This window comes from Rhizobium sp. CG5 (assembly GCF_023701945.1).
Lineage (GTDB): Bacteria > Pseudomonadota > Alphaproteobacteria > Rhizobiales > Rhizobiaceae > Allorhizobium.
The window spans coordinates 227,085-320,248 of sequence record NZ_JABAEF010000006.1 but is presented as its reverse complement, the minus strand read 5'-3'; the positions used below and the strand labels follow the sequence as shown (position 1 = coordinate 320,248).

Here is a 93,164-nt window from a genome sequence, read left to right as displayed (position 1 = left end):
AACGACGGTCAGCATCTCCTTGGGAACAGCCTTGGTGGCCGGCAGGAAGCGGGTTCCAAGCCCGGCCACGGGGAATACGGCTTTACGGAGTGTCTTGTCTTGTCCCACACATTCCTCCTCGAGGATCGATTAGCGTTTGCCTGGTGCTCACGCACGAAAGCCCGGCGACTGGACCCGTTGCCCGACGCGCGCACAAAAAATCGCTCCCTGCCGAGCCGGGAGATCTCTGTTCTCAACAGGAGTGTCAAATCGCACGATCAGATGCCTTTGCGGGACAGCTCAGTGACGAACGGCGCGCATGACATTTTGCTGTCGCCGCACCCTCCGGTCTCTCAGCGGCGTGCTAGAATCCTTTTCCGCCGACCAGTTCCGACATCACGGTGCCGAACAGGATGCGGATATCGAGCCAGATGGAGAAGTTTTCGATATAGTGCAGGTCGCAGGCAATGCGGGCCCGCGCCTTTCCCGGACGATCCGTCGGGCCACGCAGGCCGCGCATCTGGGCCAATCCGGTGATGCCGGGCCGCATCACATGCCGCTGATGGTATTGCGGTACCAGTTCTTCATAGGTCATGCCGGCGGCCAGCATGCCGATCGCGTGGCAGCGTGGCCCAACCAGGGACATATCCCCTTTTAGCACGTTGAACAGCTGGGGAAGCTCATCGATATTTGTGCGGCGCAATATGGCGCCGATCCGCGTCACGCGCGGATCGCCAAGCACCGTCTGCTGGACGCCGGAGTGATCGCAGAGATCTGTCCGCATCGACCTGAATTTGTAGATGCGGATTTTCTTGCCGCCTTTTCCCCAGCGGATCTGCGTGAAAAGAGCCGGTCCTTTGCTGTCGATCCGGATCATCAGGACGACTGCCAAGAAAAAAGGCAAGAGGATGAGGATGGCTGTCGAAGATACCGCGATATCCATAAAACGCTTGATGAAAAAATGAGCTTCGCGGACTATATTTTGTTCATATAGTGTTTCTGTAATCAAACTGTCATCAACCAATGTGTCGCGTGCCACAAAATTGAAAGTAGTGGAGGAATTCCGGACATATGATCGTTGAGTTCTCACGTTCTCTACCTGTTCTGTGCCGGTGCAACGCAGTTTATATTCTAGAAGACGTTTATGTACTATAACGCGGATGAAGTCACCACCAAATTTAACATTTGGTTAACCCAAGAGTTCGTTGTCTGCAAACAGTTTCGTGGTGTATCTGTCGACTTTTTTCGGGGTTATTAATCGGCGACGGTGAACGGAAACAAGCCATACCGGCTCTGCAAGCCGGATAGTCCAGGCGCAAAGATTAGCCTGGAGGATGATGCTCCGCCCGCAAAGATGGTGTCTGATGTTTGTCGCCTGCTTGCTTGGTCGTGGCATCGCGCGTGCCAGATCGAGTTGGTTCACCGACTTCAATCCAGCCAGGTGAAGCTCTAATCGACGCTCACGCCACCCGATCCATGCTGCGCTTGCGAGATGATTCCTTTCCCGGCAGCCGCGCGGCATAAGACAAGGACTTTGTTGGCGGTCCTTTGGGAGGGCGCCGGCAGCGGCTTATCGTCTGGCGTGTCGCAGGCCAGCGTCCAATTAGGCGGCCGGGAGATTTCGGTGGTTGCGTCGACTTTTCACCCGTCTCGCCGATCGTGCGAGCGAGATGGACGCCAGGGGGGCAAGGAGGGCGGCAAGATAGATGGCGACGCCGGGGATTTGCAGGGAGAAATCCAGCACCGCGTGCAGACCGACCAGAATCATCGCCGCAATTCCCATCGCCGGGTAGACCCTGGCCTTTTGCCTTTGCCGCAGGCCTCTGACAAAGGTTGTCAGCAGGATCACGATCGCAAAACCGATGGCCGGGATGGCGATCACGCCGAGCCCCATCAGGGCTTCCAGATAGGAGTTGTGCGCGCGGTCCCAGGTGCCGACCAATCCGCAATCGGCCGGGCGGTAAGGCGGGAACGCCTGGAGAAACGTGCCGAAGCCGGTGCCGGTCCACCAATTGCTGCCGATGGCGTCGAACAAGCCCGGCATGATGCAGAAGCGGCCGTCTTCCAGCCCTTTCATCTCGGCCCGCAATTGCGTGCGGCCGGTCAGGGCATAGGCGACAAGCACAATGACGATCATCGCGACGGCGATGCGGGCCGCCTTGCGCAGCCAGCCCGATCTGCGGCTCGATCGCATTGGCAAGGTCTGATCCCAGTTGGCGGCCAGCACCGGCAGTAGGACGAAAAGAGCGGCAAATGTGCTGACGATCCCGGCCCTGGAGGTGGTGAGCATCAGGGCGGCCAATGTCAGCAGCAGAAGGCTGGCCTGCAGCAGCAGGCCGAGCAGCAGTTTTCCGGACTGCCTGGATACGCCGTGGAAGATCCAGTTTCGCAGCGCCCGCAAAGCGCCCTGCTGTAGCGAGAGGAAGACGAGCCCGGTCAGAAGAAGAGCGACGAGTCCCAGGAAGGTCGCGGCCGTATTGCGGTTGACGAAAACGGCGGTCAGGCTGCTGAGATAATGCCGCTTCTCCATCAGCAGCAAGGTGCCGGGAAAGAACAGGAACTGCACAAGACCGAGCAGTGCGATCAATCCGCCGGCCAGTCCCAGCGCCCGTACCATGCCGGCGGCGCGTTCGTCCGATGTGCTGAGGATCAGCCCCGTCAAGAATACGACGAAGGGGATGGCGAGCCGTAGCAGCGATTCCCGCGTATCGGCCGGCGCCAGTGAAATTGTGCCGCCGACCGGTCCGGTCACCGGCTCGGCATCTTTCCAGGCGGGATGGGCAAGCCCTGCCCAGGAGAGGTCGAGGGTCTGCAGAACCACCCAGCCGCAAAGCACAGCGAGGAGCACCAGGCATTGGCGAAACAGCGATTGGGCGCGGGACGGTTCCCCGAGCAGGCCGGCCGTGGCGAGCGCCAGAATACACACGGCGATCGCAACCACGGTGAAGGGTGCCGTGCCGACAGAGCCGAGCGGCAGGAGAGCGGCGACCGTGACGGCGATATAGCCGTAGACCAGTCCGTTACGCAGGGAAGATAAACGCCCGAAGGCTGCAATCTTGTGTCCGACCAAGCAGTATCCTCCCCTGAAGCTGCTGGGCCATATCAGACTGCGGCCTTCGTCCGCAAGTATTGACCCAAAGCTTGGCGCTGGTCGCAAGACAATAAAGCGCGGGATGACCGGCCGTTTCCACAAAAATCGCATTTCCGTAAAATTGTCTCTTTCCACTTAAGCGGGCCGCAAAGGCCGGCGTGTAGGGTTCTCCCAGGCAAAGAGCGCACAGCAAGGCGCCCGACGAGACCTTGGAACGGGGACAAGCACATGTGGAAGAAATATCTCAACGTAGCCGCCCTCTCGGCGATGATCGTTCTGGGTGTTGAGCCCGCCCAGGCGGCCGGTCCCGGTGGCTTTGCCCGCAACCTGCTGAACGCGCCCAGCGTCAGCTATATCGTCGCCAACAAGCCGACCCTGGCTCCCTTCGCCCATGTGCGGTTCTGCCTGCAGAACCCCGGCGACTGCAGCCGCAGCTACGGCGCCGCAACCGTCGCCCTGTCCTCCTATCGCCAGGGCCAGCTGAAGCGGATCAACGACAGCGTCAATCGCGCGATCCGCCCGACCAACGATGCCAACCGCATCGACGGCGACGTTTGGCAGGTCGGCGCCCAGTCCGGCGACTGCGAGGATTATGCGCTGACCAAGCGCCGTCGGCTGATCGCGCTCGGCTGGTCGCCGCGGGCGCTGCGCATTGCGGTTGCCCATACCGGCAGCGGCGAAGGCCATGCCGTGCTGGTCGTCAAGACCAGCCAGGGCGACCTGGTGCTCGACAATCGCACCAGCAGCATCAAGCCCTGGAAGTCGACCGATCTGCGCTGGGTGAAGATCCAGTCCGGCGACAATCCGCGCCTCTGGTACACCATGTAATCTGAAGCGCCGTCGCCCGAAGTGGCGCCGGCCGGGGAGGAACGTGCCGCCGGTGTGTGCGGCCTTTCCAGACGTGCCGGACTTTGATCAGGCCAGATAGCGATTGAACCAGGCGATCGTCCGGTCCCAGGCGAGCTTCGCCGCCGCCTCGTCGTAGCGGGGCGTCGAATCATTGTGGAAACCGTGGTTCACGCCCGGATAGACATAACCCTCATAGGTCTTGTTATTGGCCTTCAGCGCCGCTTCGTAGGCGGGCCAGCCCTCGTTGATGCGGGTATCGAGTTCCGCATAGTGAATGAGCAGTGGCGCCTTTATGCGCGGCACATCCTCGACCCGCGGCTGGCGGCCGTAAAACGGCACGGCGGCGGACAGCTCCGGATAGGCGACCGCTGCGGCATTGCAAACGCCGCCACCATAGCAAAAGCCTGTTATGCCGACCTTGCCGGTGGATAGCTCATGTTTCATCATGAAATCGATGGCGGCAAAGAAGTCGTTCATCAGCTTTTCGGGATCGACGGTGGACTGCAGCTCGCGGCCTTTTTCATCATTGCCGGGATAACCGCCGACGGAGGATAGCCCGTCCGGCGCAAGGGCAATGAAACCGGCTTTGGCCACGCGGCGCGCAACGTCCTCGATATAGGGGTTGAGGCCGCGGTTTTCATGTACCACGACGACGACGGGCAGTTTGCCCTCCATCTTGGCGGGCTTCACCAGATAGCCGCGCACGTCGCCATGACCTTTTGGCGAGGGGTAGCTGATATATTCGGGAAGGATATCGGGGTCGGTGAATTCCACCTGCTGGGCCAGGGCATAATCGGGCGAGAGCGATGCCACCAGGGCTGCCGCCGTCATGCCTGCGACCGCGAATTTGCCGGCGCGATCCAGAAACTCGCGCTTGGTGATCTTTCCGTGGGCGTAATAATCGTAAAGCTCCAGCAGTTCCTGCGGAAAATCCTTGGCGGTCAATCTGCTCATTTCATCCTCCCTTCAGCGGATCGTCATGCCCGCACAATCCAGTTTTTGGCCAACAGCTGCCTGGCGGCGCCTGCCGCCGCCCTTGGCTATCATAGACCGGATTTTGCGACGGCGCTCTGAGGCTGCGTTTCACTTTTCCGTCAGTGAGACGTGCGGGCAGCGCGCCTCCGTTGGCGGCGGCATGTCCTCTCTGAAGGCGGAACGAAGCACTTCCCGTTGAAAAACCAATATATAACGCCTCCTGGGAACTTCACACCTGACGCGACGTTGTCCAAGGCGCCATTTGTTTTTATGACGCCACCTCCAATTTGATGGGAATTCCAATGATACTTCCACAGGACACCGTTGTTGCCGTTACCGATGGCGAAAAAATCGACCTCTATCGCAATACGGGGACTGGTTCGGAGCTGAGCCTGACGGCCATGCCGCAGGTTTCGATCGATGATGAAGCCAAGGGCTCTGGCGGTCGTCATACCAGCACGTCGGCCAATCCCGACGAGAGCCAGCTCTCGGAAGACGGCTTTTCGGCCGGCGTTGCCCAGTATCTCAACAAGCAGGTCCTGGAAGGCGGCATCGACAATCTCGTGGTCATTTCGGCACCGCGCTCGCTCGGCGAATTGCGCAAGCATTACCACAAGTTCCTGTCGGCCAAATTGCTGCTGGAGATCCCCAAGGATCTGACAGGGCATGCCGTCGGCGACGTCGAAAAGGCCATCGAGGCCGCCTGACGCCATTGCGCTACGTCCAGTCAAGATAACATGATAGAAATTATCATGTTATCTTGACAAAGATTTTCCGGTTCCCTAGCGTCGCCCCCACACGTTGAGCCGGGGGCAGACGATCTGTATGACGAGACATGACTTGAATGCGACTGCCCCGGCAAAGGGGCAGATCATGACGGCATCTTTCATAGACCGCCGGTGATGCATGGAAAAGATTGCAGTCACCGGCGCAGCGCTTCCCATTTCCATGGAATCGCAACACCCCGTCGACCTTGATGGGCTGCTGGGCGACGGGCCCTTTCCCTATTGCCGCGAAAAGCTGCTGCCTCGCGCCCCGGCGGGTGGACTGGTCATTGCCTGCACGGACCTTGCCGACCCCGCGGTCTTCGAGGGAGTCATTGCCCGCTACATGCGCAAGTTTCCCGGCAGCGACCGGCGGGCCGTGGTGTCGATGTGGAGCCTGTTTTATTTCAGCATATTGACGATCGCGCCCAGCGTGCATCTGTTCGTTCACCGCCGCGCCGTACCGCTCGGGCTTGAGGGTGTGTCGCTGGTCTGCGACGAAGACACGGCCGAGCCGCAGGCTTTTGTCTATTCAGGCGATGTGCGGCAGAGTGCGGAGCCGGCGGTCGATCTTCACGGGATGATGCTGCAACACGTCGAGCCAGTGGTCGCCGCCATGGCCGCCAATTCAGGGCTTGCGCCAAAGCTTCTCTGGAACAATGTCGCCGCCTATCTCTCGTGGATCCTGAAGGAAATCGCCTATCGGCACGAGACCGCGCCGGTCGATGGGGGCCTTGCCCTGCTCAATGAGCCGACCTGGCCGGATGGCAGAAAAAATCCGATGCACGGCATGATGCGCGTCGCGCGCCAGCAATGCGGCCTGGAATTCGCCCAGCGCAAGGTGTGCTGCCTGCGCTATAACCTGACCGGTGTCGGCGGTTGCGGCGAAGCCTGCCCTTTGCCGGACGGACGCCGCTGAGCGCGCAAGTGAGTGATCTCAGAGGGTTTGCGCCGCGCTGATCGAGCTGACGAAGCGTTTGGTCCGTTCGTGCTCGGGCGACTGGAAGATCGCCTCGGCGCTGCCGGTTTCCACCACCACGCCGGCATCGAGGAAGACGACACGGTTGGCAATGCGCGAGGCAAGCCGCAGGTCGTGGGTGGCCATCACCATGGTCGTGCCTTCGGCGGCAAGCTGGCCGAGCACGTCGACCACTTCCGCTGACAGCTCGGGGTCCAGCGCCGAGGTCGGCTCGTCGCAGAGCAGCACTTTCGGAGAAGGTGCAAGGGCGCGGGCAATGGCCACGCGCTGCTGCTGGCCGCCGGACAGATTGGCCGGCCAGGCGTCGGCCTTGTGGGCCATTCCGACCTTGGTCAGCAGTTCCATGGCCCGGTCGCGGGCCTTGTCACGCGACCATTTTTGCACCACCAGCAGGCCCTCCATGACGTTCTCGATCGAGGTCCGGTGCGGGAAGAGCTGGAAATTCTGGAACACCATGCCGGTCTGGCAGCGGATCTTCTGGATCACCGGCCAGGCCACCTTGCGGCCGGGCGAAAGCTCGACCCGGTCGTCGCCGATCTGGACAGTGCCGGATGTCGGCAGTTCCAGCAGGTTGATGGTGCGCAGCAGCGTGCTCTTGCCGCCGCCGGACGGGCCGACCAGCGCGGTGACGCTGCCTTGCGCGAAGGAGAGCGAGATGTCGTCGAGGATCAGCGCCTCGCCGAAGCGCTTTTCGATATGGGACAGCTCGATCATCGGTTGGCCTCCAGCATGCCGCCATAGCGGGCGAAGCGGACCTCGAGCCTGCCCTGCAATGTCGACAGGACGGAGCTCATGGCAAGATAGATCAGCGCCGCCTCGATATAGAGGATCAGCGGCTCATAGGTGGTGGCGACGACGCGCTGTGCCGACTGGAACAGCTCCGGCACGGTGATGGCTGCCGCCAGCGAGGTGTCCTTGACCAGCGAGATGAAGGTGTTGGACAGTGGCGGCACGGCGACGCGGCCGGCCTGCGGCAGGATGGTGCGGGTCATGGCCTGGCGCCAGGACATGCCGGTCGAATAGGCGGCTTCCCACTGGCCCTTCGGCACCGACGAGATCGCCGCGCGGATGATCTCGGAGGTATAGGCGCCGACATTGAGCGTGAAGCCGATCAGCGCTGCCGGGAAGGCATCGAGCAGGATTCCCACGCTGGGCAGGCCGTAGAAGATCACGAAGAGCTGCACCAGCAGCGGCGTGCCGCGGATCACCCAGACATAGAAGCGCGCCGTCAGCTCCAGCGGTTTCGGTCCGAACAGCCGCGCCACGGCGGTGCCGAGCCCGAGCGCCAGCCCGAGCACGAAGGACAGCAGGGTCAGCGGAATGGTGAACTTGGCCGCGGCCCAGAGCAGCATGGGCAGCGAATCGATCATCAGTTGAAGCCAGTGCGGCATAGGGGACCCCGAAAAAAGCGACGTCCGGCGCGAACGCCGGACGGCTGTGACATTGCAGCATGATGACCTGTATCCGCAGGCGGGAACAGGCCGCCGGTATTTTACTTGGACACGTCCTGGCCGAAATACTTGTTCGAAATCGTCTGGTAGGTGCCGTCCGCCTTGATCTCGGTGAGCGCCTTGTTGATCGCGGCAACCAGATCGGCATCACCCTTGCGAACGATGATGCCGGAGGCCTCGGCTTCGGCCTTCTCAGCGACGATCTTTACCGGGGCATCGGCCTTCTGCTTCTTGAAGTCGAGGAAGGACAGGCTGTCGTTGATGGTGGCGTCGGCACGGCGGGTCAGCACCAGCTGGATCGACTGATCGAAGCCATCGGTTCCGACCAGTTCCGCGCCGGCAGCTTCGGCGAGCTTGCCGAAATTGCTAGTCAGCGACTGGGCGGATTTCTTGCCTTTCAGGTCTTCGAAGCCCTTGATGTCGGTATTGTCGTCGCGCACGATCAACACCGCCTTGGAGACGATATAGGGATCGGAGAAGTCGTATTTCTGCTTGCGCGCCTCGGTAATGCCAACCTGGTTGATCACGGCATCGTAGCGCTTGGCGTCGATGCCGGCGATCAGCCCGTCCCACTTGCCTTCGACGAACTCGGCCTTGACCCCGAGCTTGGCGGCAACGGCCTCGCCGATCTCGACATCGAAGCCGACCAGCTTGTTGGAGGCGTCATGGAAGGTAAACGGCGCGTAGGTCCCCTCGGTGCCGATCTTGATGACGCCGGCCGCCTTGATCTGGTCGAGGTTTTCGCCGGAAAATGCGGGCGCATAAATGAAAGCCTGCATCGCTGCTACAGTCGCGAGGGTTTTGAACCAGTTCATCGGTCTGCCTTTCAAATGGAAGTTTCAGGACAATGGAATGTCAGATTGCAGCGGCGAAGGCAGGGGACAATACTGCGAATAAAAGCGGCAAATGAGAATATTTTACTCATCGTCGTCGTTGGGCGACCCCGCATCCCGAACAGGTGCGGTTTGCGGCGGGGACGAAAACTATTCCGACAAAGGCTTGCGGTTGGTGAACCGGGCATTGCCAAGGCCTGTGCCGATCGTCATGACGCCCCAGTGCGACACGTCGCGCATCAGCGGCACCTGCGACAGGCCTTGAACCACCGCGTCATTGTGCATCATCACGAAGGTCTCGTGGCCGCCAATGGTCGGGATTGCCTTGGTGATGGCGGCCGGAAGATTGAAATGGTCGCTTTCCCAATTGCCGCCCGGCAGGTTGTGGGCGCCGCGCGCGATGGCGCCGTCGGGATTGACGATGCCGGGGCAGGCAATGCCGATCAGCGGCGCCAGCTTGAGCTTGCCGGCCTTTTCGAGCAGGTCGTTCAACATCGCGACCAGCCTTGCGATCGCGGCACTGCGGCTGGGCTGGTCGTCTGCATGCCGCCAGATATCCGACACGGTGACTTTGGCATCGTCGATCAGGTTCTTGTGCCGGTCGAATTCGACGATGCCGGCACGCATGTTGGTGCCGCCAATATCAACCGCCAGAATGGCGTTATGGCCTTTCAGCATCCAGGACGGCATCAGATGCACCGAGCCGATCAGACCGGCCTCGTCGGGATGGTGGGCAATCGGCACCAGTGTCACATTGCTACCGGCCGCCCGCAGGATCATCATCGTGCGGGCGATCGCCAGTTCGCCGGCCCGGCTGTCGCGAAAGCCGCCGCCAACGGCGATCCGTTCGGTTTTTGCCCAGGCTTTGATGGCCAGGAACTTCGAGACGACGTCTGCAAAGTCGCGTGAGAAATCCTCCACGGCGCCCATGGCAAGGGCCATCGCGACCGCGTCCTTGGATTCCAGCATGGCATCGATCTTTTTCTTGGAAATCGGCTCGCCGAGTGTCTTGTCGAACGGATCCTCGGCATAGGACCGCACGATCTTGCGGGCGTCCTGGATCTTGGTCTGGAAGGATTGCTTGTTGATCCGGTCGCCAAGGAAGCCGCCGCGCTCGCGGGCCTCGTTATTGTAGTCGTCGATCAGCACGGTCGGAAGTTCGAGCGCTCCATGAATGAGGGGCATCTGTGCCTGACGTTTCTGGGCCGTCGGTGTGTGTGCCATCCTGAATTCCCCCAATAACCAATAGAGCCGCCCCCATAACGTTGCTGACAGTGGGATGTTCCGCCGGCTCGATCTTGCCGCCGGCGCGACGCGGACTACTTGCATGGAGATGACAACGTGCAGGAGACGACCGTGCAGGACGATGAAATGGCAACCCGGACGCTTGAAGCCTTGCTTGACACCCCCGAGGAATGGGCCCTGTTTCTCGATATCGACGGGACCTTGCTCGATCTTGCCCCGACCCCGGATTCCATCCAGGTGCCGGAAGCGCTTCCAGGCCAGCTCAACCGGCTCTATGCAAAACTGGATGGCGCCATGGCGCTCGTCACGGGTCGGTCGCTTTCCTTTGCCGACCAATTGTTCAAGCCGTTTGCGTTTCCGCTGGCCGGGTTGCATGGCGCGGAATATCGCGACGCGACTGGTGTATCGACCGCAGCCGAGTCCGGGGCATTCGAGACGTTGAAACGTCAACTCGCCCGCGAGGCGGAGTCCTATCCCGGCGTGCTGATTGAGGACAAGGGGGGAGCCGTAGCGGCCCACTACCGGCTGGCCCCGGAATATGAGGAGATTCTCCACGAGAGAATGCAGCATTACGCCGAGATGGCCGGCCCGGGCTGGGCATTGCAACTCGGCAAGATGGTGTTTGAACTCCGGCCGGCGCGCGCCAGCAAGGGCGATGCCGTGGAGCGGTTCCTGCAGGCAGACCCGTTCAAGGGCCGGCGACCGGTGGCCATGGGCGATGACCTGACGGATGAATCCATGTTCGCCGTTACCAATGCCCGCGGCGGGCTCTCGGTGCGCGTCGGGGCGCTGGATGCGCCGACCTGTGCGGTACACCGGCTCTCATCGCCGGTGGTGGTTCGAAACGTGCTTGCGAGGTTGGCCGCTTAAGCCATCATAGGCAGCGGCCACTTAAACTCCGTCATCTCCCGGATCGCTTGTCCGCCGCGATGGATTTGCGCAAGGCATCCATGATGTTGATGACATTGGTCGCTGCCGGTTCAGCGGCGGGAGCCTTTGCTTTGGCGGGTTTTTTAAGCTTCTTTTTCTTGCTGCTGATGATGTCCAGCAGGCGGTCCTGGACCGGATCGGCGACCATTTTCGCATCCCAGTGCCGGGTCTGTTTTTCGATCAGCTTTTGCACAAGAGGCATCATATCGGAATCGGCCGTCTCGTCGCCGATACCCTCGAAATAGCTTTCCTCGTCGCGCACTTCGTCGCCATAACGCAAGGTCCACAAGACGATGCCCTTGCCGCGCGGTTCCAGCATGACGGCCCGTTCGCGCCTGGCGATGACCAGCCTCGAAATGCCGACCATGCCTTGCGATTCCATCGCAGCGCGGATGACGGAAAAGGCTTCCTGGCCGACCGTATCGTTGGGCGACAGATAATAGGGCGTGTCGAGCCACATCCAGTCGATGCTGTCACGCTTGGTGAAAACAGAGATGTCGATGGTCTTGGTGCTTTCGAGCGCGACATTGTCGATCTCGTCGTCTTCGAGGATGAGATAGTCATCCTCGCCGCGCTGATAGCCCTTCACCTCGTTCTCTTCTTTGACCGCCTTGCCGGTGACGGCGTCGACATAGTGGCTGACGACCCGGTTCTGGGTCTCGCGGTTGAGCGTGTGGAATTTCACCTTTTCCTCGTCCGAGGTGGCGGGCATCATCTGCACGGGGCAGGTGACCAGCGACAGCTTGAGATAGCCTTTCCAATAGGGGCGAACTGCCATGATGACCTCCGATTATCCGACGCGTTTCGCGGCAGGTTTGGACTTGGAGGCAGCTGGCTTGGCGGGCTTGGCCCGGGCACCCCTGTTGGTGTTGGCGGCGGCCGGCTTGGCCTTGGTTGTGGCCTTTGTTGAGGCCTTGCCCATGCCGGCACTTTCGCGCAACGCCTGCAGCAGGTCGCTCTGCTTTTTGGGCGCGGGCGCCTTCCTCTTCGGCAGCGAGCGACCTTCGATCTTCGCCTTGACCAGTTCCGCCACGGCCGCCTCATAGCGGTCGTCGAAGGCGCTGGCGTCAAAGCTGCCCTTCTTGGTGCCGATGATATGCTCGGCCAGATCGAGCATCTCGCCTTCGATCTTAAGCTCGGGCAGGTCCTCGAAGGCCTTTTCCGAGGAGCGGATCTCATAATCGAAATTGAGGGTGGAGGCGACCAGCCCCTTGCCATGCGGCCGGATCAGCACGGTGCGCAGGCGACGAAACAGAACGGTCTGCGCGATCGCCGCGACCTTCTTCTTCTGCATGCCGTCGCGCAAAAGCACGAATGCCTCGGTCCCCATCTTGTCGGGCGCCAGGTAATAGGGCTTGTCGAGATAGACGTCGTCGATCTCCGAACAGGGAATGAAGGCCTCGATGGCCAGCGTCTTGTCGCTGTCTGGAACGGCGGCGGCGACCTCGTCCGGCTCCAGCACGACATAGCGGCCGTTCTCGACCTCGTATCCCTTGACTTGGTCGTCGCGCTCGACCGGATCACCGGTCTCGCTGTCGACGAATTGGCGCTTCACCCGGTTGCCGGTATCGCGATTGAGCGTGTGGAAGGCGATCCGCTCGGACGAGGAGGCGGCCGTGTAGAGCGCCACCGGACAGGACACCTCTCCGAACTTGATGAAACCTTTCCAACTGGCTCTTGGCGATACCATTCCCACTCTCCCCGAGATCATCGACCTCCTTCAACCCCTTCGGCCGTCGATTCGTTCCTTGGCGGTGCGACTGAATTTCGAAGGGTCTGATGACGATGGGCAGGCCGCCCTCCGGCGGCAGCGGAACATTTCGCTGAAGACCGAGTTGCGGCCTTTACCGATTTTGCAGGAGGAAAGCCGTTGGCAAACGAACTCAATGTTCAGGAATTTTCAGACGCGCTGACACCGATGAGCGACGAAGAGCTGTTTGCCGTTATGCAGACGCTGGAAGGCGAGAGCGAAGAGATCAGCCCGGCAGATCGCGACAACAGCGATGTCTTCGCGCGGATCGCCATGGTCGAGACGGAAATCGAGCGTCGCTTTCCCGGTCAGCTCATGACGCCCTATAAAAACTGGCAACAGCGCCAGGCTTAGCCTGCGGCTATCCTTTGCCTTTGAGCTTGCCAAGCCGCTTGATCGCCGGATCAAGCGGCCGCTCGCCGTCACAATAGTCCTGCCAGGCCGTGCTGTCCTTGATCAGAGCCGGCACGGTCCTGACCGTGAATCGTCTCGGATCAAGGTCGGCCTTCACCTGGCTCCAGTTGAGCGGCATCGAGACCGTGGCGCCCGGCCGGGCCCGCGGAGACAAGGGCGCCACGGCGGTCGACATGCGGTCATTGCGCAGATAGTCGAGGAAGATGCGGCCATTCCTCGCAGCCTTCGACATCTTGATCAGATAAGCATCCGGATTGTCTCGCGCCATGTGTTCGCACACATCGTGGGCGAAAGCCTTGGCCTCGTCCCAGGCGATTTTCTTGCCTTTGGCGACGGTCAGCGGCGTCACCACATGAAGACCCTTGCCGCCGGTTGTCTTGCAGAAGCTGACAAGGCCAAGCTCCTCGAGGCGATCGCGGATCTCGCGGGCGGCCTCGACAACGGTCGAAAATTCGACCTCAGGGCCTGGATCGAGGTCGAACACCAGCCGGCCTGGCACTTCGGGCTGGTGCGGTTCGCAATTCCAGGGATGAAGCTCCAGTCCGCCGATCTGGGCGATCGCGGCCAGGCCCTCGATACGATCGATCTGCACGTACGGCTTCTTGTCACCGGAGATCGTGACGAGTTCGAGAAGGTTCGACGTGCCGCGCATGGCATGGCGCTGGAAGAACTGTTCGCCGTCGATGCCGTCCGGGGCCCGCAGGATGGAGCAGGGGCGACCCTTGATATGCTCGATCATCCAGGCGCCGACCGCCTCGAAATAGTCCGCCAGATCGCGCTTGGTCACCGGTTCTCCATCGCCGGCATCAGGCCAGAGCGCCTTGTCCGGATGGGAAATCGACACGCCCATCACCTCGGCGCGGGCCGAACTCTGGCGCTTGGCGGGGTCGGGAGTGTCCACCTCGGACGGCGACACCGGCTTTTCCGCCTCCACCTCCGCAGCAGGTTTGTCTTCACGCAAACCCTTGAAGGCCGCCTGACGGACCTGACCGTCACCCGTCCAGCCGGCAAATTCGATCTCGGCGACCAGTTCGGGCTTCAGCCAGACGATATTGGGGTCATCCTTCGGGGCGCCGATGCCGGTGAAGGGCGATTTGTCCGTCTCGAATTCGCGCAGCTTCGGCAGGATCTTGTCGACGGTCCCGGCGCTAAAACCCGTGCCGACGCGGCCGACATAGACGAAATGGCTGCCGCGATTGACCCCGACCAGCAGCGATCGGAACTTAGCTCCCGTTTTGGCATAGGCGCCAATCACCACTTCATGTCCGGCCCGGCATTTCGACTTGGCCCAGGTATCGCTCCGGCCGGACCGGTAAGGGGCTTTTGCCTGCTTCGAGATGATACCCTCCAGCGACAGCCGGCAGGCCGATTTGAGCACAGCGTCGCCCCCCGTCTCGAAATGCTCGACGAAGCGCAGGCGCGGATCCTCGCCCGCCTCGTTCAAAAGCTTGGCCAGCCGCTCCTTGCGCTCGACCAGCGGAATTTCGCGCAGGTCTTCATTGCCCGCATAGAGAAGGTCGAAGGCAAAATAGACCAGGGCGCTGGTTTTCTCCTCGGAAATCGCTGCCTGCAAAGCGGCAAAATCCGGTGCGCCATGCTCGTCAAGGGCGCAGATTTCGCCATCGATGATGGCATCGGGCAAGGCGGTGGCGGCCTTGGCGATCGCTGCAAACCGGTCCGTCCAGTCAAGACCCTTGCGGGTCTTCAGCGTCACCTCGCCATTCTCGATCCGCATCTGGAAGCGATACCCGTCGAACTTGATCTCGTGGATCCATCCTTTGGCCGAGGACGGCCGTTCCACGATCTTGCAGAGCTGCGGGGCAATGAAGCCGGGCATCGACGATGTCTTATCTGTGGTTGCCGCAGACGCCTTTGTCTTGGTGGCGGGCATTTTCTTTGTCTTTTTGCTTCCCGACTTGCGCTCCTGCGCGGCAAGACCCTGGCTGCTGTCCCACACCGCGTCGGCCTTGACGGCGCCACCCTGGATCATGAACGGCTTGGGCTTTTTGCCGGTGCCGGATGCGATCGCGTCCATGGACCGCCCGGATGCGACGGAGGTGTCGTGGTCCTTGAGGATGGCATCGCCGTTTTTTGTGACAGCATGGTCGTCGTCGTGCTTGATCAACAGCCAGTTGGTGCGTTTGCCGCCGTCGCGATCCCGACGCATCCGCACCAGCACGAAACTGCCTTGCAGGCGCTCGCCGTGCAGCGTGAATTTCAGATCGCCCTTCGCCAGCGCTTCCTCCGGGGAAGCACTTCCTTCGGGTTCCCAATAGCCGCGATCCCAGAGCATGACCGTTCCGCCACCATACTGGCCCTTGGGGATGGTGCCTTCGAAATCGCCATAGTCGAGCGGATGGTCCTCGACTTCGACGGCCAGACGTTTGTCGCGGGGATCGAGCGACGGCCCGCGCGTCACTGCCCATGATTTGAAGACGCCGTCCAGTTCCAGCCTCAGGTCATAGTGCAGGCGGGTGGCGTCGTGTTTCTGGATGACGAAACGCTGACGATGGGAGGGCGCAAGGGCTGCTGAGCCGCTCGGCTCCTGCGTCAGCTTGAAGTCGCGCTTCTGCTTGTAGGTGGAAAGCTTGTCGCTGGCCATGTCGCCCCCGGTGGCATTGGTATCCGCATCGGATCATAATGGGAAATTGCGCGCCGGACAGGTTGGGTGCTCGTCTGCCATTTCGTTGGCCACGGCGGGAAACCGGAAAAACCGCTGTGTTCACCATCCCTGTCGCGTCCGGCTGACACGGCACGCAATCCCCGGGAGATGACGCATCGAGGCGAAATTTGTTCCTTGAGGCCGATGATGGTCCTCAGTCGTCGACGATCATCCGGTATCCGATGCCAGGCTCTGTCCGCACGATCTTCGGCTGCGTCGGATTGCGTTCGATCTTCTGCCGGAGCTGGCCGATGAAGACACGGAGATAATGCAGGTCTTCGGCGTGCGCCGGTCCCCACACGGAGGTCAGCAGGGTGCGGTGCGTGACGACGCGGCCGGCATGGCGCGCCAGCAGCGTTAGCAGATCATATTCCTTGGGCGTCAGGTGAAGGGTGTCGCCCTCGCGCGACACGAGCCGATGGATGGTGTCGATGGTCAGCCCGTCGGCCTCAAAGCTTGACGGTATGGCATCGTTCTTGCCGCGGTGGCGCAGCGCATTGCGGATGCGCGCCGTCAACTCGCCGATCCCGAAGGGTTTTTCGACATAGTCGTCGGCGCCAAGATCCAGGGCAGCGATCTTCTCGCTCTCGCGGTCCCGGGCCGACAGGATGACGATCGGAATGTCGCTCCAGCCGCGCAGGCTTGAGATAACCTCCTTGCCGTCCATGTCGGGCAATCCGAGGTCAAGGATCATCAGGTCCGGCGCTTGCGTGGCAACGGCCTTCAGTGCCTCGGCCCCCGTCAGGGCCTCGATCACCTCATAGCCCGCCGCCGTCAGCGACGGTTTCAGGAAGCGCTGGATCTGCGGTTCGTCGTCGACCACCAGGATGCGGGAAAGGGTCATTCAGGCACGGTCCTTGATTTCGCGGCTGCGGGAAATCGCATGACGATCCGCGTGCCTTTCTTCTTGAACGCCGGGCTTTCGGCATGGATCTTTCCGCCCATCGCCTCCACGAAGCCGCGGGCGATCGACAGGCCGAGACCCGTTCCCGGAGACCTGCCGTCCGGCTTGCCCCGGCGGTAGAACTTCTCGAAGATCCGGTCCAGATCTTCAGGCGGAATGCCCTTGCCGAGATCCGTGACGGAGATCAGCACGTGTCTGCCGTCGCGGCGGGCATAGACGTTGATGGGCTCATCGCCGCCATACTTGACCGCATTGTCGAGAAGGTTGAACAGCACCTGGCCCAGCAGCACGCTGTCGCCCTCGATCAGCGGCAGGTCGGCCGCGATGCCGGTTTCGATGATGCGGCCAGGGGCGTATTTGCGGGTTCGATCGACGGCGGACTGCACCACGTCGGTGACATCCACCCAGTCGACCTTCGGCTTGAGCGTGCCGGCCTCGATGCGCGTCATGTCTAGCAGGTTGGCGACGAAGCGGCTCATCCGGCCGCTTTCCTCCTCGATGGACTGCAGAAGATCATCGCGATTGTCCGGCGTCATGCGCTCGCCCAGCTGACGAAGGCTGGTTACAGCGCCGGTAATGGTGGCCAGCGGGGTCCTGAGATCATGGGAGATCGACGAGAGCAAAGCCTCGCGGTAGCGCTCGCCCTCCAGCCTTGCCGCCTGCACCACGGTTTCTTCGGCAAGCCGGGCGCGATCGAGCGCAATGGCGGTCTGGTCGAGAATGGCGGTGAGGGTGCGCTCGGCATTGAGGTCGAGCCTGACATGGGTGTGTTCGATTCCGCAGACGCCAACGATCCCGTGCGGACCGAGCAGCGGCCGGAATTCGAAGCGGCTGTTGGGCAGCGTGCCCGTGCCATGGCCGGCCGCTTCCTTTTTCTCGTGTGCCCAGCGTGCCGCCGCCAGGTTCGTCACATCAAGGTCCGTATCCGGCGGCCATGCCGCGGCCACACCCAGTTCTTCCTTGCGGGCCAGCAGCAAGACGACCTTTCGCTTGAGGCTCGTCTGCAATTGCGAGACCGTCAGCCAGATGGCGTCGTCGGTCTTGGCCGTGCTCGCCAGCTTTCGGGAGAAATCATAGAGCGATTGCAGCGCCGTCGCCCTGACCCGCGCAATCTCACCCTGTTCGCGGATGCGCGAGGCAAAGCCGCCGGCAATGATGGCGACGGCGAGGAACACGAACAGGGCGAAGACCTCGTGCGGTGCGGCGACCGTGAAGGTGTGCAGCGGGTCGATGAAGAAGAAGTTATAGGCAAGCGTCGACAGGAGTGCCGCCAGGAAGGCTGAGAGATAGCCGCCCGTCACCGATGCACCCAGCACGGCCAGCAGGAAAAGCAGCGAGATGTTCGGCAGTTCGACGAGGCTCTGGATCACCTTGCCGACCGCCGTGGTCGGCGCGACAAAACCCACTGCGATCGCAATGGACGACTGCAGCGTCGCAAGGCTCAGTGCCGGCAGTCGCATTGCAGGTCGATGCTTTTCGGTCTTGTCCGGCGTGACCATGTAGACGCCGAGGCCCTGGGCTTTTCGCGACAGGGCATCGGGCAGCGACCGGGACAGTAGTTCCAGGCCGCGCCGCCGTCGCGTTCCGATGACGATCTGCGTGGCATGTTCGCGGCGGGCAAGTTTGAGGATTTCGCTGACGAAATCATTGCCGATGATACGGCGGGTCTCGGCACCCAGCTGTTCGGCCAGCCGGAACAGGGTCTCGATCTTCTGCAGGCGTTCTGGCGTTTCCACCTCGCGGTCGGCCCGTTCCACCGAGACGACGATCCACGGTGCATTGAGCCCGGAGGCCAGGCGGCTTGCCACCCGGACCACCTTTTCCGAGAGCACATCGGAGCCGACGCAGACGATCAGCCGCTCGCCGGTCGCCCAAGGCCCGTCGATGGCGTTCTGCTTGAGGTAGTCGACCATCTGGTCATCGACGCGGTCAGCGGTGCGGCGAAGGGCAAGCTCCCGCAGCGCGGTCAGATTGCCGAGCCGGAAAAACCGGTCGACGGCGCGGCCGGCGCTTTCCGGCAGATAGACCTTGCCTTCCTTCAGGCGGTCGATCAGCTCGGTCGGCGGCAGATCGACGAGAAGCACCTCGTCGGCACGCTTCAAAACCAGATCCGGCACACGTTCGCGGACCGTGACGCCGGTGATCTGGGCGACCAGATCGGCCAGGCTTTCCAGATGCTGGATATTCAGCGCTGTCCAGACGTCGATGCCGGCGGCGATCAGTTCCTCGATATCCTGATGCCGCTTGGGGTGGCGGCTGCCCTCCGGGTTGGAATGGGCCAGTTCGTCGACAAGCACGATGCGCGGCTTGCGGGCCAGTGCCGCATCGAGATCGAATTCCTCCAGCATCCGTCCGCGGTGGGCAATGCGCTGCCTGGGCAGAACCTCGAGGGTGCCGAGCAGGGCGGCCGTCTCATTGCGGCCGTGGGTCTCGACCAGGCCGACGACGACATCGACACCATCGGCCTTCAAACGCCCGGCGCGCGACAGCATGGCATAGGTCTTGCCGACGCCCGGTGCGGCGCCCAGAAAAACGGTCAGCTTGCCCCGGCGGTCTTTCTCCGCCAGAGCAAGCAGGGCATCCGGATCCGGTCTGCGGGTCTTGTCGCGATCGTCGTCCGCCATTCCTCGTCTCACGTCGTCAGGGCATCAAGGGCCAGATTGAGTTCTAACACGTTGATACGCGGTTCGCCGATGAAACCGAAGTCGGGATTTTCAATCCGTTGTTCGACCAGATCGGCGACGGACTTGTCCGGCAATCCTCTGGCCTTGGCGATGCGGGCAATCTGGGCGCGGGCGAAGTCCGGTGAGATATGCGGATCAAGGCCCGAGCCCGACGTCGTGACGGCGTCGGCTGGAACCGGAGCGGCGATGCCGGTTGCCGTCAGCCGATCGACATCGGCGGCAACCCGGTCCCGCAGCTTGACCGACGTGGTGCCGAGATTGGAGCCGGATGACGCGCCGGCATTGTAGGCGTCCGGCCCCGTGGCGGACGGGCGCGGCCAGAAATAGCGGTCCGAAGTGAAGGTCTGGCCGATCAGGGCCGAGCCGATCACGGTTCCGTCCTTCTCGATCAGGCTGCCGTTTGCGGCCGCCGGCAGGACAGCCTGGGCGATGCCGGTGATGGCCAGCGGATAGGCGAGGCCGGTCAGGGCGGTCATGGCGACGACAAGAGTGATTGCGGGGCGAAGATGTTGGATCATGGTTACACCAGGTGAAGAGCGCTGACGGCAAGGTCGATGACCTTGATGCCGGCAAAGGGAAGGATCAGGCCGCCCAGGCCATAGACCAGCAGGTTGCGCCGCAGCAGCGAGGCCGCCCCGGCCGGGCGATAGGCGACGCCCTTCAACGCAAGCGGGATGAGCGCCACGATGATCAGGGCATTGAAGATGACCGCCGACAGGATGGCCGATTGCGGCGAGGCCAGCCCCATGACGTTGAGGGTTTCGAGCGCCGGATAGGTGGCGACGAACAGCGCCGGGATGATGGCGAAATATTTGGCCACATCGTTGGCGATCGAAAACGTCGTCAGCGAGCCGCGCGTCATCAGCAACTGCTTGCCGATCTCAACGATTTCGATGAGCTTGGTCGGGCTGGAATCGAGATCCACCATATTGGCGGCCTCGCGGGCCGCCTGGGTGCCGGTCTGCATGGCGACGCCGACATCGGCCTGGGCAAGCGCCGGCGCATCATTGGTGCCGTCGCCGCACATGGCAATCAGCCGACCGCCCTGCTGCTCCCGGCGGATGAAGGACAGCTTGTCTTCCGGTGTCGCCTGAGCGAGATAGTCGTCGACGCCGGCTTCCGAGGCGATGGCAGCCGCGGTCACCGGGTTGTCGCCCGTCACCATCACGGTGCGGATGCCCATGGCACGCAGTGCCGCAAAACGCTCCTTGATGCCGGGCTTGACCACGTCCTTGAGGTGGATGACGCCGAGCAGCCGGTCGCCATCGGCCACGGCCAGCGGCGTGCCACCGCTGCGGGCGACCATGTCGACGGCGCGGTGGAAATCGGCGGGCGCATCGTCTTGCGTGAGCCCTGCAAATTTCAGGACCGCATCGACTGCGCCCTTGCGGAACTGCCGCGCGCCCTGATCGACACCCGACAGGCGGGTTTCGGCGGGAAACGCGATGACCGCATCGAAACGGGCTTCCGGCCTCGGGATGCCGAATTCGCCGGTCGCCAGCGCCACCACCGAGCGGCCTTCCGGCGTTTCGTCGGAGAGGCTGGCCATCAGCGCGGCCTCCGCCAGTTCCGCCTGCGTCACGCCGGGCGCCGGCAGAAAATCGCTGGCCATGCGGTTGCCGAAGGTAATGGTTCCCGTCTTGTCGAGCAGCAAGGTATCGACGTCGCCGGCCGCCTCCACGGCGCGGCCGGATGTGGCAATCACGTTGAAGCGCACCAGGCGGTCCATTCCGGCAATGCCGATGGCCGACAGCAGGCCGCCGATCGTCGTCGGAATGAGCGTGACCAGCAGGGCGGCCAGCACGGTCACGGAGATGACGGTGCCGGAATAGCCGGCCAGTCCCCAGATCGCCACGCAGACGAACAGGAAGATCAGCGTCAGACCGGACAACAGGATCGACAGGGCGATCTCGTTCGGGGTCTTCTGACGCTGAGCACCTTCGATCAGCGCGATCATGCGGTCGACGAAGGAGGAGCCGGGAGCAACCGTAATCTTCACCTTTATCTCGTCGGACAGCACCTGCGTGCCGCCGGTCACCGCCGAGCGGTCGCCGCCGGATTCGCGGATGACGGGTGCCGATTCGCCGGTGATGGCACTTTCGTTGACCGAGGCAACGCCCTCGATCACTTCGCCGTCGCCGGGGATCAGTTCGCCGGCGGCGACCAGGACAATATCGCCGATCTTGAGGCTCGGAGCAGGTACGGTCTCAGTGCTGCCGTCGGACGACAGGCGGCGGGCCGTCAGTTCGGATTTGGTGCGCTTCAGGCTATCGGCCTGGGCGCGGCCACGTCCTTCCGCCACGGCTTCCGCGAAGGTGGCGAAGAGAACGGTGAACCACAGCCAGGCGGCGATCTGGCCGGAAAACCCGGCGTCGGTCGAGCCTGTGGCGAGATCGCGCAGGAAAAGCACGGTGACCACGGCGGCGACGACCTCGGTGACGAAGATCACCGGATTGCGCAACAATTGCCGGGGGTCAAGCTTCAGCACAGCATCGCGCGCTGCCGGTAGCAGGATGGCCGGGTCGAGAAAACCAGAGGCCTTGCGGGTTTTTGACATGGACTGTTCCTTCAGAAGGTCTGGCCGGCGAGCATCGCGAAATGTTCGACGATGGGGCCGAGGGCAAGGGCCGGGAAGAACTGCAGCCCGCCGAGAATGAGGATGATGCCGATCAGCAGGCCGACGAACAGCGGACCGTCGGTCGGGAAGGTCCCGGCAGAGGCCGGCGACTTCACCTTGGCGGCCAGCGAGCCGGCAATCGCCATGACCGGGATGGCATAGGCAAAGCGGCCGAGCAGCATGGCGATGCCAAGCGTCGTATTGTACCAGGGCGTGTTGCCGGTCAGCCCGCCGAAGGCCGAGCCGTTGTTGCCGGCCGCCGAAGTGTAGGCATAGAGGATTTCCGACAGGCCGTGTGGGCCGGATGTCCCGATACTTGCCACAGCAAAGGGCAGCATGGCCGAGACGGCGGTGAAGCCGAGAATGGCCAGCGGCAGGATGAGGACGGCGAGCATGGCAAAGGTCATCTCGCGGCCTTCGATCTTCTTGCCGAGGAATTCCGGCGTACGGCCGACCATCAGGCCGGCCACGAAGACCGACAGCAGCGCGAAGACCAGCATGCCGTAAAGGCCCGAGCCGACGCCGCCGGGCAGAACCTCGCCGAGCTGGATCAGGAACATCGGCACCAGACCGCCGAGCCCGGTAAACGAGCCGTGCATGCCATTGACGCCACCGTCAGACAGGCCGGTGGTCACTGCTGCGTAAAGGGCGGTCATGGCCTGGCCGAAGCGGACTTCCTTGCCTTCCATATTGCCGAGCGCCGGATCGACGCCAAGAGCCGTCAGGATCGGATTGCCCTGGGCTTCCGCCCAATAGATGACGCCGACGCCGGCAATCAGCAGCACGGCCATGGCTGCGATCAGGGCCCAGCCCTGGCGACGGTTGCCGACCATCTGGCCGAACGTATAAACCAGTGCGGCCGAGATCGACAGCATGGCGAAGATGTTGAGATAATTCGCCCAGGCCGTCGGATTTTCGAACGGATGGGCGGCATTGACGTTGAAGAAGCCGCCGCCATTGGTGCCGAGCTGCTTGATCGCTTCCTGGGATGCGACGGGACCAAGTGCGATGATTTGCTGGCCGCCTTCGAGTGTTGTTGCCGTCACGGAGGCGTCAAGCGTCTGCGGCAGGCCCATGGCCACGAAGGCGAGGGCCACGACGAAGGAGATCGGCAGCAGCACGTAGAGCGTGGCGCGGGTCATGTCGACCCAGAAATTACCGAGCGTCGAGACCTTGGAGCGCACGAAGGCCCGGCCGAAGGCGACAGCCAGTGCCATGCCGGTTGCCGCCGACAGGAAGTTCTGCACGGTGAGGCCGGCCATCTGGGCGAAATGGCTGAGCGTCGTCTCGCCGGCATAGTTCTGCCAGTTGGTGTTGGTGACGAAGGACACCACCGTGTTGAAGGCGAGATCCGGCGCCATGCCGGCAAAACCCTGTGGGTTGAGTGGCAGATAGGCCTGAAGCCTGAGGATGGCGTAGAGAGCCAGGAAGCCGACAAGCGAAAAGGCCAGCATCGACACCGTGTAGGCGAGCCAGCCCTGTTCCTTGTCCGGCCGGATGCCGGCGACGCGATAGAGATCCGCTTCGACGCGGCCGAAGACGGGTGAGAGAAAGGTGCGCTCGCCGGAAAATACCTGTGCCATGTAAAGCCCAAGCGGCTTGATGGCGACGAGCACGGCGAGGAAGAGGAGGCTGATCTGCAGCCACCCGACAATGGTCATGGGAAGACTCCTCGAAAATCAGAAGCGCTCGGGACGCAAAAGCGTCACGAGGAGATAGATGCCAAGGGCGATGGCGACGAAAAGGCCGAAGAGAGGTTCAAGCATGCCTGGTCTCCTTCACAGCCGGTCAAGCGCGCGGGCATAAAGGGCCAGCACGAGAAGTGTGCCGCCGCCGAGCGCGATAAAGATGAGGTCGGACATAACAGTGTCTCCTGTTGGTACAGGATATTGAATTAGATCTGCCGAGGTCAGGTTTCGATTGCGAAGATGTCGGCCGCACCTCAGGAAAACATAAAGACCGAGCCGACCGCTATGCCGGCTTGCCTTGCTCCCTTTTGCCCCGTTCCGGGGAACATCGCGGCTCTGTCGAGAGTTGGGAAAGCACAAAAAAGGAGAAACCCGATGACAGATGCCCACCGCCCCCTGCCGCCCCAGCCCGAGCAACAACAGGCGCCTCCGGGCCTGACCGCCCTGATGGAGCCGCTGCCCGATCATGGGGAAAAGACCTACCGCGGCAATGGCTTGCTGACGGACCGGGTGGCTCTGATCACCGGCGCCGATTCCGGGATCGGGCGGGCCGTGGCCATTGCCTTCGCGCGCGAAGGCGCCGATGTGGTGATCTCCTATCTGAACGAGCATGACGACGCCGAGGAGACCGCCAGGTGGGTCGAGGAGGCCGGACGCAAGGCTGTGCTGGTGGCCGGCGATATCACCAGCGAACAGCATTGCACCAAGCTCGTGCAGCAGGCCATCGACACGTTCGGCCGCCTGGACATTCTCGTCAACAACGCGGCCTTCCAGCGCACCTATGCCTCGATCGCCGATATCACCGCGCAGGAGTGGGACACCACGTTCAAGACCAATATTCACGCGCCGTTCTACCTGGCCAAGGCCGCCGTGCCGCATATGAAGCCCGGCAGTGCGATCATCAATACGACGTCGATCCAGTCCCGCCAGCCCTCGGCCCATCTGCTGGCCTATGCCTCGACCAAAGGTGCCGTATCCAATTTCACCGCCGGTCTGGCCGAAATGCTGGCGGAAAAGGGGATCAGGGTCAATGCCGTCGCGCCCGGTCCGATCTGGACGCCGCTCATTCCCTCGACCATGCCCTCTGAGAAGACCCAGTCCTTCGGCGAGCAGACGCTCATCGGCCGCGCCGGGCAGCCGGCCGAACTGGCCGGTGCCTATGTCCTGCTGGCCTCCGATCTCGGCAGCTACATGACCGGCGCCGTGGTGCCCGTCACGGGCGGCGAAATCATGATCTGACGGCACTCCGCGGCCCGTCTCCGTTGCAGATCGACCCTTTGGCCGGCCCGAAAGGCCGGCTTCTGCACGCCTGCGCTGCGAGGGGGTTGCCCGGCCGTCCAAACGATGCGACCTTGCGGCTGGAGCGAGGGATGCGATGACCCGGGTGAAGCTATCCAGGCGGTTGTTTATCATAACAGCTGTGGCGTTGGCGCCGGCGGCCATCATCCTGTTCTACAATGTCTTCACCGGCCGCCAGGCGCGCGAGCGCGAACTGCATGGCGAAGCCCTGAGGCTTGGCCAGCTGGCCTCGCTGGAGATGCAACGAGTCGTCAGTGGCTTGGAAAACGTTCTGGTGGCGGTGGCAGCCGTCCCAGCGGTGCAGCGCTTCGATACGGACGCTTGCAACGCATATGTCGAGCGCGTCAGCGAGGGCTTGCCGCAGTTTTCCGGGCTTTCCGTTGTCGACAGACAGGGGACGATCCGCTGCCGGCAATTGTCGGAAGGGCTCGGAACCTCGCTTTCCGCACGCCGGGACATCCAGGAGGCCATGGTCAGGGGTGTCTTCGTGCTGGGCGAATACGCGCTCGACCCGATCACCAAAAAGCCGTCGCTGACCATGGCAATGCCGATCCGCGACGAGGCCGGCAATATCACAGGAGCGGTGGCCGGCGCACTGGGCCTGGAATGGCTGGACCAGATGCTTCTGCAGCGCAGTTTCGTTCGCAACAGTGCCCTGACGATTGCCGATCGCCACGGCGTCATCCTGGCCCGTCATCCTTTTCCGGAGCGGTTTGTCGGCACGACGATTCCCAAGGCATATCTCCATCTTGTCGATGCAGATTATCCCGGAACCCTGGAAGTGATGAGCCAGGACGGCGTTCAACGGGTGATCGGCTACTATCCCGCCACCCAGAGCGGCATCTATGTCAGCGTGGGGACTTCGACCGAAACGGCCTACGCAACGATCAATCGCACGACGCGCTTTGGCCTGGCGATCGCAGCGCTCGGCATTTTGAGCGCCTTCCTGCTGGCCTGGCTTACCAGTCGGCAACTGGTGCGCCGGCCGGTCAATCGGCTGGTCCGAACGATCGAGGCCTGGCGGGCGAGTGACGAAGGTGCGAGAACCGGCATGACCGCACGGGATGGCGAACTCGGCATGGTGGGCTTTGCCATCGACGAATTCATGGACGAGCTGCTCAAGACAAGAGCCGAGCGGCGGCGCCATGAGCAGCAGCGCGAATTGCTGGCGGGCGAACTGGACCATCGGGTGAAGAACCTGCTCTCCACCATACAGGCGATCGCCCGGCAGACCTTTCGACAGGTGGACGGTTCAAGCGAGGCTCTGGCCGTGTTCTCGCAGCGCCTGTCAGCGATCGCCGAGGCCCATAACCTGCTGATGAAGGACGGCTGGCAGTCCGCACCCCTGGCAAGCGTCGTGGCACGGGCCATCGCCCCGTTCGATTCGGACCCGTCGCGGTTTGCCATCGAAGGCGAACCCCTGGACATTCATGCCCGCGCTGCCCTGGCGCTGGCCATGGCATTGCATGAATTATGCACCAATGCCGCCAAATATGGGGCGCTGACCAGCGCCCAAGGCCGCGTCACCATCCACTGGCAAGTCGAGGCGCTGGATGAACCCAGTTTCCGGTTTTCCTGGGTTGAAAGCGACGGTCCTGTCGTCACCCCGCCGACGCGCACTGGGTTCGGATCGACGATGATCGAGAAGGTCCTGGCGCAGGAACTCCAGGCGAAGGTCGATATGGCCTATCCGCCGCAAGGGGTCGCCTGTGTCATCGTCACGCCCCTTTCGAAGGTCGTCAGCTGCGACCCTCAAACGGCCGCAGACGAGAGCAACGTGTTGCCGCCCTGAGCGCAAGCGGCCCAGTTTACGACGATGACGACATCGATGTCGGGAACAAAAGCAGGCGGCTTTTGTTCGACTGGGACCATCCCTCATGTGCCCGGAGCATCTCAATGGCCAAGACCCCCCCCGCCAAGTCCGCGTCTGCAAAGACCGAGACTGCTACTATCCACGACCAGAAATTGATCCGCGGTGCCGGCGGCGAACTGCACCAGATCGCCGAGGGCGATACGCCTGTCATGACGACCGCCCAGGGTGGCCCGGTCGCCGACGACCAGAATTCGCTTCGCGTCGGCCCGCGCGGTCCGCTGGTGGTCGATGACTTCCACTTCCGCGAAAAGATCTTCCACTTCGACCACGAACGCATTCCCGAGCGCGTCGTTCATGCCCGCGGCTATGGTGCGCATGGTTACTTCGAAACCTATGAATCGCTGGCCGCCTACACCAAGGCCGACCTTTTCCAGCGCCCGGGCGAGAAGACGCCGGCTTTCGTGCGTTTTTCGACGGTGGCCGGCAACAAGGGTTCCGCCGATCTGGCCCGCGATGTGCGCGGTTTTGCGGTCAAGATCTATACCCAGGAGGGCAACTGGGACCTGGTCGGCAACAATATCCCGGTGTTCTTCATCCAGGATGCCATCAAGTTTCCCGACCTGATCCACGCCGCCAAGCAGGAGCCGGACCGCGCCTTCCCGCAGGCGCAGACCGCCCATGACAATTTCTGGGATTTCATCAGCCTGACGCCGGAAAGCATGAACATGATCATGTGGATCATGTCCGATCGCACGATTCCGCGCTCGTTTCGCTTCATGGAAGGCTTTGGCGTGCACACGTTCCGCCTGGTCAATGCCAAGGACGAATCGACCTTCGTGAAGTTCCACTGGAAGCCGAAGCTGGGCCTGCAGTCGGTGGCCTGGAACGAAGCGGTCAAGATCAACGGCGCCGATCCCGATTTCCATCGCCGCGACCTGTGGCAGGCCATCCAGTCCGGCAATTTCCCCGAATGGGAATTGCAGGTCCAGCTGTTCGACCAGGCCTTTGCCGACAGCTTCGATTTCGACGTGCTCGATCCGACCAAGATCATTCCGGAGGAAATCCTGCCGCCGCAGGCGATCGGTCGGCTTGTTCTCGACCGCATGCCGGACAATTTCTTTGCCGAGACCGAGCAGGTCGCCTTCATGACCCAGAACGTGCCGCCGGGCATCGATTTCAGCAATGATCCGCTGCTGCAGGGCCGCAACTTCTCCTATCTCGATACCCAGCTGAAGCGTCTCGGCGGTCCGAATTTCACCCATCTGCCGATCAATGCGCCGAAATGTCCCCTCGCGCATTTCCAGCAGGATGGCCACATGGCGATGCGCAATCCGGTCGGCCGGGTCAACTACCAGCCCAATTCCTTCGGCGAAGGCCCGCGCGAATCCCCGACCCGCGGCTATCGTCATTTCGAGGCAGAGGAGCAGGGCACCAAGGCGCGGCTGCGTCCGGAAAGCTTTGCCGACCATTACAGCCAGGCGCGTCAGTTCTATATCAGCCAGGCCCCGGCCGAGCAGCGCCATATTGCAGCGGCGTTGACGTTCGAGCTGAGCAAGGTCCAGACGCCGGCCATTCGCGAGCGCATGGTGTCGCATCTGTTCAATATCGACGACACGTTGGCGACCACCGTCGGCCAGAAGCTGGGCTTCCAGTCCATGCCGAAGCCCGCCGATGCGGCGATGCCGACACGGCAGGATCTGGAGCCTTCGTCGGCGCTCAGCATCGTCAAGAATGGTCCTGAGCGGTTCGAGGGCCGCAAGCTCGGCATCCTCATCACCGATGGGGTGGATGCCAAGCTTCTCAAGGGCCTGATCACCGCCATCACCAAGGAAAAGGCGGACTATGAACTGATCGCCCCGAAGGTCGGCGGCGTGACGGCCTCCGACACATCCTGGGTCGAGGCCCATCAGATGATCGATGGCGGACCGTCCGTTCTCTACGATGCCGTGGTGGTGCTGTCCTCAGCAGCAGCCATCGATGATCTCGTCCAGGAAGCCACTGCCCGCGATTTTGTGGCGGATGCCTTCCAGCACTGCAAGTTCATCGGCTATGGGCCGGAAGCTTTGCCGCTGCTGGAGCGGGCCGGGATCGCTGACGCGATGGACGAGGGCGTGATCCAGTTGCCGGGCGAAGACGGTCTGGCCGCTTTCGTTGCGGAACTCGGCAAGCTGCGGGTCTGGGGTCGCGAACCTTCGGTCAAGGCGAGCAAGGCATCGACGCCGGTCAAGTGAGCGGCGTGCGGCAAGGTTCCAATTGATGGAGCTGTCGCCAGACGGCCGATATAAATGACTGATCGTATTGCAACGGGACCCCAGGGCATTTTGCATTGGGGTCCTTCTGTCTGTCATGAATGGACAACGGCGCGAGCTGAGCCCGCGCCGTCTCCGTCTCAGAGGTCGAGTTCCCTGCGCAGCGTTTCCAATCGCTCCATAGCGATGACGCCGTCGCGGATGGACGGGGCCGGGGTGTCGGCGCCGCCAAGGGCCGGGATCACGTCGGAGAGCAGCGAGAAATAGCCCTTCGGGTCTTCGTTGGCAGCGGCTGTGAAATTTGGCTTCCAGGTCAGGCTGTCGACGTCGTCCGTGAGCGTGGCCTGGGGATCATCGACCTTGAAGGGCGGATTGCGGTTCCATCTGACGTCGATGACATTGTCGACCTCGATGCGCTGGTGGTCACCCATCAGTTCGATGCGCTCCACCGGAGCGCCGCGCGACTGGATCGTGCCCATGGCAATGGTGCCGATGGCGCCGCAGTCGAAATCGAGGCTGATGTGGAAGAGCACCTTGCCCGGCTCCTTTTCCACCTTGCGGGCGGTCAGTTTCTTGACCGGCGAGACCAGGAAGGAGACCAGGTCCATGTAATGCACGCAGTGGTGCAGGAAGAAGCCGGTGTAGTCGACATTGCCGACGAAGTAGCCGGGCGCCGTCATGTAATAGCCGGTGAGGCCCAGAACCGGACCGAAGCGGCCGGAATGGACGATATTGGCGGCGATCTTGTTGCCGGCCGAGTAGCGCTTCATGAAGCCGAGCAGTAGCGGCTTTTTGGCCTTTTCGGACGCCGCCAGCAGTTCCCGCGCGCCGGCCGCACTACCCGATGGCGGCTTTTCCATGAAGACCGGCAGGCCGCGGGCCAGCGCTGCCTTGCCGAAGGCCAGGTGCTGGTCGGGACCGACGGCCATGCCGATGGCATCAAGGCCGGGCGTGGCGATCAGCTCGGCCGCGTCGCTGGTCAGGGTCGAGACGCCGAACTGACGGCCGGCGCTGGCCAACCGCTTGCCGTCGATGTCGCAGAGCGCCTTGATCTCGACATCGTGGCGCACGAGTTGGGGCAAAAGCATCTGGGTTGCGTGGATGCCGCAACCGATCCAGCCGATCTTGAGTGTCATCTGCGATATTCCGTCAAAAGGAGGTGGGACTTGATGAAGCTGGCGCTGGCGGACAGCCGCTCGCTTTCGTCTTCATGGGGCGGACGCCATTGCGCGAAGGGAACGCCGAAGCGGTCGTCGTTGCGGCGGAAGGGTTCGAGCGAGACAGGGCCCTTGTAGCCGATGGTGTGCAGGGCCCGGCAGACCGAGACCCAGTCGGTGGATCCGGTGCCGGGAAAGCCGCGATGGTTCTCGTTGGCCTGGAAATGGGCGACGCGCGGACCGGCCAAAAGGATCGCCTCGGCGATCGAGGCCTCTTCCATATGCATGTGGAAGGTATCGAGCATCATCTGCACGGCCGGATGATCGACCGCATCCAGCAGTTCCATGGCCTGCTGGGTGGTGCAGAGCACGTCGCTTTCGAAGCGGTTGAGCGGCTCGACCGCAAGCGTAATGCCGATCTTGGCGGCATGATCGCCCGCCTCGCGCAAGCCGGCAACGCAGCGCGCCTTGCGGGCCAGCCGTTCGTCCTCGGCGACTGGCTGCGGTGGGCGGCCGGCAAAGACCAGCGGATTGCCGGTCAGCGGTCCACCGACGATCGTGGCGCCAAGCGCCAAGGCGCAGTCGGCGGTATATTTGAGATAGCCGATGCCAGCGCGATGGGCAACCGGATCGTCGGACGACAGGTTGCGCTGCAGGTTGACGCGCGCCGCCAGCACGACGCCGAGGCCGGCGCCTTCCAGTGCTGCCCTTGTCTTGTCGAGGTCAAGCTCGCCCGGCTCCGGCACCAGCAGTTCGATGAAATCATAGCCGAGCTCGCGCATGCGCGAAAACAGCGGGAAATGCTCGGCCGTAAAGGGCCTGGCATATTGCATGGAAATCAACCCGACGGGGTTCATGGTCAATCCTCTTTCTTTCAAAAATTCAGCCTTTGACGGCGCCTTGGGTGAGGCCGCCGATCAGGCGACGCTGGACAATCAGGAAAAGCAGGGTGGCGGGCATGGCGCCGACCACCGCGCCGGCGGCAAGCAGACCCCATTCGATCTGGTATTCGCCGATCAGCGTCTGGATCGCCACGGTGACCGGACGGACGTTTCGCCCGCCGAGCGTCAGCGCGTAGAGATATTCGTTCCAGGCGGTGATGAAGATGTAGATGCCGGTGGAGATGATGCCCGGCATGGTCAGCGGCAGCACGACGCGGCGAAGCGCCGTCAGTCGCGAGCAGCCGTCGATCATCGCGGCCTCGTCGAGGCTTTTGGGGATCGCGCCGATATAGCTGGTCAGCATCCACACCGCGAAGGGAATGGCGACGGTGGCATTGGCGAGGATCAGCCCGAAATGGGTATCGAGAATGCCGGCTTTGCGCATCAGGATGAACAAAGGCAGGATCAGCAGCACGATCGGGAACATGTTGATCAGCAGGAACTGCAGCATGATCAGCTTGCGCCCGGCAAAGCGGAAGCGCGAGAAGGCATAGGCCGCGGTGACCGAGACGGCGAGGCCGAGCACAACAGTGCCGCCGGCGATGATCAGGCTGTCCAGCATATTGCCGAGAAAGCTGGTCTGCTGCAGCAGGCGGACATAATTGTCGAGGCTCCAGCCGGTCGGCGAGACCGAGACGCCGGTGGCGTTGAGCGTTGCCGTCGGGGTCAGCGAGGTCAGGATCATCCAGGCAAACGGTCCCATGGCGAACAGCACGATCAGAAAGACCGGCAGGTCGGTGGTCAGGATGCGACGCAGGGTGCTGGGCTTGTTCATCTCTCGACCTCCTTCATGGTGCGCATCAGATAGATCGCGACGATGGCGCCGAGACAGATCGTGAAGGTGACGGCGATCGCCGTGCCATAGCCGAAATCGAGGTTCTGGCGGGCCCGCACAAAGGCGTAAAGCGGCAGGGTATGGGTCGCATAACCGGGGCCGCCGCCGGTCATGACGAAGATCACGTCCATCGAATTGGCGACCCAGATGACGCGCAGCAGCCCGGCGGTTGCCAACACCGGCGCGATACCGGGCAGGGTGATGTGCAGGAACTGCCGCCAAGGGCTGGCGCCATCGATCGAGGCTGCCTCGTATTGGCTCCTGGGAATGCCCTGCAGGCCGGCCAGGATCATCACCGCGAAGAACGGAAACCCCTGCCAGGTCAGCGTGGCGATGATGGCATAGAGCGCCAGATCGGGATCGGCGAGCCATGGCACGGCGGTCTTGATCAGCGAGAGATAGAGCAGGATGTCGTTCAGCACGCCGGTGTTCGGATCGTAGATCCAGCGCCACATCAGCGCGATGACGACGGAAGGCAGCGCCCAGGGGATGATGATCAGCGCGCGGGCAAGGCCGCGCCAGGGAAATTCGCGGTTCAGCAGCAGGGCGGTCAGAAGACCCAGGCCCATCTGCAGCGGAACCGTCAACCCGATCCAGATCGCCGTATTGCGCAGCGCGGTCCAGAACACCGGGTCGTTGAAGAGCTTCACATAATTTCCGAAGCCGACAAAGCGACTGGCATTCGGCTTCCACAGGATCAGGTCGTAAAAGCTGGTATAGACCGCCTGCACCATCGGAAAGAACACGATGAAGATCGTCACCAGAAGCGCCGGCGCCAGAAGCGCATAGGGCATCATCCGGGTCGATAGCGCTGGCGCGATGACGACGGAGGGCTGATGGGATTGTACGACGGTCGACATGAACTTGATCCTTGCCTTTCGGCTTGTCCGGGAGACCGTCCGGCCAGGGCCGGGCGGGTTGAGGGCGTGGGGCGGCCAGGGGCAGCACTCCGCCAAGTGATACCCCTGGCCGCCACCGTGCTTCCGCCGTCCGGCAATCGCCGCCCCAACGGAGCATGGAGCCGGCAGCCAGACAGCAGAGCGACGACGGTTACTGGGTGAACAGCGCTTCCAGCTGCTCCATCATCTGCTTGGAGGTGATCTGGCCGGTCAGCGCCTGCTGCATGGCGGTCTGCCAGGCCGTATTGACGAATTCCGAGGTCGCGGTGTTCTGCGGCAGCACCTTGGCAAAGGGCAGCGAATTGACCGTGGCATCGACGAAGCGCCGTTCGTGCAGCGTCCACTTGGCCGCGCCGCTTTGGGTCACGGTCATCTGGCCGGTCGCCTTGTTGAAGGCGACATTGTTCTCGCCTTCGGCCAGGAACGAAATCCACTTCCAGGCGGCGTCCTTGACCTCAGACGAGGCGAAGATGCCGAGCGATTCGTCGCCATAGGAGGTCCAGCGATTGCCGCCGCATTCCGGAACAGGTACGGCCGAGACCTTGTCGCCCAGCGCCTTGACCATGTCGTTGGACGAGCCGATGTGATGGATGGTCATGGCGGTCTTGCCGCTCTTGAAGGCGCCGGTGATTTCCTGGAACCCATCGTTGGGAGCCGATGGCGGAATGACCTTGTCCTTCTGGAACAGATCGATCAGCCACTGGTTGGCGGCGACCGCCTTGTCATTGGTCAGGCCGCCGGGTTTCAGTTCGGCACCCTGCGACATCACGAAGGCGCCCCACTGGTCCCAGCCGCCCTTGCCGCCGCGCAGGCCGAAGCCGTAGGTGTCCGGCGCCTTGGTCAGCTTGATCGCCGCGTCGCGGAACTCTTCGCAGGTGGTCGGTGGCTTGAGGCCCGCCTGTTCGAACAGGTCGGCGCGGTAATAGAGGTAGAGCACGACATACTGGATCGGCAGGTAATATTGCTGGCCGTCCGGGCCCTTGTTCAGTTCCAGCAGGTTGTCGAGCAGATCGGCCTTGCCGGCCCAGGCGTCGATGCGATCGCCGATCGGCTCCAGCGCCTGCATTTCGGCAAGGCGCGGCAGGGCAAAGAGCTTCACCATGGCTGCATCAGGCGCATTGCCGCCGACCAGGGCCGTGTAGAGATTGTCGTAATAGCTGTTCCACGGAACGTTTTCGGCTTCGATCTCGATGCCGGGATTGGCCGCCTCGAATTTGGCCACGAGGTCGTTCATCGGGTTGTCGGGATTGTCGAAATGGTACCAGAACCGGACCGTTTCGGCCTGGGCCGCGCCGCTGGCGAGCAGTGCCGAAAGGGCAACCCCCATGGTCAGTGTCTTCAAGAGTGTCATGTAGTCCTCCTCCTCAAATAAAGCCGGCTACGATTGGGCAGCCATCCTTCTTGCCTCCACGCCTGCAAAACGGAGCGCCTCCCGCGCCGCCCTGAGGTCGATGGTATTCTGTAGAAAGCCGTGGGTGACGCCCGAGACCACGGTCACCGCCTCGGTGCGGCCGAGGGATGTCAGCCGGGTCTGCAGCGACAGGGTATCGGACAGCAGCGGATCGACGCCGGCCGCCATCAGATGCAAAGGCGGCAGGCGCGACAGCGCCGCGTCACTGGCCTGCAAGGGGCAGGCGAGCGGATCGGCCGCAACCGGCCGATCGCCGGCATACATTGTCCAGTAGCGCTGCATCTTGGCCCTTGTCAGGCCGGGGCCTTCGGCGAACTGCAGGTAGGATGCCGTCTCGAAATCGCGATCATAGGTTCCGTAGAACAGCAGGGCGCCGCTAGGTGCGGGTGCGCCTTGCGATTGCTCATGCAGGATGGCGGCAAGTGCTAGGTTGGCACCGGCGGAATCGCCAGCCACCAGCACCGGGCCGGCGGCAAGACCGCAACGCTCGGCAATGGTGCCGACATGGCGAAGTGCTGCGATGGTGTCGTTCAGGCCGGCCGGGTAGGGGTGTTCCGGCGCCAGCCGATAATCCGGCACGACGACCGTCATGCCGGCCTCGACGGCCAGCACGCGGGCGCAACGCTCGTGGGTTTCCGGGCTGCAGAAGGCAAAGCCGCCGCCATGGATGAACAGGATCAGGCCGGCACCGGCATTGTCCGGCACGAAGACGCGCAGGCGGCAGCGGGCGGAATCGAGCGTCTCGTCGGCCTCCAGCCAGAGGGTCAGCACATCAGCCATGTCGGGCAGGTCGACGTTCCAGCGGGCAATGGCCTCCTCGCATTGGGCGCGGCCCTCGGCCGGCGGCAGCAAGGTCGGATCGGGCTGGGGCGCACCCTCGGCGGCGATGCGGGCCATCAGCGCCGCCATCTCGTCGGACAAATGGGACGGTTCGGGGATCCTCATCGTCATTGGCTGGCATCCGGGAAGACGCTCGGGCCGAGATCGACGATCGTTGCGATATGATGATGCAGCGCCTGGTTGGCGCGGGCGGTATCGCCGCTCTCGATCGCCTCGATCACCGAGCCGTGGCGTTGCGCCGTTGCCAGAAGATCGCGCGGCGCGGTGCTGCGGGAAATCTTGAAACGGTGATTGTGCACCAGGCAGCGATGCAGGATCGGATCGAGCGCCGGCAGGTCGGCATCCTGGAAGATGCGGCGATGGAAATCCCGATCGAAAGAGGCCAGTTCCAGCTCGTCGTCGGCCGTTGCCGCCTCGATCATCTCGCCGTAGAGCGCCTTCAGGTCCGGGATGAGCGAGCGGCTCGGGGCGCGCAGCACGCGCACGATGCCGTTGCATTCGATCTGCTGGCGAACGCGGAACATCTCGACGGCTTCGGCTTCGGTGCATTCTGAAACCTGCGTGCCGCGATGGCCCTTGCGCAAAACGAGGCCTTCCTCCTGCAGCTGCAGCAGCGCCTCGCGCACGGTTCCCTGGCTGCAGGCGAAATGCGAGGCGAGATCCAGTTCCGTCAGTGCCGCACCGGCCGGCAGCAGGCCCAGCATGATATCGCGCTTCAGCTGGTTGAAGGCTGTCGCGGATTTCGCTGATTTTGTCGGCTTGGCCGGGCTGGTGGGCCTGGTGGAAAAATAGGACATCAACTTGCCTATGGTGTTGCGCGTCGCTGCTAATATCATTATTGATAATGATATCGATAATAGACGTCAAGGCCCGATTTGGCCTTCTGGGAGGAGAAACAGTGAGCGCAATTTCGTTGAAACGGATCCGCAAATCCTATGGAGCCCTGCAGGTCATTCACGATGTGGACATCGATATCGCCAGCGGCGAGTTCCTGGTCCTGGTCGGCCCGTCCGGCTGTGGAAAGTCAACGCTCCTCAGGATGATTGCCGGACTGGAGGAGATTTCCGGCGGAGTTCTTGAGATCGGCGACAAGGTGGTCAATGCCCTGCCGCCGTCCGAGCGCGACATTGCCATGGTGTTCCAGGACTATGCGCTCTACCCGCATATGACGGTGCGCGACAACATGGCCTTCGGGTTGAAGATGCGTGGCGAGAGCGAAGAGACGATCACCAAGCGCGTCGACCGAGCCTCCGATATCCTGAAGATCGGCCCGTTTCTCGACCGCCGCCCGGCGCAGCTCTCCGGCGGACAGCGCCAGCGTGTCGCCATGGGCCGGGCGATCGTGCGCGAGCCGGCAGCCTTCCTGTTCGACGAGCCACTGTCCAACCTCGATGCCGCATTGCGCATCGAGATGCGCCTGGAGATCGCCAAGCTTCACAACCGGATGAAGGCGACCACCGTCTATGTCACCCATGACCAGGTCGAAGCGATGACCCTTGCCGACCGGATCGTCGTCATGAATGCCGGTGTGGTCGAGCAGATCGGCAAGCCGCTGGACCTCTATCACCGGCCGGCAAGCCTGTTCGTGGCGCGCTTCATCGGCAGCCCCACGATGAATACGATCGATGCTTCACTATCCGATGGCACCCTCACCATTCTCGGCCGCTCCGTTGCCTTGCCCGAATCGGCCGCGCCGGGAACCGGCGCCAAAGCCGTCACGCTCGGTCTGCGGCCGGAGGATATCGTCCGGTGTTCGGCGCATGAGGCGTGGTTTTCGGGCGAGGTCGCCGTGGCCGAACGGCTGGGCAGCCAGACCTATTGTTATGTGGAAATCGGCCATACGCGCATGCTGACGGTGGAATTGCCGCGCGATGCGGAGATCCGGGTGGGCGAACAGATGCACCTGCGCGGCGTGCCCGACGCCATCCACCTATTCGACCCCAAGACCGGCATGCGTCTCAACTAGAGGTGCGGCCTTGGTTCTGCGTTTGGCGCGCAGCGTCTGCCTACTCTGGCCCCGGACGCAGCCGCGCCTCGGGACCGTTGCAGGCGGCCGCTTCACCGCGCCGCCCGTGCCAGCCCGTGTTCCACCAATCGGTCGATGATCTCGGCATAACTCACGCCGCTGGCGGCCATCGCCTTGGAATACATGCTGATATCGGTAAAGCCGGGGATCGTGTTGATCTCGTTGACGAGGAAGGTCATGTCTTCGGTCAGAAAGAAATCGACGCGCGCCATGCCATCGCAGCCAAGCGCCCTGAAGGCCTTGGCGGCCATGTCGCGCATCTCGGCCTCGATTTCCGGCGGCAGCTCTGCCGGAACCTTCAGCGCCGCACCGTCCTCGTCGATATATTTGGCGTCATAGCTGTAGAAGCCGTGGCTTTCGGCGGGAATGATCTCGCCGGGTCGGGAGACGAACAGTCCGCCAGCCGGATCTTCCAGCACGCTGAATTCGATCTCGCGGCCCGCGATGAATTCCTCGGCCAGCAGGATGCGGTCATGTTTGAAGCCTTCCACCAGAGCCGGCAGAAACTCCTGGCTACCGGACACTTTTCTCACGCCTACCGAAGACCCCTGGCGGGCCGGCTTGATGAACACGGGAAGCCCGAGTTCGCGTTCCAGCACGGACAAATCGGGCGTCTGATCCTCGCTGATCGTCACCGACCGGGCGACCGGAATGCCGGCCACGCGCAGCAGCCGTTTGGCGATGACCTTGTCGAGCGCGGTCGCCGAACCGAGGATTCCGCAGCCGACGAGCGGTACGCGGGCCACTTCGGCAAGCCCCTGCACCGACCCATCCTCGCCGTGCAGGCCATGCAGGACCGGAAAGAGGATGTCGATCTTCGGCAGATCGTAAGCCGGCCCATTCGCCGGAAGGGCAATCATCCGCCCCTGTCCTCCGGGAACAAGGCACACTTGCGTGCCGCTGGAGGGTTTCGACAAAACGCCGTTCTCGAAGGAACTTAACAGCCATACGGCCTCGCGGGTGATGAAGATCGGCACGGGCTCATAGCGTTCCGGCGCCAGGGCCTGCATCACATTGGTCGCCGAAAGCACCGATACGTCATGTTCGGCGGATCGCCCGCCAAACAGCACGGCGATACGCAGCGTCTCGGGGCCTGAGGCGTGGGGCATGAAATGGTTCTCCGCAATGATGAGGGGTTGAAATGGCTTAAAGGCCGACGGCAATGCCGCGGTTGGCAAAGAACTGGTCGAAGGTCGCAAGCGGCAGGGTCACATCGGCCTGGCTTTGCCGGTCGTGACCGGAAGGGTTATGGAAGCGGATCGTATCGGCTCCAGCCGCCGTTACCAGAACCAGGTGCCCGCCTTTGGAAGGCGGCTGACGCTCCGGCCAGCGAATAGCGCTGTTGACGGAGGCGATGAAAAATCTCCGCTGCGACAGAAGCTCGGGAATGGTGGATGTTTCGACATTCGTCACCGTCTCGGCCTGCAGCCCGAAACGCTCGGCGACAAATCTGACGAAGGGCGCATAGATCAGACCCTTGATCGAGGCATCCGCATCGTTGACGACATAGCCGCCATAGTCCGTGCAGTCCCTGGCCAGCGTCAGCGTCGGATGGATCTCGCCACGTGCGGCAAGGATCATCTTCAGGCAGGCCATGCCGCAGGCATTGACGGCCCAGCGTGCATAGTCCTCGATCGTCTCCGCCCCGGAATTGCGCCAGAGAGGGTCGCGCAACAGCGCCGAACCGCCCTCCGATATCACCGGCAGCGTCATCTCGGGCGTTTCCCATTGATTGAAATAAGGCGTTTTAGCCGGCTGGTCCCGCACGAAATCCCCGATCGATGATCACATCCCGCTGGAAGATCGACAAGCAAAACGACTGTTTTGCGGCAGATAGGCCCGGTCTGCGAAATTTTCGCAGACCGGTCGGCCGGTAGGCCGGATACAGGTCGTGCGCAGGGCGGGTTCACGCCCGTCGGCTTTCGCCAACCTATGCGGCAGGCGGTGGCCGGCCTGCTGCGGATTTTCTATTCCGCGGCGGCTTTCGCGGCGTTATTGGCCTGAACCAGCCGTTCCAGCAGGGTCATTTCGTCGGCGGTCAGGTCGGTCAGCGGCGGCCGGACGGGGCCGGATTGCTGGCCGATCGCCCGCAGGCCCGCCTTGATGATCGACACCGCATAGCCCCGGCGGCGGTTGCGCAACGCTACGAAGGGAAAGAAGAACTCGGTGAGGATCTGATCGACGACGGGCTGGTTGCCGGCCCGCAGCGCCTTGTAGAAACGCTGGGCCAGCGCCGGCACGAAGTTGAACACGGCCGAGGAATAGGTCGTCACGCCGGCGGCGAAATAGGCCTGGGCATAGACTTCGTGGGTCGGCATGCCGCCGACATAGACCAGCCGATCCTTGATCTTGGTGGTGATCTCGATGACCTTGTCGACATCGCCGACGCCATCCTTGAAGCCGATCAGGTTTGGGCAGTCGTCACAGAGCCGGGCGATGCTGTCGGCGTTCAGAACCGCATTGTCGCGATTGTAGACGACCACGCCGATGCCGACCGATTTACAGACCGTCCTGACATGCGCAACCAGGCCTTCCTGTTCGGCAAACATCAGATAGGGCGGCAGCAGCAGCAGGCCATCGGCGCCGGCCTTTTCGGCCGATCTGGCAATCTCGACGGCCAGCGCCGTGCCGTAGCCGGTGCCGGAAATGATCGGCGTCTTGCCGGCCGATGCCTTGGCGGCCCGGATAACCTCGGGAATTTCCGACGGGGTCAGCGAGAAGAATTCGCCGGTCCCGCCGGCGGCAAACAGCACCGAGGCGTCAAAACCGGACAGCCATTCGACATGGCGACGATAGGCGGGCTCATCGAACTTCAGATCGGCAGTAAAGTGGGTTACGGGAAAGGAGAGAAGTCCGTCGCCGACGGCTTTCTTGAGCTCAATGGGGTCCATCTGAAATCCTTGTGTCTCTGTCAATGCAATGGGAGGGACGCCGCATCAGATCTGCGATGTCTCGAGGGCTTGGAGGATGGCGGCGATATAGCCGTAGCAGAAGGCAAAGGCGGTGCCCTGCGGGTCGCGGCCGCTGATCGTCGGCACATGGTCGGGCATGACCATGTAGCGGTAGCCGACCTCCTTGTAGACCTTCAGCGAGCGGACCATGTCCATGTCGCCTTCGTCCGGGAAGGTCTCCATGAAAGACAGCTTGCCGCCGCTGATATTGCGGAAATGCAGGTTGAACAGTTTGCCGCGGGTTCCGAACCAGCGGATGATGTCGTCGATTTCCTCGCGCGGATTGTCGAGCATCTCGCCGACCGAGCCCTGGCAGAAATTGAGGCCGTGATAGGGGCTTTCGCGCATCAGCACGAATTTCTTCAAACCTTCGACCGTACCCAGCACGCGGGTGACGCCCTTGTAGCCGGGCGGCGTATAGGGATCGTGCGGATGGCAGGCGAGCCGAACGCGATTGCTTTCGGCCACCGGCACGACACGCTCGAGAAAATAGTCGATGCGCTCCCAGTTCTCGTCTTCCGAAAGCGTGCCGGCGAGACCCGGAGCGGCCTGATGATCGGCTTTGTCCCAGCGGAAGGCTTCGTTTCTGGAGCCGCCGCGCCCCGGCTCCATCTCCGTGCGCGGAATGCCGATCAGGTTGAGATTGTATTTGGCGGCCGGAATGCCGACCTTGGCGCAATTCTCGATCATCGTGCAGACCGCATCGATCTGGCGGTCGCGATCGGGTCCCGCCAGCAGGATATCCGGATAGGGGGCTCTTTCGATCACCCGTGAGGGCAGAGGCAGCTGGATCATATCCAGCATGATGCCGAAGCTCTCGACGTGATCGCGATGCCGCTCCAGATCCTCCAATGTCCATGTTTCCGGCAGTCCCGGCGGGTCGGCCGAAATGTGCTTGACGCCCAGTTGGGCAAAGACCCGGTAATCCTCGTCATCGCGGGCGCCGACCTGTGTTCCCAGATACACTACGCACTCCTCCTCGAACTCGAAATTCATATCACATCATATGACATAATATGAATTTCGAATCCTGTCGAGAGGCTTATTGGCTTTCGGCGAGGATGCGGTAGCGGCGTTGGCTGGCCATCAGGTGGTCGCGCATGGCTTGCCGGGCGCGATCCGGGTCCTGTTCGGCAATGGCCGACAGGATGGCGACATGCTCGGCATGGACCTTGTTTAAATAATCGCGATCGCTGGCGTCGGGCAGGGTGGGGAACTGGCCGCGCGGGATGGCGCGCGGACCGAAATGGCGCAGCACATCGACATAGAATCGGTTGTTGGTGGCAGCGGCAATGGCCATGTGAAAGTCGTAATCCGCCTCGACGGTCGGCTTCCCCTCTTCGATCAGGTGGGCCATTCGGCGGTTGGCGGCGCGCATGGTTGATTCCTGTTCGGCCGTCCGGCGATAGGCGGCAATGGCGGCGGCTTCACCCTCGGTTGCCATGCGAAATTCGAGCAATTCCAGGGTTTCCGGAATGCTGTTGATCTCGATCGGTGTCAGGTTGAAGGTCTGGTGGCTCTTGGGATCACTGACGAAAACACCCTTGCCCTGCACCGGCTTGACATAACCCGCGGCGCGCAGGTCGGCGATCGCTTCTCTGACCACGGTGCGGCTGACGCCGTAGCTTGCCTCGAGCTGCGGCTCGGTCGGCAATTGGTCGCCCTGTTTCAGCTTGCCGCTTTCGATCTGGCCGCGCAACTGGTCGATCAGCTGCTGCGCCAGTCTTTGTCGTCCCCGTGGTGCTGTTGTCCCCAGTCCGTTTGCCATGGTCTGCCTGTCTCGTTCTCTTTTTGGCGGGCTCTTGCCAATATACGCGAAGTCCGATAAATCATAATACGACATACGGACGACATCATATGTATCGTATGATAGACTAGGGAGGAGATTCTATGAAGCATTTTTCGAGACGACTGTTCGTCGGCGTTGCGCTGAGCGTTTTGACGCTTGGCGCGCCGACCCTTCACGCTGCCACACCCGACAATCAGCTGGTTATCGCGACATCGCTCGCGCAGGTCCTGTCGCTCGATCCCCATCAGGCGACCGAGGGCAAGGCGGTCGAAGTCATGTCCAATCTCTATGATCGGTTGGTGGCCACCGATGCCACCGGCAAGATCCTGCCGCAGCTGGCCGAGACATGGGATATCGATGACAAGGGCATCACCTTTCACCTTCGCGATGCGGAATTTGCATCTGGCAATAAAGTAACATCCGCCGACGTCGTCTATTCGCTGACACGCCTGATGAAGCTCGACCAGGCCGCGGCGGGTAACTTGAAGCGCGTCGGCTATTCTGCGGATAATATCGAAACGCTGGTGACCGCGCCGGATGAGAAGACCGTCCGCGTCGACCTGTCGGGTGAGGTCACGTCGGAACTACTGCTCTATCGCCTGGCCATGTGCATTGCCAGTGTCGTCGATAGTGAAGAGGTCAAGACGCATGCCGTCGACAACGACTATGGCAATGCCTGGCTGCGCACCAATTCTGCCGGTTCCGGGCCGTTCACGCTCAATCGCTGGACGCCGAACGAAATGGTCATTCTCGACGCCAACAAAAACTATGTGGCCGGCGAGCCGAAGATGCGCCGCGTCATCGTTCGTCATGTGCCGGAAAGCCAGGTCGAGCGCCTGATGCTGGAGCGTGGCGACGTGGATATCGCCAGCGCGCTGACGGCCTCGGACCTTGGCACCTTCAACGACAAGAAGGGCTTCGGCATCCAGCGTATTCCGACCGGCGGATTTTATGTGCTGGCGATGAATGCCGGCAAGAAGGAGCTCTCCGATCCGAAGGTGCGCGAGGCGATCGCCTATGGCATCGACTACAAGGGCATGGAGAAGGCGATCATGGGCCCCTACGGTCGTGTCCGCACGGTGCCGGTGCCGGAAAACTACGACTATGCTATTGCGAGCCCCGACTGGCAGCTGAATGTCGAGAAGGCCAAGGCTCTGCTCGCGGAAGCCGGCTACAAGGACGGTTTCAGCCTGACACTGAAGACCATCGCCCAGACGCCGCGCATCGATCTGGCGACCGCCATCCAGGCATCGCTGGCCCAGATCGGCATCAAGGTGGAAATCCGCCAGGGCAACGGCTCGGAAATCATCGCCGCCCACCGCGCTCGTGATTTCGACCTGCTGATGCCGCAGACCGGGGCCTATATGCCGAACGCGCTGGGCGCCATGGAGCAGTTTTCCAGCAATCCCGACAATTCGCTGGAAGCCAACAATGCCGGCAATTTCGTCTGGCGGTCGGCCTGGGACATTCCCGAACTGACGGCGCTCACGGCAAAGGCCGCCATGGAGCCGGATTCGAAGAAGCGCGGTGCGCTTTATGTCGAGATGCAGGAGATGTTCGTGGCGCAGAAGCCGGCCGTGCTGCCGCTGTTCGAGCGGTTCGAGCCGATCGTGGTCAGCGATCGCGTCAAGGACTATGTGGGACATCCCAGCCTGGCGACCCGCCTGGAAGGCGTCACCAAGACAGCTGCTGAGTAACGGGCAAGGCATCCGATCATGAAGGAACTTTCCGCAAGGGAGCTGGGGCGGCGTGTCCTGCATCTGCTCGTCAGCCTCTTCATCCTGCTCTGCGTCACCTTCGTGATCGGCCGGGTTCTCCCCGTCGACCCCGTGGGCGCCGTGGTCGGCGAACTTGCCGACCCGGCCGCCTACGAGGCGATGCGGGTGCGCCTTGGGCTCGACCTGCCGCTCTATCAGCAATTCGGCATTTTTCTGGGCGGTCTGTTCCGCGGTGATTTCGGCACGGCCATCCTGACCGGCAATCCGGTGTCGCAGGATCTGGCGCAGGCCTTTCCCGCCACCCTGGAATTGGCGACGCTGGCCGTGCTGATCTCGACCTTGCTCGGCGTGCCGCTGGGCCTGGCCGCAGCGCTGTTCCGCGATACGTTCATCGACAAGTTCGCCCGCGTCATCTCGCTGGTCGGCCATTCGATCCCGGTCTTCTGGTTCGGCATTGTCGGGCTGGTGATCTTCTACGCCGCGCTCAACTGGGTCGGCGGGCCGGGCCGCGTCGATGTCTTCTATGAAGGGCTCATCCCGCCGGTCACGGGTCTCCTGCTCGTCGACAGCCTGATTGAGGGCGATACGGAGGTGTTCTGGAACGCCCTGTCGCACATCATCCTGCCGGCCTTCATCCTGGCCTATTCCGCCATGGCCTATATCACCCGCATGACCCGCAGTTTCACCCTGGAGCAGCTGAGCCAGGACTATGTGATTGCCGCCCGCGCCAAGGGCGTCGGTCCGGCGCGCACCGTCATCAGCCACGTCCTGCCCAATATTGCCGTGCAGCTGATCACCGTTCTGGCCATTTCCTATGGCAATCTGCTGGAAGGTGCGGTGGTGACGGAAATCGTCTTCTCCTGGCCCGGTATCGGCCAGTACATGACCAATGCGCTGATGATCGGCGACATGAACGCCATTCTGGCGGCCACCATCATCGTCGGCTTCATCTTCATGGCGCTCAATTTCCTGGCCGACATCGCCTATGCGGTCCTTGATCCACGCACGAGGGAGGCTGCCCGATGAGCCAGATACTCGACCAGACCGCCACCGTGCGGCCGCCCGGCATTGCGAGCCGGATCACCTCCTCGCTGGGGCGGACGCTCGCCAAGCTCGGCCATGAGCCGCTCGGCATGGCCGGCTTCATCGTGCTGGCCGTGCTGATCACCGTGGCGATCTTCGCACCGCTGATCGCGCCCTACGATCCGGCCATCCAAAGCCTTGAAAACGCCCTGCAGCCGCCAAGCCTTGCCCATCTGGCGGGCACCGACGAGTTTGGCCGTGATATTTTCAGCCGCCTGGTCTACGGCACGCGGATCACCATCCAGACGGTGCTGTCGATTTCGTTCATCGTCGGGCCGATCGGTCTTCTGATCGGCATCGTCGCCGGCTTCTTCGGCGGCCGCACCGATGCCATCCTGATGCGGGCGACCGATATCGTGCTGTCCTTTCCGTCGCTGATCCTGGCGCTGTCGCTGGCCGCCGCCCTCGGTGCCGGCCTCAACACCGCCATCATCGCGATCTCGCTGACCGCCTGGCCGCCGATCGCGCGGCTGGCGCGGGCCGAAGCGCTGGTCGTGCGCAATGCAGACTATGTCGCCGCCGCCCGTCTCTATGGAGCGTCGCCGGTGCGCATCCTGATCCTTTACATCGCGCCGATGTGCATTCCCTCCGTCATCGTGCGCCTGACGCTCAACATGGCAGGCATCATCCTGACGGCGGCCTCGCTCGGCTTTCTCGGTCTCGGGGCCCAGCCGCCGGCGCCGGAATGGGGCGCGATGATCTCCAGCGGGCGCAAGTTCATGCTCGACTACTGGTGGGTTGCCGTGATGCCCGGTATTGCAATTCTCCTGACGAGCATCGCCTTCAACATTGTCGGCGATACGCTGCGCGACCTTCTGGATCCCCGCCATGCCCGGTCCTGATCTCAACACTATCCTTTCGGTCCGCGATCTCAATGTGCGGTTCGGCCAGAACTCCATTTCGGCGGTCTCGAATGTCAGCTTCGATCTCGGCCGCGAGCGCATCGGCATTGTCGGCGAATCCGGTTCCGGCAAGTCGACGACCGGCCGGGCGATCATGCGGCTTCTGCCGCCGAGCGCCACCGTGACGGCAGCGGAACTGGATTTCTGCGGCGAGCCGCTGCTCGAAAAGACCGAGCGCCAGATGGGCGGATTGCGCGGCAAGGATATCGCGCTGATCATGCAAGACCCGCGCTATTCGCTGAACCCGGTGCTCAACATCGGCAAGCAGATCGCCGAAGCCGCCAAGCTGCATCTCGGCCTGTCGAAGAAACCGGCGCTGGAGGCGGCACGCGCCATGCTGGAACGGGTGCGGATTGCCGAACCGGACCGGGTGATGAAGCTCTATCCCCATCAGATTTCCGGCGGCATGGGCCAGCGGGTGATGATCGCCATGATGCTGCTGGCCAAGCCGAAGCTGGTGATCGCCGACGAGCCGACCTCGGCGCTCGATGTCAGCGTGCGCAAGGATGTGCTGGTGCTGCTCGATGAACTGGTGCGGGAGAACAATTCCGGCCTGATCCTGATCAGCCATGATATCCGCATGGTGGCCGCCTTCTGTGAACGCATCCTGGTGATGTATGCGGGGCGGGTCGTGGAGACCTTGTCCAAGCTCGAAGAGGCGCAGCATCCCTATACGCGCAGCCTGATCGCCGCCCTTCCCGATCCCCGCCATCCGGTCGATCGGCTGAAGGTCCTCGACCGGGCAAGCCTGGACAAAGCCATGGAGGTCGCACGATGATCAAGGTCGACAATCTGGATGTCGTCTACGGCACGAAAACGAGCCGCAACCATGTGGTCCGCGGCGTGAGCTTCACGGTCGCCAAAGGCGAGACGCTTGGCATCGTCGGCGAATCCGGTTGCGGCAAGTCGACGGTGCTGCGATCGGTGGCCGGTATCGAACAGGGCTGGACGGGGAACATTTCACTGGCCGGCAAGCCGATCGGCAAGACCCGTTCGCGCGACGAGCTGATGCTGTCGCAGATGGTGTTTCAGGATCCCTATGGTTCGCTGCATCCCCGCCACCGCATCGGTACGGCTCTGGCCGAACCGATCCGGGCCATGGGGCTTGGCGACGGCTGGTCGAAGGTGCCGGCAGCACTGCGGCAGGTGGGGTTGCCGGAGGCATTTGCCACGCGGTTTCCGCACGAGCTGTCGGGCGGCCAGCGCCAGCGGGTCGCCATCGCGCGGGCGCTGATCCTGTCGCCGGAGATCCTGCTTCTCGACGAGCCGACCTCGGCGCTCGACGTCTCCGTGCAGGCCGAAATCCTCAATCTTCTTGCCGATCAGCGCGACGAGCGGGGCCTGACCTTTGTCCTGGTCAGCCACGATCTCGCTGTCATTGCCCATATGTGCGACCGCGTTCTGGTGATGCAGAACGGGGTGTTTGTCGACGAGATGAGCAAGGAGGACCTGCGCATCGGAGCCACTCATTCGGCCTATGCGCAGGAGCTGTTTGAGGCCAATTTCCTCTGATCGCCTTTGAAACTGGCCCGATTTGCTGAACGTCAATCCGAAGCCTCGAAAACATCTTGCCTGATCCTGTCGAAATCAAAATTATGTGATAAGACAGGAAAAGAACTTCCGGCTAACGATGGGCCGGAACGAGGAGTTTCGATGGACAGAGCGATCGCCCAGGGCAAGGATCTCAGCGCACAGACCGAGGCGATCCGGGCGCGCATTCTCGACGTGCTGTCGCGAATGCCCTGGGACGGCGTGGAGTTCAAACATGCCATTCCCGGTCTCTCGCTCTACCGGGTGGTGGAGCCGGCCGGGCCGTTTTCCAGCGTCTACGAGCCCAGCCTGTCGATGATCATCAAGGGCAGCAAACGCATCAGCGTCGGCGACGAGACGCTGGTCTATGACGAGGCCTGTTTCTTCCTGACGGCGATCGGATTGCCGATGACCGGCCAGATCTGTGCGGCAAGCGAGGGCGAGCCCTATGTCGCCGCCATGCTGCGGCTTGATCTGGAGCGGTTGCGGCGCCTCATTGCCGATTATGACATACAGCCGTCCGATACGCGCGAACGAGACCGTGGCATCGTGGTCGGCGCGGCCACGCCGGAACTGTTCGATGCCTTTTTGCGGCTGATTTCGCTGGCGGCCACACCGAGCGACATCCCCTTTCTGGCGGGTCATATTCAGAACGAGATCCTGTACAGGCTGCTGTCGGGCGAGCAGGGCGCTCGCCTGCGGCGCTTTGCGCTGGCCGGCACCAACAGCAACCGGGTCGCCAAGGCCGTGGCCTGGCTCAAGGAGAATTATACTTTGCCGCTGCGCGTCGAGGACCTCGCCGACATGGCGAACATGGGTGTCTCGACATTGCACCACCATTTCCGCGCCATGACGGCCATGAGCCCCCTGCAGTTCCAGAAGCATCTGCGGCTGCACCATGCCCGCGAACTCATGCTGTCGGGGTCGCTCGATGCGGCTAGCGCCTCGCTCCGGGTCGGCTATGAGAGCCCGACGCAATTCAGCCGGGAATATCGGCGCATGTTCGGCCATCCTCCGCTGCGCGACATCAGGGCCATTTTGAACTCGGATGAATCCATTCGGCGCAACTCTGTCGGCTGAGATTCGCTTTGGCCGGGGGCTGGGTGACGTCGTGCGGCTTGCCGAACGTCAAAAACGGCGCGGATGGACAAAAAGCGGCCTTGTCGACACGATCGAGCAATAATCCGGCAGGATCGAACCTACCCGTCTTTGACAGGTTCTTCTAAGCTGCGGCGGCAAAGGGTGCGCGCCGGACGGTCTCGAAATCAACATTTCGGGCCTGTCCGTGTTGATTGCGCGCCACAACGCGGGGAGAACATTCATGGTAAAACTAACAATCAACGGCACCGAACATCAGGTCGAGGCCGAGGACGATATGCCGCTTCTCTGGGCAATCCGCGATCTCGTGGGTCTGACCGGTACGAAATTCGGATGCGGCGTGGCGCAATGTGGCGCCTGCACGGTCCATCTCGACGGCGTGGCCGTCCGCTCTTGCCAGACATTTATCGGCGATGTCGGCGAGGCCAAGATCACGACCATCGAGGGGATTTCCGGCAAGGTCGCCGAAACGCTGCAGACGGTCTGGGCCGATCTCGATGTGCCGCAATGCGGCTACTGTCAATCGGGCCAGCTCATGTCGGCCAGCGAATTGCTGACCAGCAATCCCAAGCCGACGGACGAGGATATCGATGCGGCCATGGCCGGCAATCTCTGTCGGTGCGCCACCTATCACCGAATCCGAGCCGGGATTCACGAAGCTGCCAAGCGTCTGGAGGCCTGAGCCATGTTACCGAAGATGATGCAATCTCTCGTCCTGCCCGCGGTCCAGGCGAAGGCCTCCCGCCGACAAGTCCTGCTGGGCGCCTTTGCGGCCGGCACGGGTCTCGCCATCGGCTTCCGTCTGCTGCCCGCTTCGACGGCCTTGGCCGCCGAGACAGCGGCTGGCGACAGCGGCGCCCATGCCTTCAGCCCCTATCTGACGATCGATGGCGACGGCAAGGTCACGGTCCTGTCCTCGCAGTTTGAAATGGGACAGGGCTCCTACAATGGTCTCGCCACCCTGGTGGTCGAGGAACTCGACGCCGACTGGTCGACCATCGAGGTGCAGGGTATGGCCGGCAATCTCAAAGCCTATGGCAATGTCGCCTTCGGCGGCGCCATTCAGGGCACCGGCGGCTCCACGTCGATGGTCACCTCCTGGGAGCGTTATCGCCAGGCGGGGGCTGCCGCCCGCGCCATGCTGGTCTCGGCCGCTGCTGCCGAATGGGGCGTTCCCGCTGCGGAAATCACCGTCGAAAACGGCATTCTGACCCATGCCTCCGGCAAGAGCGGTGGCTTTGGCCTGTTTGCGGCCAAGGCGGCGACCCTGCCGGCGCCGACCGACGTGACGCTGAAACAGCCGGGCGAGTGGAAGCTGATCGGCAAGCCGGGCCAGAAGCGTTTCGACAGTGCCCGCAAGGCCAATGGCACCGAGCAGTATACGATCGATGTCAAGCTTCCCGGCATGCTGACGGCGGTGATGATCCATCCGCCACTGTTCGGCGCCAAGGTGAAGTCCTTCGATGCGACGGCGGCCCGGGCCGTGAAGGGCGTTGTCGACGTCGTCGAGACGCCGCGCGGTGTGGCCGTCGTTGCCGACCACATGTGGGCGGCCATCAAGGGCCGGGAAGCGGTGACGGTGGAATGGGACGATACGGCAGCCGAAAAGCGCGGCACGCCGGAACTGATGGCAATGTACCGCGATCTTGCCACCAAGCCTCCCGCGGCCATCGCCCGCAAGGATGGCGATGTCGATGCCGGCTTCTCGTCTGCCGCCAAGGTGATCGACGCGAGCTTCGAGTTTCCGTATCTGTCGCATTCGGCGATGGAACCGCTCAACGCCGTGGCGCGCAAGAACGAAGATGGGACGCTCGAAATCTGGGGCGGCCATCAGTTCCCCGATGTCTATCAGGCCCTGACCAGCCAGATCGTCGGCATCACCCCTGACCAAGTGCATCTGCATGTCATGAAGACCGGCGGCAGTTTTGGCCGGCGCGCGGTGTTCGATGGCGATGTGGTGGTTGAGGCGGTCTATGTCGCCAAGGCAATCGGCTACCGGGCGCCCGTCAAGGTGCAGTGGACCCGCGAAGACGACATGCGGGCCGGCCGCTATCGCCCCGCCTACGTGCATACCCTGAAGGCTGGTATCGACGGCGACGGCAAGCTCGTCGCCTGGCAAAACCATGTGGTCGGCCAGTCCATCATGGCAAAGACCATGTTTGACGGCATGGTCAAGAACGGCGTCGATCCGACCTCGGTCGAAGGGGCGAACAACCTGCCTTACGCCATTGCCAACCAGACCGTCGGCCTGACCACCACCGACGTCGGCGTTCCGGTTCTATGGTGGCGGTCGGTCGGCTCGACCCATACGGCGTTTGCCGCGGAAGTCTTCATGGATGAAGTCGCCGAGGCGGCCGGAAAGGATCCGGTCGAATTCCGCCTTTCTATGCTCGAGCCGGGATCGCGCCATGCGGTCGTCCTCAAGCTTGCCGCCGAAAAGGCGGAATGGACCAAGCCTCTGGCGGAAGGACGGTTCCGCGGCGTTGCGGTGGCCGAAAGCTTCGGCACCGTGGTGGCGCAGATTGCCGAGGTCTCGACCGACGGCAAGGGCGGCATCAAGGTCGAACGCGTCGTGGCGGCGGTCGATTGCGGATTGGCGGTCAATCCGGACCAGGTCCGTGCCCAGGTGGAAGGCGGCATCGGCTTTGGACTGGGGGCTATCCTCGGCGAGGAGATCACCCTGACCGACGGCCAGGTCGACCAGAGCAATTTCGATGCCTATACGCCGCTGCGTATCGACGCGATGCCGGTGGTCGAGGTGCATATCCTCGCCTCCGCCAATGCGCCTTCGGGCATCGGCGAGCCGGGCGTTCCGCCGATCGGACCGGCGGTGGCCAATGCCATCTACAAGGCGCTCGGCAAGCGCATCCGCGTCATGCCGTTTGCAAAAACGCTCAGCGCTTGAACCTCGCATTCCCTCCCTGGCTGCCACTGCGGCCGGGGAGGGGGCCACTCGAAGAGACTGCCGGATGCTCCGGCGTTCGGTTCAGAGGTCCAGAATGGCCTTGATCACGCCGGCCTCCGGACGGGACCATTCGGAAAACAGCGCCACGCCATCCTCCAGCCGCCCGTGATGGGTATTGAGTGCCCTGGTCGGCACCTTGCCCGCTTCCATCTGGCGCACCACCTCGGCGAAATCGTCCGGCTGCGCGTTGCGGCTGGCAAAAAGCGTGATTTCGCGCTTGTGAAACTCCGGGTCGGAGAAGGTGATATCCTGACGGACCACCGACAGCAGCACGTAGCGAGCACCGTGGTTCAGGAAATTGAAGCCGCGCTGCATGGGGGCGGCCGTTCCTGTCGCGTCGATGACGACATCGTACCATGTCCCGCCGGTCTGACGTTCGGCCTCGGCCTCGGCCTGGTCGTTGGCGAAGATCGTCTGGTCGGCGCCGAGCCGCTCGACGGCAAAAGCCAGCCGATCCTCGCGGGTGTCCATCACGGTGACATGGGCGCCGCGCGCCTTTGCAAAGATGATCGCCGACATGCCGATCGGGCCGGAACCGGTGACGAGCACGTGGTCCTGGGCGCTGATATTGCCGCGCTTGACGCCATGGGCGCCGATCGCCAGAAACTCGATCATCGCCGCATCTTCGAGCGCGATGCCGCCGGTCGGCACGACATTCTGCTCCGGCACGCAGAGATATTCGGCCATGCCGCCGTCGCAATGGACGCCGAGCACGCGAATATTGCAGCAGGCATTGGTCAGCCCCTTGCTGCAGGCCTGGCAGGTGCCGCAGGAGAGGTAAGGCACGATATAGACCGGCTCGCCCTGTTTCAGCCGGCTGCCCTCCGGCGCCTGCTCGACCGTGCCGGACAGTTCATGACCCATGACGCGCGGATACTCGAGGAAGGGGTGTTTGCCGGCGAAAATGTGGAAGTCGGTGCCGCAGATGCCGACATGGCGGATGCGCACCAGCACTTCGTTTGCCGCCCTTACGGGGTCCGGGCGTGAGATCAGCGAAAGGCGACCGGGTTCGTTGCAAATCAGCGCTTTCATGGGTTGTTCCTGTGGAGTTTCGAGACAATGGATTCGAGCACCGGCGCTGGCGTTCCTGCCCAGTCGAGGAAAGCTGCGATGCGTCGTTCCACCTTGAGCGCATGATTGCCGGCGATATCGGCGATGCGGTGGTCGAGATAGGGGTTCAGGAAACGGCCCATCGTGGTTTCCACATAGGCCTGCGCCTGGTCGCCCATGCCGCGCGCCGCAAATCCGGGCAGAACCTCGTCCCGGTAGACGGCATCAAGCCGGGTACGGATGGCGGGATCGGCGAGGATGACCTTGACCGTTTCGCCGGGCGGGCGGCTCTCGCTTTGCCAGATGTCGGCCAGCACGCTGTGGCCGAGATTGAGGATATGCAGCTTCAGCCGTTCATAGGGTTCGAGATCGTCGGCCAGCACGATGGCCGGATGGCGGCAGGGAAGGGTCAGTCCCGGCGTTTTTTCGATGGCCCAGAGCGCATAGGGCTCGGCAATCGCGCCGGCCGGCTCCAGCGGTTCGGAGACGATCCGGTCGACCAGCGTATTGGCAAAGATCACCTTGTCGTCGAGCCAGAGCAGGAAGGCCGGGCTGGCGCCGGCTTGGCCGGCCAAATCCCGAACCACGCCCTTCAGCACCGGTCCATTGCGGTTGATTAACTCGCAGGGCAGGATCGTCAGGGGTGCGCCACCGGCTTCAAAACGGGCGTGCAGCAATTGCGTCAGCTTGCCGGGAAAAGACGGCAGCGGCGTCTCGGAGCCAAGGCCGGCTGTGGCTTCGTCCAGGCCGACAGCATAACCGGAATCGCCCGTATTGGAGATCACGAATGTCGCCTCATGGACAAAAAGACGGACGATCTCCGACCAGTCGCTCGCCGTCGACAGGCCGCGGGAGACACTTTTGACAGCGATATGGCGCTCGACCGGTTCGCCGTTTTCCAGGCCGCGAATGATGACGGGATAGCCGGCCGGATCGGAAAACGCAGCCAGTCGGCCGGCCCGTTCCGCCGAGCCTGACGTCTGGATGATGGTGATCGGGGCGACTTCCTGGCCAGCCTCGCGGGCCTCGTGCAGGAAGAGGTCGGCATGGGCCTGAAGAAAGCGGCTGGTGCCGAACTGGAGGATAAGACCGGTCATCAGCGGGCTCCAAATTGCGGGTGAAGGAGGGCGCGTTCAATGCCGCGCAATTCGGCAAGGCCCTTCAGCCGGCCGATGGCGGGATAGCCGGGCTGCGCGCCGCGGTTGAGGTCGTCGAGGATTTCCTGGCCGTGGTCGGGGCGCATCGGGATCTGGTGATCGTCGCGGCCTTCGGCGCGGCGGCGCTTTTCCTCGTCGAGCAGCGCCGCAATGACGGCGACCATGTCGGTGCCGCCTTCGAGATGTTCGTCTTCGAAGAAGGAGCACGGCACGGTGTCGGTATCACGGGTCACGTTGCGCAGATGGACGAAATGGATCCGGTCGGCAAAACGCCTGGCGATCAAAGGCAGGTCATTGTCGGCCCGCGCGCCGAGCGAACCGGTGCACAGGGTCACGCCGTTCGCGCGGCTGTTCACCTGACCCAGCATATGGGCGTAGTCCGCCTCGGTCGACAGAATGCGCGGCAGGCCGAGCAGCGGCCACGGCGGGTCGTCGCCATGGGCGCAGATGTTGATGCCGACCTGTTCGGCAACCGGTGTCACCTCGGATAGGAAATCGATGAGGTTCTGCTGCAGCCGGTTGCGGTCGGTGCCTTGATAGGTGCGCAACTTGTCCAGCAGCTGATCGAGCGTGTAGCCATCGGCGGAGCCCGGCAGGCCGGCGCCGATATTGCGGCCGAGGGCGATGATCTTGTCATCCGGCATGCCGGCGAAACATTGCGCGGCCTCGTCGATCAGCGCTTCCGGATAATCGGCGCTGGCCTCGGGGCGCTTCAGGATGTGGATGTCGAAGGCGACGAAATCGATGAGATCGAAGCGCATGGCCTTGGCGCCGTGCCCGGTCTCCCAGCGCAGGTCGGTGCGGGTCCAGTCGAGCACCGGCATGAAATTGTAGCAGACGGTGCGGATGCCGCAGGCCGACAGGCGTCGCAGGGTTTCCTGCCAGTTGGCGACATGGTCGCGCCAGTCGCCTGTCTGAGTCTTGATGTCCTCCGACACGGGCACGCTTTCCACCACGTCCCAATAAAGACCGCCGGCCTTGATGTCGTCCTGGCGCTGCCGAATGCCGTCAAGCGTCCAGGCCGTTCCGGTCGGAACATGATGCAGCGCGCTGACGATGCCTTGCGCACCAGCCTGCGCCGCGTCGCGCACCGTCACCTTGTCGACAGGGCCAAACCACCGCCATGTATGTCTCATTGTCTTGATCCTCTGGAACTTCAGTTGCCGCCGGCAAAGGTGAGCTGCACCTTGCACGCGACGGAGCGGTCGCCCGCCTGCTCGAAGGCTTCGTTCGCCTTTTCAAGCGGAAATGCGTGGGAAATGATCGGTCGCACATCGATGGCGCGGCTGGAAATGAGTGTCACCGCCTGGCCGAATTCGCGGTCGAAGCGCTGGGATCCGCGCCAGACGATTTCCTTGGCCACCAGCATGTTGAGCGCAATGGTCATGTCGCCGGTAACGCCGACCTGCACGATGGTGCCGCGCGGCCTGATCGCGGCAAAGGCGGAGCGCAGCGCCGGCCCGGCAGCCGAGCAATCGAACACCACGTCGACCTTGCCCTTGTCGGCCTGCCAGGCGGCGAGCCCGTCCGGATTCGTTGCAACATTGACAGTGGACGTCGCGCCCATGGCCGGTGCGCGGGCAAGTGCGGCATCGCTCAGGTCGGTGACGACGATCTCGGCAGCACCGGCATGACGGGCGGCAGCAATCGTCAGCAGGCCGATCGGGCCGGCGCCGGTGACCAGAACCGTCGCTCCGGAGAGATCTCCGGCCTGGGCCACTGCATGCAGGCAGACCGCAAGCGGTTCGGCGCAGGCGGCTTCGCCCGGCGTGATATCAGGGCCAACGGGAAAGCACTGGATCGCCGGGACGATCAGCCAGTCGCGGAACATGCCCTGTTCATGAGGCAGGCGCATGGCACTGCCCATGAAGCGCATCTCGAGGCAATGGATGGGCTGGTCGATCTCGCAGAAAGGACACGTGCCGCAGGGCTGCGACGGATTGACCGCCACCAGCATGCCGGCCGCGATGGTGCTGACACCTTCGCCGACCGCCTCGACAAAACCCGACGCCTCATGCCCGGCAATGATCGGTTCGCGCACCCGCACGGGGCCGAAACCGCCGTCCTGGTAGTAATGAAGGTCGGATCCGCAGATGCCGCCAGCCGCCATGCGCAGCAGGACCTGGCCTGGGCCCGGCAATGCGGTGTCCTGTGTCTCGACCCGCAGGTCGCGTGTTGCGTGAAGACGTGCCACCCGCGTCAACATGTCTGAAGCCTTCTTCTCTCGTCTCTCTTTGGCAGGGATCCCGCGCGACCGTTGTCGCGCGGGAGGGGCCGCATCAGCGGATCAGGCCCATTTCGGTCGGCAGCCACAGCGTGATCGCCGGAATGAAGGTAATCAGCATCAGGGCGATGAACAGCGGCACCAGCCAGGGTATGATGGCCATCGTGGTCCGTTCCACCGAGAGCTTGGCGACGCGCGACAGCACGAAGAGCACCATGCCAAGTGGTGGATGCAGCAGCCCGATCATCAGGTTGAGCGTCATGATGAGGCCGAAATGTACCGGGTCTATGTCGAACTGCTTGACCAGCGGCATCAGGATGGGGACCAGGATCGTGATCGCCGCGATCGTATCCAGGAAGCAGCCGACGAACAGCATCAACAGGTTGACCAGGATGAGGAACGCCCATTTGTTGTCGGTGATCGACAGGATGGCATCCGACAGCAATTGCGCGGTCTGGCTGACGGTCAGCAACCAGGCAAAGACCGAGGCGGCAGCGACGATGAACAGCACCGAGGCCGTGGTTTCCACCGTGTCGAAGGTCGCCTTGGCCAGCGATTTGAACGACATCGTCCGGTAGCGCACCAGGCCAAGGAATAGCGACCAGAGCACGGCGGCAACGGCTGCTTCGGTGGGCGTGAACCAGCCCATGGTCATGCCGCCGATCAGGATCACCGGGGTCATCAGCGCCATCACGGCGGAGAAGTCGAAATACCAATCGCAGGCAAGCAGCACGATCAGGGTGATCAGGATGGCCAGATTGAGCGAGACACCGGTAAGCGTCAGCAGGTAGATGCCGAGCGGCACCATCATCACGACGACCACTTCCAGGGAAGCGCCGAGGATCACGCGCAGGCTGAACGGCGTGTCCGAGCCCCACTGCTTGACATAGGCAAAGATCATCACCGTCACCATCATCAGCACGGTCATGACGACGCCTGGAACGATGCCCGCCATGAACAGCGCGCCAATCGAGACATTGGCCATCATGCCGTAGATCACGAAGGGCAGGGACGGCGGAAAGATCGGCCCAAGCGTGGCCGAGGCGGCCGTCACGCCGACTGCGGCCTCCACTGGATAGCCATGATCCTTCATGGCCTTGATCTCGATGGTGCCGATCCCGGCGGCATCGGCCAGCGCTGTGCCGGACATGCCGGAGAAGATCACCGAGCCGATGATGTTGACCTGCGCCAGGCCGCCGCGCATCCAGCCGACCAGTGCGACAGCGAAGGCATAGATGCGGCCCGTCACGCCGGCCGAGTTCATCAGGTTGCCGGCCAGGATGAAGAAGGGAACCGCCAGCAACGGAAAGCTTTCGACGCCGGCAATCAGCCGCTGCGCGGCAATGATATCAGGAGCGACATTGTAGAAAACGATATAGAGCACCGATGCCACGGCCATTGAGACCGCAACCGGCAGGCCGATGATCATCAGGACAAGAAAAGCGCCAATCAAAAGCAGCATATGATCAATCCTCTGCGTTCTGGAACGCTTCAGGCCGCTCCAGCACCGAATAGCCCCGGCGCATGTTGGCGACGAAGACCTGGATGGAGCGAAGGAACATCAGGACGAAGGCGGCAAGCACCGTGTAGAAGACGATGTTGCGGGGCAGGGCGACCGTGACCATTTCCTCGCCGGCCACAATCTCCATGTAGCGCCACATCAACCACGAGCCGTAAGCGAAGAAGCCGATCCGCACGACATCGACGAGGGTCGCCAGACCCCGCGTCACTTTCGCCGGAAGGTAATGGTAGAGAACGTCCACCTGGATATGGCGCGACTGGCGCACGCACATCACCGATCCAAGAAAGACCACGCCGATCAGGCAGTTGACGGCAATTTCCTCCGTCCAGGCGTAGCTGTTGTTCAGCACATAACGGGTGAAGAACTGCAGAAAAACGCAGCCCGTCATCAGCCAGAAGATGGCAAAGGTGACCCAGTCCTCGATGGCATAGACCTTCAGGTCAATGTGGACCGGTGCATCTTCGAAAGTATGGGCAAGCTCCTCAGGTGTCACCTGAGTGTGAATTTCCTGCGTCGCAGACATAAGGAATATCCCGTCTCAAGAGTGGGGGCGGCGCGGCCTTTGAATGGCCGCGCCGTAAACGGAACTCACTTGATGGCGCGGATCGCTTCCCAGTCGGCCTTGTCGTAGCCGAATTCCTCGAAGGTGACCTTCTCAAGGACGGTCTTCTCGAAGTCGGCCTTGTCGACCTCGACGACGTTGATACCGCGCGTCTTGAACTCGCCAACGAGACCCTTCTCGCGCTCCTCGATGATCTTCGTGGTGCGGGCGGCAGCCTCCTGCATGACGTCAACGAAGATCTTCTTGTCCTCGTTGGACAGGCTTGCCCAACGGCTCTTGGAGATCAGCGTGTTGAGGTGGTCGACGATATGGCCGGTCAGGATGATGTTCTTCTGCACTTCATAGAACTTCTTGGCCTCGATGGTGGTCAGCGGATTTTCCTGGGCATCGACCGTGCCGTTCTGAAGGGCCAGATAGACTTCGGCAAAGGCGATCGGCGTGGTGTTCGCACCGCAGGCGCGCGGCATGGCGAGATAGGCCGGAACATCCGGCACGCGGATCTTCAACCCGGCCATGTCGGCGCATGTCGCGATCGGCTTGTTGGATGTCGTCTGACGGGTGCCATAGTAGCTGACAGCCGCGATGACGTTGCCGGTCTTGTCCTCATAACCCTTGGCGAGCCGCTTGAAGATGTCGCTCTTGGTATAGGCCAGCAGATGGCTCGGGTCGCGGAAGATATAGGGGAAATAGGTGACCCCGATAGGCTTGTAATCCCGTGCCGCAAAGCTCGAGCCGGAAATGATGATGTCGACCGTGCCGAGTTTCAGGCCCTGGTTGATGTCGGCTTCCTTGCCGAGCTGCGAGGCCGGAAAGACGTCGATCTTGTAGCGACCCTCGGTGCGTTTGGCGATTTCCTCTGCGGCCCAGACGGATTCGGTGTGGAACGGTTCCGACGTTTCGTAGACATGGGCCCATTTCAGGGCGGTCTCGGCTTGAGCGGCCAAGGTCGATGCCAGGACAAGGGCGGTTGCGCCCAGCACTGCTGTCAATCTGAATGTCATTCTTTCCTCCCGAATTGGTTTCAGATCTCTATTTCCTGCTCCCCCGCCAGACATGCGGCAGGATCAGTCTTCTCTCGCCGGCTCCTCCCCGAAGCTTTCTGAGAATCTTTTCTGGGCCAGCGTCAGGTGCCGCCGCATGGCCTCGCGCGCTGCGGACGGATCGCCCGCCGCAATCGCATCGCGGATCACCCGGTGCTCCTCGAGCGCCAGTTTCCAGGTATGCGGGCCTTCGAAATAGCTCGCCAGTTTTTCGAAGTAGGGCGACATGCGTTTGTCGCTCAAGAGGCCCATGAAATGATGAAGTGCGCCATTGCCGATAATGTCGGCGATGGCGGTGTGAAACGCCCTGTCGGCGGCCAGCGCCTGATTGTGATCGTTCAGCGACCGTTCCATCTGGTCGAGGTTTTCGTCGAGCCGGGCAATGCCCGCTGGCGAGGTTCGCCGGGCGGCCTCCTCGGCAATGGCGCTTTCGACGATGCAGCGGGCCCGCAGGATCTCGAAAGGACCATCGCTGTCATCGGCCGCCAGCACGGCCGGCCCAGTTGCAGGTTTTGGCGCAATATAGACCCCCGACCCCATGCGGATCTGGATCAGGCCTTCGACTTCGAGGACGATCAGCGCCTCGCGCACCGTCGGGCGGGACACGCCAAACCGTTCCGCCAGCTCGCGCTCGGCCGGAAGCCGCTCGCCAACGATCAACTCGCCGGACTCGATCAGTGCACGTATCTGGTCCGCCACCTGCCTGTAGAGGCGGCGCGGTTCCAAGGCCACAAACATGGTCGTCCTCCCCGCGCACCGTTCCTCCCAATGCGCATCTGGTAAGGTGGTCTTACCAATTTCTCTATTAGGACGCATTCGATTTTGGAGTCAACGCCCATTGCCCGGATGATTCGCCGCTGTTTGTTGCCACCTGGTATTCGGTCGCGATTGCCATCCTGATGACACTCGGCATGGCCCTTGGGCCCCGCGTCGCCCGCTGGTAACCACCAGAAAGGGCCTGGCGACGTGGCGGACCGGCTGCAAAGGCTCGCGATCTCGGCATGACCTATGCCATAGTGCGATCTTCTCATGAAAGCGATTCCATGCCGCAGACGCCCCACCGTATCGATGCCCTGTTCGACAAGGCGCCCTTTGACCGCGACGGGACGAAAGATCCGCTGGCCATCCTGAAGCAGGTCTATGGCTACCCGGCCTTTCGCGGCAAGCAGGCCGCCGTCATCAACCGGGTGGTTTCGGGCGGCGATGCGGTGGTGCTGTTTCCAACCGGTGCCGGCAAATCCCTGTGCTTCCAGATCCCGGCCCTGTGCCGTGATGGTGTCGGCATTGTCGTGTCGCCGCTGATCGCGCTGATGCGCGACCAGGTGGAAGCCCTGAAGCAATTGGGTGTCAGGGCCGCAGCGCTCAATTCCTCGCTGACGCGCGACGAATATGCGGATGTCCGCCGGGCGATTGCCAATGGCGCGCTCGATCTTCTCTATGTGACGCCGGAGCGCATCGTCACGCCGGCCTTCAAGGAAGTGATCGGCCATGCGAAGATTTCGCTGTTTGCCATCGATGAGGCCCATTGCGTCTCCCAGTGGGGCCATGATTTCCGGCCGGAATATCGCGAGCTTGGCCGGTTGGCGGAGGACTATCCCGGCGTGCCGCGGCTGGCGCTGACGGCAACCGCCGATCCCCATACCCGCGAAGACATTATCGACAAGCTGGCTTTGCGCTCGGCCGAAGTGTTCACGACCTCCTTCGACCGGCCGAACATCGCCTATGAAATCGTCGAGCGCGACCAGCCGCGCCAGCAGCTGCTGCGGTTTCTGAACCGCCACAAGGGATCGAGCGGCATCGTCTACTGCCTGTCGCGCGCCAAGGTCGAGGACACGTCCGAATGGCTGAACACCCAAGGGGTTCGGTCGCTCGCCTATCACGCCGGCATGGACCGCGCCGTGCGCGACGCCAACCAGGACGCGTTCCTGAAGGAAGAGGATCTCTGCCTGGTGGCCACCGTCGCCTTCGGCATGGGTATCGACAAGCCGAACGTGCGGTATGTCGCCCATCTCGACCTGCCCGGCTCGGTCGAGGCCTATTATCAGGAAACCGGACGGGCCGGGCGCGACGGGCTGCCGTCGGATGTCTGGATGGCCTATGGCATGGCCGACGTCATCCAGCGCGGCCGGATGATCGACCAGGGCACGTCGGGCGACGATATCAAGCGTGTCGAACGGGCCAAGCTCAATGCGCTGCTGGCGATCTGCGAGACGCCGGGCTGCCGGCGCCAGGCGATCCTTGCCCATTTCGGCGAGGCGCATGGCGGCGCCTGCGGCAATTGCGACACCTGCCTCAAACCGGTGGAAACCTGGGACGGCACGGATGCGGCGATCAAGGCGCTTGCGGCGATCTACCGGACCGGCGAACGCTTCGGCACCGGCCATCTGATCGATGTGCTGCTGGGCTTAGAGAATGAAAAGACCGCCCGCTTCGGCCATGTCGACATGCCGGTCTTCGGGGTCGGCAAGGACATTCCCTCCAAGACCTGGCAGTCGGTCTATCGCCAGCTCCTGGCGGCCGGTCTCGTCAGCGTCGATCACGACGCCTTCGGGGCGCTGAAGCTGGAGCCGGAGGCGCGGGCCGTCTTCAAGCGCGAACGCGAGGTGCGATTCCGCAAGGACCGGCCGACCACCGGCAAGGCCTCGCGGACTGCATCGGCGAGTTCGACCAATGCCAAAGCCGGACTGGAAGGCTCGGATCTCGAACTTTTCGAGGCCCTGCGTGGCGCCCGCATGGCGATCGCCAAGGAGCTTGCCGTGCCGCCCTATGTCGTTTTTCCGGACACGACGCTGGTCGCCTTTGCCACCGAGCGGCCGACCAGCCGCGACGCGCTGCTCGGCATTTCCGGCGTCGGCCAGTCCAAGCTGGAGCGTTATGGCGATGCCTTCCTGAAGGTGATCCGGGCGCATCAGAGATAGGTGGCCGAGCGGCTTTCGGTTGCGAGGTCAGGCGCGCGTGACGGACATTGGCAAAGGGCCGTTGATAAAATCGCCCTGCCGTGTTTTGTCTCGATCGCCCTTCAATGACGGACCCTTGTGATGATCACCCTCCAGCAGGTTGCCTCCCGCGCCGGCTGCTCGATTGCAACCGTATCGCGGGTCTTGAACCGCACCGGACCGGTCAGCGATGACATGGTCCGCAAGGTCCGCCGCGCGGCGGCGGAACTTGGCTATCGCGCGGCGGGCGGCTCATCGGGCTCGCCGCGTCGGCGCCCGGTGGTCGGCGTGCTGATCCCGAGCATCACCAATCCCGTCTTTGCCGCCTCCCTGTCCGGCATTCAAAACCGCATGCTGGTGGCCGGCCACGGCGTCTTGATCGCCCAGTCGGACTACGACCCGGCCCGCGAACTGGATGCGGTCGCGGCCCTGCTCAACGAACAGCCGACGGGGCTGATCCTGACCGTCTGCGATGCGGAGACCAGCAAGGCCCTGTCCGACGATCTGCCGCCGACGGTGCTTCTGGGCAATGCGCCGACCAGCCGGTTTCCCGCTGCCGTCAGCGCCGACAACCGCCAGGCCAGCCGCGATATCACCGATCATCTGCTGGCGCTCGGCCATGACAGGATCCTCTTCGTCTCCGGTCACTTTGCTGCCTCCGATCGGGCAAGGCTGCGCTACAGCGGCTATTGTGATGCCATGGCTACGGCCGATCTGACTGCTTTCGAGGCGCTGCAGATCCCGTTTGTCGATGGTTTTGACGCGCTGGATCTGTCCGGCGCGCTGTCCCGCTTCGCGCCCTCGGCGATCATTGCGTCCAACGATCTCCTGGCACTCGGCGTCATCGCTGCGCTCCGGCGCCACGGGCTTTCGGTGCCGGGGGATATTTCCGTTGCGGGCTTCGACGGCATTGCCATCGGCCGGCTGACCCATCCCATCCTCACCACAGTCGAGATGCCGGATGCAACCATGGGGGCGGCGGCGGCCTCGCTTTTGCTCGACATGGCCGAAAATGCGGTGGCGCCGCGCCATCTGCAGGTGGCGCACCGCCTGCGTTCCGGCGGATCGGTGCGCGATATCCGCAGCGAGGACTGAGGGCCTGAAACGCAAAACGGCCGCCCCGAAAGGCGGCCGCTGATTGTCTTCAGGTTTTCGATCAGCTGCGCGGCAGCAGGCTTTCGACTTCGGCGGCTGCGTCGTCCAGCGCTTCCTTCGGCGTGGCCGACTGCTCGACGATGCGCGACAGGTTCTCAACGATTGCCTGGGTGACCTTGACGCCATTGCTGCCCGGGAAGGCGTACCAGGGCTGCATCAGCGGCATCTGCTCGAGGCCGGCGCGGAACAGCGGGTTTTCCTGGTAGAAGGTGCCGAGGTAATCCGGCGACTTGGCGGCCAGTTCGTTGTTCGGCACATAACCGGTGCCGGGGACCACGACAGAGGCGCCATAGGGGCCGGCGGCGAACTTGGCGAATTTCCAGGCGGCAGCCTGCTTCTCGGCATCCTTGGTGAGGATGACGACGGCATTGCCGCCGGTCGGCAGGCGGCCGTTCTCAGGATCGATCAGCGGAATATGGGCGGTGCGCAGGTCGAACTTGCCGCCGACATTCTTGATCGTGTTGCGCAGGGCGCCGGTGGTCTGGAAGGCAAAGCCGATCTTCCCGGCCGTAAACGCCTGCTCGCCAGCCTGCTTGGTCAGAACCGGCAGGCCGCCTTCCTTGACCATGCGGTCGAGAACTTCGACGGCCTTCAGGCCTTCGGGGCCGTTGAAGGCCACCTTGCTTTCGTCGTCGCTCAGCATCTGGCCGCCGGCGCCGAACAGCAGCGCGGAGAACATCCAGTCGTCGCCCTGCCAGCGGAAGTCGATGCCTTCATTGCCGTCGCCGAGCGCCTTGATCTTGGCACCAAGCGCGATCACTTCGTCCCAGGTCTTCGGCGGAACGTCGGGATTGCCGCCGGCAGCCTTCACCAGGTCGGCATTGTAATACATGATCGGGTTGGACGTCGCGAAGGCGAGGCCGACCTGCTTGCCCTTGACCTGGGCGAGCTTCAGGATGTTCTCCGAAAAGCCCTTTTCGGCCATGTCGCCTTCGGCAGCCACCAGCGGCGTCAGGTCGACAGGGATGTCGCGCTCGTTGAGCATGCGCAGGCGGTTGAGGCCGATGAAGGTGACGTCGGGCATTTCGGCTGTGCCGGCCTGGCGCATGATGGTCTGGATGCCTTCCTCATAGGTCGCCGAAGGATTGGCGAAGGCAATCGTGATATCCGGATTTTCTTCCATGAACTTCTTGGAGATCGTGTCCATCACGTCCTTGAAGAAGCCGGGCATGGGGTAATGGATGGTCAGCGTCGTTTCGGCATGGGCCGGGATCGAGATGGCCATCAACACCGCGGCCGCGGCGGCGAGGGTCTGCTTGATGCGTTTCATGGCAGGGGTCTCCTTGGGTTGCATTGCGACTTGGATATGCGGACCGGTCAGCCTTTGAGGCCGGTCATGGTGATGCCCTCGACGAACCGTCGCTGCGCCAGCAGAAAGGCGATGACGAGGGGAAGGGTGATGATGAGCGTTGCGGCCATCAGCGCGCCGTAATCGTCTCCGGCTTCCGCGGCCCGGAAATAGAGCAGGCCGAGCGGCGGCGTGGCATAGGTCTGGTTGGTGACGACGATCAGCGGCCAGAACAGGTCGTTCCAGTGGGCGACCACCGAGAAGATCGCAAAGGCGGTGACCGCCGGCCAGGCATTCGGCACGATCACCCGCGCCACGATCCCGCCTTCCGACATGCCGTCGAGGCGGGCGGCATGGATCAGGTCGTCCGGCATGGCGCGGAAGAACTGCAGGAACAGGAAGATCGCAAAGACCGAGATCGAAAACGGTGCGACCAGCGCCAGGTAGCTGTTGAGGATCGACATCCGGTCGAAGGCCACATAGAGCGGCAGGGCGGTCGCATGGATCGGTACCAGCAGGCCGAGCATGACCAGCGCCATCATGAAACGGGCAGCGCGGAATTTCAGTTTGGCCATGGCATAGGCGCAGGGCACGGCGACCAGGACCTGGATCACCAGGATCAGCCCGCAGACGATGACCCCGTTGAGGAGCAGCGTCTGAATCGACACCCGCGTCAGGGCTTTTGCAAAATTCTCGACATAGGCCCATTTCTCGGGGATCAGCGACAGCGACGACGAGAAGATCTCGCTCTGGCCCTTGCCGGCGGTCGAGATCATGAAGATGTAGGGCGCCAGGAAGACCAGCGCGCCGAGCGACAGCAGCGAGAGGCGGAACAGCCGCCCGACGGTCATGGTTTGCGTCATCATGTGTAATGCACCTGCTTGTCGAGGAAGCGGTATTGCAGGACCATCAGCACCACGAGGATGGCGAGGAACACCACGGTCATCGCCGAGGCATAACCGACCTTCAGGAACACAAAGCCTTCCTGGTAGATGGTGAAAAGCAGAACCTCGGAGGCCTTGTTCGGGCCGCCTTCGGTCAGCGTCTTGACGGTCTCGAACACCTTGACCGAGTTGATGACGCTGATCGTCGTCACGAACAGGGTGGTCGGCCCGAGCATCGGCCAGGTGACCAGCCGGAAGCGGTCGAGGGCGGATTTCGCACCGTCCACTTGCGCTGCGGCATAGAGTTCGCGCGGAATGGCGGTAAGGCCGGCCAGAAACAGTACCATGTTGAAGCCGACCGACTGCCAGATGCCGATGACCGACAGGCCATAGAGAACCGTCGACGAGGCGCCAAGCCAGTTGGGGCCGGGAATGCCGATAAGCGCGAGCAGGGCATTGAGCGGTCCGATGCTGGGATGGAACAGATATTGCCAGACGGTCGCCATGGCGACCAGCAGCGAGGCGACGGGCAGGAAATAGACGGTGCGGAAGAAATCCCGGCCGCGCGGCTCCGATTCGATCAGCAGCGCCACGCCAAGGCCGAGCGCAATCGACACCGGGGTGACGATGGCCGTGTAGACCGTGGTGTTCCACAGCGAGCGGCGGAAGGTCCTGTCGTGAAAGAGTTCGGCGTAGTTTTCAAAGCCGATGAAGCGGAAGCTGCCATAGCCAAGCTCGAAATCGGTAAAGCCGAGCACGATGACGGCAAGCGTCGGCAGGACGATGAACAGCAGCATCAGCACGATGGCCGGAGAGGCCAGCAGCCAGGCGGTGCGGGCTTCGCGCCGGCCGGCCGCCTCGATGGGCGTGAAAGGAGCGACGGCCTCAGCCATGGACCATCTCCCGGGCGGTGCTGACCGGCTCTGCGGCAAGCCGCCTGCCGTCGGCGGCAAACAGCATGACGCGGGCCGGATCGAAATCGAGGCTGATCGGCTGGCCGTCCGCAAGGCCCCGAGCCGCCGCCGGCGCCACCTTGGCCAGCACGGGATCGCCGATCGCCGAAAGCCTGGCAAAGACAATGACCTCAGAGCCGAGAAATTCCAACCGCTCGACCTTTGCCGGCAAGGCACCCTGGCCGTCGGCGCGCAGATGCACGAATTCCGGCCGGATGCCGAGCGTCACGGCCGCGCCGGCTGCGACCGGCTGGGACGACATGAGGCGCAGCCCGCCGAATTGCACCACGCCTTGCGCGTCGCACTGGCCGGCCAGAAGGTTGATGCGCGGCTGGCCGATGAAGCGGGCGACCTCGATATGGCTCGGATCGTCGTAGATGACTTGCGGGCTTGCCAATTGCAGCAGGCTGCCGCCGATCATCACGGCAACCCGGTCGGCCATCGACAGAGCCTCGGACTGGTCGTGCGTGACATAGAGGGTCGGCACGCCGGCGCGGCGGTGCAGGTCGACGATCTCGCCGCGGGCATGGACGCGCAGATTGGCGTCGAGATTGGACAGCGGTTCGTCCATCAGGAAGACGCTCGGATTGCGCACCATGGCACGGGCGAGCGCCACACGCTGGCGCTGGCCGCCGGACATCTGGCCGGGCTTGCGGTCGAGCAGGTGGTCGATCTTCAGCGATGCGGCCATGGTCTGGACGCGGGCCTGAATATCGGCGCAGATGCGGCGCTGGCCGGGCAAAAACCCGCCGATCACGGGCAGGCGCTGGGCGGCGGTCAGGTTGCGCATGGCAAGCGGCACGGCAATGTTCTGGCCGGCCGTCAGATGCGGATAAAGCGCATAGGACTGGAATACCATGGCAATGTTGCGGTCTGCAGCGGCCAGGTGCGAGACTTCCGTGCCATTGATCTGGATGGCGCCGGTATCGGCATGGTCGAGGCCGGCGACGATGCGCAAAAGCGTGCTCTTGCCGCAGCCGGAGGGGCCGACCAGGGCGATGAATTCGCCGGCCTCGGCCTCCAGCGACACACCCTTCAGGATGGCATTGCCGCTGAAGGACTTGGTGATGTCACGCAGCGAGAAGGCGCTCATTCGGCGGCCTCCGGTGCATGCTTAGGCTTCGCCTGCGGATAGACCTCGTGGATGATCTCGTCGATCACATGGGCCGTCAGCTCGGGCAGGGTAACGATCTCGCTGGTCACATCCTCGCCCAGCGTGTGGATGACCGCGCCGACCAGCCGCTCGCCGGGCATTTCGCGCTCCATCGTATCAATGATGAAAGCCGAGGAGGGACCCCAGACCAGAGTGGTGCTCTCGAACTGGCCCTTCCAGGCCCAGTGCAGGTGGCCGCTGGCAAACAGCGCGACGTCATGGGCGGCGATCAGCTCGTAGAGGCGCTGGCGCGGCGCCGGGCGGATGCTCCAGTAGCCGGTATCGCCTTCCTTGGGATCGTCGACGAACAGCGGCTTGTGGGTGAAGATCGCCACGCGCCTGCCGTCGCGCTCAGAGAGGACCTGTTCCAGCCAGGCGAACTGCTCGGCTTCTTCCGCATCGTCGAAGCCGAACAGCAGACCGTTCAGGCCGATCAGCAACCAGCCGTCGACCTGTTTTGCCCAGCGATCGGGGCCAACGACCTCGCGCCAGCGGGCCAGGCGCTCGGCATCGACGGGTTGATGGGAGCCGGGCAGGTGGCCGACATCGTGATTGCCGGGAACGAGCAGCATCGGCGCGGTGACATCGGCCATCAGGCCCATGCAGAAGGTCAGGTCTTCCACGAGATCGGCACCGTCGACGCTCAGGTCGCCGGTATGGATGACCAGATCAGCGTCCTGTGCATTGACCCAGTGGGCCAGCGGCGCCCAATTGCCGTTGAAATGCGGCTTGCTGGGGCTGAGATGGGTGTCGGTGATCTGGATGATCTTCATGGCTTTTCGCTCCGCATCGGCTGTTCAAGGGGGCGGATGAGTGTCCGACCGCTTTCGCAGCGTCTTTAGAGTGCACATATGTCAGTAGATTGATGGGGGTTTTCAGCCGGTTTTCAGCTTTGTCGCATAAGTGTCAGGATCGGAGAGGATGCAGGAATTGGCACCTATCAAGACGCTTCCGAGCCGTGTGCTCTGTGCATGGCTGCACTGCAACATTCTGCCTATGAAATCGCCAGTGCTCGTTTATACTCCAATCCATCGAAGCAATGCACCTCCTCCCGCAGAGCTTCGTATGCCAGACGGCCCGCTCCTCCTCCCAGGGCTCGTCTGCAGGAACGACGCCCTCCTCCCATTTGCGTCGTTCAGTTCTTTTCGGAAAGCCTGCCGCACCTCCTCCCGCGGCAGGCTTTTTCGTTTTTGGCCTTGGCATCCCATCCGGCCACCGCCCGATCCGGGCCGTTTATTTCGATCTACTTCCGAAAACTTCATCTTCATCCGCGTCGATGGCTGGTGCATGCCTTCGGCTCTAGCGAGGGCTCAAGGCGATGGGCCGCCTTTCATGCCGTGTGTCAGAACGTCGGAGGGATTGTTGCCGCAATCGCCTTTCCGCGCTCAAAGCGTCCGAAATTTGTGTCAATTCCGGTGATTTCCCCCGCTCTGGTCCGGCAGGCCAAGTCGCGCTCTTTGCCTGAAATATGGCTTGAATTGTTCCATTTTAGCGAATTCTGTCGAATTATCGGCTAATTCACAGCGAAATTTCGGCAGAAAATCTCTTTACAAGCAATTCTATGCAGGTAAGACGAAAGGAGTGCACCGGCCGGAGAGCTGGGCAGGGGATCACGTCTTGTAATCTGTTTCCTCGGCCTTTCTCCGTCGGTGCCAGGTGCGCTGCCTCGGGCAGTGGACCACACTTGCTTTTGCGCGTTTTCAAGACGCGTGGCGGACTGTTAAGAAAAACCGGCGGGATCTCGTTGCACGAGATCCACGCCATCGGGAGAACAACATGAAGTACAAACTTGGCTTCGCCGCAGCTTTGCTTGCGGCCACGTTCATGTCGAGCGCCGTCAGCGCGAAGACTTTCGTATATTGCTCGGAAGCCTCGCCAGAAGGTTTCGATCCTGGCCTCTATACAGGCGGCCAGACATTCGACGCCGCTGCCCACACCGTCTACAGCACTCTTCTTGAATTCGAACCCGGCACGACCAATCCTGTCGCCGGTCTCGCCGAGAGCTGGGAAATCTCGGAAGACGGCACCGTCTACACCTTCAAGCTCCGTCCGGGCGTGAAGTTCCAGACCACCGAATTCTTCACGCCGACACGCGAACTGAACGCTGACGACGTCGTCTTCTCGATCGATCGCCAGATCAACAAGAACAATGCCTGGAACCAGTATGTCGCTGGCGCCTCCTGGGAATATGCCGCCGGCATGGGCTTCCCGGAACTGATCAAGTCGGTCGAAAAGGTCGACGACCTGACGGTCAAGTTCACGCTGAACCGTTCGGAAGCGCCGTTCCTGGCCAACCTTGCCATGCCGTTCGCCTCGATCATGTCGAAGGAATACACCGACAAGCTGGCAACCGACGGCAAGATGGAACAGCTGAACCAGATGCCGGTCGGCACCGGTCCGTTCACCTTCGTCGGCTACCAGCAGGATGCCGTCATCCGCTACAAGAAGAATGCCGATTACTGGGGTGGCGCGCCGAAGATCGACGATCTGGTCTTCGCGATCACCACGGATGCCGCCGTTCGTTACCAGAAGCTCAAGGCCGGCGAATGCCACCTGATGCCTTACCCGAACGCAGCCGACGTTGAAGCCATGAAGGCCGACCCGGCTCTGACCGTCATCGAGCAGGAAGGCCTGAACGTCGCCTATCTCGCCTACAACACCACCCAGGCCCCGTTCGACAAGCCGGAAGTGCGCAAGGCCCTGAACAAGGCGATCAACAAGGAAGCCATCGTCTCGTCGGTCTTCCAGGGCATGGCAACGCCTGCCAAGAACCCGATCCCGCCGACCATGTGGTCCTACAACGAAGCCACTGTCGACGATGCCTACGATCTCGACGCTGCCAAGAAGGAACTTGAAGCCGCCGGCGTCAAGGATCTGTCGATGAAGATCTGGGCCATGCCCGTCTCGCGTCCCTACATGCTGAACGCCCGCCGTGCGGCCGAAATCATGCAGGACGATTTTGCCAAGATCGGCGTCAAGGTCGAGATCGTGTCCTACGAATGGGCCGAATATCTCGACCGTTCGAAGGCCAAGGATCGCGACGGTGCTGCCATGCTCGGCTGGACCGGCGACAATGGCGATCCGGACAACTTCCTCGACACGCTGCTGGGTTGCGAAGCGGTGGGCGGTAACAACCGTGCGCAGTGGTGCAACAAGGAGTTCGACGCCCTGGTGAAGAAGGCCAAGGTCACCTCCGACAAGGCCGAGCGCACCAAGCTCTACGAAGAAGCCCAGATCGTCTTCAAGCGCGAAGCGCCTTGGGCAACGCTCGACCATTCCCTCGCCGTCGTCCCGATGCGCAAGGAAGTGACCGGCTTCGTTCAGAGCCCGCTGGGTGACTTCACGTTCGAAAACGTGGATATCGCCGAATAATAGTACTTTTTATCGGTGACTTGCCGCGGAGTGCGTTGCGCACTCCGCGGCAAGTGCTTTAAGAAGCGCCGCAAATGAAGTGATGCACTTCTCCGGGCCACGGTCTGGCCAGCACCGGTTTCGGGCGAAACAGACCCTTTTGAATTGAGCAGGTTCTCCATGTTTGGCTTTTTCTTGCGGCGACTGGCCGTCATGATCCCGACATTTGTCGGGGTATCGATCATTGCGTTTGCCTTTATCAGGCTGCTGCCGGGCGATCCCGTCGCACTGCTGTCGGGCGAACGGGTGATGTCGCCGGAGCGCCACGCCGAGATCAGTGCGCATCTCGGTCTCGACCGGCCTTTGGTCATTCAATATTTCGATTATCTGGGCGGCGTTCTGACCGGCGATTTCGGATCGTCGATCGTCTCCAAGAGCCCCATTCTCGACCAGTTCCTGGCGCTGTTTCCAGCGACGGTCGAACTGTCACTCTGTGCGATGATCATTGCCATCCTGCTCGGCATTCCGGCCGGCGTGATTGCCGCCATCAAGCGCGGCTCGTTCTTCGACCAGTCGATGATGGGCGTGGCTTTGGTCGGCTATTCCATGCCGATCTTCTGGTGGGGCCTGCTGCTGATCATCCTGTTTTCCGGCATCCTGCAATGGACGCCGGTCTCGGGCCGTATCTCGCTGATGTTCTATTTCCCGCCGGTCACCGGCTTCATGCTGATCGATTCGCTGCTGTCGGGCCAGAAGGGCGCCTTTACCTCGGCGCTCAGCCATCTGGTGCTGCCGTCGATCGTGCTCGCCACCATTCCGCTGGCCGTGATTGCCCGCCAGACGCGCTCTGCCATGCTGGAAGTGCTGTCGGAGGACTATGTCCGCACGGCCCGTGCCAAGGGCCTGTCGCCATTCCGCGTCGTTGGCATCCATGCGCTGCGCAATGCGATGATCCCGGTCATCACCACGATCGGCCTGCAGATCGGCGTGATGCTGGCCGGCGCCATTCTGACCGAGACGATCTTCTCCTGGCCTGGTATCGGCAAATGGATGGTCGATAGCGTGTTCAGGCGCGACTATCCGGTGATCCAGGGCGGTCTGCTGCTGATCGCCGCGATCATCATGATCGTCAATCTCATTGTTGATCTGATGTATGGTCTGATCAATCCCCGTATCCGGCACTAGAAGGAAAACCCCCATGGCCGATACACTCCCGACAAGCCAGCCCGCCGAAGCGGTGTCCACGGCGGCCCTGCGCCGCCAGATGCTGGCCGAGTTCTGGTTCTATTTCTCCGAAAACCGTGGTGCCGTTGTCGGCCTGTTCGTCTTCGTCGCCCTGGTCTTTGTTGCGGTCTTTGCGCCGTTCATCGCGCCCCATTCGCCGTTCGAGCAGTATCGCGAATTCGTGCTGTTGCCGCCGTCATGGCTCGAAGGCGGCAACCTGAGCTACCCGCTCGGCACCGATCCGGTCGGCCGCGACATTCTCTCGCGCCTGATCTATGGCGCGCAATATTCGCTGTTCATCGGCGTGTTCGTCACCACCCTGTCGCTGACCACCGGCATCCTGATCGGCGTGATTGCCGGTTATTATCGCGGCTGGATCGATACGCTCATCATGCGGCTGATGGACATTATCCTGGCCTTCCCGTCGCTGCTGCTGGCCCTTGTGCTGGTCGCCATTCTCGGACCCAGCCTGACCAATGGCATGATCGCCATCGCCATTGTGCTGCAGCCGCATTTCGTGCGCCTGACCCGTGCCGCCGTGATGGTGGAAAAGACCCGCGACTACGTGACCGCGTCGCGGCTTGCCGGCGCCGGTCCGTTCCGCCTGATGTTCCGCACCATCCTGCCGAACTGCACTGCACCGCTGATCGTCCAGGCCACTCTGTCCTTCTCCAATGCCATCCTCGATGCGGCCGCCCTCGGCTTCCTCGGCATGGGCGCCCAGCCGCCGGCGCCTGAATGGGGCACCATGCTGGCCGAAGCGCGCGAATTCATCCTGCGCGCCTGGTGGGTCGTCACTTTCCCCGGTCTTGCCATCCTGATCACCGTTCTGGCCATCAACCTGATGGGCGACGGCCTGCGCGATGCGCTCGATCCGAAACTCAAGAGGTCCTGACATGGCGCTTCTGCAAATCGACAACCTGACCGTCGAATTCGAGACCGCATCGGGCTGGTTCAAGGCCGTCGACGGCGTGTCGCTCTCGGTGGAACCCGGCGAAGTCCTGGCGATCGTCGGCGAAAGCGGCTCGGGTAAATCCGTGGCGATGCTGGCCGTCATGGGGCTTCTGCCCTGGAACGCCAAGATTACCGCCGACCAGATGCTGTTCCAGGGCCAGGACATCCAGAATATCCCGGCCGCCGAACGGCGCAAGCTGATCGGCAAGGATATCGCGATGATCTTCCAGGAGCCGGTCGCAAGCCTCAATCCGTGCTTTACCGTCGGCTTCCAGATCGAGGAAGTGCTGCGCATCCATATGGGCCTCGACAGGCAGGCGCGCCGGCAAAGGGCGATCGACCTGTTCAAGCTGGTCGGCCTGCCCGATCCGGCCGAACGGCTCGGCCATTTCCCGCACCAGATGTCGGGCGGCCAGTGTCAGCGGGTGATGATCGCCATGGCGATCGCCTGCGATCCGAAGCTGCTGATTGCCGACGAACCGACCACGGCCCTCGACGTGACGATCCAGAAGCAGATCCTCGATCTGCTGATCTCGCTGCAGGTGAAGACCGGCATGGGCCTGATCATGATCACCCATGACATGGGCGTCGTCGCGGAAACTGCCGACCGCGTCATTGTCCAGTACAAGGGCCGCAAGATGGAAGAATCGGACGTGCTGACGCTGTTCGAGGCGCCGAAGAGCGCCTATACCAAGGCGCTTCTCTCGGCTCTTCCGGAAAATGCGACCGGCGACCGGCTGACCACGGTCTCCGACTTCATGTCCAATGCCCAGGCTGCGGGAGAAAACGCATGAGCGACACCCTGTCGAACGGCGCCAAGCCGATGCTCGAAATCCGCAACATCACCCGCGACTATCACGTGCCGAACGGCCTGTTCAAACCGGAAAAGGTCGTGCATGCCGTCAAGGGCGTGTCGTTCAAGCTGGAAGCCGGCAAGACGCTGGCGATCGTCGGCGAAAGCGGCTGCGGCAAGTCGACGCTCGCCCGCATCCTGACCTTCATCGATCCGCCGACGGCGGGCGAGCTTCTGATCGATGGCAACCTGGTCGATACCCGTCCGGGCCACCTGACCGCCGAGATGCGCCAGAAGGTGCAGATCGTCTTCCAGAACCCCTATGGCTCGCTCAATCCGCGCCAGAAGATCGGCGACGTGCTGGGCGAACCGCTGGCGATCAATACGTCGCTGTCGTCTGCCGAGCGTCGCGAAAAGGCGACCGAGATGCTGATCAAGGTCGGCCTGGGCCCTGAGCATTATAACCGCTACCCGCACATGTTTTCCGGTGGCCAGCGCCAGCGCATCGCCATCGCGCGCGCCCTGATGCTGAACCCCAAGCTGCTGGTGCTCGACGAGCCGGTGTCGGCGCTCGACCTGTCGGTGCAGGCGCAGGTGCTGAACCTTCTGGCCGACCTGCAGGAAGAGTTCGGCCTGACCTATGTCTTCATCAGCCATGACCTGTCGGTGGTGCGCTATATCGCCGACGAGGTGATGGTGATGTATTACGGCGAAGCGGTCGAGTACGGTAGCCAGGAAGCGGTCTTCTCGGCTCCCCAGCACGACTATACCAAGCTGCTGTTCTCGGCGACGCCGAAGGCCGACGCCCAGTCGATCCGCGCCCGCATGGCCGCCAAGGCCGAGAGACTGGCCAAAGTCGGCTGAGAACCGGCTCTACGCTTCCGGGATCAATAACCGGCGCCGCGCTTCGGTGCGGCCCAGCCATTGCCGCGTGCGCTGTTCGGGATCGGCACTCAGCGTGATGTCGGTGACGACGGCGGCACTGTCGGCGCCGGCCTGAAACACGCCGTCGAGACGCTCGGGATTGAGCCCGCCGATCGCCACCAGCGGCAGGGGTCCCACCCTTTGGCGCCAGTCGGCAAGCCTTGGCAAGCCTTGCGGTGCCCAGGGCATCTGCTTGAGGATCGTCGGATAGATCGGGCCGAGCGCGATATAGTCCGGCCGGGCGGCAAGAGCCACCTGCAGTTCCGCTTCATCATGGGTGGAGAGACCAAGCTTCAGGCCCGCGGCGCGAATGGCCGGCAGGTCAGCGTCTGCCAGATCCTCCTGACCCAGATGGACGAATTCGCAGCCTTCCTCGACGGCGATCCGCCAGTAATCATTGATCACCAGCTGGCAGGCATTGGCCGCACAGATCGCCTTGGCGCGGCGGATGTCGGCACGAATTTCGGCCTCGTTACGATCCTTGATGCGCAACTGCACCAGCCGCACGCCGAGTGGCACCAGACGCTCGATCCAATCTGCGCTGTCGACGATCAGATAAAAGGGGTCGAGGCTCATGAAAACACCGCCCTGCCAATCACCGGCGTCGAGGGGATGGCCATATCCCGAGGTTCCAGCAGACCGGCGAGAAAAGCGTCGCGGCCCGCCGTGATGGCGTGGTGAAAGGCCCGAGCCATGGCAACCGGATCGCCGGCGCCGGCCACCGCCGTGTTGAGCAGTACGGCGCCGAAGCCGAGTTCCATGACCTGGCAGGCATGGGAGGGCCTTCCGATCCCGGCATCGACGATCAGCGGCACGTCCGGAAAGTGATGCCGCATGGTGCGGAGCGCCGTGACGTTTTGCGGTCCCGCGGCACTGCCGATTGGCGCGCACCACGGCATCAGCACCTCACATCCCGCGTCGACCAGTCTTTCCGCCACCACCAGATCGTCGGTCGTATAGGGAAAGACCTTGAAACCGTCATCGCTTAAGGTTCGTGCCGCCTCGACAAGCGCAAAGACGTCCGGCTGCAGGGTGTCGTGGTGGCCGATCACCTCCAGCTTGATCCAGTCGGTGGCAAACACCTCGCGCGCCATCCTCGCGGTCAGCACGGCCTCGGACGCGCTGTGGCAGCCGGCCGTGTTGGGCAGGACCCGGACGCCGAGACTGCGGATCAGCTCGAAGAACGCCCCGCCCGACTTGCCGCCGGCGGTTTCCCGCCGCAGCGAGACGGTCACAATGTCCGTGCCGGAGGCTTCCACGGCCTCAGCCAAAATGGCGGGCGAGGGATAGCGCGATGTGCCGAGCAGCAGGCGCGATCGAACCGTTATTCCATAGAGGTCCAGCATGGTCAGCCTCCCTGCATCGGCGACAGGATCTCGATCCGGTCGAGCGGTTTGAGGGCATAAGTCGGGCGGTCCTCGCGGTGGATCAGTTCGCCGTTGACGGCGGTGGCCAGCCACTCGCCCTCGTATTCGAGAGCGTCCAGCAGATCGGCGAGGGTCTTTGCCTGAACGGCCTGTTCTTCGCCATTGACGATGAAGGTCATGCGTTATGCCTTTCGCGGTTGGGGATGGAGTGGGTCAGGATTCCGGCAACTTGACCCGCCATGGCCGGCGCCAGCAGGAAGCCGTGGCGATAGAAGCCGTTGACGCTGATGACGTCGCCGTCGACGGTGACGCGAGGCAGGTTGTCGGGATAGGCCGGTCTGACGCCAACGCCCATTTCCAACACCCGAGCCTCGCCGAAGGCCGGATGCAGGGCATAGGCGGCATTGAGCAGTTCCATCAGTGAGCGGGCCGAAATCGGCCCGGCATCGTCGCTTTCGATCATCGTCGCCCCGACCATGAAGCGGTTGTCGCCGCGCGGCGCGATATAGAGTGGAATGCGCGGATGCAGCAGGCGCACCGGACGAGACAGGCTGACCTCGGAGGTTTCGAGATACAGCATTTCACCGCGCACGCCGCGAAGGCCCGCGGTCCGGCCGATCGCTGCGGCGCCGGTGCAGTCGATGACCTTGTCGAAGCGGCCATCCACGTCTTCGGCCTCACAGCCGACATGAAAACGCACATCACGGTCGAGCAGCAACTGGTGAAGTCCGGTCAGCGCCTTGCGCGGGTCGAGATGGGCCTCGTCGCGGAAGAACAGGGCTTTGCGGAACCGCCCGGCCAGCGACGGCTCCAGGGCTTCGATGCCGGTGGCGTCGCGCCAGTCGCAGCCGCGGGTTCGCCCAGCAAAGCGCGTCAGCTCGCCGGTGTCGCGGCCAGCGGCCACCACCAGTGTGCCGTTGCGGATCACCTGGCCGGGCAGGGCCTCCTCCCACCAGTCGGCCGCCGTCTTTCCCAATGTCAGCACGATCTCATCGGCGCTTTCGCGCTCGCACCACGGCGCCAGCATGCCGCCGGCCAAACCGGAGGCGCCGGAGGCCACGGTGCTGGCCCGATCGGCGATATCGACCCGGAGGCCGTGGCGCGCCAATTCCAGGGCCACGGTGAGGCCGGCGACGCCGGCCCCCTTGATCAGCACCCGCATGTCACGCACCGCTCGGCGTTGTTTCGGCAACGCTGTCGAGCGGCATATAGAGCTGGCCACCCTCGCGGAATTTTTCCGCCATCGCCGCCAGGCCCTCCTTCTGTGCCTCGGCACGGATGTCGTGGGATATCCGCATCGAGCAGAATTTCGGCCCGCACATCGAGCAGAAATGCGCCACCTTATGGGCGTCCTTCGGCAGGGTTTCGTCATGCATCGAGCGGGCCGTTTCCGGATCGAGCGACAGGTTGAACTGGTCCTCCCAGCGAAACTCGAAACGGGCCCGCGACAGCGCATCGTCGCGCACCTGGGCGGCCGGATGGCCCTTGGCCAGGTCGGCCGCATGGGCAGCGATCTTGTAGGTGATGACGCCGACCTTGACGTCGTTGCGATCGGGCAGGCCCAGATGTTCCTTCGGCGTGACGTAGCAGAGCATGGCCGTGCCGAACCAGCCGATCATCGCGGCGCCGATGCCGGAAGTGATGTGATCATAACCCGGTGCGATATCGGTGGTCAGCGGTCCGAGCGTATAGAAGGGCGCCTCGCCGCAGACCTTCAGCTGCTTGTCCATGTTCTCCTTGATCTTGTGCATCGGCACATGGCCGGGGCCTTCGATCATCACCTGGCAATCTTTTGCCCAGGCGATCTGCGTGAGTTCGCCGAGCGTTTCGAGCTCGGCAAATTGCGCGGCGTCGTTGGCATCGGCAATCGAGCCGGGCCGCAACCCGTCGCCGAGCGAGAAGGAGACGTCGTAGGCGCGGGCTATGTCGCAGATTTCTTCGAAATGCTCGTAGAGAAAGCTCTCCTTATGGTGATGCAGACACCACTTGGCCATGATCGAGCCGCCGCGGCTGACGATGCCGGTGACGCGATTGACGGTCAGCGGAATATAGTGGAGCCGCACGCCGGCATGGATGGTGAAATAGTCGACACCCTGTTCGGCCTGCTCGATCAGCGTGTCGCGATAGACCTCCCAGGACAGGTCCTCGGCAATGCCGCCGACCTTTTCCAGCGCCTGGTAGAGCGGCACGGTGCCGATCGGCACGGGGGCGTTGCGGATGATCCAGTCGCGGATATTGTGGATGTTGCGGCCGGTCGACAGGTCCATGACCGTATCGGCGCCCCAGCGGATCGCCCAGACCATCTTGTCGACCTCCTCCTCCATCGATGAGGTGACGGCGGAATTGCCGATATTGGCATTGATCTTGACCAGGAAATTGCGGCCGATGATCATCGGCTCCAGTTCCGGATGGTTGATATTGGCGGGGATGATCGCTCGGCCGGCAGCGATTTCCTGGCGGACAAATTCGGGCGTCACATAGTCAGGGATATGGGCGCCAAAACTCTCACCGTCGCGCGTCAGCGCCTGTTCCGGCATGCGGCGGCCGATGTTTTCGCGGATCGCGACGAATTCCATTTCCGGCGTGATGATACCTGCCCGCGCATAGGCAAGCTGGGTGACGGTCTTGCCATCGACCGCCCGGCAGGGCCGGTTGCGGGTCGGAAATTCCGGTGTCAGCCGGTCGCCGGTGGCAAAGCCGTTATCCTCGGGTCTGACATGGCGACCGTCATAGGCCTCGACGTCATCACGGTTGGCCAGCCAGTTCTCGCGGAGGCGTGGCAGGCCGCGTTCGATGCCGATCGTCTCCGCGGTTTCGGTATAGGGGCCGGAGCTGTCGTAGACGGCGACCGGCGGTTCGCCGGAGGTCGGGTGAAGCGCGATCTCGCGCATCGGCACGCGGATATCAGGGTGCAGCATGCCGGGTCTGTAGACCTTGCTGGACGCCGGCAACGGTCCGGTGGTGATGGTGGTATGCAGGTTTTTCGGGGCAATGTTCATCGTGAGGCTCCAAGTTTGCGGTTGGAGACCCAGTCATGTCAGCCGGAAAGATGGATAGACGCCGGCACGGTCCTCCCGCATCGGGGATTCCACGTGTCGCAGCGCTCGCACCGTCCCTACGCCAGTATGAACTGGATCAGGTTCAACGGGTCACTGCGCTGCTTGAAAGGGCGGCTTTCGCTTGCCCAAACACGCCAGCAGACTCTCAGCCCCTTGTCGGGACCCCCCTGGTGAATGACCTATCTTGGAAGAGAGCCCGCCCTTTTGTCAAGGCTGCGGTTTTGATCGGGCTCGGCGATGAGGTCCATCCGTCACGGAAGGCGCGACGAAAGAGGACCGGTTTCAGGTCAGCAGGATGAGCCTGAGCGACGCTTCGGTCCGGCGCTTGCCGCCGCCGCGAAGACCGTCTCCATGTCCCGCGCCGGCATCGGCTTGCCGTAGAGATAGCCCTGGCCCGCCTGGCATCCGAGAGCCCTGAGCGCTGCCTCCTGCGCCGGACTTTCGATTCCCTCGGCAATGGTCTCCAGGCCAAGGTCCGTGCTCATCGAGATCAGGGCGCGGGTAATGGCGGCATCGCGCGGTGTCGTCAGCATGTCCTGCACGAACCCGCGATCGATCTTCAGCGTCGTCAGGGGATAGCGCTGCAGCGAACTGAGCGAAGCGTAGCCGGTGCCGAAATCATCAAATGCAATGCCGACACCGAGATTGCGCAGGTTGGTGAGCACGTCCAGGGATCGGCTGTCATCGTTGAGCGCGACGGATTCGGTGATTTCCAGTTCCAGTTGCGCGGGATTAAGCCCGTGGCGCTTTATGGCTTCCCGCACCTTCTGGCAGATATGTGGCGACTTGAACTGGACGGGAAAGAGGTTAATGCTCATCTTGACAGTGGAATGGCCCGCATCGCGCCATTCGGCACTTTGCCGGCAGGCCTCTTCGAGCACCCACCAGCCGACTTCCAGCGCCAGGGAGCTTTGTTCCAGGGACGGAAGGAAGGTCGACGGCAGCAGCAGGCCGCGCTTGGGATGCTGCCAGCGGATCAGGGCTTCGGCGCCGAAGATCCGGCCGCTGTCCAGATAGATCTGCGGCTGGTAATGCAGCACCAGCTCATTGTTGCGCAGGGCCTTGATCAATTCGTCGCGCTGCGCCCGGCGGGCGAGGTTTTCGTTGCGCATCGTCGGATCGAACATCCGCGACGTCCTGCCGCCTGCCTGCTTGGCGCGATAGAGGGCGAAATCGGCGCTCGCCACCAGTTCCTCTTCGTCCGCACCGTGCAGGGGGGCAAGTGCAAAGCCAATGCTGACCCCCAGGTCCAGCACCTGGCCACCGATTTCAAACGGCTTTTCGAACGCATGGATCATGGCCACGGCCTCGCGTCCCGCCGCCAGGGGATCTGCGGTGCCGGGCAGAAGCACGGCAAATTCGTCGCCGCCGAAGCGCGCCAGCGTCGCATTTTCGCTCAATGCAAAATTCAGGCGGACGCCGATCGCCTGCAGCAGGGCATCGCCGATGCCATGACCATGGGTATCGTTGACGTCCTTGAAACCGTCCAGATCGAGCAGGAGAACGGTTGCCGCTGCGCCGCGGCTGAATTCCGCGCGCAGGAGATCGTTGAACTTGTGGCGATTGCACAGGCCCGTCAGGGTATCTTGGCTGGCCAGCCGCAGAAGCCTGGTGTCGCGCTCGCGGCGCTCGGAAATGTCCTTGATGATGGCGCCGGCGCTGAGACCGCGTTGATCGCGCCAGATCGACAGGGCAACCTCGATGGGGAACTCGCTTCCGTCCTTTTTCAAGGCCACCACTTCGACCGTCTTGCCTTTCAGCTTCGGCTCGGCGCCCTGGGCAACCCGCGAGAGACCCAGGCCATGGGCATGGCGCAGACGTTCGGGAATGATGATGTCGATCGGGCTGCCGATCATCTCGTTGGGCGTATAGCCGAACAGCGAAAGCGCGGCGGGATTGGCAAACTCGATCCGTCCGAGCCCGTCGATCGATATCAGGGCAAGCTCGGTCGCATTGGCGAAATTCGCCGATATCGTTTTGATGAAATCCGCCCGACGCAGTTCCATCTGCTCCATCACGAGCCTTGCGAGCTCGGCGAGGTTGTCGCGGTCTTCCTGTGAGAACTTCAGTCGCGGCGAAGGATCGGCAATGCACATCGCGCCGATGCGATAGCCATTGGCGGTAATCAGCGGCGCGCCCGCATAGAACCGGATATGCGGCGGGCCGGTTACCATCGGCACAGTGGAGAAGATGGGATCCTTGAGGCTGTCATTGATGACAAGAACATCATTCGACGCAATGGTATGGGTGCAGAAGGACTCCGAACGCGGACTTTTCGTCATGTTCAGCCCGGCACAGGCCTTGAACGACTGATGCTCCTCCGCCACCAGGGTGATGAAGGCCATTTCGGTGGCAAACAGCTTCTTGGCCAAATCGGCGAACCGTGTGAACCGTGGTTCCGGCGGCGTGTCGGCAATCCAGAAACTTGTCAGTTCCTTGATCCGGGCTTTTTCCTCCGGATCTGGCTGTTCACCGTGTTCCATGCGCATCACATATCCATTACCGCCCAAACCCCGTTGTCTCAACCTATAGAAGAACCGTTAGTAAATTCTGAAATATCCTCGACGATTGACGAATGAAAGCTTGCCGGACCGCCCGGGCGCCAGCAATTTGGTTTGCGCACCCGCCGGCGCTGCGGTGGAGGGCCTGAACGCAATCGCCCCCGCTCGACGGTGAGGCCGGGCGGGGGCGATGAAGGCTGGAGATGGGGGATGGATCTCCAGTTTATCCCTAGAAGACGTTGACCACCACGATGGTGAGCAAGGCCATGACCAGGCGCGACACGGCATAGCCGGTGGCGTAGCCGATGACCGGCACGTTGCTCTGCGAGGCTTCCTGCAGGGCGCCGAGCGCGGCTGTCGTCGAGCGGGCACCGGCGCAAGCGCCGAGCATGATGCCGGGATGGAACTTGAAGACATAGCGTCCCAGTCCAAGGCCGACCAGCAGCGGCACGAGCGTGACCAGCGTACCGGCGAAGAACAGCGTCAGGCCGTAGTTCTGGATGCCGCCGACGAAGCCGAGGGCCGCATTGAGGCCGATGCAGGCGATGAAGCCGTTGAGGCCAACATTGTTGAACACCCAGATGGCAGGTCCCGGAATGCGACCGAAGGTGCGCATGGTCGAGCGCAGATAGCCGCAGATGATGCCGGCAACGATGGCGCCGACGGCGGTTCCCAGCGACAGCGGGATGCCGCCGATGTGGATGGTGAAGGCGCCGACCAGGCTGCCGAAGACGATGCCGAATGCCATGAAGGCCATGTCGGAGTTTTCGACCGGGCGGTCGGCATAGCCGAGCAGCTTGGCAATCTTGGCCACGTCGCCCTTGGCACCGAGAATGGTGAGCACGTCGCCGCGCTGAACCTTCATTTCTTCCTTCATCGGCATCGAGATGTCCGAACGGGTGACCTTGGTCAGGAACACGCCGCGGCCAGGTTCGCCGAACAGGCTGCTCATGATCTCGCCGAGCGTCTTGCCGGCATAGGCCTTGTTGGTGACCACCAGGTCGAGCAGTTCCGTCGAGAAGTCGAGCAGCGGCACGTCTTTCAGTTCGGGACCGAACTCGTTCTCGTAGGCCAGCAGTGCGGCAAGGCCACCGGACACAGCAAGGATCGCCCCTTCCGTCAGCACGGTATCGCGCTGGCAGTCGATGATGGCGGCCCCTTCGCTGGCGCGCAGGCGCCGGACGAAGACTTCATTGTTGAACTGGCTTTCGACTTCTTCCACGGTCTTGCCGACCAGCGCGGTATTGGTCAGCCGAAGGGCACGGGCCGAATATTCGCGATAGGCCGTGGTGCCGATCGTGGTATTGCCGCCATGGTCGCGTTCGTATTCGGCGCAGACCTTGACCAGGTCGAACTTGAAGAATTTCGGCGCCAGATTGGCCAGCAGGAAGGCCGAGCCGACTGTACCGAACGGATAGGTCACGGCATAGGCGACCGGCAGCAGCGCCAGCGATGCGGTCAGCTTGGCCTGTTCCATTCCCGATTGCGAGATGAGGTCGCTTGCGACACCGAGAACGGTCGAGTTGGTGTAGCCGCCCGACAACAGACCGGCGGTCAGGGCTGCATCATAACCGAGGAACTTGCCGATCAGGATTGCGGTCGCCGTGCCGGACAGGCACACGATGACGGCAAACAGGACTTGTGGCAGTCCATCGTTCTTGATGGCCCGGATGAACTGTGGTCCGACGGCATAGCCGACCGAGAACAGGAACATGGCGAAGAAGGTGGATTGCAGCACGGCGGGCAGTTTTATGCCGACCTGGCCGACCAGCAGGCCTGCCAGCAGCGTACTGGTGACAACGCCGAGATTGAACTTCCCGAGGCGGAGATTTCCGATCCAGAAGCCGATGCCGATCGTCAGGAAGAGCGCGATCTCCGGGTATTTCTGGAGTGTTCCGACAAAATATTGCATGACAGATCTCACTGATTGAGGAGACCGGGAGAGCCGCCATGGCTGTCCCGGTCAAAGGTGAAAAGCGCTCAGTAGCTCGGGGCGTAGAGCAGGCTTTCGATCCAGGCGCGGATCTCGCGGGGGCGGGCGACGGTGGCCAGGCCAGAGTCGAACATGTACTCGGCGATCCGGGTGGCTGTGGTGATCTCCGTTTCCAGGATGTGATCCTGGCTCGGGAACAGCATGCCCTTGGCCTGCATGGACGGGCCGACCTGATCGGCCGTCGCATGGGCGGCGACGATGAAGCACTCGTCGTTCAGGCGGGTCGGACGGGCCGCATAGGTGGCAAGGCCGATGGCCGGGTAGATGTAGAAGTTGTTGGCCTGGCCCGGACGATAGGTCTTGCCCTCGTAGTTGACCTCATCGAACTGCACGCCCGCTGCAAACAGCGCCTTGCCCTTCGAATAGGTGTAGGCCTGCTCGGCCGTGCACTCGGCCTTGTGGGTCGGGTTAGACAGCGCGAAGATGATCGGCCGTTCGTTGAGGCGGCTCATCGCCTCGATGACCTCCTTGGTGAAGGCGCCGGGCTTGGTGGAGACACCGATCAGAACCGTCGGCTTGAAGTCCTCGACGACCTTCAGGAAATCCTTGCTCGGCTTGTCGTCGTGGGCATAGATCTTCTGGGTCTCGGTCAGGTCGGTGCGCGAGGCTTCGACCAGGCCGTTGACGTCGAACAGGCGGATCCGCTTGCGGGCTTCTTCGGCCGAAAGGCCCTTGGTCTGCAATTCGGCCGTGATCAGCTTGGAAATGCCAAGGCCTGCCGAGCCGGCACCGAGGAACAGGACGCGCTGGTCCTGCAGCTTGCCACCGGTCTGCTTGAGGCCTGCGGCAATGCCGGCCAGAGCCACGGCAGCGGTGCCCTGGATGTCGTCATTGTAGCAAAGGATATTGTCCTTGTAGCGGTCCAGCATGCGGATGGCGTCGGTGCCCTTCCAGTCTTCGAAATGCACGCAGCAACCGGGGAAGACTTCTTCGACGGCCCGTACGAACTCTTCCGTCAACTCGTCGAGTTCAGCTTCCGGCAGCGGTGTTTCGCGGGTGCCGAGATAGAAGGGATCGGCGCGCAGCTGTTCGTTGGAGGTGCCGATGTCGAAGAGAACCGGCAGCAGGACCTGCGGCGGAACGGCAGCGCAGGCGGTGTAGAGCTGCAGCTTGCCGATCGGGATGCCCATGCCGTTGGCGCCGATATCGCCGAGGCCAAGAATGCGGCCGCCGGTCGAGACGCAGACGAAGCGGACGTCCTTCTCCGGCCAATTGCGCAGCACTTCGGCAATCCGGCCCTTCATGTGGCGGGTGATGTACATGCCGCGCGGGCGGCGATAGAGATTGCCAAAGGCTTCGCAGGCGTCGGCAACGGTCGGATCGTAGAGGATCGGGATGAAGCGCTTGGGATCGGACATGATGGCGCGGTAGAAGACCGTTTCATTGCGGGCTTCGAGATCCATCAGGTAGCTGTACTGGTCGAGCTCGTCCTTGACGTGGTCGAGATGGGCGAGAACCCGTTCCACCTGGCGGTCCAGGGTTTCGACGGCATGCGGCAACAGACCCTCGATGCTGAGCTTCTGGCGATCGTCGCGCGAATAGGCGGTGCCCTTGTTGCGGACCGGATCATGCAGCAGGGGTGCGCCGGCGAGCGTGGAGTTGCGGGCGGGTTTTTCCAGTTTGGTGACAGGGCTGCTTGTGGCCATGATGAAATTCCTTCTGGTTTCTTCATTCAGCCGCCGGCCAGTGCCGTTCGGCTTTACACAAGTGGTTTTGCAAGGCCCGTGCCAGAGTGATTTTTTAGATTCAAACTATTGATATTAAATAAGAAAAATGATTTTCACCTGTTGTCGTGATGGCCGATACGGGCGGAATCCCGATGATTGGCCGGCTGGGGCGGACGGAGAACCGAACGGGCCTTAGACAAGACGGAAAAGGCGTGTTTTGGGGCGACCCGGCAGGCCTCCTGCGGGGCGAAATCGACCGAAACAGGGCTGCAAGGTCCGTGCAGAGCCATGCCGATCGGCGGCTGAAGCGGCTGCGTCATTCCGCCACAGGGAGCCCGTGCCCGTGCCTGCAGAAAGCGCCGTCCGGCCGGGGATCGCCGGCCGTGCAACGCGAAAACGCCGCGGTCTTTGCAGACGCGCGGCGCTTGGGGTGTCTGATTGGCAGGGCGCCCTTGCTGAGACGGAGCGGCTACCGGTCCTGCTCTGCCGGCACGGCGGCGGGTTCCAGCCGCCCTTCGCTTCGCTTGCCCATCGCCGCCTCGAACTTGGCCATGTCGAGTTCGCCTTCCCATCTGGCGATGACGATGGTTGCCACCGCATTGCCGATGAAATTGGTCAGCGCCCGGCATTCCGACATGAAGCGGTCGACGCCGAGGATCAGCGCCATGCCAGCGATCGGCACGGAGGGCACCACCGAGAGCGTGGCGGCCAGCGTGATGAAGCCGGCGCCGGTAATGCCGGCGGCGCCCTTGGAGCTCAGCATGGCAATCAGCAGCAGCAGGATCTGGTCGCCGAAGGTCAGCGGCACGTCGAGCGCCTGGGCGATGAACAGGGCGGCCAGCGTCATGTAGATATTGCTGCCGTCGAGATTGAAGGAATAGCCGGTCGGGATGACCAGCCCGGCGACGGAGCGGCCGCAGCCGGCCTCCTCCATCTTGCGGATCAGGCTGGGCAGGGCTGCCTCCGAGGAGGAGGTGCCGAGCACCAGCAGCAGCTCTTCCTTGATATAGCGCAGCAGCGCCAGGATCCTGAAGCCGTTGTAGCGCGCCACGCCACCGAGGACCACCAGGACGAAGAGGATCGAGGTGAGGTAGAAGCTGCCGACCAGCATGGCCAGATTGGCAATCGATCCGAGGCCGTATTTGCCGATGGTAAACGCCATCGCCCCGAAGGCGCCGACCGGGGCCACCGTCATCAGGATCGTCACCAGCCGGAAGATCGGTGAGGTCAACGCATGCAGGAAATCGGTGACCGGCTTGGAGGCCGGCGCCGTCAATGTCAGGGCGATGCCGAACAGGATGGAGAAGAACAGCACCTGCAGGATATCGCCCTTGGCAAAGGCGCCGACGATGGTCTCCGGAATGATGCCCATCAGAAAGCCGATCAGCGATGTTTCATGGGCCTGCACGGTATAAGCCGCAACCGAACCGGCATCGAGCGTGGCCGGATCGATATGCATGCCGGCGCCCGGCTGCACGACATTGGCGACCACGAGGCCGATGGCCAGCGCCAGGGTCGAGAAGGTGAAGAAGTAGAGCATCGCCTTGCCCGCCACCCGCCCGACCTTGCGGGTATCGCCCATGCCGGCGATGCCGGTCGAGACGGTCAGGAAGATGACCGGCGCGATGACCATTTTCACCAGCTTGATGAAGGCATCGCCGAGCGGCTTCATCTCGACGCCGATGTCGGGATAGAAATTGCCGAGCAGGACACCGGCCAGGATCGCCGCGACCACCTGGACATAGAGGTGACGGTAGAAGGGGCGGCGCCCGGGTGGAGGTATTATGCCCCTGGAGATCTGCATATTCATGCCGCACCTCCCGTCCCACCGCCGTGATCGACAAGCGAAAACGGATTGCCCATCAGGATGCGATGGTCGACATCGGTGATCAGCCGCTTGCCGCAAAGCGCCATGCTGACATCGAGTTCCTTGGCGATGATCTCCAGCACCTGGCGCACGCCGTCCTTGCCGCCGGCGCCGAGCCCGTAGAGAAAGGGCCGGCCGATATAGATGCCCTTGGCGCCGAGCGCCACGGCCTTCAACACGTCCTGGCCGGAGCGGATACCGCCGTCGAGATGCACCTCGATGCGGTCGCCGACTGCCTCAAGGATGCGCGGCAGCATCGAGATCGACGATGGCGCGCCGTCCAGCTGCCGCCCGCCATGATTGGAGACGATCAGCGCGTCGGCACCGCTGTCAGCGGCGGCGCGGGCATCGTCCTCGTCCAGAATGCCCTTGAGGATCAGCTTGCCGCCCCAGCGCTGCTTGATCCACTCGACGTCCTTCCAGGACAGCTGCGGATCGAATTGTTCGGCCGTCCACGAGGAGAGCGACGAGAGATCGGAGACGTTCTTGGCATGGCCGACGATATTGCCGAAGCTGTGCCGTCTTGTGCCGAGCATGCCGAGGCACCAGCGTGGCCTGGTCGCCATCTGCCAGATGTGTTTCGGGGTAAATTTCGGCGGCGCCGACAGCCCGTTGCGCAAATCCTTGTGGCGCTGGCCGATGATCTGTAGGTCGAGCGTCAGGATCAGGGCTGAACAGCCGGCGGCCTTGGCGCGGTCGATCAGATTGCCGATGAAGTCGCGATCCTTCATCACATAGAGCTGGAACCAGAAGGGCTTCTTGGTGTGGGCGGCAACGTCCTCGATCGAGCAGATGCTCATGGTCGACAGGGAGAAGGGAACGCCGAATTCTTCGGCGGCCTGGGCGGCGAGGATCTCGCCATCGGCGTGCTGCATGCCAGTGAGCCCGGTCGGGGAGAGGGCGACCGGCATCGCCACCTTCTGGCCGACCATTTCGCTTGCCAGGGACCGGTCGGTCATATCGACCAGAACTCTCTGGCGCAGCTTGATGCGGCCGAAATCGGTCTCGTTGGCGCGGTAGGTGCTCTCCGTCCAGGCGCCGCTGTCGGCATAGTCGAAGAACATTTTCGGCACCCGGCGCTCGGCCCGGGTCTTCATGTCGCTGATGGTCAGGATGGGAGGCATCGTTTGGCTTTCCTTATCGAATGGGCGGTGCCGGTTGCGGTGTGTGAACCGTCGCCGGTGCCCGGATTGAGGACGCGCACCGTCGTCCGGCGACAGCGGTGCTGTCGTCTGGAAACGGGCCGGCCTGAAGGGAGGTACGGACGGGTCCGCGGGTTGGGGTTAGACGTCTCGGGTGCGGATCTCGTATTTCTTGATCTTGTCGAACAGGGTGGTCTTGGCGATCAGCATCGCTTCGGCCGTTCGCGAAATATTGCCGTCATTGCGTTTCAACTCCTCGATGATCAGGCTGCGCTCGAAAGCGTCGACCGCCGTCGTCAGCGGCACCGGTCCGTTTGCGGCTTCGTGGCCCGGTGCGGTCTTGAGGCCGAGCACGAAACGTTCCGCCTGGTTGCGCAGCTCGCGCACATTGCCCGGCCAGTTATGCGCCATCAGTTCGCGCACCAGCGGATCCTTGATGTCCGGAGAGGGGCGATTGAGCCGGAGGGCCGCCTGGCTGACGAAATATTCAAACAGCATCGGAATGTCTTCGCGCCGCGAGCGCAGCGGCGGCAGGTCGATGGTGACGATATTGAGCCGGAAATGCATGTCGCTGCGGAATTTTCCTTCCTCGGACAAAGCGAGCAGATCGGCCTTGGTGGCGGCGATGACGCGGAAATCGACCGGTATCACCTTGTTGGAACCGAGCCGCTCCACGACCCGTTCCTGCAGCACGCGCAGGAACTTCACCTGCATGCCCATCGGCATGCTTTCGATCTCGTCGAGAAACAGCGTTCCGCCATCGGCATATTCGATCTTGCCGATGCGTTGCTTCGTGGCACCGGAAAAGGCGCCGGCCTCGTGGCCGAAAATCTCGCTCTCGAACAGGGTTTCCGGCAGGCCGCCGCAATTCAGCGCCACGAATGGACCCTTGCGGCCGGACAGGTCGTGCAGGCAGCGGGCGATCAGCTCCTTGCCGGTGCCGGTTTCGCCGAGGATCATCACGTCGGCGGGAACCGCAGCGACATCCTGCACCAGGGCGCGCAGATCGGCGACGGCCTGCGAGCGCCCGACGATGCGGCTCTCCAGCCCACCGATCGCGGCCAGCTGCCGGCGCAGATGGCGAACCTCCATGGCGAGCCGGCGCTTTTCAAGCGCCCGCTGCACGACGCCGACCAGCTGCTGCGACTGGAACGGTTTCTGGATGAAATCGTATGCGCCCTCGCGCATCGCCTGAACGGCGGTCGCCACGTCGCCGTGACCGGTGATCAGGATGACCGGCAGATCCGGATCGATCTCCATCAGCTTGATCAGGAAGGCCATGCCGTCGATGCCCGGCAGGCGGATATCGGTGACGACGACGCCGGGGAAATCGCGCACCAGCGACAGGTCCACAGCCTCGACGCTCTCGAAACCTTTGGCATCCAGGCCTTCAAGTTCCAGGGCCTGCAGGCAGCCGAGCCGCACGTCTTCATCGTCCTCGACGACCAGTACCCGGTAATCATGCATGCTCAGTCTCCGGCGCGTCGGCCCTCTTGAGGATAATCTTGAACACGGCGCCGCCGTTGCTACCGTTTGTGGCGACGAGATCGCCGCCGAAATTACGAACGATGTCCTGGGAGATCGCCAGGCCGAGGCCGAGGCCATTGGTCTTCTTGGTGGTGAAGAAGGGCTCGAACAGCCGGTCGAGGACGGCACTGCTGAGGCCCGGGCCATTGTCGGCGACCTCGATGACCGGGTGGCTGTCCTGCCAGCCGGTGCGAACCCTGATTTCCGCCTCGCCGTTGCCGGCAACCGCATCCATGGCATTGCTGATCAGGTTGACCAGGACCTGCTCCAGCCTGACGGCTTCCCCGAACCCTTGAATGCCTTCATCAGGCACGGAGAGGGTGATGCGCACATGCTCGGTTTTCAGCCGGTGGCCGAGAAGGGCAACAGCGCTGTCGATGGATCGCCCGAGGTCGACGGCGGTCTTTTCCCCGTCGGAACGCCGGGCGAAGGAGCGCAATTGACCGGTCAGCACACCCATGCGCCGCACCAGGTCGCAGATGCGTTCCAGGTTGAAGCGGACCGTGGCGTGGTCGTTGAGCTCGAGAAACCGGACGGCATTTTCAGAGAGCGTGCTGAGGGCGGCGAGCGGCTGGTTGATCTCGTGTGCCAGGCCTGCCGACAGCTGGCCGATGACCGCGAGGTTTTCCGTGCGGATCAGCTCCTCCTGGAAGGTCTGCAGACGGCGCACGGTCTGGATGCGCTCTGCCACCTCGTGCCGAAGGCCCTCATTGGCCGTGCGCAATTCGGCGCTGCGCTTGTCGAACTGATGCTCGAGCCGCTTATAGGCTTCCTGCAGGGCCTCGCGGGCCCGCAACCGCTCCTGGGTGGCCATGCGGCGCTGGTTGAACACATGGAGGCTGAGGGATGCCAGTATGATGACGATGGCGGCAATGATCCCCTGTGCCATGGCGAGCCGCCAGATCTCCGAGCGATCGGTCAGCACCGCGATATGCATGGAATCGCGCGGCAGGTCCCCGGAGACGGCCAGGTAGTTGTGGCTGCCGGTCGCATCGTTCATGCGGACATAGAAACTGCCATCCGCCAGTCGATTGGTCGGCGCCCAGGTGAGGGGCTCCAGGCTGTGCCTGTTATACTGTTGGTTTTCCAGAACCTGCGCGGCCAGCACCGGATCGATCGCCCCCAGCGTGTGATATTTCCAATCCGATCGCGACGACAGGATCACGACATTGTTGCTGTCGGAGACGATCACCGGCTGTTCGACATCATCGAGCCAGTCCCTTTCCAGCTGCTCCAGCCCGATCTTCACGGCGATGACGCCGAGGCGCCGTCCGTCCTGCTCGACAGCGGTTGCCAGATAATAGCCCGAAGCATTGCCGGTTGTGCCAATGCCGTAATAGCCGCTGATGGAACCGGCCTTTGCCTGCTGGAAATAGGGGCGGTAGGAAATGTTGCGACCGATGAAGCTCGGCGGCTGGTTCCAGTTGCTGGATGCAACGATCACGCCGGAGGGATCGATCAGGTAGGCATGGGCTGTACCGGCGGACCGATTGAGATCGGCGAGATAGCGGTTCATTGCGTCGACGGCGACCGGGTTCTGCGGCGCCTGGAGGAAATCGATGACGTCGCGGTTCATCGAGGCGGTCAGAGGCAGAATGCCGAACTTGTCGATCTCGCGCTCCAGCCGGCCGATGAAACGGGTCAGCTGGGATTCAGCCTTGCTCCGCAACGCGTCGACGCCGCTTCGCTCGGCCTGGAGATAGGCAAAGCAGAAGCCTGCCGCTGCGATCACCAGCGTCAGCAGGATCGAAATGCAGATTGTGCGGCGCCGGAAATTTTTGACGCAATCCAGATCGGCATAGGTGGCCGGATCCAACAGATCGCTTTCAAGCTGGCGGCATGTAACACTGCAACGGCCGGCATAACGACACGGAATGGTCGTCGGCACGAATGCCGAAACGCTTCCCTGTTCCTCGAATGCGACCATCGAATGATATCCTTCTGCTGTCCAAGTCGGCGGAAATTAACAGAGATCAAATTTAGCGCTTTGATCCTGATCATGTGCCGGGACGTTCCTGGCTATTCTCCAGCAAGCGGCATGCCAGGCCTTTTTCCCCGCGCAAGTTATTGAATTTAAACGATGTCATCTGAGGCTCCCGGCCCGGGGCGTTCGGATTTCCGTGCTTTGCTGATGGAATACGTTCGGTTTCCCGAATGCGCACGAACGGCAGCGGCCTTGCTTGCCGTTCGGTGATCCGAACGGCGTTTCTCGGCTTTGGTCGGTTGCCCGGACAAAAGCCGGCGGCAACAGTCAGAGGGATTTTAGAAAAGCTATATAAAACAATTGCATAGGTTATTTTCTAGAGCCTGGCACAGTGGTTGCAAAGCCTTTGGCAAACCCTTGCCGTGACTGTCGCCTACAGTCCGGGCAGGGCAAAGGAGAGCAATCGTGAGCAACATGATACATTTGACGATCGATGGCGGGCCTGTAGCGTCGGCCGGGCCGATGTCCATCCTGCAGGCGGCAACCCGTGGCGGGCGGGCCCTGACGGCCAATGTCGGCTGTTTTGGCCAGGGCGTCTGCGGGGCTTGTCGGTGCATGGTGCGCCGCGAGGGCGAACGGGAGGTCTCGACCGTTCTGGCCTGCGAAACGCCGGCCGAAAACGGCATGCAGGTGAGCTTCATCGACTATTTCACCCCGGACCGCCCGCACCGCTACGACGTATCGGAGATCCGCGACAGCTGGCGCTTTGCCGATGCCGTCCAGGAGATCTTTCCCGAGGCGGCCCATTGTCGCCACTGTGGCGGATGCGACCGGGCCTGTCCGAAGGGGCTCGACGTGCAACGTGGCGTGGCGCTGGCGGTCGATGGCGATTTCGCCGGTGCCGGTGACATTTTCGACCAGTGCGTGATGTGCAACCTGTGCACGCTGGCCTGCCCGGAGCGGATCTGGCCGAACCATCTCGGGCTGATGGTCCGCCGGGTGACGACGGCGCTGACGCTTCGGCCCGTCGACCTGATGCGCAGGCTCGGCGAAATCGAGCGGGGCGAGGTTACGATCGACCTTGCCGGACCGGATCGCCTACAGGCTCCAACCACTGCCAGACAGGAGGGCTGAAGCCATGGTCGACACGATCCCTTTCGAAACGGCGCTGGCCCGGCTTCAATCTGCCGCGGTGCTGCCGATGCGCGACGGTGGGCTTGCCACTGAGCAGTTGCTGGCGGCCTTTCATCCCGACCATGGACCGGACGCCAAGGCGATCCTGCGGGTCGGCGCCAATCGCGGCGCGGCCTGTCATCCGGCGCTGGCCCGCTTGCTGGAATCCCGTTCGCTGATCGACGATGTCGATCTGGCAGCCACGCTGCCATTGCGCACCGACGTGCTGGTGATTGGCGGCGGTGGCGCCGGTGCAGCAGCGGCCCTTGCCGCCGCCGCGGCCGGTGCGGAGGTTGTGGTGGCCAACAAGCTGCGGATCGGAGACAGCAATACCGTGATGGCCGAAGGCGGCATTCAGGCGGCTGTCGGCGAGGACGACAGTCTGCAGCGGCACTTCGACGACACGGTCAAGGGCGGGCATTTTGTCGCCGACCGCGATCTGGTGGCGCAACT

The 93,164-nt window shown here is 62.7% G+C and carries 79 protein-coding genes, 2 pseudogenes and 1 riboswitch (1 of these 82 only partly in view); of the genes and pseudogenes, 27 read left to right on the top strand and 54 right to left on the bottom strand.

Annotated features, from left to right (window positions below; genetic code table 11):
- The 3 genes and pseudogenes from HGO38_RS12885 to HGO38_RS12875 form a co-directional block, all read right to left on the bottom strand.
- Positions 1–108: pseudogene (locus tag HGO38_RS12885) on the bottom strand (UTP--glucose-1-phosphate uridylyltransferase); the annotation flags it as partial.
- A 235-nt stretch (positions 109–343) separates the two neighbouring features.
- Positions 344–1,003 carry a sugar transferase gene (locus HGO38_RS12880; RefSeq protein WP_352230473.1) on the bottom strand — a complete coding sequence of 220 codons (660 nt, stop codon included), beginning with the start codon at positions 1,001–1,003 and terminating at the stop codon, positions 344–346.
- A 579-nt stretch (positions 1,004–1,582) separates the two neighbouring features.
- Positions 1,583–3,049: an O-antigen ligase family protein gene (locus HGO38_RS12875; protein WP_250956283.1), complete on the bottom strand. Its 1,467-nt coding sequence runs from the start codon at positions 3,047–3,049 to the stop codon at positions 1,583–1,585.
- 249 nt (positions 3,050–3,298) lie between these two features.
- On the opposite strand from HGO38_RS12875, the gene HGO38_RS12870 reads away from it, so the two are divergent.
- Positions 3,299–3,898 carry a transglutaminase-like cysteine peptidase gene (locus tag HGO38_RS12870; RefSeq protein WP_250956282.1) on the top strand — a complete coding sequence of 200 codons (600 nt, stop codon included), beginning with the start codon at positions 3,299–3,301 and terminating at the stop codon, positions 3,896–3,898.
- A gap of 87 nt (positions 3,899–3,985) precedes the next feature.
- Here the strand turns inward: HGO38_RS12870 and yghX are convergent, their stop codons facing one another.
- Entirely contained in the window at positions 3,986–4,873 is an 888-nt protein-coding gene (gene yghX / locus HGO38_RS12865) for a YghX family hydrolase (protein WP_250956281.1), read from the bottom strand.
- A 323-nt stretch (positions 4,874–5,196) separates the two neighbouring features.
- On the opposite strand from yghX, the gene HGO38_RS12860 reads away from it, so the two are divergent.
- Both HGO38_RS12860 and fhuF read left to right on the top strand, forming a co-directional pair.
- Entirely contained in the window at positions 5,197–5,601 is a 405-nt protein-coding gene (locus HGO38_RS12860; RefSeq protein ID WP_250956280.1) for a host attachment family protein, read from the top strand.
- 199 nt (positions 5,602–5,800) lie between these two features.
- Positions 5,801–6,577: a siderophore-iron reductase FhuF gene (gene fhuF / locus HGO38_RS12855; protein ID WP_250956279.1), complete on the top strand. Its 777-nt coding sequence runs from the start codon at positions 5,801–5,803 to the stop codon at positions 6,575–6,577.
- 18 nt (positions 6,578–6,595) lie between these two features.
- Here the strand turns inward: fhuF and HGO38_RS12850 are convergent, their stop codons facing one another.
- The 4 genes from HGO38_RS12850 to HGO38_RS12835 all read right to left on the bottom strand — a co-directional run bounded on the left by HGO38_RS12850 (position 6,596) and on the right by HGO38_RS12835 (position 10,145).
- Positions 6,596–7,351, bottom strand: coding sequence for an amino acid ABC transporter ATP-binding protein (locus tag HGO38_RS12850; protein WP_250956278.1), 756 nt, complete (start codon positions 7,349–7,351; stop codon positions 6,596–6,598).
- Entirely contained in the window at positions 7,348–8,028 is a 681-nt protein-coding gene (locus tag HGO38_RS12845; RefSeq protein ID WP_250956277.1) for an amino acid ABC transporter permease, read from the bottom strand. The genes HGO38_RS12850 and HGO38_RS12845 overlap by 4 nt, the downstream gene beginning before the upstream one ends.
- Before the next feature lie 101 nt (positions 8,029–8,129).
- Positions 8,130–8,903, bottom strand: a complete 774-nt coding sequence (locus HGO38_RS12840; RefSeq protein ID WP_250956276.1) for an amino acid ABC transporter substrate-binding protein — start codon at positions 8,901–8,903, stop codon at positions 8,130–8,132.
- A gap of 168 nt (positions 8,904–9,071) precedes the next feature.
- A complete protein-coding gene (locus tag HGO38_RS12835) occupies positions 9,072–10,145 on the bottom strand; it encodes an ROK family protein (RefSeq protein ID WP_250956275.1) in 1,074 nt (357 codons plus the stop codon).
- Positions 10,146–10,292: 147 nt separating this feature from the next.
- Here HGO38_RS12835 and otsB point away from each other — a divergent pair, with 147 nt between their 5' ends.
- Positions 10,293–11,036 carry a trehalose-phosphatase gene (otsB, locus tag HGO38_RS12830; RefSeq protein ID WP_250956299.1) on the top strand — a complete coding sequence of 248 codons (744 nt, stop codon included), beginning with the start codon at positions 10,293–10,295 and terminating at the stop codon, positions 11,034–11,036.
- A gap of 31 nt (positions 11,037–11,067) precedes the next feature.
- On the opposite strand, the gene ku (HGO38_RS12825) is transcribed toward otsB, so the two are convergent.
- Both ku (HGO38_RS12825) and ku (HGO38_RS12820) read right to left on the bottom strand, forming a co-directional pair.
- Entirely contained in the window at positions 11,068–11,874 is an 807-nt protein-coding gene (gene ku / locus HGO38_RS12825; protein WP_250956274.1) for a non-homologous end joining protein Ku, read from the bottom strand.
- 12 nt (positions 11,875–11,886) lie between these two features.
- Positions 11,887–12,786: a non-homologous end joining protein Ku gene (ku, locus tag HGO38_RS12820; RefSeq protein ID WP_250956273.1), complete on the bottom strand. Its 900-nt coding sequence runs from the start codon at positions 12,784–12,786 to the stop codon at positions 11,887–11,889.
- Positions 12,787–12,966: 180 nt separating this feature from the next.
- On the opposite strand from ku (HGO38_RS12820), the gene HGO38_RS12815 reads away from it, so the two are divergent.
- On the top strand, positions 12,967–13,200 hold the full coding sequence (locus tag HGO38_RS12815; RefSeq protein WP_250956272.1) for a hypothetical protein: 234 nt from the start codon (positions 12,967–12,969) through the stop codon (positions 13,198–13,200).
- 7 nt (positions 13,201–13,207) lie between these two features.
- On the opposite strand, the gene ligD is transcribed toward HGO38_RS12815, so the two are convergent.
- From ligD to kdpF, 7 genes are all read right to left on the bottom strand, one after another.
- A complete protein-coding gene (gene ligD, locus HGO38_RS12810; RefSeq protein ID WP_250956271.1) occupies positions 13,208–15,862 on the bottom strand; it encodes a DNA ligase D in 2,655 nt (884 codons plus the stop codon).
- Positions 15,863–16,076: 214 nt separating this feature from the next.
- On the bottom strand, positions 16,077–16,766 hold the full coding sequence (locus HGO38_RS12805) for a response regulator (protein WP_250956270.1): 690 nt from the start codon (positions 16,764–16,766) through the stop codon (positions 16,077–16,079).
- Positions 16,763–19,450, bottom strand: a complete 2,688-nt coding sequence (locus HGO38_RS12800) for an ATP-binding protein (RefSeq protein ID WP_250956269.1) — start codon at positions 19,448–19,450, stop codon at positions 16,763–16,765. The genes HGO38_RS12805 and HGO38_RS12800 overlap by 4 nt, the downstream gene beginning before the upstream one ends.
- A gap of 8 nt (positions 19,451–19,458) precedes the next feature.
- Complete coding sequence (kdpC, locus tag HGO38_RS12795) at positions 19,459–20,028, bottom strand: potassium-transporting ATPase subunit KdpC (RefSeq protein ID WP_250956268.1); 570 nt, start codon at positions 20,026–20,028, stop codon at positions 19,459–19,461.
- A 2-nt stretch (positions 20,029–20,030) separates the two neighbouring features.
- Positions 20,031–22,067, bottom strand: a complete 2,037-nt coding sequence (gene kdpB, locus HGO38_RS12790; RefSeq protein ID WP_250956267.1) for a potassium-transporting ATPase subunit KdpB — start codon at positions 22,065–22,067, stop codon at positions 20,031–20,033.
- Positions 22,068–22,078: 11 nt separating this feature from the next.
- Positions 22,079–23,788: a potassium-transporting ATPase subunit KdpA gene (gene kdpA / locus HGO38_RS12785; RefSeq protein ID WP_250956266.1), complete on the bottom strand. Its 1,710-nt coding sequence runs from the start codon at positions 23,786–23,788 to the stop codon at positions 22,079–22,081.
- An 18-nt stretch (positions 23,789–23,806) separates the two neighbouring features.
- Positions 23,807–23,893, bottom strand: coding sequence for a K(+)-transporting ATPase subunit F (kdpF, locus tag HGO38_RS31135; protein WP_168471735.1), 87 nt, complete (start codon positions 23,891–23,893; stop codon positions 23,807–23,809).
- Positions 23,894–24,190: 297 nt separating this feature from the next.
- Between kdpF and HGO38_RS12780 the strand changes: the two genes are divergently transcribed.
- From HGO38_RS12780 to katE, 3 genes are all read left to right on the top strand, one after another.
- Positions 24,191–25,054 (top strand): glucose 1-dehydrogenase, encoded by an 864-nt coding sequence (locus tag HGO38_RS12780; protein WP_250956265.1) that lies wholly within the window; start codon positions 24,191–24,193, stop codon positions 25,052–25,054.
- 136 nt (positions 25,055–25,190) lie between these two features.
- Positions 25,191–26,906, top strand: a complete 1,716-nt coding sequence (locus HGO38_RS12775; RefSeq protein WP_250956264.1) for a sensor histidine kinase — start codon at positions 25,191–25,193, stop codon at positions 26,904–26,906.
- A gap of 104 nt (positions 26,907–27,010) precedes the next feature.
- Positions 27,011–29,158, top strand: a complete 2,148-nt coding sequence (gene katE / locus HGO38_RS12770; protein WP_250956263.1) for a catalase — start codon at positions 27,011–27,013, stop codon at positions 29,156–29,158.
- 158 nt (positions 29,159–29,316) lie between these two features.
- Here the strand turns inward: katE and HGO38_RS12765 are convergent, their stop codons facing one another.
- From HGO38_RS12765 to HGO38_RS12735, 7 genes are all read right to left on the bottom strand, one after another.
- The gene (locus HGO38_RS12765; RefSeq protein ID WP_250956262.1) at positions 29,317–30,312 is read right to left on the bottom strand and encodes a Gfo/Idh/MocA family protein; all 996 of its coding nucleotides are present in this window, start codon (positions 30,310–30,312) and stop codon (positions 29,317–29,319) included.
- Positions 30,309–31,190, bottom strand: a complete 882-nt coding sequence (locus tag HGO38_RS12760) for a sugar phosphate isomerase/epimerase family protein (RefSeq protein ID WP_250956298.1) — start codon at positions 31,188–31,190, stop codon at positions 30,309–30,311. The genes HGO38_RS12765 and HGO38_RS12760 overlap by 4 nt, the downstream gene beginning before the upstream one ends.
- A 25-nt stretch (positions 31,191–31,215) precedes the next feature.
- Positions 31,216–32,049, bottom strand: coding sequence for a carbohydrate ABC transporter permease (locus tag HGO38_RS12755; RefSeq protein ID WP_250956261.1), 834 nt, complete (start codon positions 32,047–32,049; stop codon positions 31,216–31,218).
- Entirely contained in the window at positions 32,046–32,969 is a 924-nt protein-coding gene (locus HGO38_RS12750) for a carbohydrate ABC transporter permease (RefSeq protein ID WP_250956260.1), read from the bottom strand. Before HGO38_RS12750 ends, HGO38_RS12755 begins: the two co-directional genes overlap by 4 nt.
- Before the next feature lie 190 nt (positions 32,970–33,159).
- Positions 33,160–34,359 (bottom strand): ABC transporter substrate-binding protein, encoded by a 1,200-nt coding sequence (locus tag HGO38_RS12745; protein WP_250956259.1) that lies wholly within the window; start codon positions 34,357–34,359, stop codon positions 33,160–33,162.
- Positions 34,360–34,386: 27 nt separating this feature from the next.
- Positions 34,387–35,370, bottom strand: a complete 984-nt coding sequence (locus tag HGO38_RS12740; RefSeq protein WP_250956258.1) for an alpha/beta hydrolase — start codon at positions 35,368–35,370, stop codon at positions 34,387–34,389.
- The gene (locus HGO38_RS12735) at positions 35,367–36,056 is read right to left on the bottom strand and encodes a GntR family transcriptional regulator (protein ID WP_250956257.1); all 690 of its coding nucleotides are present in this window, start codon (positions 36,054–36,056) and stop codon (positions 35,367–35,369) included. The genes HGO38_RS12740 and HGO38_RS12735 overlap by 4 nt, the downstream gene beginning before the upstream one ends.
- Positions 36,057–36,157: 101 nt before the next feature.
- On the opposite strand from HGO38_RS12735, the gene HGO38_RS12730 reads away from it, so the two are divergent.
- Positions 36,158–37,225, top strand: a complete 1,068-nt coding sequence (locus tag HGO38_RS12730; protein WP_250956256.1) for an ABC transporter ATP-binding protein — start codon at positions 36,158–36,160, stop codon at positions 37,223–37,225.
- 92 nt (positions 37,226–37,317) lie between these two features.
- On the opposite strand, the gene HGO38_RS12725 is transcribed toward HGO38_RS12730, so the two are convergent.
- The 5 genes from HGO38_RS12725 to HGO38_RS12705 form a co-directional block, all read right to left on the bottom strand.
- Entirely contained in the window at positions 37,318–38,394 is a 1,077-nt protein-coding gene (locus tag HGO38_RS12725; RefSeq protein ID WP_250956255.1) for a D-alanine--D-alanine ligase family protein, read from the bottom strand.
- Between the two features lie 37 nt (positions 38,395–38,431).
- The gene (locus HGO38_RS12720; RefSeq protein ID WP_250956254.1) at positions 38,432–38,998 is read right to left on the bottom strand and encodes a cysteine peptidase family C39 domain-containing protein; all 567 of its coding nucleotides are present in this window, start codon (positions 38,996–38,998) and stop codon (positions 38,432–38,434) included.
- 254 nt (positions 38,999–39,252) lie between these two features.
- Positions 39,253–40,176 (bottom strand): 5-dehydro-4-deoxyglucarate dehydratase, encoded by a 924-nt coding sequence (gene kdgD, locus HGO38_RS12715; RefSeq protein ID WP_250956253.1) that lies wholly within the window; start codon positions 40,174–40,176, stop codon positions 39,253–39,255.
- Between the two features lie 45 nt (positions 40,177–40,221).
- The gene (locus tag HGO38_RS12710) at positions 40,222–41,202 is read right to left on the bottom strand and encodes a mannonate dehydratase (RefSeq protein WP_250956252.1); all 981 of its coding nucleotides are present in this window, start codon (positions 41,200–41,202) and stop codon (positions 40,222–40,224) included.
- 76 nt (positions 41,203–41,278) lie between these two features.
- On the bottom strand, positions 41,279–42,004 hold the full coding sequence (locus HGO38_RS12705; protein WP_250956251.1) for a FadR/GntR family transcriptional regulator: 726 nt from the start codon (positions 42,002–42,004) through the stop codon (positions 41,279–41,281).
- A 122-nt stretch (positions 42,005–42,126) separates the two neighbouring features.
- Between HGO38_RS12705 and HGO38_RS12700 the strand changes: the two genes are divergently transcribed.
- From HGO38_RS12700 to HGO38_RS12665, 8 genes are all read left to right on the top strand, one after another.
- Positions 42,127–43,722 (top strand): ABC transporter substrate-binding protein, encoded by a 1,596-nt coding sequence (locus HGO38_RS12700; protein ID WP_250956250.1) that lies wholly within the window; start codon positions 42,127–42,129, stop codon positions 43,720–43,722.
- An 18-nt stretch (positions 43,723–43,740) separates the two neighbouring features.
- Complete coding sequence (locus tag HGO38_RS12695; protein ID WP_250956249.1) at positions 43,741–44,769, top strand: ABC transporter permease; 1,029 nt, start codon at positions 43,741–43,743, stop codon at positions 44,767–44,769.
- Positions 44,766–45,668 (top strand): ABC transporter permease, encoded by a 903-nt coding sequence (locus tag HGO38_RS12690; RefSeq protein ID WP_250956248.1) that lies wholly within the window; start codon positions 44,766–44,768, stop codon positions 45,666–45,668. Before HGO38_RS12695 ends, HGO38_RS12690 begins: the two co-directional genes overlap by 4 nt.
- Complete coding sequence (locus HGO38_RS12685; RefSeq protein WP_250956247.1) at positions 45,655–46,506, top strand: ABC transporter ATP-binding protein; 852 nt, start codon at positions 45,655–45,657, stop codon at positions 46,504–46,506. Before HGO38_RS12690 ends, HGO38_RS12685 begins: the two co-directional genes overlap by 14 nt.
- On the top strand, positions 46,503–47,240 hold the full coding sequence (locus HGO38_RS12680; RefSeq protein WP_250956246.1) for an ABC transporter ATP-binding protein: 738 nt from the start codon (positions 46,503–46,505) through the stop codon (positions 47,238–47,240). The genes HGO38_RS12685 and HGO38_RS12680 overlap by 4 nt, the downstream gene beginning before the upstream one ends.
- Positions 47,241–47,381: 141 nt before the next feature.
- Complete coding sequence (locus HGO38_RS12675; RefSeq protein WP_250956245.1) at positions 47,382–48,338, top strand: AraC family transcriptional regulator; 957 nt, start codon at positions 47,382–47,384, stop codon at positions 48,336–48,338.
- A 241-nt stretch (positions 48,339–48,579) separates the two neighbouring features.
- Positions 48,580–49,038, top strand: coding sequence for a (2Fe-2S)-binding protein (locus tag HGO38_RS12670; protein WP_250956244.1), 459 nt, complete (start codon positions 48,580–48,582; stop codon positions 49,036–49,038).
- 3 nt (positions 49,039–49,041) lie between these two features.
- Positions 49,042–51,261 (top strand): xanthine dehydrogenase family protein molybdopterin-binding subunit, encoded by a 2,220-nt coding sequence (locus tag HGO38_RS12665; protein ID WP_250956243.1) that lies wholly within the window; start codon positions 49,042–49,044, stop codon positions 51,259–51,261.
- 81 nt (positions 51,262–51,342) lie between these two features.
- Here HGO38_RS12665 and HGO38_RS12660 read toward each other — a convergent pair whose 3' ends face one another.
- The 8 genes from HGO38_RS12660 to HGO38_RS12625 all read right to left on the bottom strand — a co-directional run bounded on the left by HGO38_RS12660 (position 51,343) and on the right by HGO38_RS12625 (position 59,614).
- Positions 51,343–52,353, bottom strand: coding sequence for a zinc-binding alcohol dehydrogenase family protein (locus HGO38_RS12660; RefSeq protein WP_250956242.1), 1,011 nt, complete (start codon positions 52,351–52,353; stop codon positions 51,343–51,345).
- On the bottom strand, positions 52,350–53,468 hold the full coding sequence (locus tag HGO38_RS12655; protein ID WP_250956241.1) for a mannitol dehydrogenase family protein: 1,119 nt from the start codon (positions 53,466–53,468) through the stop codon (positions 52,350–52,352). Before HGO38_RS12655 ends, HGO38_RS12660 begins: the two co-directional genes overlap by 4 nt.
- On the bottom strand, positions 53,468–54,664 hold the full coding sequence (uxuA, locus tag HGO38_RS12650) for a mannonate dehydratase (RefSeq protein WP_250956240.1): 1,197 nt from the start codon (positions 54,662–54,664) through the stop codon (positions 53,468–53,470). Before uxuA ends, HGO38_RS12655 begins: the two co-directional genes overlap by 1 nt.
- Positions 54,665–54,684: 20 nt before the next feature.
- The gene (locus HGO38_RS12645) at positions 54,685–55,734 is read right to left on the bottom strand and encodes an L-idonate 5-dehydrogenase (RefSeq protein WP_250956239.1); all 1,050 of its coding nucleotides are present in this window, start codon (positions 55,732–55,734) and stop codon (positions 54,685–54,687) included.
- A 73-nt stretch (positions 55,735–55,807) separates the two neighbouring features.
- The gene (locus HGO38_RS12640) at positions 55,808–57,214 is read right to left on the bottom strand and encodes a TRAP transporter large permease (RefSeq protein WP_250956238.1); all 1,407 of its coding nucleotides are present in this window, start codon (positions 57,212–57,214) and stop codon (positions 55,808–55,810) included.
- Positions 57,215–57,218: 4 nt separating this feature from the next.
- Positions 57,219–57,797 carry a TRAP transporter small permease gene (locus tag HGO38_RS12635; protein WP_250956237.1) on the bottom strand — a complete coding sequence of 193 codons (579 nt, stop codon included), beginning with the start codon at positions 57,795–57,797 and terminating at the stop codon, positions 57,219–57,221.
- A gap of 65 nt (positions 57,798–57,862) precedes the next feature.
- On the bottom strand, positions 57,863–58,837 hold the full coding sequence (locus tag HGO38_RS12630) for a sialic acid TRAP transporter substrate-binding protein SiaP (protein WP_250956236.1): 975 nt from the start codon (positions 58,835–58,837) through the stop codon (positions 57,863–57,865).
- A 63-nt stretch (positions 58,838–58,900) separates the two neighbouring features.
- Positions 58,901–59,614 carry a FadR/GntR family transcriptional regulator gene (locus HGO38_RS12625; RefSeq protein WP_250956235.1) on the bottom strand — a complete coding sequence of 238 codons (714 nt, stop codon included), beginning with the start codon at positions 59,612–59,614 and terminating at the stop codon, positions 58,901–58,903.
- A 95-nt stretch (positions 59,615–59,709) separates the two neighbouring features.
- Between HGO38_RS12625 and HGO38_RS12620 the strand changes: the two are divergent.
- The 3 genes and pseudogenes from HGO38_RS12620 to HGO38_RS12610 all read left to right on the top strand — a co-directional run.
- Positions 59,710–59,820: pseudogene (locus tag HGO38_RS12620) on the top strand (NrsF family protein); the annotation flags it as partial.
- A 99-nt stretch (positions 59,821–59,919) separates the two neighbouring features.
- Positions 59,920–61,794, top strand: a complete 1,875-nt coding sequence (recQ, locus tag HGO38_RS12615) for a DNA helicase RecQ (RefSeq protein ID WP_250956234.1) — start codon at positions 59,920–59,922, stop codon at positions 61,792–61,794.
- Positions 61,795–61,914: 120 nt separating this feature from the next.
- Positions 61,915–62,907: a substrate-binding domain-containing protein gene (locus HGO38_RS12610; protein WP_250956233.1), complete on the top strand. Its 993-nt coding sequence runs from the start codon at positions 61,915–61,917 to the stop codon at positions 62,905–62,907.
- Between the two features lie 61 nt (positions 62,908–62,968).
- On the opposite strand, the gene HGO38_RS12605 is transcribed toward HGO38_RS12610, so the two are convergent.
- From HGO38_RS12605 to HGO38_RS12585, 5 genes are read right to left on the bottom strand one after another with little or no spacing between them, the layout of a single operon-like run.
- Complete coding sequence (locus tag HGO38_RS12605) at positions 62,969–64,237, bottom strand: ABC transporter substrate-binding protein (RefSeq protein ID WP_250956232.1); 1,269 nt, start codon at positions 64,235–64,237, stop codon at positions 62,969–62,971.
- 47 nt (positions 64,238–64,284) lie between these two features.
- Positions 64,285–65,121 (bottom strand): carbohydrate ABC transporter permease, encoded by an 837-nt coding sequence (locus HGO38_RS12600; protein ID WP_250956231.1) that lies wholly within the window; start codon positions 65,119–65,121, stop codon positions 64,285–64,287.
- Positions 65,118–66,032 (bottom strand): carbohydrate ABC transporter permease, encoded by a 915-nt coding sequence (locus HGO38_RS12595; protein WP_250956230.1) that lies wholly within the window; start codon positions 66,030–66,032, stop codon positions 65,118–65,120. Before HGO38_RS12595 ends, HGO38_RS12600 begins: the two co-directional genes overlap by 4 nt.
- The gene (locus HGO38_RS12590) at positions 66,025–67,185 is read right to left on the bottom strand and encodes an ABC transporter ATP-binding protein (protein ID WP_250956229.1); all 1,161 of its coding nucleotides are present in this window, start codon (positions 67,183–67,185) and stop codon (positions 66,025–66,027) included. The genes HGO38_RS12595 and HGO38_RS12590 overlap by 8 nt, the downstream gene beginning before the upstream one ends.
- Positions 67,182–68,018 (bottom strand): metallophosphoesterase family protein, encoded by an 837-nt coding sequence (locus tag HGO38_RS12585; protein WP_250956228.1) that lies wholly within the window; start codon positions 68,016–68,018, stop codon positions 67,182–67,184. The genes HGO38_RS12590 and HGO38_RS12585 overlap by 4 nt, the downstream gene beginning before the upstream one ends.
- 1,003 nt (positions 68,019–69,021) lie before the next feature.
- On the opposite strand from HGO38_RS12585, the gene HGO38_RS12580 reads away from it, so the two are divergent.
- The 5 genes from HGO38_RS12580 to HGO38_RS12560 all read left to right on the top strand — a co-directional run bounded on the left by HGO38_RS12580 (position 69,022) and on the right by HGO38_RS12560 (position 74,431).
- Positions 69,022–70,617: an ABC transporter substrate-binding protein gene (locus tag HGO38_RS12580; protein WP_502941548.1), complete on the top strand. Its 1,596-nt coding sequence runs from the start codon at positions 69,022–69,024 to the stop codon at positions 70,615–70,617.
- 159 nt (positions 70,618–70,776) lie between these two features.
- Positions 70,777–71,781, top strand: coding sequence for an ABC transporter permease subunit (locus tag HGO38_RS12575; RefSeq protein ID WP_250956227.1), 1,005 nt, complete (start codon positions 70,777–70,779; stop codon positions 71,779–71,781).
- Between the two features lie 13 nt (positions 71,782–71,794).
- Positions 71,795–72,715: an ABC transporter permease subunit gene (locus tag HGO38_RS12570; RefSeq protein WP_250956226.1), complete on the top strand. Its 921-nt coding sequence runs from the start codon at positions 71,795–71,797 to the stop codon at positions 72,713–72,715.
- Between the two features lies 1 nt (position 72,716).
- Entirely contained in the window at positions 72,717–73,568 is an 852-nt protein-coding gene (locus tag HGO38_RS12565) for an ABC transporter ATP-binding protein (protein WP_250956225.1), read from the top strand.
- Entirely contained in the window at positions 73,565–74,431 is an 867-nt protein-coding gene (locus HGO38_RS12560) for a dipeptide ABC transporter ATP-binding protein (protein ID WP_250956224.1), read from the top strand. Before HGO38_RS12565 ends, HGO38_RS12560 begins: the two co-directional genes overlap by 4 nt.
- Before the next feature lie 9 nt (positions 74,432–74,440).
- On the opposite strand, the gene HGO38_RS12555 is transcribed toward HGO38_RS12560, so the two are convergent.
- From HGO38_RS12555 to HGO38_RS12500, 12 genes are all read right to left on the bottom strand, one after another.
- A complete protein-coding gene (locus HGO38_RS12555) occupies positions 74,441–75,067 on the bottom strand; it encodes a thiamine phosphate synthase (RefSeq protein ID WP_250956223.1) in 627 nt (208 codons plus the stop codon).
- Positions 75,064–75,837, bottom strand: coding sequence for a thiazole synthase (locus HGO38_RS12550; RefSeq protein ID WP_250956222.1), 774 nt, complete (start codon positions 75,835–75,837; stop codon positions 75,064–75,066). The genes HGO38_RS12555 and HGO38_RS12550 overlap by 4 nt, the downstream gene beginning before the upstream one ends.
- Positions 75,838–75,839: 2 nt before the next feature.
- Positions 75,840–76,037: a sulfur carrier protein ThiS gene (gene thiS / locus HGO38_RS12545; protein WP_250956221.1), complete on the bottom strand. Its 198-nt coding sequence runs from the start codon at positions 76,035–76,037 to the stop codon at positions 75,840–75,842.
- A complete protein-coding gene (gene thiO, locus HGO38_RS12540; protein WP_250956220.1) occupies positions 76,034–77,020 on the bottom strand; it encodes a glycine oxidase ThiO in 987 nt (328 codons plus the stop codon). Before thiO ends, thiS begins: the two co-directional genes overlap by 4 nt.
- 1 nt (position 77,021) lies before the next feature.
- Complete coding sequence (thiC, locus tag HGO38_RS12535; protein ID WP_250956219.1) at positions 77,022–78,857, bottom strand: phosphomethylpyrimidine synthase ThiC; 1,836 nt, start codon at positions 78,855–78,857, stop codon at positions 77,022–77,024.
- Between the two features lie 95 nt (positions 78,858–78,952).
- Positions 78,953–79,096: riboswitch (TPP riboswitch) on the bottom strand.
- A gap of 108 nt (positions 79,097–79,204) precedes the next feature.
- On the bottom strand, positions 79,205–81,406 hold the full coding sequence (locus HGO38_RS12530; protein WP_250956218.1) for a sensor domain-containing phosphodiesterase: 2,202 nt from the start codon (positions 81,404–81,406) through the stop codon (positions 79,205–79,207).
- A 241-nt stretch (positions 81,407–81,647) separates the two neighbouring features.
- On the bottom strand, positions 81,648–83,330 hold the full coding sequence (aspT, locus tag HGO38_RS12525; protein ID WP_250956217.1) for an aspartate-alanine antiporter: 1,683 nt from the start codon (positions 83,328–83,330) through the stop codon (positions 81,648–81,650).
- 68 nt (positions 83,331–83,398) lie between these two features.
- On the bottom strand, positions 83,399–85,057 hold the full coding sequence (locus HGO38_RS12520) for an NAD-dependent malic enzyme (RefSeq protein WP_250956216.1): 1,659 nt from the start codon (positions 85,055–85,057) through the stop codon (positions 83,399–83,401).
- A gap of 490 nt (positions 85,058–85,547) precedes the next feature.
- Positions 85,548–86,882: a dicarboxylate/amino acid:cation symporter gene (locus HGO38_RS12515; RefSeq protein WP_250956296.1), complete on the bottom strand. Its 1,335-nt coding sequence runs from the start codon at positions 86,880–86,882 to the stop codon at positions 85,548–85,550.
- 2 nt (positions 86,883–86,884) lie between these two features.
- A complete protein-coding gene (locus HGO38_RS12510; protein ID WP_250956215.1) occupies positions 86,885–88,069 on the bottom strand; it encodes an alpha-hydroxy acid oxidase in 1,185 nt (394 codons plus the stop codon).
- 159 nt (positions 88,070–88,228) lie between these two features.
- Positions 88,229–89,554: a sigma-54-dependent transcriptional regulator gene (locus tag HGO38_RS12505; protein WP_250956214.1), complete on the bottom strand. Its 1,326-nt coding sequence runs from the start codon at positions 89,552–89,554 to the stop codon at positions 88,229–88,231.
- Positions 89,547–91,541 carry a sensor histidine kinase gene (locus HGO38_RS12500; RefSeq protein ID WP_250956213.1) on the bottom strand — a complete coding sequence of 665 codons (1,995 nt, stop codon included), beginning with the start codon at positions 91,539–91,541 and terminating at the stop codon, positions 89,547–89,549. The genes HGO38_RS12505 and HGO38_RS12500 overlap by 8 nt, the downstream gene beginning before the upstream one ends.
- Positions 91,542–92,012: 471 nt before the next feature.
- On the opposite strand from HGO38_RS12500, the gene HGO38_RS12495 reads away from it, so the two are divergent.
- Together HGO38_RS12495 and HGO38_RS12490 are read left to right on the top strand one after the other, a co-directional pair.
- Positions 92,013–92,672 (top strand): 4Fe-4S dicluster domain-containing protein, encoded by a 660-nt coding sequence (locus tag HGO38_RS12495; protein ID WP_250956295.1) that lies wholly within the window; start codon positions 92,013–92,015, stop codon positions 92,670–92,672.
- 4 nt (positions 92,673–92,676) lie between these two features.
- Positions 92,677–93,164: the 5' portion of an FAD-binding protein gene (locus HGO38_RS12490; protein WP_250956212.1), read on the top strand. The gene runs 1,138 nt beyond the window's last position; 488 of the gene's 1,626 nt are visible here — the first part of the coding sequence; it begins with the start codon at positions 92,677–92,679; the stop codon falls past the right edge of the window.

Bases quoted from the DNA above. Each gene is read 5' to 3' on its own strand.
- HGO38_RS12870 (WP_250956282.1), top strand. From the start codon at position 3,299: ATGTGGAAGAAATATCTCAACGTAGCCGCCCTCTCGGCGATGATCGTT.
- yghX (WP_250956281.1), bottom strand. From the start codon at position 4,873: ATGAGCAGATTGACCGCCAAGGATTTTCCGCAGGAACTGCTGGAGCTT.
- HGO38_RS12860 (WP_250956280.1), top strand. From the start codon at position 5,197: ATGATACTTCCACAGGACACCGTTGTTGCCGTTACCGATGGCGAAAAA.
- fhuF (WP_250956279.1), top strand. From the start codon at position 5,801: ATGGAAAAGATTGCAGTCACCGGCGCAGCGCTTCCCATTTCCATGGAA.
- HGO38_RS12850 (WP_250956278.1), bottom strand. From the start codon at position 7,351: ATGATCGAGCTGTCCCATATCGAAAAGCGCTTCGGCGAGGCGCTGATC.
- HGO38_RS12845 (WP_250956277.1), bottom strand. From the start codon at position 8,028: ATGCCGCACTGGCTTCAACTGATGATCGATTCGCTGCCCATGCTGCTC.
- HGO38_RS12840 (WP_250956276.1), bottom strand. From the start codon at position 8,903: ATGAACTGGTTCAAAACCCTCGCGACTGTAGCAGCGATGCAGGCTTTC.
- HGO38_RS12835 (WP_250956275.1), bottom strand. From the start codon at position 10,145: ATGGCACACACACCGACGGCCCAGAAACGTCAGGCACAGATGCCCCTC.
- otsB (WP_250956299.1), top strand. From the start codon at position 10,293: ATGGCAACCCGGACGCTTGAAGCCTTGCTTGACACCCCCGAGGAATGG.
- ku (WP_250956274.1), bottom strand. From the start codon at position 11,874: ATGGCAGTTCGCCCCTATTGGAAAGGCTATCTCAAGCTGTCGCTGGTC.
- ku (WP_250956273.1), bottom strand. From the start codon at position 12,786: ATGGTATCGCCAAGAGCCAGTTGGAAAGGTTTCATCAAGTTCGGAGAG.
- ligD (WP_250956271.1), bottom strand. From the start codon at position 15,862: ATGGCCAGCGACAAGCTTTCCACCTACAAGCAGAAGCGCGACTTCAAG.
- HGO38_RS12805 (WP_250956270.1), bottom strand. From the start codon at position 16,766: ATGACCCTTTCCCGCATCCTGGTGGTCGACGACGAACCGCAGATCCAG.
- HGO38_RS12800 (WP_250956269.1), bottom strand. From the start codon at position 19,450: ATGGCGGACGACGATCGCGACAAGACCCGCAGACCGGATCCGGATGCC.
- kdpC (WP_250956268.1), bottom strand. From the start codon at position 20,028: ATGATCCAACATCTTCGCCCCGCAATCACTCTTGTCGTCGCCATGACC.
- kdpB (WP_250956267.1), bottom strand. From the start codon at position 22,067: ATGTCAAAAACCCGCAAGGCCTCTGGTTTTCTCGACCCGGCCATCCTG.
- kdpA (WP_250956266.1), bottom strand. From the start codon at position 23,788: ATGACCATTGTCGGGTGGCTGCAGATCAGCCTCCTCTTCCTCGCCGTG.
- kdpF (WP_168471735.1), bottom strand. From the start codon at position 23,893: ATGCTTGAACCTCTCTTCGGCCTTTTCGTCGCCATCGCCCTTGGCATC.
- HGO38_RS12780 (WP_250956265.1), top strand. From the start codon at position 24,191: ATGACAGATGCCCACCGCCCCCTGCCGCCCCAGCCCGAGCAACAACAG.
- HGO38_RS12775 (WP_250956264.1), top strand. From the start codon at position 25,191: ATGACCCGGGTGAAGCTATCCAGGCGGTTGTTTATCATAACAGCTGTG.
- katE (WP_250956263.1), top strand. From the start codon at position 27,011: ATGGCCAAGACCCCCCCCGCCAAGTCCGCGTCTGCAAAGACCGAGACT.
- HGO38_RS12765 (WP_250956262.1), bottom strand. From the start codon at position 30,312: ATGACACTCAAGATCGGCTGGATCGGTTGCGGCATCCACGCAACCCAG.
- HGO38_RS12760 (WP_250956298.1), bottom strand. From the start codon at position 31,190: ATGAACCCCGTCGGGTTGATTTCCATGCAATATGCCAGGCCCTTTACG.
- HGO38_RS12755 (WP_250956261.1), bottom strand. From the start codon at position 32,049: ATGAACAAGCCCAGCACCCTGCGTCGCATCCTGACCACCGACCTGCCG.
- HGO38_RS12750 (WP_250956260.1), bottom strand. From the start codon at position 32,969: ATGTCGACCGTCGTACAATCCCATCAGCCCTCCGTCGTCATCGCGCCA.
- HGO38_RS12745 (WP_250956259.1), bottom strand. From the start codon at position 34,359: ATGACACTCTTGAAGACACTGACCATGGGGGTTGCCCTTTCGGCACTG.
- HGO38_RS12740 (WP_250956258.1), bottom strand. From the start codon at position 35,370: ATGACGATGAGGATCCCCGAACCGTCCCATTTGTCCGACGAGATGGCG.
- HGO38_RS12735 (WP_250956257.1), bottom strand. From the start codon at position 36,056: ATGTCCTATTTTTCCACCAGGCCCACCAGCCCGGCCAAGCCGACAAAA.
- HGO38_RS12725 (WP_250956255.1), bottom strand. From the start codon at position 38,394: ATGCCCCACGCCTCAGGCCCCGAGACGCTGCGTATCGCCGTGCTGTTT.
- HGO38_RS12720 (WP_250956254.1), bottom strand. From the start codon at position 38,998: ATGACGCTGCCGGTGATATCGGAGGGCGGTTCGGCGCTGTTGCGCGAC.
- kdgD (WP_250956253.1), bottom strand. From the start codon at position 40,176: ATGGACCCCATTGAGCTCAAGAAAGCCGTCGGCGACGGACTTCTCTCC.
- HGO38_RS12705 (WP_250956251.1), bottom strand. From the start codon at position 42,004: ATGGCAAACGGACTGGGGACAACAGCACCACGGGGACGACAAAGACTG.
- HGO38_RS12700 (WP_250956250.1), top strand. From the start codon at position 42,127: ATGAAGCATTTTTCGAGACGACTGTTCGTCGGCGTTGCGCTGAGCGTT.
- HGO38_RS12695 (WP_250956249.1), top strand. From the start codon at position 43,741: ATGAAGGAACTTTCCGCAAGGGAGCTGGGGCGGCGTGTCCTGCATCTG.
- HGO38_RS12690 (WP_250956248.1), top strand. From the start codon at position 44,766: ATGAGCCAGATACTCGACCAGACCGCCACCGTGCGGCCGCCCGGCATT.
- HGO38_RS12685 (WP_250956247.1), top strand. From the start codon at position 45,655: ATGCCCGGTCCTGATCTCAACACTATCCTTTCGGTCCGCGATCTCAAT.
- HGO38_RS12680 (WP_250956246.1), top strand. From the start codon at position 46,503: ATGATCAAGGTCGACAATCTGGATGTCGTCTACGGCACGAAAACGAGC.
- HGO38_RS12675 (WP_250956245.1), top strand. From the start codon at position 47,382: ATGGACAGAGCGATCGCCCAGGGCAAGGATCTCAGCGCACAGACCGAG.
- HGO38_RS12670 (WP_250956244.1), top strand. From the start codon at position 48,580: ATGGTAAAACTAACAATCAACGGCACCGAACATCAGGTCGAGGCCGAG.
- HGO38_RS12665 (WP_250956243.1), top strand. From the start codon at position 49,042: ATGTTACCGAAGATGATGCAATCTCTCGTCCTGCCCGCGGTCCAGGCG.
- HGO38_RS12660 (WP_250956242.1), bottom strand. From the start codon at position 52,353: ATGAAAGCGCTGATTTGCAACGAACCCGGTCGCCTTTCGCTGATCTCA.
- HGO38_RS12655 (WP_250956241.1), bottom strand. From the start codon at position 53,468: ATGACCGGTCTTATCCTCCAGTTCGGCACCAGCCGCTTTCTTCAGGCC.
- uxuA (WP_250956240.1), bottom strand. From the start codon at position 54,664: ATGAGACATACATGGCGGTGGTTTGGCCCTGTCGACAAGGTGACGGTG.
- HGO38_RS12645 (WP_250956239.1), bottom strand. From the start codon at position 55,734: ATGTTGACGCGGGTGGCACGTCTTCACGCAACACGCGACCTGCGGGTC.
- HGO38_RS12640 (WP_250956238.1), bottom strand. From the start codon at position 57,214: ATGCTGCTTTTGATTGGCGCTTTTCTTGTCCTGATGATCATCGGCCTG.
- HGO38_RS12635 (WP_250956237.1), bottom strand. From the start codon at position 57,797: ATGTCTGCGACGCAGGAAATTCACACTCAGGTGACACCTGAGGAGCTT.
- HGO38_RS12630 (WP_250956236.1), bottom strand. From the start codon at position 58,837: ATGACATTCAGATTGACAGCAGTGCTGGGCGCAACCGCCCTTGTCCTG.
- HGO38_RS12625 (WP_250956235.1), bottom strand. From the start codon at position 59,614: ATGTTTGTGGCCTTGGAACCGCGCCGCCTCTACAGGCAGGTGGCGGAC.
- recQ (WP_250956234.1), top strand. From the start codon at position 59,920: ATGCCGCAGACGCCCCACCGTATCGATGCCCTGTTCGACAAGGCGCCC.
- HGO38_RS12610 (WP_250956233.1), top strand. From the start codon at position 61,915: ATGATCACCCTCCAGCAGGTTGCCTCCCGCGCCGGCTGCTCGATTGCA.
- HGO38_RS12605 (WP_250956232.1), bottom strand. From the start codon at position 64,237: ATGAAACGCATCAAGCAGACCCTCGCCGCCGCGGCCGCGGTGTTGATG.
- HGO38_RS12600 (WP_250956231.1), bottom strand. From the start codon at position 65,121: ATGATGACGCAAACCATGACCGTCGGGCGGCTGTTCCGCCTCTCGCTG.
- HGO38_RS12595 (WP_250956230.1), bottom strand. From the start codon at position 66,032: ATGGCTGAGGCCGTCGCTCCTTTCACGCCCATCGAGGCGGCCGGCCGG.
- HGO38_RS12590 (WP_250956229.1), bottom strand. From the start codon at position 67,185: ATGAGCGCCTTCTCGCTGCGTGACATCACCAAGTCCTTCAGCGGCAAT.
- HGO38_RS12585 (WP_250956228.1), bottom strand. From the start codon at position 68,018: ATGAAGATCATCCAGATCACCGACACCCATCTCAGCCCCAGCAAGCCG.
- HGO38_RS12580 (WP_502941548.1), top strand. From the start codon at position 69,022: ATGAAGTACAAACTTGGCTTCGCCGCAGCTTTGCTTGCGGCCACGTTC.
- HGO38_RS12575 (WP_250956227.1), top strand. From the start codon at position 70,777: ATGTTTGGCTTTTTCTTGCGGCGACTGGCCGTCATGATCCCGACATTT.
- HGO38_RS12570 (WP_250956226.1), top strand. From the start codon at position 71,795: ATGGCCGATACACTCCCGACAAGCCAGCCCGCCGAAGCGGTGTCCACG.
- HGO38_RS12565 (WP_250956225.1), top strand. From the start codon at position 72,717: ATGGCGCTTCTGCAAATCGACAACCTGACCGTCGAATTCGAGACCGCA.
- HGO38_RS12560 (WP_250956224.1), top strand. From the start codon at position 73,565: ATGAGCGACACCCTGTCGAACGGCGCCAAGCCGATGCTCGAAATCCGC.
- HGO38_RS12555 (WP_250956223.1), bottom strand. From the start codon at position 75,067: ATGAGCCTCGACCCCTTTTATCTGATCGTCGACAGCGCAGATTGGATC.
- HGO38_RS12550 (WP_250956222.1), bottom strand. From the start codon at position 75,837: ATGCTGGACCTCTATGGAATAACGGTTCGATCGCGCCTGCTGCTCGGC.
- thiS (WP_250956221.1), bottom strand. From the start codon at position 76,037: ATGACCTTCATCGTCAATGGCGAAGAACAGGCCGTTCAGGCAAAGACC.
- thiO (WP_250956220.1), bottom strand. From the start codon at position 77,020: ATGCGGGTGCTGATCAAGGGGGCCGGCGTCGCCGGCCTCACCGTGGCC.
- thiC (WP_250956219.1), bottom strand. From the start codon at position 78,857: ATGAACATTGCCCCGAAAAACCTGCATACCACCATCACCACCGGACCG.
- HGO38_RS12530 (WP_250956218.1), bottom strand. From the start codon at position 81,406: ATGCGCATGGAACACGGTGAACAGCCAGATCCGGAGGAAAAAGCCCGG.
- aspT (WP_250956217.1), bottom strand. From the start codon at position 83,330: ATGCAATATTTTGTCGGAACACTCCAGAAATACCCGGAGATCGCGCTC.
- HGO38_RS12520 (WP_250956216.1), bottom strand. From the start codon at position 85,057: ATGGCCACAAGCAGCCCTGTCACCAAACTGGAAAAACCCGCCCGCAAC.
- HGO38_RS12515 (WP_250956296.1), bottom strand. From the start codon at position 86,882: ATGCAGATCTCCAGGGGCATAATACCTCCACCCGGGCGCCGCCCCTTC.
- HGO38_RS12510 (WP_250956215.1), bottom strand. From the start codon at position 88,069: ATGCCTCCCATCCTGACCATCAGCGACATGAAGACCCGGGCCGAGCGC.
- HGO38_RS12505 (WP_250956214.1), bottom strand. From the start codon at position 89,554: ATGCATGATTACCGGGTACTGGTCGTCGAGGACGATGAAGACGTGCGG.
- HGO38_RS12500 (WP_250956213.1), bottom strand. From the start codon at position 91,541: ATGGTCGCATTCGAGGAACAGGGAAGCGTTTCGGCATTCGTGCCGACG.
- HGO38_RS12495 (WP_250956295.1), top strand. From the start codon at position 92,013: ATGATACATTTGACGATCGATGGCGGGCCTGTAGCGTCGGCCGGGCCG.